Origin of the sequence: Paraburkholderia sp. SIMBA_027, from assembly GCF_046535315.1 — a bacterium.
Lineage (GTDB): Bacteria > Pseudomonadota > Gammaproteobacteria > Burkholderiales > Burkholderiaceae > Paraburkholderia > Paraburkholderia tropica.
In genome coordinates this window covers 230,687-346,029 of sequence record NZ_JAWRWY010000001.1, presented here as the reverse complement: position 1 = coordinate 346,029, position 115,343 = coordinate 230,687, and the positions used below count along the sequence as shown (strand labels likewise).

Genomic DNA, 115,343 nt, shown 5'->3' with positions numbered 1-115,343 from the left:
TTCCAGGACACGCTGGCGGGCATGCTGCCCGATCCGGCAAAGACGTTGCTCTCGCCACGCGCGCGCGAAGGCAGCGGAGGTGAAATTAACCTACTTGCCAAATTAACCGAGTAGGTTAAAATCCCGATGGAAAAGCGTACGCCGCATTGCAAACTCGCGCGGGTTCACGAACTGGTACGGGCCGGGCGCGTTCGCGCCACGCGCAGCGCTTACGAAGGCGCGCTCGAACTGGGCATCCGCGATCTCTCCGGCATGTGCTCGGTCGTGTTGTGCCTCGCACCCGGCGATTTCCACAAGAGCATGACGACCTATGCCGATCATCGCGTGTGGCAAGACGTCTATCGCGCGACCGTCGAGCACGGGCGCAGCGTCTATCTCAAGTTGACCGTCATCGACGACGTCCTGATCGTCTCGTTCAAGGAGTGGTGATCGTGAAATGTCCGGCCTGCGGCGGTGCGAATCTGGTCCACGAGAACCGCGATCTGACTTACGCGTACAAAGGCGAGTCGACCGTGATTCCGGCCGTGACGGGCGACTATTGCCCGGCGTGCGGCGAGGCGGTATTCGAGCGTGTGCACGGTGACCGCTACGCCGAGTGCGTCGCCGCGTTTCAACGCCAGGTCAACGCCGCTTACGTCGATCCGCTGTTCATCGCGTCCGTGCGCCGCAAGCTCAATCTCGATCAGCGCGAAGCCGCCGAAATTTTCGGCGGTGGCGTCAATGCGTTTTCCCGTTACGAGAACGGTAAGACGAAACCGTCGCTGGCGCTGGTGCAACTGCTCAGGCTGCTCGATCGTCATCCTGATCTGCTCGGCGAGATCCGCGCCGCCTGACGCGCACAGTTTTCCTAAACCACCCGCTCCGACACCACCCGAAACGCCGCTCTGGGCACGACAAAACAAAAAGGCTCGCCGGTCGCGCCGATGCGTTCGAGAAACGCGCCTTGCACGGCCCCGGCGGCTGTTTCCAGCGGTTGCGCGGTGGCGATATCGATCGGCAGATCGATCAATGCATGCGCAAGCCGCTCGCAGTCTTCCACCCGCGAAAGCGCGCCGTCCTGTAGACAAAGCCATTCCACCGCGCTCTCCCACGTTTCGAAGAACGGCGCGAGCGCGGGCGTCAGCGCGCGTGTTGGCGTGCGTTGTGCTTCGCAGCGGAATTCGGGCGCGCTGCCGCGTCCGCTTTCGATCGACGTCACGTAGCGCCCGTCGTCCGCGCGATGCGCGAAACGCCGTGCGAGATGCGACGGCAGCGCATCGCTGAACAGCCGGCTGCCGATCGCGTAGAGCGGATCGTCAAGAATATTCTTGACGAACAGCACCGTCGGCGCCGTCGTTTCGACCCCGCCAAACGCCTCCACATAAAAGCGCCAGTTGCTTTGCAGCAGTGACGGAAAAAGCCGCCGCAGCGGTCCGGCGAGCGCCGGGCCGAAGTGCCGGTGCGCGTAGGTGAGGATCGTGAACAGCGTCTTGCCGTCGCGTTGCACGAGTTCGACGTTAGGCGGGACGAGCGCCGCGATGCGCGCCGCATCGACGGCCCAGGTGCAATAGACGATGTCGCGCACATCGCTGGCCAGTTGCATGAACGGCAGGCGCGAGAACAGGGCGCGGCGCGCGCGCAGCAGCGTCGGGCAGCCGACGAGGCGCTCGCTGATCGCGCCCAGCGCGCCGGGCCAGGGGGACACGAATGCGTTGTCGAACAAACGGGGCTCCGCAGGTTTCAGAACGACCGGCAGTATGCCCTGGCGGCCTGCCAGGCCACGCCACGCCGCGAAATTCGCCCCGGCGTGCAATGTTTTGTGTCGCCCACAAACGCAGATACATTGCGATACAAACGCCGTCTCCCGCTGCGCTATAAAGCATCCATCGCCATTACACGCAACGAGGAGCCCGCATCATGGAAGCCAGCCGCCTGCACGGCTCGTGTCACTGCGGCGCCGTGCGCTTCGAGGTCCGCACCGCGCTCACGCCCGCCGCCCGCTGCAATTGCAGCCTGTGCCGCCGCAAGGGCGCGCTGATGTCGCCGCCGTTCGAGGCCGCCGATCTCACGGTCGTCGCGGGCGAGGACGCGCTCACGCTCTATCAGTTCAATACGCAGGTCGCGAAGCATTATTTCTGCAAGCACTGCGGCATTTATCCGTTTCATCAGACGCGCAAGGACCCGAAGCTGTGGCGCGTCAATCTCGGCTGTCTCGAAGGCGTCGATGTCTACGCGCTCGAGGCCGGTGTGAACGACGGCGCGAGCCTTTCCGTGGTGGAGGACGCATGAAACGCCTGCTTGCCCTGTTCGCCTTGCTCGCGGGCGGTCTCGCGACGGAAGTGGCGCATCCGCTGTCGTGCACGCTGATGTCGTCCACGCGGCGCGAAAAACGCGAAGGCAGCAATGCCGCCGCCATCCGGCGCAGCGTGCGTCGGCAAACGCAGCCCGGAGTATGATCGGCGCATGGAAAAAATCGACCACATTCTGATCGTCGACGACGATCGCGGCATCCGCGAACTGATCGCGGGCTACCTCGAAAAGAACGGCATGCGCGTGAGCGTCGCCGCCAACGGACGCGAGATGCGCGCCGCGCTCGACAACGGCGCGCCCGATCTGATCGTGCTCGATCTCATGATGCCGGGCGAGGACGGTCTCGTGCTCTGCCGCGATCTGCGCGCGAGCCGTTTTCGCACGGTGCCGGTTGTCATGCTCACGGCGCGCAGCGAGGAAACCGATCGCATCGTCGGCCTCGAAATGGGCGCCGACGACTATGTGCCGAAGCCCTTCGCCGTGCGCGAACTGCTCGCGCGCATCCGCTCGGTGCTGCGCCGCACGCGCATGCTGCCGCCAGGCATGCAGGTGACCGAAACCGCGCCGATGCTCGGCTTCGGCGAATGGCGGCTCGACACCACGGCGCGCCATCTGCTCGACGAGGAAGGCACGCTGGTCGCGCTGAGCGGCGCGGAATACCGGCTGCTGCGCGTGTTTCTCGATCATCCGCAGCGCGTGCTCACGCGCGATCAACTGCTCAATCTGACCCAGGGTCGTCAGGCCGATGCGTTCGATCGCTCGATCGACCTGCTCGTGAGCCGTCTGCGTCAGCGTCTGCGCGACGGCGCGCGCGAGCCGCGCTACATCAAGACGCTGCGCAACGAGGGCTATGTGTTCTCGTCGTCGGTCGACGTGATCGAAGGTTCGGCATGAGCACGGCCACCCACGATGCGGCAGGCGCGGCGCCGCCCGCTGCGCGCGGCGGCGGTCCGCTGCACTGGCCGCGCTCGCTGTTCGCGCGTCTCGCGCTGATTCTCTGCGTGGGCCTTGTGCTCGCGCAGACGCTCTCGGTCTGGCTCACGCTCACCGAACGCGACGAGACCACCGCGAACATGATGATGGATTACGTCGAGCGCGAAGTGGCCAGTTCGGTCGCGCTGCTCGACAATCTGCCGCCGTCCGAGCGTGCGGCCTGGCTGCCGCGTCTCGCGCGCCGCAGCTATACGTTCATGCTCGATCCGGGCGTGCCCGGCGTCGCGCCCGATGCGACGCTGTCGCGGCGCTACGAGTCGGCCATCGAGCGCGGTATCGGCAAGCATTACGCGCTCACGGTCAACGCGATTCCCGGCGACGACGAGCATCTGCAGGTGCATCTGCGTCTCTCGGACGGCTCGCCGCTGACGATCGACGTGCGGCCGCAGACCGCGCTGCCGCTGTCGCGCTGGCTGCCGCTCGTGCTGATCGTGCAGCTTGTGCTGCTGGCGTTCTGCTGCTGGCTGGCGGTGCGCGTAGCGACGCGTCCGCTCGCGGCGCTGGCGCGCGCCGCCGACGGCCTCGGGCCCGACCTCAAGGCCGAGCATCTCGACGAGAGCGGCCCGTCGGAAGTGGCGCGCGCGGCGCGGGCGTTCAATGCGATGCAGGCGCGCATCGCGGGCTATATGGCCGAACGCATGCAGATACTCGCGTCGATCTCGCACGACCTGCAAACGCCGATTACGCGCATGCGTCTGCGCGTCGACACGATGGACGACGACGAGCAGGGCACCAGGCTGCGCCAGGATCTGCAGGAGATGGAACAGCTCGTGAAGGAGGGCGTGGCGTATGCGCGGACCTTGCACGGTGCGTCGGAAGTGCCGGTGCGTCTCGATCTGGACGCGCTGCTCGACAGCCTCGTGTGCGATTACGTCGATGCGGGCAGCGACGTGGTCTACGACACGCGCACGGCCGTGGCGGTGGTGACGCGTGCGAAGGCGCTCAAGCGCATCGTCGGCAATTTCGTCGATAACGCGCTGAAGTTCGCGGGCGCGGCGGAGATCGCGCTGAGCGCCGGACCGGGCGGCGACGACGTGACCATCGCCGTGCTCGATCGCGGGCCGGGCATTCCGGAAGAGTCCCTGGAGAAGGTGTTCGAGCCGTTTTACCGGCTGGAAACGTCGCGCAATCGCGGCACGGGCGGCACCGGTCTCGGACTTGCGATCGCGCGTCAACTGGCCTCGGCGATGGGCGCGCAGCTCACGCTGCATAACCGCGCGGGCGGCGGCCTGGAGGCGCGGCTCGTGTTGAGAAAGAATGGGGTGGCGCAAGCGGGGCGATGAGCCGTCTGCGCATCGCGCGTTGCAGCCGCGAACAGCCAACGGCGCCGTGTCCCGGCGCCGTTGGCTTTTGAGGTCCACTCGCCGCATCGCCAGCCGTGAACGCGGGTGCGGGCGTTGTCGTAATCCACCTGAACTATGGCGGCTCGCGCGCGTGCGCGTGAGGTATTGATGTGAGCATTGCCCGCCTCGCATCGAACGCAACCGGCCACGACCTCATGCACACGACGACCCACGGCGGACCGCGCCACACGCTGCGCCGCGCGCTCAAGCAACCGTTGCTCAACGTCGTCGCGCGGCTGCCGGACGGCGTGCAGCGCGCCATGTTCGCGCCGCGCATGCGCCGCATCTGCATCCGCGTGCCGCTGCTGCGCGCGGTCTATTCGGGCTGCCTGCGCCGCCATCCGTTCGACCTGCAATACGGCATCGATACGAGCGGTCTCGTCGACGCGCAGGCGCTCCAGCGCGATCCCGGCCTCGTCGCCCAACTGAATCCGTACATGGGCTCGCAGCCCACCATCATCCGGCGCGCGCTCGACACGCTCGGCGACATCGCGGGCTACACCTTCATCGACATCGGCTGCGGCAAGGGGCGTCCGCTGGTGGTCGCGTCCGAGTATCCGTTCGCGCGCATTCTCGGTTGCGACATCAGTGCCGAACTCGTCAAGACCGCCAACGAGAACGCCATCGCGATCGCGGGGCGCTTCGCGCATCGTCCGCCGATTCGCGCGATTGCGGCCAACGTCGCCGATCTCGCGCTGCCGCCGGGCAACGCCGTCGTGTTCCTGTTCAATCCGTTCGGCCCCGAGTTGATGGCCGCGCTGCTCGCCAAGCTGGAGGCGGCGCTCGCGAGCGGCGCGAGCGGTCATTTGTTCGTGGTCTACGACAACCCCGTATGCGGCGATGTGTTCGATGCCTCGCCGCATCTGCAGCGCTGGTTCGCACGCATGTTCGCTTACGACAGCGGCGAACTCGGCTTCGGGCCGGAGGAACGCGAGGGCGTGGTGATCTGGCAAAGCGTGCGCGGCGCGCGGCCCGACGCGTTCGCCGACCGCCATCGCCGTATCACGACCCGCGACCGCATGAGCGCGTCGCTCGATTAGCACGCGGGGTCCTGTGCCCGCTACCGCTCAACGAGGAGTTCCGTGACGACCACCACGATCCCGCTGCCCGCCGCCTCATCCGCGGCGGCGCCATTTCGCTTCGAAGTACTGACCTGCGCGACGATCGAGGCGTTTCGCGCCTTGCAGCCGCAATGGCGTGCGTTGCTGGGGAAAAGCGAGGCGGCGTCGCCGTTCGTCGATTTCGCCTACGCGGAACTGGCCGCCGAGCGCGCGCTGGCGAGCGGCGCGATCGTCGAGGTCGCGGCCGTCTACGAGGAGCTCGACGTGTGCGTGCTGTGGCCGGTCGCGATCGAGCGCCGCGGCGTGCTGCGTTGCGCGCAGCCGCTCGGCAGCGGTTGCGGCGAGGAATACGGCGGCCCGCTGATTGCCGATACGCGGCGCGCCGAACTCTACGAAGCGGCCGTGCGCGCGGTGCGGCGTCTGCATGCCGATCTGCTGACCGTGCCGATGCTCGAGGAAGGCAGCGCGTTGCAGCGCGCGCTCGCCGCCGCGCCGCAATCGTGGGTGCGCCGCCGCTTGCCCGCGCGCTGGCGCGTGATGCCGGGTTATGCGATCGGTCTGCGCGCCTGTGCGAACTGGGACGACTATCTCGCGACGCGCCATGGCTCGTTGCGCACGGCGCTGCGCGCTAGCCTCAAGCGGCTGCGCAAGCTCGGTCACGTGAGTTTCGACTGGTGTGCGAACGCCGACGAAGCGCGCACCGTGCTCACGTGGCTGTTCGCGAACAAGCGCCGCTGGGCGCTCGCGCGCGGCATCGATTCGCCGTATCTGATGGATGACGGCGTGCGCGACTTCTTCATCGAGCTTGCGCAGCGCATGGATCTGTCGCGCACGCCGCTGGTCGCCTGCGTGAAGGTGGAAGGGCGGCCGGTGGCGGCGTCGGTGAATCTCGTCGGCGCGCAGTCGGTCGAGTATTTCATCACGACCTACGACGAGGCGTTCGGCACCTATTCGGTCGGCAATCTGCTGGTCGAATTCATCGCGCAATGGGCGCATGCGCACGAGCGCGATTTCGATTTTCGGCCGCTCTACGGCGACTACAAGGTGCGCTGGGCCGATCGGCACACGCTGCACGAATCGCGGCTCGTGGTGCTCGGCGCGCGCGGGCGGCTGATCGAATTGCCCTTGCTGGCGCGCTTCGCGAAGCGCGTGGGACGCAAGCTGCTGTCGATCGCACGCGCCCGCAGAAAGCGCGACTGAGTGCGAAGCGGCGCATGCGTTCCGATGCGTCTCAGCACGCCAGCGGAATGAACACGTTGAACTGGCCTTCGTCGGGATGACGCGAGCGATGGCCCTTGCCCGTCGTGTCCTCGCAGAGGACGACCGTGCCGGGGTCGCAGCGACGCGTGTCGCCGTCGCTGGTTTCGAATTCCACCCAGCCCGTCATCCAGATCACGAACTGGCGCACGGGCGTCGTGTGCCAGTCGGCTTCCTTGAGCCCGGCGGGCACCCAGCCGAAGCGCACGGCTTTCGCGGGCTCCCACGTCGAGAGAAAGATCGGCGGGATGCCGGGAAAGAGTTCGAGCGGCGTGAGCGCAATGTCGATGTCCTCGAAATGGGACTCGCCCTCAGCGTCGGCATAGATGCGTAGGCATTTCATGGGGCGCGTCCTCCGGGCGGCCCCGGCGGCCGCATCGAGAACGATCATGCGCCACGCGTTCCGTTCGCGCAATTTGGGCGCTTGCCGCGCTGCAGCGTGCTGGCGCGTTTGCGACGCGATTTTCGTGCGGGTGTGTATCGCTATGTGTCTACGCTGCGGGCGGACACACGGCCTTGCAAAAGTACCGCACTGCGCAAACACGCCAGATACGTGCGGGGATTCAAATACCTCCATGCCAGTCAGCAACGCCGCAAACGGCGCAACGAAGCGGACTGGACACCGCGCCCGACGCGCGGTTCACATCAACCGAACCCGGAGGTGCATACCATGAAGCTGATCCAATCCCTGCTCGTCGCCGCTGTTGTCGCTGTTCCCGTCGCCCTGCCGGCCGCTGCGTTCGCGCAGTCGAATGCGCCGCTCACGCGGGCGCAGGTGCGCGCGGAACTGGTGCAACTGGAAAAGTCGGGCTACAACCCGGCCGCCGATTACACGCAGTATCCGCAGAATATTCAGGCTGCGCTGGCGCGTGAGAGCGCAAAGAACGGGGCGGATGCGTCGGCTTATGGCGGTGCGGCGAATAGCTCGGCTGGCAGCGTGGACAAGGGCGCATCGGTGTCGCCGTCGGCCGGGCAGGACGTGGTCGGTCTCGGCCCGATCTACGCGCACTCGTGATGGCTGGCGGCGGACGCGCGGGCGTCTTTGACAACGGCCGCGCGGGCGAGCGGCACGCGCACCCAGACGTAGCCGTTGCGTTCGTGCGCGTCGTGCACGGTGGCGTGGATCTTTGCGTCGCAGCGCGCCGACTGCGTGCTGTTGATCAGCCGGATCTGCTGACCGTTCACGTCGAAGCGCCAGCCGTGCGAGGCGCAGGCGATCAGGCCGCCCGCCACCACGCCGTCCGACAAGGTCTCGCCGCGATGCGGGCAGCGGTCGTCCCAGACGTGGATGCCGCCTTCGCCGTCGCGCCAGACCACGAGTTGCTTGCCGTCGAGCGTGGCGGCGCGCGCGCGATTTTCCGCCACGTCGCTGCTGGCGCATAACGGCGTCCAGCGCGGCGCGTCCTCTTGCGAGGTCGGATTCGGCAGATCTGGCGGATTCAGCGGCTCATTCATCGGCGCAATTCGGAAAACACAAAGTCGGCACGCGGCCGGCAGGTAAGCAGAGGGTTCCTGCGATCTTAATGGATCGCGCGGCAGTGTGCCGGACACCATGCAAAAAGCCCCGGCGAGCCGGGGCTTTTCTTCATCGCGCGTGAATCGATGTGTCAATCAGCGCCACATCACGACGACAGCTTCACCGACACCCCCGTCGACGTATAAACCGGCGTGGCCTTGAAGCCGTCGACGGTCACGCTCGTGAAGGACTTCGTCGCGCCGGCGCCGTCGATCAGGTCGAGCGTGTCGCCGGCCTTCGGCGTGTAGCCGTTGACGAACTTCACGTGCAGCGCGCCGCCTGCGATCGTGAGCTGGCCGCCCACGCGCAGACGTCCGCCGCCGTTGCCGTCGATATCGAGTTCGAGCGTGGTGTTGGCGAGCTGCGTGTACTTGCCCGTCACCGCCACCGGCGCGCTGGCGCTCACGGCCACGCCGCCGGCGCCCACGTAGACGTCGCCGCTGCCGAACGCGTTCGCCGATCCGGCCGCGAGCACGCCGCCGCTGATCTGCGTGCCGCCGCTATAGCTGTTGTTGCCCGCGAGCGTGAGCGTGCCGCTGCCTTGCAACGTGAGCTTGCCCGTGCCGCCGATGTCGTTGCGCCACGTGTCGGCGGCATTGAAGCCGCCCTGGGTGGCGTCCATCGACACGATCACGTTGCCGTTGAACTGGCCGTAGCCGTCGCCGGCCGCGAACATGTTCAGGCGGCCCCAGCCTTCGGCGTCGTCCATCACCGGATAGCCCGAGGCGAGTTCCGTCGTCTTGAGCACGACGCGGCGCTGGTCGGCGCTCAGATACGGGAAGCGCGTTTCCAGCAGCACTTCGGCGCCCTTGGGCACGACGGGCGGCGCGTCGGTCGATTCGATCGGCGCAAAGCCGAAGGTCATGCGGCGCGCGAACTCCGTTTTGTTGGTCGCGTAGTCGGCGAAGCGGTCGGTCGTCGTGGTGCCCGAATGCGCGTAGGCGGCGAAGCTCGTCGCGTCGGTGCTCGTGGCCTGCATCAGCGCGCTGTGCGCCTGCGTCCAGGCCGCGCTCTTGAGCGTCGCGTTGGCCGGATCGTAGAGATTCGCGGCCGTGGCGGCGAGCGCGAACATGCGGCCGCCGATCACGTCGAGCGGCGAATGCATGCCCGCGAGAATGCGGTTTTCGCCGAGTTCGAGGCCGCGGCTCGCCATTTCCTGGAAGCGCTCGGGCACGACGTAGGCCATCGTCATCGCGTCGCGCATGGCTTCGGCTTCGTGACCGCTGATGAAGCCGCCGTCCGTCGAAGGCGTCGTGCTGATCGCGGGGACGAGCGTCGGATCGACCACCACGGCGGTGCTCCAGCGGAACGGCCGCGCGTACTTGTAGAAGCGCTTGGCCGGTTCCGTCGACGCGTTGTTGCCCATCGTGTTGAGCAGATCGACGACCTTGCCGAAAGTGGCGTTGGTCGTGCTGCCCACGCCGATGTTGTTGCCCGAGTCGGTGTAGAGGACCGTGGTGGCGTCGCCCGGAATCGACGTGATGCTCGTGGTCTGCTGCGCCGCCGTGCGCCACGCGCTCGTGAGCGGGCCCATGCCGTCGGTCACGCTGTAGCCCTTGCCGCGACGGTCGTCGTAGTAGGCCGCGTCGGCCTGCGCCTGGGTGCGCTGCGTGGTGGCGTTGACGACGTACTGCACGTTCGCCGTGTGCACGGTGTTGTTGAGCACCGCGCCGCCGGGCGTACCGTCGTTGGGCAGGCCGGTCCACGTCGATTGCACGACGGCCGGGAACGAGCCGGTCGCGGCGGCGCTCACGCCTGCGTCGACGAGCAGCGTGAGCGGTTGCCAGATGTCGAGAAAGCGCGCGCCCACGCGCACGCCCGCATTCGTCGCGAGCGTCGCGTAGCGCGCGTCGCCGCGCTGGTTGGTCGCGATGTTGTCGACAAAGGCGGGGACGTCGGGAATCGGCGCGTTATCGACGAAACCGGGATCGGCGGGCGCGGCGGGAATCGCGCTCGTGGTCGTGGCAGCGTCGTGGCTGCCGCCGCACGCGGCCAGCGCGGCGAAGCTCGACAGCACCGCGAGGCGCAGGGGAAGAAGGCGGCGCGAGGCGCGGCGGCATGAAGCGGACATCTGATAACTCCGTCGTCGTGGTTAACGGCGGCGGATTATGGTCATGCCCCATTACTATGGAATTACGGAAATATTTCGTAAGTGTTAATCCGTTCACTATTTGAAAGCCGCGGAAGGGTGCGTCGCGAAGGAAAGCCGCGCATGAAAGAGTTTTGCTCGGGTTTTGTCGTGCGCGAAATGGCAATCGAATCAGGGTTCTAATTAAGTGATTATTTTTGCGTGGCCGCGGTTTTGCGTGCGCGCGGCGCGGCGCCCGCGCTGGCGCTGCCCGCGGCGGCAAGACGCGGCGACACCATTTTCTTACCGCGATGGCGGATTTCCTTACTGAATTCGAGGCAGGTTTGTGTCATCAGATCGGTGGAGCGATAGACCATATAGACGTGGTAATCCGGTAATTCGTCGCGAATCGGCAAGGGCTTGAGCGCCTCGGGATTCAGGACGAGCGGACCATTGCGGCCGTAAAACACGAAATCGGACCAGACGCTGATGAGGTCGGTGCAGGTCGCGAGTTGCAATCCGAGCAGATTCGAACTGCTTTGCACGACGTTGCGCGGCATCTCCAGCCGGTGCAGCCGCATCAGGCTCGCGAGCGGGCTGCCGGGATCGTCGAGCGGATCGAGCGTGAGCCATTCGGCGTCCACCAGCGAGCGGATGCGCGTGCTGCGTCCGAGCGGATGGCCGGGCCGTGCGGCGACCAGCATGCCCACGGAAAAAAGCGGTTCCCACTGGAAGGCGCTCGTCCCCGCGCCGCTGTTGGTGGAGATCAGCGCGATGTCGAGATGGCCCTCGCGAAGGCCTTCGAGAATCTGCTGCGGGCGCATTTCATAGGCGTGAATCGCCACGCCCGGATAGCGCGCGCGAAACGCGGCGATGGCCTCGGGCAACGGGCCGCTCGACGCCACGGCGGAAAAGCCGATATTCAATTGCGCCTCGGCATGGCCGCGCATCGATTCGATGTCTTCGAGCGCGTGCCGCAATTCATGCTCGACCACGCTCGCGCGTTTGACGAGCGCGCGGCCGTATTGCGTGAGACTCACGCCGCGCACGGAGCGCGAGATCAGCGTCACGCCGAGTTCGCGTTCGAGTTCGGCCATGGCCTTCGAGAGCGCGGGCTGCGAGACGTGCAGGCTGCGCGAGGCCTCGTGCATGCTGCCGTGCTGCGCGAGCGCGAGCAGGACGCGCAACTGATGCAGTTTCATCGGATGGATTCCTTCGGCGCGCGGCGCGAAAGCGATGTCGCGACGCTCGGTAGTTATCCCGATGGCCCGTGCACATCGGTTATGAAAGCGATTCTATCTGGTTATCACGATGAAAATTTCTCACTTCTTTCAAAAAGGCGCTTGGCCTGAATATCGAATCGCCTGATGCGCGGACTGCGATGCGCACAGCGTGAACCGTCCCGAACGCGCCGTTCGACCCAGCCCGCGGAGATTCGCCATGAATGACGTAACGCTCAGCAGCGCCGACGACGCGCCCGTCCGCCAGTCGCACCCACAAACGCGCGCCAGCCAGGTCCGCCTGATCGCCGCATGCTCGATCGGCAACGCGCTCGAAATGTACGACTTCACGGTCTACAGCTTCTTCGCGCTGCTGATCGGCCACCTGTTTTTCCCCTCCGATAGCCCCTACGGTTCGCTGCTGCTGGCGGTCGCGACGTTCGGCATCGGCTTCGTGATGCGCCCGCTCGGCGGCCTCGTGATCGGCAGCTATGCCGACCGGCGCGGCCGCAAGGCGGCCATGACGCTCACCATCGCGCTGATGGTCGGCGGCACGCTCTGCATCGCGTTCGCGCCCACGTATGCGCAAGCGGGCGTCTGGGGTTCGCTGGTGCTGCTCGCGGGCCGCCTGTTGCAGGGCTTTTCGCTCGGCGGCGAGATCGGCGCGTCCACCTCGATGCTGATGGAAGCGGGCGCGGTCAACCGGCGCGGCTTTCGCGTGAGCTGGCAACTGGGCAGCCAGGGCATCTCGGCGCTGCTGGGCGCGCTCACGGGCGCCGCGCTGTACGCCACGCTCACGCCGACGTCGCTCGAAAGCTGGGGCTGGCGTCTGCCGTTTCTCGGCGGCCTCGCGATCGCGCCCGTGGGCCTCTATATCCGCTCGAAACTCGACGAAACGCACCACGCCGAACCCGATGCGGCCAGCCCGCTCGGCACGCTCATGCGCGAGCACGGCGCGAAGGTCGGGCTCGGCATTCTCGCCGTGACGGCGGGCACGGTGGGCATGTACCTCGTCGTGTTCTTCATGCCGACGTACATGATCCGCGTGCTCAAGATGCCGCCGTCGCTCTCGCTGCTTTCGGGCTGCGCGACCGGCGTCACGATGCTGATCGCCTCGCTCGTGTCGGGCCGTCTCGCCGACCGGCTCACGCGCCGCAAACCGCTCGTGATGGCCTCGGTTCTCTTCAACATCGTCACGGTGATACCCGCGTTCTGGCTGATGACGCGCTTTCCCAGCGTGCCGCTCGTGCTGCTGCTCTCGGTCGTCATGACGGCCTGCGCCAACCTCGGCTCGACGCCGATGCTGCTCGTGCTCATGGAGATGCTGCCCGCCTCGGTGCGCGCGAGCGGACTGTCGGTGATCTACAGCGTGGGCGTGACGGTGTTCGGCGGCAGCTCGCAGTTCATCGTCACCTGGCTGATCGCGAAGACCGGCAATCCGCTTTCGCCCGCGCTTTACATGGTGGTGTGCGGATGCGTGACGCTGTTTGCCGTGTGGCGGATCCGCGAGCGCCGCGTCGCTTGATGACGTCCCTAACACGCTGCATCGAATACGAATATCCACGCCGACAAGGCCCAGGAACCTGAGAGGAGTCCATCGACATGAAGCGCGAATCCACCCTCACGCCATTTCAGCTGTTGCCGACGCTGCTGCCCGAGATCGAGATCGACGCGGAGACCTTCATCGGGATTCGACGGCAGATTCATTCGCAGCCCGAACTGGGTTTCGAAGTCGGCGCGACCGCGAAACTCGTGGCGATGCTGCTGGAACACTGGGGCTACGACGTGCATACGGGCATTGGCCGCAGCGGCGTGGTCGGGCAACTGAAGCTCGGCGCGGGCACGAAGCGGCTCGGCATTCGCGCGGACATGGACGCGTTGCCGATCGTCGAAAACACGGGGCTGCCGTATGCGAGCCAGCACGCGGGCAAGATGCACGCGTGCGGTCACGACGGCCACACGGCGATTCTGCTCGCGGCGGCGAAAACGCTGGCGCAGCGGCGCGATTTCGACGGCACGCTGAACCTGATTTTCCAGCCCGACGAAGAAAACCTCTGCGGCGCGAAGGCGATGATCGATGACGGCCTGTTCGAGCGCTTTCCCTGCGATGCCGTCTACGCGCTGCACAACATGCCGGGCATCGCGGCGGGCACGTTTCGCGTGCTGGCGGGCCCGGCGAGCCTGTCTTCCGATGTCGCCGACGTCACGCTCAAGGGCGTGGGCGGACATGGCGCGATGCCGCATCGCGTGAAAGATCCGGTCGTGGCCGCCGCGGCGCTGATCACGGCCTTGCAGACGGTGGTCGCGCGCAACGTCGCGCCCGACGACACGGCCGTGGTCTCGGTCGGTTTCATTCGCGGCGGCGCGACGCATAACGTGATTCCCGAAACGGTCACGCTCGGCGTGAACATTCGCGCCGCGCGCCCGGACACGCGCGCGCTGGTGGAGCAGCGCGTGCGCGAGATCGTCGCGTTGACGGCGCAGGCGCATGGCGTGGAAGCGCAGATCGACTATCGCCAGCTCACGCCGCCGATGGTCAATGCGCCCGAGGAAACGTTGCTGGCGCAACAGGTTTGCACGGAACTCGTCGGCGCGGAGAACGTGGTGGTGCAGGCCCCGAAAGGCCTGAACGGCAGCGAGGATTTCGCGTGGATGCTCAACGCGGTGCCGGGCTGCTATCTGCTGCTCGGCAACGGCGAGGGCGAGTTCGGCGGCTGCATGGTGCACAACCCCGGCTACGATTTCAACGACCAGGTGCTGCCGCTCGGCGCGGCCGCGTGGGTGCGCCTCGTGCAGCGCTATCTCGTGGCTTGAGGCGTTGCTTGCGCGTTCAGGACGCGTCGATCATTTTGTCGACGAGTTTGTCGACGATGCCGCGGCCCACGCTGTAGCCGCCCATCAGCGCATCGGCTTCGGACTCGAAGGCGCGGCCCGTGGTGCGGTCGATGCGCAGGCGCGCGTACGGTTGTGTGTCGGGGTGCTCCGGCGAAGCGTCGGCGGAAATCAGCAGCACGGCGATATGGTCGAGCGCCGTGGCGCCGCCGTCCGGCGCGCGGCAGACGGTTTCGACGCTGACGTCGATCACGTGGCCGCGATGGTGATAAAGGCGTTTCATGCGTGAGGCTCGGGCGCGGCAAGGCGCGGTGGACGAGCGCCGATTATGCGGGCCGCGTGCTTAGCACACGCTTAAGACAATGAACGTTGCCGGCAAGCTCGCGTCCAACTTTGGTTAGACGAATGAGCAGACTGCCTATTGCCGATCGCGTTCGAGGCTGGCGTGGCGGGCATGCGCGTTGCTTGCGCGCAGGGTCCCTGGCCGACGCGGTGCGCTCGCGCGCTGCTCGACCTTCGCCACAGGAGAGCCCATGAAGAAACTGATGACGATATTGACCGCGCTGTTCCTGACCGCCGCGCTCGGCGGTTGCTGGTGGGGGCCGCCTCCTGGCGGCGGTCCCGGCGGACCGGGTGGCGGCTATGGTGGCGGCCCCGGTGGTCCCGGCGGCGGCCCTGGCGGTGGTGGCGGCCCTGGCGGCGGTGGTGGTCCCGGTGGCGGCCCGCGTTAAACCGATGGGTTCGTAGTGCCGCGAAAAGAAAGGGCTCGTTCGTATCTCACGAACGAGCCCTTTTTCATGATGCCGCGCTGAAGAAAGCGCTGGCGCTAAAGCCTCACGCCGTTGCGACCGCCTTCGCGGGCGCCTGACCCGTTTGCTGGCGCGAGCGGCCCGAACTCAGATATTCGGCGATCGAGTCCTGCGTGATCTCGCCGACGTAGCCGCCATCGGCGTCGAGCACCGGCATCCACGAAGCGCTGAACTGATACATCTTCGAGAGCACCACGCGCAGATTGTCTTCGGCCGACACCGATGCGGCGAACGGCGTCACGCGCTCGCCGCATACACCGTCTGCGCCACGGGCCGCGCGGCGCGTGACATAGCCGAGCGCATGACGCGCGTCGTCGAGCACGGTGAGGTAGCGCGTATCCGCTTCGTCCATCACCGAGAACGCGTGCGTGAGCGGCGTTTCCACGCGTGCCGTTTCGGGCTGCGTGGCGGCGTCGCCGGCCTTCACGAGCAAGAGGCGCTTGAGCGTGCTGTCCTGGCCGACGAACTGTGCGACGAATTCGTCGCGCGGGCGGGCGAGCAGCGTATCGGGATGATCGTATTGCACGAGCTGGCCGCGACGGAACACGGCAATGCGGTCGCCGAGCTTGATCGCTTCGTCGATGTCGTGGCTCACCATGATGACGGTCTTCTTCAGTTGCCGCTGCATCTGGAAGAACTCGTTCTGGATGGTCTCGCGATTGATCGGATCGACCGCACCGAACGGCTCGTCCATCAGCAGTACGGGCGGATCGGCGGCCAGCGCGCGAATCACGCCGATACGCTGTTGCTGCCCCCCCGACAATTCGCGCGGATAACGCTTCAAATACAGCTTCGGATCGAGCGCGACCATCGACATGAGTTCGGTCGCGCGTTCGGCGCAACGCTTCTTGTCCCAGCCGAGCAGACGCGGCACGACCGTGATGTTTTCCTCGATCGTCATGTTCGGGAACAGGCCGATCTGCTGGATCACATAGCCGATATGGCGGCGCAGATCGACTTCGTTGAGACCGGTCGTGTCCTCGCCGTTGATCAGCACGCGCCCGGAGGTCGGCTCGATCAGGCGGTTGATCATCTTGAGCGTGGTGGTCTTGCCGCAGCCCGACGGCCCCAGAAACACGCAGATTTCGCCTTCAGGCACCGAGAGGCTCACGGAGTCCACGGCCTTCACGGGCTGGCCGCTTTTCTGTGCAAAAGTCTTGGTCAGTTTGTCGAGTTCGATCATGTCTTCTGTACTCCTTTCGGTGTGAGCGCGCGTTGCAGGGCCTGCAACAGCAGGTCGGCGACGATCGCCACGATACTGACCAGCACGGCGCCGACCAGCAGCTTCATCATGCTGCTCTGGCCAATGGCGCGCAGAATCAGCGTGCCGAGTCCGCCCGCGCCGATCACGGCGGCGATCGTCATCACGCCAATGTTCATCACGACGGCGGTGCGCACGCCCGCGAGAATCACGGGCACCGCGAGCGGCAGGTCGACGAGGCGCAGACGTTGCCACGAGGTCATGCCGATGCCGGTGCCGGCTTCCTTGATGCCGGGATCCACGTTGCGCAGCGCGAGATAGGTGTTGCGCATGATCGGCAGCAGCGAATAGAGGAACACCGCCGTGATCGCGGGCACCGCGCCGATCCCCTGGCCGAAGCGCGAAAAGAACGGGATCATCAGGCCGAACAGCGCGATGGACGGCAGCGTGAGCACGATCGTGGCGATGCCGAGCAGCGGACCGGCGAGCCATTCGTGACGGCTCACGAGCACGCCGAGCGGCACGCCCGCGATGATCGCGCAGCCCACGGCAATGCCGACGAGCCAGATGTGCTGGAGCGTGAGCTGGAGCAGCTCGGGCCAGCTCGAGGCGAGATAGTCGAATACGTTCATGCGTGCTCCTTCAAGGCAACGTGTGGGCGCGCAGGAACGCATCGGCCACATCGCGCGGCGACTTGCCGTCGAGGTCCACGGCCTTGTTCATGTCCTGCATCACGTCGTTGTTGAGCGCCGCCGAGAGCGCGTTGAGCTGCGCCGCGAGCTTCGGATTGTGCTCGAGCGTCTCTTTGCGCACGACCGGCACGGCGTTGTACGGCGGGAAGAAATGCTTGTCGTCTTCGAGCGGCACGATGCCGAAGCCCTTCACGCGGCCATCGGTCGTGTAGACGAGGCCGATCTTCAACTGGTTGTTATGCAGCGCCGTGTAGACGAGGCCCGGGTCCATCTGCTTCATCTGCGAACGCTTGAAGTGCATGCCGTAGGTTTCGAGCAGCGGCTTCAGGCCGTCGGGACGATTCGCGAACTCGGCGTCCATGCCGAACACCATACGCTTCGCCTTGGGATTCGACTTCAGATAATCCGCGAGCTGCGAGACCGTCTTGATGCCGGTCTGCTGCGCGAATTCGCTGGGCAGGCCGATCGCGTAGGTGTCGTTGAGCGTGGAGGCATTGAGCCAGATGAGCCCGCGCGGTTCGTCGAGCGCCTTCACGCGCTGGTACATGGCTTCGGGGCCGAGCTTGTCGGTGAGCTTGTCGTAGACCAGCGCCGCCGTGCCCGTGTAATCCCACACCATGTCGAACTGGCCGTTCTCCAGCGCGCTGCGCATGAGCGTGCTGCCGAGGCCCGAGCGCACTTCGACGTCGTAGCCGCGCGAGCGCAGATATTGCGCCGTGACTTCGGCCAGCACGTATTGCTCGGTGAAGTTCTTCGCGCCGAGCACGATTTTGGCGGCGAACGCCGAGGTGCTGGCCGCGAAACACAGCGTACCGATCACGCAGGCGCTCGCGAGGCGTCGTATCGTACTGCGAAACATCATGCGAGACCTCCGTGACGGAGCATCCATTGACGACTGCCAGTCGCGACAATGCCGTCGAGCACGAGCGCCAGAATCGCCGTGATGGCGGCGCCCAGCAGCAGCAAGGGCTGATTGTCGAGATAGATGCCGGGGAAGATCAGCGAGCCGAGGCTGTCCGCGCCGATCAGATAGGCGAGCGGCGCCGTGCCCACGTTGATGGCGAGCGCCGTGCGCACGCCGCCCACCATGATGGGCACCGCGTTCGGCAGTTCGACGCGCACGAGCGATTGCCAGCCCGTCATGCCGATGCCTTTGGCGGCTTCGCGCAGCGAAGCGGGCACGTTCTTCACGCCTTCATAGGTGTTGCGCGTGATGGGCAGCAGCGAGGCCAGAAACAGCGCGACGATCGCGGGGATGTCGCCGATACCGAAGATGCCCAGCGCGATCGCCAGCACGGCGAGCGAGGGAATCGTGTTGCCGATGTTGAAGATCTGCATGAAGCGTTCGGCCTGGCGCTGAAAGCGCGGGCGGCTGAGCATCACGCCGGCAGGCACGCCCACGAGGATGGCAAGCGCCATCGAATAGCCCACGAGCAGCATGTGCTGGCCCGTGTAATACGCGAGATCGCCCGCATGGCTGCGGAACGTGTCGGCGCCGATACCGCGGGCTAGCGCCCACGCTATGACGGCTATCGCTATCAGGCTGCCCACGAGTTGGACAGTGCGTCGAGTCATGAAGATACGCCTCCTTGTAGACGAAACGGCGCGCGCAGGCACGCCGCGGGAGCGCCAGGCAATGGCGCCGCGAAGGAAGTTCGTGATCCCGGCATGGCCGCGATTGAACTGACGGAAACAGTCTGTACCGGCGCGCGATCAATGGGCGGCCGGCCGTCGAATGAACGCTATGGCGTTCGTCTGGTTGTCATGTTCAGTCCGGCTGCGCGTTGTGCGTGCCAGACATGGGCGCCGTTCGAACCTGCAACGGCAAGAGTGCGGTAGCAATTTGCGTGCCGCTGGAACCGGAGGTTCCCTTGATGATGCGAGCCGGCTGCGAGCGTGAAACTTGCACGACGTTGCAGCGAGAATCGCAAGAGATGTTGCGTTTTGTAATTAAGACGAATCGAGTATAGAGGAATAAATTAAATGCGTCCACCATAGTGGCCGCACATAACGTGAAAGGCTCGATTGCAAAACGGCTATGAAAGTGACACAACGTGTCACATCGGTAAATTAATAGGGATGCCGAAATAAAATGATCGGGATGATTTTCCGAATTACGTTTTGATCCTGTTTTCAGGCGTGTTTCGTTGAAATGCGCTTGCGTGCGCAAGGTGGCGCGAAGTGGCGCAATTTGTCGCATGCAAAAAAACGGCGCCGCATATCGCGACGCCGTCGATCGAACACCGTGAAGCGCGGGTAACTTCAGATCTCTCCGCCCGGCACGATCGGCATGCCCGGCGCGAAGCGATCGAGCGAGAACGGTGCGAGGTCGATGCCCGCATTGCGGCCTGTTGCGACGTCGGCGGCAGCGCGTCCCGCTGCGGGACCAATGCCGAATCCGTGACCCGAGAAGCCCGTCGCGACCGTGAGTCCCGGCACGCTCGCCGCGGGGCCGATATACGGAATGATGTCGGGCGTCACGTCCATATAACAGGCCCATTCCTGCACGATGCGTGTGTCGTTGAACGCGGGATAGAGGCGACGCATGCTGTCCATCGCGGCTTGCACGCCGCGTTGCGAGGGCTGCGGGTCCATCGTGCGCGTGCGTTCGAACGGGCTCGTCTGTTCGGCGTTCCAGCCCGGACGATCGCGAAACTCGCGCCATGCCGCCGAATCGAAACGCGGGCGGATCGTGCGCCAGTTCTGCTTGAGCAGCGGCGTGTATTCGCGCAGATATTTGAAGCCTTCGGGACTCACGGGCGTGTAGCGATGTCCGCTATAGCCGATGGTGTAGCCGCCGTCCGCGCGCTTGCGATAACCGATGTCGCCGAGCCAGCCGCACGTCGGCGGGCCGTTCTCGACGGGCGAGGTGCGCAGCACGGTGCCGAGCACTTTCAGTTGCGGCAGACGCACGCCTTCGTTCGCGCAGAACAGGCTCGACCACGCGCCGCCCGCGAGAATCACGGCGTCGCAGGCGATGCGGCCGCGGCTCGTGACCACGCCGGAGACGCGGCCCGCCGAGCGTTCGAGCGCCCGCACCGAGCAGTGCGCGATGAGCGTCGCGCCGCGCGCCTGCGCAGCGCGGGCCATTGCGGGCACGGCGCGCTGCGGTTCCGCGCGGCCGTCGGTCGGCACGAAAAGGCCGGCGCGACACGCGCGCGACGCACCGGGCATCAGCTTCGCGAGTTCCGCGCCGCGCACCATGCGTGCGCCCGTGTCGTAGCCCGATGCGTCGTCGAACCATTGCTGGAAGCCCGCTTCGTCTTCCTCGTTCGCGCCGATATAGAGCACGCCGCATTCGTGGTAGCCCACGTCGGCGCCGACGGCCTCGGCCATGCCGCGCCAGTGGCGCATGCTTTCGGTGATGAGCGGCATCTCGCGCATGTCGCGGCCCGCCTGGCGGCACCAGCCCCAGTTGCGGCTCGACTGTTCGCCGGCGATATGGCCTTTCTCGCAGAGCACCACGCTCAAGCCCTGCGAAACGAGGTGCCACGCCGCCGATACGCCGATCACGCCGCCGCCCACGATCACCACGTCGGCGCGTGCGGGCAGCACTTCCGCCGAGGGCACGGCGTCTACATACGGTCCCATCTGGTCTTCCTTGTCGACGATGGCGCGCGCGGCGCCGCCGTCCTTGTCTGTCGTTGTTTCCGGGGCCAGCAGTATAAAGGCAGACGGCGGATGCACGCGCCGGTGCCTGCGTGCGCATGCGCACGAGCGCAATCTGTGCATGCGCACAGATCACGGCTTGCCAAAGAGAAAGCGTTCGAACGCCGATAGCGCCGTTATCGCGGCGCGCGCATGCCCGCCACGGAGAGCGTGTGCTCGGCGAGCACGGCGTCGCGCTTGGCCAGCAGGTGCGAGCGCAGGATCGCGGAGAGCGCCGCGCCGTTGCGCGCTTCGAGCGCGGCGATCATCGCTTCGTGATCGCGAATCGCGCTGTCCCACTTCGCAGTCTGGAAATTCGAGCGGAAACGCAGCGCCTGCAAGCGGCGGTTGAGCGTCACATAGGTCTGGCGCAGCGCCACGTTGCGCGCCGCCGCGTTGATGAGATCGTGAATCGCGTGATTGCGCGCGTAATAGCCGGACAGGTCGTTCTGCGCGCGGCAGACGAGCATGGCCGCGTGCAGCGCCTTGATCTGTGCCAGCTCGCCTTCGCTGATGCGCGCACACGCGAGTTCGCCCGCGAACGATTCGAGCCCGCTCATCAGCTCGAACATGTCGCGGATCTCGGCTTCGCTCAGTTGCGCGACGGTCGCGCCGCGATTCGGCGAGATCTCGATCAGCCCTTCGGCGGCGAGCACCTTGAGCGCCTCGCGCAACGGCGTGCGCGAAATGCCGAGCACCTCGCAGAGCTTGCGTTCGTTGAGCTTCACGCCCGGCGCGAGCTGCCCCTCGACGATGAACTCGCGCAGATGATCGACCACCGTGTCGTGCAGGCGCTGGCGCGCGAGCTTGGGCAGCGCCAGTTCGTGCGCCTCAGGCTGCGCGGACGCGAGTTGCGCGTCCGGAATGTCTGCATTTTGCATACGAAACCCCGATCGTCCGACGTGCCCCCATTCTAGCGTGATCGCCCGAGAACCCACGCTGCACTGCATCGGCGGGTTTCCCCTGGGGCATTTCATGCCAATTGAGCCTTGCATCTGCGGCTGGGTGGACTAGAGTATTTTGCATGCAAAATGCCATTTCGGCGTAAGAGCAGCTGCCGGGTGGCTTCGAACGCAGTGCGTGTGACTTCCGACCTTTCCTGACGTGGGACGCCTTCATGCTGAAACTCGACTTCCATCCCGCCGGCCGCCATTTCCTGCAGATTCCCGGTCCGAGCCCCGTGCCGGACCGCATCCTGCGGGCCATGAGCTACCCGACCATCGACCATCGCGGGCCTGAATTCGGCGCGCTCGGGCTCTCCGTGCTCGACGGCATCAAGAAGATCTTCAAGACCGCGCAGCCCGTGGTGATCTATCCGGCCTCGGGCACGGGCGCGTGGGAAGCGGCGCTCACCAATACGCTCTCGCCGGGCGACACGGTGCTCATGTACGAGACCGGCCACTTCGCGACCCTGTGGAAGAAGATGGCCGAAAGTCTCGGCCTCAAGCCTGAATTTCTCGGCTTGCCAGGCATCGAAGGGTGGCGGCGCGGCGTGCAGGCCGACCAGATCGAGGCGCGCCTTCGCGCGGACACGGGCCACACGATCAAGGCCGTCTGTGTGGTGCACAACGAGACTTCGACGGGCGTGACGTCCGATATCGCCGCCGTGCGCCGCGCGATCGATGCGGCAGCGCATCCGGCACTCTTGATGGTCGATACGATCTCGGGCCTCGCGTCCGCCGATTACCGGCACGACGAATGGGGCGTGGACGTGACCGTCTCCGGCTCGCAGAAAGGCTTGATGCTGCCGCCCGGCATCAGCTTCAACGCGGTCTCGCCGAAGGCCATCGCGGCGAGCCGCGAGGCGAAGCTGCCGCGCGCGTTCTGGGCCTGGACCGAAATCATCGACATGAACCAGCAGGGCTACTGGCCCTACACGCCGAACACGAATCTGCTGTATGGCCTCGCCGAAGCGCTCGACATGATTCTCGGCGAAGGGCTCGATAACGTGTTCGCACGCCATCAGCGGCTCGCCGCCGCGTGCCGCGCCGCCGTGCAGGCGTGGGGCCTGGAGATCCAGTGCGCCGATCCCGCCGTCTATTCGCCGGTGCTCACGGGCGTGATGATGCCCGACGGCGTGGACGCCGACGCGGTGCGCAAGCTCATCTACGAACGCTTCGATCTGTCGCTGGGCACCGGGCTCGGCAAGGTCAAGGGACGCATGTTCCGCATCGGTCATCTGGGTGACTGCAACGACCTCACGCTGATGGCCGCGCTGACCGGCTGCGAAATGGGCCTGCGGCTCGCGGGCGTGCCGCTCGCAGGCACGGGCGTGGGCGCGGCGATGGAGTATCTGACCGAGCACGTTGCGCGGCCGGCGTTGAAAGCGGCCGCTTGACGCAGCCTGATGCACCCAGAAGCACCCAGAAGCACCCAGACGCCGCCTGATGTCGTAATCAGCGCGGCGCGTGCGTTGACGCGCTACGTCACGCACGCGCGCCTGATTTCTCTCGTCCATAACGTTCGGATTCCTGACGTATCGATACGCGATGCTCACGTCCACGCCCAAACCGCTCGTTCAGCCGATTCGCCTGATGCCCGCTTCCGCGCGCGCCGCGCTCACGCCGCTGGCCGCGCGCCTCGCGCAGGAGCTGCGCGGCGACGTGCTGTTCGACCGCGCCTCGCGCGGGCGCTACGCCACCGACGCGTCGATCTACCAGATCATGCCGATCGGCGTCGCGGTGCCGCGCGATCAGGACGATCTGCGTCTCGTGCTCGATATCGCGCGCGAAACGGGCACGGCGCTGCTGGCGCGCGGCGCCGGCACAAGCCAGTGCGGGCAGACGGTGGGCGAAGCGCTCGTGATCGACACGAGCAAATGGCTGAACCGCATCGTCGATTTCGACAAGGACGCGCGCACGGTGACGGTCGAGCCGGGCATCGTGCTCGATCATCTGAATGCGTGGCTCAAGCCGCATGGCCTGTGGTTTCCGGTCGATGTGTCGACGGGCGCGCAATGCACGCTCGGCGGCATGGCGGGCAACAATTCGTGCGGCTCGCGCTCGATCGAATACGGCATCATGGTGCACAACGTGGCCGCCATCGACGCCGTGCTCGCCGACGGTCACGAAACCCGCTTCGGCAAGCTCTCGACGATGGCGCGCGATCCGCGCACGCAGGCGCTTGTCGACGGCGTGCGCCGCATCGCCGAACGCGAGCGCGACGCCTTGCGCGAGCGCGTGCCGAAAGTGCTGCGTCGCGTGGCGGGCTACAACCTCGATCTGTTCGATTGCCAGAATCCGCTCGCCTTCGAAGCGGACGGCGAACCCAATCTCGCGAATCTGCTCGTCGGTTCCGAAGGCACGCTCGCGTTCAGCCGCCAGTTGACGCTCAGGCTGTCGCCGCTGCCGCGTCACAAGATGCTGGGCGTGGTGAACTTTCCGACCTTCTACGGCGCGATGGATTTCACGCAGCACATCGTCAAGCTCGGGCCGGCGGCGGTCGAACTGGTCGATCGCACGATGATCGATCTCGCGTTGAGCAATCCCGCGTTCAAGCCCGTGATCGAGCGTGCGCTGGTCGGCTCGCCGCAAGCGGTGCTGCTCGTGGAGTTCGCGGGCGACAACCGCGAGGCGCAGATCGCGCGGCTCGCGCAGCTGGTCGAATTGATGGGCGATCTCGGCCTACCCGGCAGCGTGGTCGAAATGGCCGACGCCGCCGCGCAAAAAGCGCTCTGGGACGTGCGCAAGGCGGGCCTGAACATCATGATGAGCATGAAGGGCGACGGCAAGCCGGTCTCCTTCATCGAAGATTGCGCGGTGCCGCTCGAGCATCTCGCCGACTACACGAGCCGCCTGACCGAGGTCTTTCATCGACACGGCACGGAAGGCACGTGGTATGCCCATGCGAGCGTGGGCACGCTGCATGTGCGGCCGATTCTCGATATGCGCCGCGACGGCGCGCAGAAAATGCGCGCGATTGCCGAAGAGGCCGCCGCGATGGTGCGCGAGTACAAAGGCGCGTTTTCGGGCGAACATGGCGACGGTTTGTGTCGCGGCGAATGGGTCGCGTGGCAATACGGCCCGCGCATCAACGAGGCATTCGCGCAGATCAAGGCGCTGTTCGATCCGGCCAATCGCCTGAGTCCGGACCGCATCGTCAATCCGCCGAAGATGGATGCCGCCGAACATTTCCGTTTCGCGCCGGGTTATCGCGAGCGCGCGCTCGAACCGGCGCTCGACTGGTCGGCCTGGAATGTCACGCGCGATCCGCTCACGGGCGAGGAGGGCGCGCCGGGCTCGGGCCACGACGCGAGCGCGGGCCTCGCGAAAGCCGTGGAGATGTGCAACAACAACGGCCATTGCCGCAAGTTCGACGCGGGCACGATGTGTCCGAGCTATCGTGTCACGCGCGACGAGCAGCACGTCACGCGCGGCCGCGCCAATACGCTGCGGCTCGCGCTCTCGGGGCAACTCGACGGCGCGGAGGGCGGCGCGGGTGTCGGCGCGGGTGTCGGCGGTCTAGCGAGCCAGGCGGTGAAGGACGTGCTCGATCTGTGCGTGTCGTGCAAGGGCTGCAAGCGCGATTGCCCGACCGGCGTGGACATGGCGCGCCTGAAAATCGAGGCGCGCGCGGCGTGGCAGCGCGAGCACGGCTTGCGCTGGCGCGACCGGCTCGTGGCCTATCTGCCGCGCTATGCGCCGTTCGCGAGCCGCGTGCCGGGCGGCCCGGCCGCGCTCGAACGCCTGCCGCGCGTGGCGGCGTGGCTCAAGCGGCGCATCGGTCTGGCCGAGGCGCGCGCGCTGCCCGAAATCGGGCGTCCGTATCTTGCACAGCAGCGCGACCGAAGCGGTCAACGCGATCAAAGCAAGTCTGACTCGACAACGTCGACGCGCGAAGTCCTGCTCTTCGTCGATACCTTCAACAACTATCTCGAGCCCGCTGTTGCGCGCGCCGCGCAGCGCGTGCTCGAAGCGGCGGGCTATACGGTGCATCTGAATCAGCCCGCGGGCGAGCGTCCGCTGTGCTGCGGACGCACGATGCTCTCCGCCGGTCTCGTCGATGCAGCCAAAGCCGAAGCGCGCCGCTCGCTCGATGCCTTGCTGCCGTTCGTCGAACGCGGCGTGGCAGTGGTCGGCCTCGAACCGTCGTGCCTGCTGACCTTGCGCGACGAGTGGACCGCTTATGGTTTCGGCGAGGCCGCCGCGAAGCTTGCGCGCCACGCGTTCCTGTTCGAAGAATTTCTCGTGCGCGAGCACGCGGCGCAGCGGCTCGATCTCACGCTGCACGCGCTGCCGAAAGCGCGCGCGCTCGTGCATGGTCATTGTCATCAGAAAGCGTTTGGCGCGTTCACGCCCGTGCAAACCGTGCTCGGCTGGATTCCGCAACTGAAGGTGGAAGCGGTCGAGTCGTCGTGCTGCGGCATGGCGGGCAGCTTCGGCTACGAACGCGAGCATTACGCGACGTCGATGGCGATGGCCGAACTCTCGCTGTTGCCCGCCGTGCGCGCGGCCCAGCAGGCCGGCGACGCGCTCGTGGTCGCCGATGGCACGAGTTGCCGTCATCAGATCGCCGATGGCGCGGCGGCGCGCGCGCTGCACGTTGCGCAGGTGCTGGAGCGTGCGCTGCATCCGCACGCCGCGCAAACGTAGTCGATACACGCAATTGCCACACTCAGTGACCACACGTAGTCGAACAAGCAGTCGCATCACGCTACAGCAGTGAGCCCGCGCGCCGCATCCCCGCGGACGCGCCATGACTAAACAGGAGACGACGATGTTCCGCCGAGCCACCACACGCGTGCTGCTCTTGCTGTGCGCGATGTACCTCATCACCTACGTCGACCGCGTCAACGTGAGCACGGCAGCGAGCCAGTTCGCGGCCGAACTGCATCTCTCGCATACCGAAGTCGGCATCGTATTCTCCGCGTTCGCGTATCCGTACCTGCTGTTCCAGATCACCGGCGGCTGGGTGGGCGACCGTTTCGGCCCGCGCCGCACGCTCGCGGTATGCGCCTTGATCTGGGCGGGCGCGACCGTGCTCACGGGTCTCGCGGGCGGCTTCGCGTCGATGATCGTCGCGCGTCTTCTGCTCGGTCTCGGCGAAGGCGCAACCTTTCCGACCGCCACGCGCGCGATGTCGAACTGGATGCCCGCCGACCGGCGCGGCTTCGCGCAGGGCACGACGCACGCCGCCTCGCGCATCGGCAACGCCGTCGCGCCGCCGCTGATCGTCTGGCTCATGCTGATGTCGGGCTGGCGCGGCGCGTTCATCGTCACGGGCGTGGTGAGTTTCCTGTGGGCGCTGCTGTGGATCTGGTATTTCCGCGACGATCCGCGCGCGCATCCGCGTATCACCGAAGCCGAATGCGCCGGGCTCGAACGCTACACGGGCGCGAAGGAACGCGAACCGGTGCCGTGGCGTCGCCTGGCCGCGCGCATGTCGCCGGTCACTGCCGTGTACTTCTGCTATGGCTGGGTGCTGTGGCTGTTTCTCGGCTGGATTCCGCAGTACTTCCTGCACAACTATCACATGCAGCTCGGCAAGTCGGCGCTGTTCGCCTCGGGCGTGTTCTTCGCGGGCGTGCTGGGCGACTGGATCGGCGGGTCGGTGACCGATCGCATCCTCAAGAAAAGCCAGAATCTGCGTCTCGCGCGCAACGTGATGGTGGGCGTATGCATGTTCCTCACGCTGCTGTCGCTCGCGCCGATCCTGTTCGTGCAGAACGTGACGGTCACGCTCGCCGCGCTGTGCCTGAGCGGCGGCTTCTTCTTCAACGAAATGACGATCGGGCCGATGTGGGCCGTGCCGATGGACATCGCGCCGAAGCATGCGGGCACCGCGAGCGGCATCATGAACACGGGCTCGGCGGCGGCGGCCATCGTGAGCCCGGTGGTGGGCGGCTGGCTGATCGACCGCACGGGTAACTGGAATCTGCCGTTCACGGTGTCGATGGCGATCATGGCGGCGGGTATCGTGCTGTCGTTCACGATGCGTCCGGATCGCGCGCTCGACAGCGCCTCGCGTTCCGCCGACGGCGCGCATGCGCATACCGCGGCGTAAGGTGCGATGCCTGCGCAATCAGGAGGAGTCTTGATGAATGATGAAGCCACTCATGAAGCCGCGAACGGCCGCATCCGCGTCGATCGGGACGAGCGCGACGACGCCATCGCCATCGTCACGATCGACCGGCCCGCGAAGCTCAACGCACTGACGCGCACGCTCTGGCGCACGCTGGGCGGTACCTTCGAGACGCTGTCCGCCGATGCGTCGCTGCGCTGCATCGTGCTGCGCGGCGCGGGCGAAAAAGCGTTTTCGCCGGGCAACGATATCGGCGAATTCGCGACCGACCGCTCGAACGTCGAACAGGCGCGCGAATACGGCGCGCTCATGCATCGCACGCTGAATCTGATCGATGCGTGTCCCGTGCCCGTGGTCGCGATGATTCACGGCATCTGCGTGGGCGGCGGGCTGGAACTGGCCGCGCTCTGCGATCTGCGGATCTGCGGAGAATCGAGCCGTTTCGGCGCGCCGATCAAGAACCTCGGTCTCGTGATGGCGCATGCGGAACTTAACGCGCTGCTGCGTCTCGCGGGCGAGGCCGTCGCGCTGGAGATCCTGCTCGAAGGCCGCATTCTCGACGCGCGCGAAGCGCTCGCCAAAGGCCTCGTCACGCGCGTCGTGCCCGACGCCGAGGTGAGCGCGCACGCGCTCGACACCGCGCGGCGCATCGCGGGCGGCGCGCCATTGGTCGCGCGCTGGCACAAGCAGTTCGTGCGCCGCGCGCGCAACCCGGCGCCGCTCAGCGAAGCGGAACGCGACGAAGGCTTTGCGTGCTTCGGCACCGAGGACTTTCGCATCGGCTACCAGGCGTTTCTCGCAAAGTCGACGCCGCAATTCAAGGGACGCTGAGATGAACGTAGAGGAGCACGCAGCGCCGATGAAGCAGGGCGCAGGACCGCTCGCGGGCATGAAGGTGATCGAACTCGCGCACATCATGTCGGGGCCGGTGTGCGGCATGATGCTCGCCGACATGGGTGCGGAAGTCATCAAGGTCGAGAAGATGCCGGGCGGCGACGATTGCCGCCGTTTCGCGCCGATCCTCGCGAGCGGCGAATCGGCGTCGTTCATGATGGTCAATCGCGGCAAGCGGGGTATCGCGCTCAACCTCAAGACCGAGGGCGGGCGCGCGGTGCTGCGCCGTCTGCTCGCGGACGCCGACGTGGTCACCGAAAACTATCGTCGCGGCACGATGGAGAAACTCGGCATGGGCTACGACACGCTCAAGGCCGACAATCCTGGCCTGATTTACTGCGCGATTTCGGGTTATGGCCGCAGCGGCCCGTATGCGGACAAGGGCGGCTTCGACCTCATCGCACAGGGCATGAGCGGGCTCATGAGCATGACCGGCGAGCCGGGGCAGGCGCCGATCAAGGCGGGCTCGCCCGTCACCGATATCAACGCGGGCATACTCGCGGCGCTGGGCATTTGCGCGGCCTATGCGGGGCGGCAGGTGACCGGCCTCGGGCAGATGGTGGACACGTCGCTGTTCGAAGCGGGCTTGCAGCAGATGTACTGGGCGTTCGCGAATTATTTCGCCGACGGCACGGTGCTGCAGAAAGCGGGCTCGGCCAATCCGACCAGCGCGCCGTATCAGGCGTTCGAAACGCGCGACGGCTGGATCAACATCGGCGCGGCGAATCAGAGCAATTACGAGCGCCTGGTATCCGTGCTGGCGATTCCCGGTCTCGCCGACGACGCGCGCTTCGCCACCAACGCGGGCCGTCTCGCTCATCGGGCCGATCTGGTGGCGATCTTGAGCGCGCGCCTGCGCGAACGCAGCACCGCGCAATGGCTCGCGACCTTCGACGAAATCGGCTTGCCGTGCGGGCCGGTGCTCAGCGTGCCGGAAGCCGCCGCACACGAGCAGGCGGTGGCGCGCGGCATGATCGTCGAGACCGAGCATGCGCTGGCCGGGAAAATGTCGGGCATCGGCTTGCCGATCCATTTTTCGCAGTCGCCGACCACGCACGCGCGGCCAGCGCCGCTCTATGGCGAACACACGCGCGACGTGCTCGGCGAGCTGGGTTACGACGCGGCGCAGATTGCCGCGCTGGAGCAGGAAGGCGCGGTGACGGCCGCGCCTTGAATGCTGTTTTGTGCCTTGTTTCCGGGCCTCAAACGGCGCGCGTCTCCACGATCGCGCGTCGCGCCATGAACCAGTAGAACAGCGCGGCGCAGCCCGCGATCGCGCCGCCGATCACGAAGGCCAGCAGATACGAACCCGTGCGATCGACGATGAAACCCGCCACGACCGGCGAGAACGCGCCGCCGAAATAGCCGCCGAAATTCTGGATCGCGCTGACCGAGGCGATCATCGAATTCGGCGCGATGTCGCCCGCGAGCGCCCACGCGTTGCCGATGGTCGCCGCAATGCAGGCGAGGCCGAGCGTCATCAGCGTGACGGTGGCGCCGATGCTGTCCACGAACGGCAACGCTACCGCGCAAACGGCCGCGCCGAGCGAGGTCACGACGATCATCAGACGCTTGGCGACGATCGGCGTGGCGAGGCCGCCATCGACGAGCCTGGTGGCGACGAAGCCCGCCACGATCTCGCCCACCGCGCCGCCGAACCAAGGAATGCTCGCGTAAAGACCGAGTTGCACCAGCGTGATATGAAAGCGGTCGAGCAGATAAAGCGGCAGGAACACGAGGAAGAGATTCCACAGCCAGATCGCGCAGAAGTAGCCGAGTATCATGCCCCAAACGCTTTGCGATGCGAACAGCGAGCGCCATTTGATGGGCGCGTTCGCGAGCGATTGCTCGTGGCCGCCGCCGCCCGCTTCGATATAGGCGAACTCTTCGCGCGAGAGCCGCTTGCTCTGCATCGGATTGCGATAGAGCAGCAGGAACAGCCCGGCGAACACGATGCCGATCGCGCCGGTCACGTGAAAGAGCGAGCGCCAGCCGAACGCGATCATCAGTGCGACGAGCACGGCGGGCGCGAGCGCCGGGCCCCATTTCGACGACGAGTCCCAGATGCCGGTCGCGAAGCCGCGTTCCTTGGCGGGAAACCAGGCGGCGGTGATTTTCGCGGACGTGGGCCAGCACGGCGCTTCGCCCACGGCGAGCAGCACGCGCATCACCACGAGCCCCGCGATGGAGCCGACCACGCCCGTGAGCCACGTCGCCACGCTCCACCAGATCATGCCGACCGCGTAGGCGCGCTTCGCGCCGAAGCGGTCGATGATCCAGCCCGCGGGCAATTGCATGACCGCGTAAGTCCACGCGAACACCGTGCCGAGCAGACCGATCTGCGTGCGCGTGAGGCCCAGATCGTGAATCATGCCGGGCGCGGCGATGGCCAGATTGGCGCGGTCGAGATAATTGATGATGCCGCCGATCAGCAGCCAGATGAGCACGCGCCAGCGGAAATTCGCGCGCGTGGTGGCCGCGGCTGCGCTCGCGGGCGTCAGCACCTTGTTGTCCATCGTGTCTCCTCCTGTGTGGTCTGCGTGAGCCCTGGGCGGTTCGGCGCGGGCCGAGGGAGGCGATTCGCCCAGAATGTGGGACGCGCCGCGATTTCATGCCTTGTTTTCAGGCATGAAATCGCCGTGACGCGTTTGCAGACCATTCTGCGCTATTGGACGGGCAGCGGGAAGAGGGAATGAGAATTCGTTGTGAGGGAAGCGAAAGAGAGCATCGACGGCGAGCCGCGCATGACGTAATCAGAACGCATGACTCGCTGCGTCAAATTAATCAGGATGCCGGAATAAATTACAAGCTGCGTCGTTCGAACACTTCCTTGAATACAGGCATCGCCGAGAACACGTTCGGCCAGCCCGAATAGAACGCGAGTTGCGTCAGCGTTTCCGAGGCTTGCGCTTTCGTGAGACCGTTGTCCATCGCGCGATTCAGATGGTAGGTGATCTGCGCGGCCTGACCGTTGGCCACCAGCGCCGTCACGGTGACGAGGCTGCGCTCGCGCGGCACGAGGCCGGGGCGCAGCCAGAGGTCGCGAAAAAGCGCGTCAGTGGTGTATTGCACGACGCCGGGTGCGACGTCGTCGAACAGTTGCGAGACGAGCGTGGCGCGTTGCGCTTCGGCGGCTTCGTCGAGCGGCAACGGTTCGCGCGCGGCGTCGGCGAGTTGGCTGGCGCCGATCCCGCGCTCCTCGAATACGGGCAGCGCCGCGGCCACGGCCGCGCTCGCGTTCGCCCAGCCCGCATAGAACGCGAGATGGGTGACGATCTCCGCGATTTCGGCGGGCGTCACGCCGTTATCGAGCGCGAGCCGCAAATGGCGCGGCTGCTCGACGACCTGATTGCGCGCGACGAGCGCCGCGTAGGTGACGATGCTGCGTTCGCGCGGCGTGAGTTGCGGGCGCTTCCACAAGCCGTTGAGCACGGTCTCCGACGTGTAGCGCGCGAAAGCGGGCGCGACGGCTTGCATGTCGGCGAGAGAGGGCGTTTTCTGCATGATCGATATCCTGGGCTGGGGAGGGCGCAAACGCGATATTTCTATCAGATCCGATCGTTTTTATTGAGCCCGTCCGGGCGCATGCCGTTATGAACGCTATTCATGAATCGCGGGCGGATTGGTTTCGCGGCGCGCGAAGTCCGCGTCAGTCTATTGATGAATCGCATTCATAAAGCCATGCCGTGAGTCGGTATTTATTTCATCGCCGCCACGCTTTCTAATAGGCGATTACGCCGTCGACGGGACGCGCAGCAACCTTGGAGCAAAAGCGAATGGATTATCGAAATCTGGGCCGCAGTGGATTGAAGGTGTCGCCGTTGTGTCTGGGCGCCATGATGTTCGGTGGCGAAACCGACGAGGCGACGTCGGTGCGCATCATCGACAAAGCCTTCGATCAGGGCATCAATTTCATCGATACGGCGGACGTGTATCACGCGGGCCGTTCGGAAGAGATCGTTGGTCGCGCCATTGCCGCGCGCCGCGACGACTGGGTCGTCGCCACCAAGTTCGGTTTTCCGGCGGGTCCGGCACAGGGACCGAATCAGCAGGGACAATCGCGCAAGTGGATCTTTCAAACGGTCGAGGCGAGCCTCAAGCGCCTCGGCACCGACTATATCGACGTGCTGTATTTCCATCGCGCGCTGCCGGATCTGCCGCTCGAAGAAGGCGTGCGCGCCGTGGCCGATCTGATCCGCCAGGGCAAGGTGCGCTATTTCGGGCTGTCGAATTTCCGCGGCTGGCGCATTGCCGAAGTCGTGCGTCTCGCCGATCAACTCGGTATCGATCGTCCGGTGGCGAGCGAGCCGCTTTACAACATCGTCGATCGCACGGCCGAGGTCGAGCAGTTGCCCGCCGCCGCGCATTACGGCCTGGGCGTGGTGCCGTACAGCCCGCTCGCGCGCGGCGTGCTGACGGCCAAATATGGCGTCGATACGCCGCCGCCCGCCGACAGCCGCGTGGGCCGGGGCGATCGCCGTATCCAGCAGACCGAGTGGCGGCCGGAGTCGCTGCATATCGCGCAGCAGATCGCGAAGCATGCGGCCGAGCGCGGCACGAACAGCATCGCGTTCGCGCTCGCGTGGGTGCTCAACAACCGCTGCGTGAGTTCGGCGATTGCGGGGCCGCGCACGGAGGCGCACTGGGACAGCTATCGGGCGGCGCTCGATTTCAAACTGGACGCCGACGACGAACGCTTCATCGACAGCCTGGTGCCGCCGGGTCACGCCTCGACGCCGGGTTATACCGATCCGGGTTATCCAGTCGAAGGCCGCAAGCTCGTCTGAATACGTTGCGGAATGCGCGTCTGAATGCGCATCCGTGCCCGCCGCTTAGCAGCGATAACGCAGCGCATCGATCACGAGACCGAGCGCGCGCGACGACTGGCGGCGGCTCGGATAGAACGCGTGGTAGCCCGGAAATTCCGGGCACCAGTCTTTGAGCACGCTTTTGAGCGCGCCCGCGCGCACGTACGGCAGCGTCACGTCTTGCGGAATGAACGCGAGGCCGAGGCCCGCGAGCGCCGCGTTGAGCATCTGCGGCACGGTGTTGAAGGTGAGCTGGCCGTCCACACGCACGGAAAGCGCCTCGCCGTCACGGCCCAGTTCCCACGCATAGAGACCGCCCGCGCTCGTGAGGCGCAGCGTGATGCAGTCGTGTTTGAGCAGATCCTGCGGCGACTTCGGCGCCTTGCGTTTCGCGAGGTAGTCGGGCGAGCCGACGATCGCCATCTTCAGATCGGGCGCGATACGCACGGCGATCATGTCCTTCGCGACCTGGTCGCCGCCGCGCACGCCGATGTCGTAGCGTTCGGCCACGATATCGCGCAGACCGTAATCCACGTTGATTTCGAGTTTGATGTCGGGATACTGCGGCAGGAAGTGCTTGAGCTTCGGCCAGATCACCGTATCGACGCAATGATCGGTCGCGGTAAGGCGGATCGTGCCGGCCGGTTTGTCGCGCAGGTCGGCGAGCGCGGCGAGTTCGGCGTCGATCTGTTCGAAGCGCGGCGAGAGCGATTGAAACAGGCGTTCGCCCGCTTCGGTGGTGGAGACGCTGCGCGTCGTGCGCGTGAGCAGGCGCAGGCCGAGCCGCGTTTCGAGCGCGCGGATCGTGTGGCTCAGCGCCGATTGCGACACACCCAGTTGCGCGGCCGCACGCGTGAAACTGCGTTCGCGCGCAACGGCGAGAAAGGCCAGGAGATCGCTGAAATTTTCGCGCGCCATGTGAGTTCCGGATTCGCAGACAGTGCTGCGCATCGTACCACCGGCGATCGCGCGAGGCGGGGCGCCGCGCGTTGCACGCGGGCCGTCGCCAGGGCTGTTACGTCACTCGTCCATCAGACGCGCGCGGACCTTCTTGCCCTTCACCTTGCCGGCGTTGAGCTTGCGCACGGCGTCGCGCGCGACGCTGCGCTCCACGGCTACATAGGTCGAAAAATCGGTCACGTTGATCTTGCCGATCTGCGCGCCCGTGAAGCCCGCTTCGCCGGTGAGCGCGCCCAGCACGTCGCCGGGGCGGATCTTTTCCTTGCGGCCGCCCAGAATCTGCACGGTTTCCATCGGCGGCAGCAGCGGCGCGTCGCTGGCGGGCTTGAGTTCGGCGAGCGGATGCCATTCGACTTCGCGCTTGAGCGCCTGCTCGATGCCGCCCACGCGACCCATTTCGTTCATGCTCGACAGGCTCAGCGCCCAGCCGTCCTGATCGGCGCGGCCCGTGCGGCCGATACGGTGCACGTAGACCTCGGGATCGGGCGTCACGTCGACGTTGATGACCGCTTCGAGCTGGGCAATGTCGAGACCGCGCGCGGCCACGTCGGTCGCCACGAGCACGGAGCAGCTACGGTTCGCGAACTGGATCAGCACCTGATCGCGATCGCGCTGGTCGAGTTCGCCATGCAGCGCGAGCGCGTGAAAGCCCTGCGCGCGCAGCACGTCGAGCAGGTCGCGGCATTGCTGTTTGGTGTTGCAGAACGCGATGGTGCTGACCGGGCGGAAGTGGTTGAGCAGCATCCCGACGGCATGCAGACGCTCGTCTTCGGTCACTTCGTAGAAGCGCTGGCGGATCTTGCTGTCGTCGTGATGTTCTTCGAGCTTGACTTCCTTCGGATTACGAAGGAACTGCTGGCTCAGCTTCGCGATGCCTTCCGGATAGGTGGCCGAAAACAGCAGCGTCTGGCGCTCCTTCGGGCACTGGCGCGCGACCTTGGCGATGTCGTCGAAGAAACCCATGTCGAGCATGCGGTCCGCTTCGTCGAGCACGAGCGTGTTGAGCGCGCTCAGGTCGAGGCTGCCGCGTTCGAGGTGATCCATGATGCGGCCCGGCGTGCCGACCACGATGTGCGCGCCGTGTTCGAGGCTCGCGGTTTGCGGACGCATGGGCGTGCCGCCGCACAGCGTGAGCACCTTGACGTTTTCTTCCGCGCTCGCGAGGCGGCGGATTTCCTGCGTCACCTGGTCGGCGAGTTCGCGCGTCGGGCAGAGCACGGCGGTTTGCACGTCGAGGCGGCGCACGTCGAGACGGGCGAGCAGCGCGAGCGCGAACGCGGCGGTCTTGCCGCTGCCCGTTTTCGCCTGGGCGATCAGGTCGTGGCCGGCGAGCGCGAGCGGCAGGCTGGCGGCCTGGATCGGCGTCATCTCGACGTAGCCGAGGCGCGCGAGGTTCTCGAGCGTGGCGGGCGCGAGCGCAAGCTCGCTGAAGGGCGTGGCGGTGGGTGATTTCGTCATACGGGGTCTCGCGCCCTAAGGCGTGGGCAGCGCGCGGCGCGGGCGGGCGCGCTGCAGGATGGATCAGGCGGCGACGAAAAGTCGCGCGTCGCGCAATTTTACCGGATGCGCGCGGGTGGGCGGTTCCGGCGTGTTGAAACGGGCGGAATCGGCTGGCATTGGCTGGAATGGTCCGCGATCGCGCCGGACCGGGCGGGGACGGGAAAAGACGCAGGCCCGGCGCGCGGATCTCGCGGCGCCGGGCCTGGAGCGGGTTCAGGCGCCCATCAGACGGGCATCAGACGGGCATCGACAGATGGCTCAAGCCTCTTTCGCCGCTTCGGCGAGGATCTGCCGGATCGCGTTTTCGAAGGTTTCCACCGGCTGACCGCCGCTGATCAGATACTGCTCGTTGAACACGATGGCCGGCACCGACTGGATGCCCATCGCCTGCGCCTGCTGTTCCTCGCCGCGCACTTCGTCGGCATACGCGCCGGTCTCGAGCACCTCGCGCGCCTTTCCGGCGTCGAGCCCGACCGATTGCGCGACGGCCACCAGCACCGCGTGATCGCTCATGTCCTGGCCTTCGCCGTGATAGGCGCGCAGCAGCGCCATCTTGAGCGACACCTGCCGGCCTTCCAGACGCGCCCAGTAGAGCAGGCGATGCGCGTCGAAGGTGTTGTAGATGCGCGTGCGCGGACCGAACGTGAAACCGACGCTCTCGCCCCGCTCGCGGATCGCTTCCTGAGTCTCGGCGATCTGCTCGGGCGTGCGGCCGTACTTCTTGCCGAGATACTCGACGATGGATTCGCCGTCCGGCCCCATGTCGGGGTTCAGTTCGAACGGATGGACGGTCATGCGGGCCTCGACGGAATCGCCGAGATTGGCGAGCGCGCGTTGCAGCGAGCTGAGGCCGATCGCGCACCACGGGCAGGCGATGTCGGAAATGAAGTCGATTTGAAGCGCTTGTGTCATGGCGATTCCGGGAAGTGGACGAGATGAACGAGGGGCAGCCTGCGGCGTGCGCATGAGACGGTGGCTCGACGCCGCGGCAATGGCGCAAGGTTAGCCCGAAACGTCGATCTCTGCTGGGCGCGGCCGATTCGCGTTTGCGCCGGATCGGCCTCGCTGCCCGCGTTATTGCTGGCGGCGGCGGAACGCGGCAACCTTCGCGCGGTTGCCGCACATCGCCATGCTGCACCAGCGCCGCCGGTGCGATTTCGTGCGATCGAGAAAGTGCAGCACGCATTCGGGGTTCTCGCACTGCTTCACGAGCGCGAAATCGGCCTCGCAGACGAGTTGCGCCACCGCCGCGCTCAGAGGCGCGAGCACCTGCTCGGGCGTGCCGTGCGCATGGCGCTCGACAAGGCGCGGTTCGCCGCTTTCGTCGACGACCAGCTCCAGCGTGCGCGGCGCGTGCGCCAGGAAACGGTTGAGCGCGCGCGGATCGAGCGGCTCGCCCGCGCGCCGCGCGTCGATCAGCGCGCGCGCCGTTTCGCGCAGATCGCGCGCCGCTTCGAGCAGCGCATGCGCCTTGAGACGCGGTTTTTTCGCGGCGGCGGCGAGATCGTGGCGCGCGAGCCAGGCGGCCACGTCGGCGTCGCTTTGCCAGTTGTCGATCAACTCGCCGTCGACGAGCTGCACCGTATTGAGCGCGTCGAGCGCCGGATGGCCGCCGAGAAAATCGACTTCGCCGTGATCGTGTGCGTCGCTGCCGTGCGCTGATGCTGCGTCCATATCCGCTTCCTCCTTCGTGCGCTTCGTGTGGATTGTAACCGTTTTTAGTGAAATTATCGGGTTACGCCCGCGCCCGCTCCCGCTCCATCAACTCGCCGATGCCCGCCGCGATTTCGTCCACATGGGTTTCGAGCGCGAAGTGGCCGGTGTCGAGCATCGTCACGACCGCGTTCGGATTATCGCGGCGATACGCCTGCGCGCCCGGCGGAATGAAGAACGGATCGTGCTTGCCCCAGATCGCGAGCGTGGGCGGCGTGTATTCGCGGAAGAACGCCTGAAAACGCGGATAAAGCTTCAGGTTCGACGCGTAATCGAGGAGCAGATCGAGCTGGATGACCTTGTTGCCCGGACGCTCCAGCAGCAGGGCGTCGAGGTAATACGCCTCCGGCTCGACGGTCGACGGATCGGCCACGCCGTGCACGTATTGCCAGCGCGTGCCTTCGAGATTCAGCACGGCGTCGGCGACGACCTGGCGGTTCGCGGCGCTCGGATCGGCCCAGTAGCGGCGGATCGGATCCCAGGCGTCCCCGAGACCTTCCTCGTAGGCGTTGCCGTTTTGCGAAACCAGCGCACTCACGCGCTCCGGATATTTCAGCGCAAGGCGCAGGCCGACCGGCGCGCCGTAATCGAACACGTAGAGCGCGTAGCGTTCGAGGCCGAGCGTATCGACGAAAGCCGCCGTGGTGGCCGCGAGCGCGTCGAACGAATCGCGATAGTCGCGGGCCTCTGGCACCTGCGTGAAGCCGAAACCCGGCAGGTCGGGCGCGATCACGCGATAGCGCGCGGCGAGGCGCGGAATCAGGTGCCGGAACATATGCGACGACGACGGGTAGCCGTGCAGCAGCAGGATCACGGGCGCGTCGGCAGGACCGGCTTCGCGATAGAAAACCTGTACGCCGTCGGCTTCGACGGTTTTCAGTGCGACGGCGGGATATGTGGGCAATGCGGCGGTCGATGCAGTGGCGGACATGTCGGGGCTCCGGTGGGTGTCAGGTTTTGAAACCGGTAAAACGTCGAATTGGTGGTTTCATTGTGGGCGAGGACGTGTAACCTGTCAAATTATTTTTTAAGGGTTACTGGTGGAATGGCTTGAAACGGGGTTGAATCAGATGGGAGGCATCGGCGCGACGGCGCTCAACTCGAGCTAAGCCGATCTCAAAACGGTGGGCAATCAGAAAAGTTCGATTTGCCGAAAACCGTTGTTTCTCGCGCGATGCGACATCGACCGGCGCGAGTGCGCAGCTAATTTACGGATCGCACAAATTAGCTGGGCGAATAACTAAAAGTGAACAAGACACGCTATCGACTCGTATTCAACCGGACGCGGGGGATGCTCGTTGCCGTCGAGGAAACTGCCACGGGGGCGGGCAAGAAAAGTGGACAGACACGCGCGCATAGCGCTTCGTCTCGCGTGCTTTTCACGCTAAGGCAGCTTGCGTTCGCGGCGCTCGCGCTGGCCATGCCGGCACTGTCCAGCGCACAGATTGCGGGCGGCGGCGCACACGCACCCAACGTCATCCAGACGCCGAACGGTATTGAACAGGTGAACATCAACCGTCCGTCCGGCGCTGGCGTCTCGGTCAACACGTATAACCGGTTCGACGTGCAGCAGCGCGGCGCGATCCTGAACAACTCGCCGACGATGGTGCAGTCGCAACTCGGCGGCATGATTAACGGCAACCCGAACTTCGCGCCGGGACAGGCCGCGAAGGTCATCGTCAATCAGGTCAACAGCGCGAGCGCGTCGCAGTTCAATGGCGCGCTTGAAGTCGCGGGCCAGCGCGCGAATGTGATTCTGGCGAATCCTTCGGGGATATCCGTCAACGGCGGCACATTCATTAACACGAGTCGCGCGACGCTCACGACCGGTACGCCGAACTATGCGGCGGATGGTTCCGTGTCGGGCTTCAACGTCACGGGCGGCAACATTGCGATCAGCGGCGCGGGCCTGAATGCGTCGGACGTGGATCAGGTCGATCTGCTGTCGCGCGCCGTGCAGGCGAATGCGGCGGTCTACGCGAAGACGAACCTGAACGTCGTGACCGGCGCGAACAGTGTCGACTACAACACGCTCAATGCCACGCCGATTGCGGGCGACGGCCCCGCGCCGGGTGTGTCGATTGACGTAAGCAATCTCGGCGGCATGTACGCAAACCGCATTGTGCTCGTTGGCACGGAAGCCGGCGTCGGCATTTCGCTCAAGGGCATCACGGCTGCACAATCCGGCGACCTCGTGCTGACTTCGGCGGGCAAGCTCGTGCTCGCTGGACAAACGAATGCTAGCGGCAACATCGTCGCGAGCGCGCAGGACATCGACAACAGCGGCACGACCTACGCGCAGCAGAACGCCATCGAAAACCGCGACGACACCACTGCGACCGACACGCAGGCAACGACGGCGATTTACGGTCTCGGCAAGGTGATACTCGCGGGCGGCAAGGACGCCAACGGCAACTACACGAACGCGGCCCTGATCCGCAACCAGTCAGCGCTGATCGAATCGGCCGGCGACATGGAACTGCACGCGGGTCAGGTGACGAACACGCGCACGACGATGACGACCACCGGCCTGAACCAGCCGGTCGACCCGGCGCTGCTCGACAGCCTCGGCATCAGCCTGTCGGGTTGCACGTCTAGCGTTGCCAATGGCGGTAAGCCCGATATCGGCATCAAGGTTAGCATCGGGTCGAGCAAGAGCGAAAGCCAGTCTAAGGAAGACCAGACGACACAGCGGGGTTCGAATGCGCAAGCAGGCGGCACAGCGGCATTCGTTGCTACGAATGGCGACCTGACTATCGCCGGCTCGAACGTGAACGCCAATGACGTTGTTCTTGGGGCAAAAAATCAGGTGAACGTAACCAGTTGAGCAATTCGATTGCTGGTTCTAACCCAACAGGCGATGCGAACTTGAACCAGGCGCTCGGGAACATCGTCGCGAACGTCATTGCGACTGGCGCGGGCGCAGTTGCCGGCGGTGCTGGCTCTTTCTCCAGTTCTGACGTCGACCGCTACAACCGCCAACTTCACCCTGACGAGCGGCAATGGGCAAAGGACAGCGCGAGCAAGTTCGCGCAGTTTTACAAAGATCAGACCGGACAGACGATCAGTGCCGATCAGGCACAACAGATGGCCGATCCTTCGATGTGGGGGACGTGGAAGAACGCGTTTCCGGTCAGCGGCGGCGACCTGCTGAACATGCGCGATCTGGAGCAAGGTCTGGAGCAGATGAAACGCGTCGCGAGTCAGGACGTGGACATGAAGATCGAGCCGACCGACATCCCAGGCGAAAGCGATGTCGTTGTGTCAGTTCGACGTGCGAAGCCCTGGACGTTCGTCGCATCGGTCGATAACTCGGGAACCGAGTCGACGGGCAAATGGCAAGGCAACGTCAGCCTTGGCATCGACAATCCGCTCGGGCTGAACGACATATTCACAGTCGGCGCGAATCAGGACTTATCGTTCGGCAACAAGGCGCTCGGTTCGCACGGGTTCAATGGTTCGTACTCCATTCCGTTCGGCTACTGGACGGCGACCCTGTCGGGCAACACGAGCACGTACTACCAGAACATCGCGGGCGTGAACGAGACATTCGTATCGAGCGGCAACTCACAGACGGCCGCGCTGCGCATTGCGCGCGTGCTCTCGCGCGGCCAGAACGACGTGCTCGGCGGCTACGTGCAGCTATCGAAGCGTTTCGGCGACAGCTTCATCGACGACACGACGATACCGACACAGGCGCGCAACAACACGTTCCTCGAACTCGGCGCGACCGACCGGCATTACTTCGGCGCGGCGCAATTCGACGGCACGCTCGCCTACCGTCAGGGCATCGGCGGACTCGGCGCGACGCCGGACCCGTATATCGACGGCCCGACGTACCGCTTCCACATGGCCGTGCTCGATGCGAACCTGTCGGTGCCGTTCGCGATTGCAAACCAGCCATTCCGGTACGTCACGACCTTCCACGGCCAGTTCACCAACGACACGCTTTTCTATATCGACGACCTGACCATCGGCAGCCGTTACACCGTGCGCGGCTTCGACGGCGAAACGATGCTCGCGGCCGAACGCGGCTTCTACTGGCGCAACGAGCTGCAATGGCCGATGTTCCAAACGGGACAGACGTTGTACGCGGGCATCGACTACGGGCACGTGTTCGGGCCGAACACGGCAGCACTGGCTGGAACACAACTGGCGGGCGCGGTGATTGGCATTCGCGGCGGCGTGCCGACGAAATATGTTGGCGTCACGTACGACCTGTTTGCAGGGACGCCGATCTACAAGCCCAAAAACTTCCCGACCGCGCGCTGGACGGTCGGCTTCCAGCTAACAGCAGCGTTCTAACCGCCCGCACGCGCCAACAGCACAACCACTACACCCAAAACACTCACCGATTCACATCAACCACAATCCGCCCACGCACGCGTCCCTCGAGCAAATCCGCCGCAGCAGGAATCGCCTCCGCCAGCGCGATCTCGCGCGTGATCGTGTCGAGCGTCGTCAAATCCAGCGTATGTGCGAGTGCCTGCCACGCCTCCTGACGTTCCTCGAACGGCCGCGTCACGCTGTTGATCCCGAGCAGACTCACGCCGCGCAAGATGAACGGCGCGACCGTTGCAGGCAATTCCATGCCTTGCGCGAGGCCGCAGGCGGCCACCGCGCCGTTCGCGCGCAGGCTCGCGCAGACGTTCGCGAGCGTGTGGCCACCCACGGAATCGATGGCCGCGGCCCAACGTTCCTTTTGCAGCGGCTTGCCGGGTTCGGTGAACGCGGCGCGATCAATCACATCGGCGGCGCCCAGTTGCCGCAGATAATCGGCCTCCTGCACCTTGCCGGTCGAGGCGACCACGCGATAGCCGCGCTGCGCGAGCAGGGCGATGGCGAAGCTGCCCACGCCGCCGCTCGCGCCCGTCACCAGCACGTCGCCGTGGCTCGGGCCGATGCCGTGACGTTCCAGCGCGAGAATGCAGAGCATCGCCGTATAACCGGCCGTGCCGACGGCCATCGTCTGGCGCGGCGTGAGTCCGGCGGGCAGCGGAATCAGCCAGTCGGCTTTGACGCGTGCGCGCTGCGCGAGGCCGCCCCAATGCTGTTCGCCCACGCCCCAGCCATTGAGCACGACCGCATCGCCGACCGCGTAACGCGGGTCGGCGCTCTGGGCGACCGTGCCGGCGAAGTCGATGCCGGGCACCATCGGAAAGCTGCGCACGACCGGACCTTTGCCGGTGATCGCCAGGCCATCCTTGTAGTTCAGCGTGCTGTACTTGACGTCGACGAGCACATTGCCCGGCGGCAATTGCGCGTCGTCGAGTTCGGCAATACGCGCCGAGTATGTTTCGGATTCCTTTTCAATCAGGATGGCTTTGAACATGGTTCGTTTCCCGTGTGACGTGAGCGGTGCGATCGAATGAATGGATCGCCGCGGCGCTACTGCGCGCGCGGCAGCCCGGCGATAAATCCCTTGAAAAACGTATCGAGCGGCGCGTCGCTGCGCACCAGCCGCGCACGCATCACCGCGCCTTCCCAGCCGATCCAGAAGCAGGCCGCCAGCGCGTCGAGGTCGGCGTGCGGCGCGAGTTCGCCCGCTTGCTGCGCATCGTGCAAACACGCGGCGACACGCGCCTGCCAGCCCTGGAACACGCGTTCGAGCGTGCCGCGAAAATCGTCGGGCAGGATATCGACTTCGATGCCGAGATTGCCCGCGAGGCAGCCGCGCGTGTAGTCGTGACGCGCCATGCCCGCCTTGGCGTCGTCGACGAAGGCGGCGAGGCGATCGAGCGCGGGCCGCGATGTGTCGAGCAGCCAGCGGTCGAGCTTGGCGAGAAAGTAGGCGTCGTAGGCGTCGAGCAGGACGCGGCCGAACGCCTCCTTGCTCTCGAAGTAGTGATAGAACGAGCCCTTCGGAATGCCGACGCGCTTGAGCACGGCGTCGAGCCCGGTGGCGGCGAAGCTTTGCCCGGTCAGCAATTCCATGCCCGCGCGGATCAGCGCGGCGCGCGTGTCGGCGTGCGCGAGCGGGTCTTTGCGGGGGCGGCCGCGACGCGGCCGGTCAATCGTGGCGTCCATGCGGGGGATATTAGACCGATCGTCTCAAAAATTCAATCCCCGGCTTGAACACGCTTGAACACGCGCGATCTCAAGGCGTCCAGCGATGCACGATCACGCTCGTGCCGTTGTAATTGTCCTTGGTGATCACGTATTGCCCCGCCGAATTCAGATACACGCGCAGGCCGTACATCGAATCGACGTCGTTGCCCACATCCACGTTGGTCGGGTTCGCATTCGTCAGCGTGGTGACGAGCTTGCCGGTGGTGAGATCGTAAATGTCGATGTTCGGCACCGTATGCACGTAGCCGACGAACAGATAATTGCCCGCGGCGGCAATCGATTTCGGATTCGCGCTGGTGAGCGTGATAACGGGGCTCGGCCGGTTGATATTGCCCGACGTCCAGCCGTGATAGACCTCGATATAACCGTTCATCGCGGTCCAGTCCCAGTTGCCCGCGAGGCCCTGGGCGAGAATCATCGTGTCGCTTTCGGGCAGATAGAGAATGCGCGCCGTGGGCCGCACGCTTTCCGGCGTCGAGATCGTCGTGGCCGCGCCCCATTGCGGTTTGCCGGTGCTGTCGAAACCGGTCAGCGGATAGTGGTAGATGTGATTCGTGCGGTTGAGTCCGGCCCAGACGTCGCCGCGGCTGTCGAGGCAGAAGCCGCCCGTCACTTCGAGCGAGGTGTTGAACGGCGTGCCCGGAATCGAGCCGTCCGGAATCGCGATATAGCCGCTGCCCACGTTGAAGTGATAGAAGTAGAAGATGCCCGGATTTTGCCCCGACGCCACCAGAATGCGGTTGCCGTTGACCGTCACGAGCTGGCCGAAGTGTTCGTCGCGCTGCGTGTCGTTCATGTTCAGGCGCGGGTCGTTCGGGTAGGTGAACGGATCGACCGTATTGGCCACGAAGGTGCCGCCCGCGGTCCCCGTATAGATCGCGGTGCCGCTGTAGAACAGCGCGCCGTCGGTGACCGGATCGGGCGCGGCGACGCCTTCGAAATTCAGGCCCTGAAGCTTCCAGAGCAGCGTGCCCGCCGCGTTGTACGCGTGGATATCGGTGCCGCCGTTGCGGCCGAGATCCCAGCCGCCGCCCCACGGATTGTTGAGCACGTAGAGATTGCCGCTGCTGTCCTTGCCGATGCCGGTCACGCGCGTGAAGCGCTTGTCGCCCACCTGGCCCTTGATGCCGGTCGTGGTGTCGAGGTAGCCGCCTTTTACGCCGAAGGTGCCGGTTTGCGTGGGCGTGCCCGCGAGGCTGTAGAGCTTGATGTTCTGGTCGGGGCCGCTGTCGCCGATCATCAACTGGGCGGTCGTCGCATCGAAATAGAGCGCGGAGGGTTGCGAGCCCGCGGCCATCTGGATCTGCTGGAGCTGTGCGCCCGCCGGACTGAATGCGGTGACGGTGCCCGCGCTCTTTTGCGCGATCCACACGTTGCCCGCGTTGTCGAGCGCGAGCGCGCCCGGATTGGCGATCGAAATATCGCGCTGCCACGCGCCGTCGGTGGTGTAGACGCGCACGCGGTTGCCGTAAAAGTCGCTCACGTAGAGCAGCGTGCCGGCGGTGGCGAGTCCGGTGATGGCGTCGACGCGGCTCAGGGCGTTCCACACGCTCACGTTGAAAGTGAGGTCGCGCTGGCCGCTCGCGCGGTTGTAGCGGCCCACGGTGCCGCTGCCGTTCGAGGTGTTCACCGAGAGCGCGACGAAGATATCGGTGGCGTTGCCGGTGATCGCGCCGCCCTGGAATTCGTCGTGGATGCCGATCGAGCCGAGACTCTTGTCGTTCTGGTAAATGGCGACGCCGCCTTCGTTTTCGTCCCAGAACGATGACGTATAGATGACACCTTCGGGCGCGACCCACATCGAGCGCGCGCCGTTGCCCACGTGCGCCGCGAGCGTACCGTAAGTGTTGGCGAGCCAGTCGGTGGTGTACTGCTGCGCATGGGACGCAGGCGAGATCGCGGCCGTCGCGGCGCAGACGAGAGTGGCGCACATGCGCTTCGTGAACATGGATGAGGCTCCTGGTGCGGATAAACCGGTGACGCGATGACGATGAGCGCATCCGGCGGCGCTCGATGACATGGCGGAATTGGACGAAACGACGTGCGTGATCCGCGTGTCGCAACGGGCGTTTTTGCGAGCGCCTGTGCGGGTACGGTTGCGGGTTTACGCGCGCGCATCGGAGCAAGCGGCATGCCGCGCGGCGCACTTTTTTGTAGGCTATGCGCGAGGGATTGAAACGTCGTTATGCGCCAGTGGGTTGGGAGTCGTCGAAGGCGCTATGCGGATTGCAAGACATGGGTGAACGGTGTTTTGCGCTGCAAATTCGGTGGCTGACGCAGGAAGAATGTGCATACAACGTTTCTTTTTAGCGCACGTTTTGCGGGGGCGATTGCAATGAACATGACGAAGGCGGAGCGAGCCAAAGCGGTGCACGCTCGCGTGAATGAATGTCGAACTCTTTACGCGCGCGGCGATCTCATGCGGAACGCGTCGCCGTTTATGCTGGATGTCACCGGGAGCGCGTATAGTCTTTAAACCCGGACTTTAGACCCGGTCGACAAAAGCAGTCAGCGAATTCCATCGCCGAAATTTTATGCGGGCGAAATGAAAACGCGGACACATTCGGGCGCACAATGCTTGCTTTTGCTGCGCCCGCCCTTAGGTAGAGGACTTCGTTTCAGTAGCGGCGTGGCGCCTTCCACGCCGGGAAATCAGGGACAGCAAGCCGTGAAAGTCGAATTTGTCGAAGCGAGCAGTGCACGCCCCGACTTGCTCTGCTATCTGGTCGCGATTGCCGCGTCGTCGTATGCGCTCACGCAGGAGTGGCGCGTCGATCACGTCGTGCAGTGCTGCCGCGAATGGCTGGACAAGAGCGCGCTGACGATGCACTGGCTCGACCGCGTGCGCCTCGGCCAGCTCGCGCTGAAAATCGCGAGCCGCGACCTGCTGGGCGCGGGCATCGCCGTGCGTCTGTCGAGCGTCTCGGTGCTCTTTACCGCCGAGATGGAACTCAACGAAGCCTCCACGATGGTGCAGCGGATGATGTCGCTGTGCCACGAAGCGCTCTGACGCGTCACGTCGCGTTGCTCGCCGCGCGGCGCTGAAATCACGCGCCGAATCTACGCACCGAACCTACGCGCCGAAAGCCGCCACCACTTCCTCCACGAAATACCGCAGCTTGAGCGTCGTCGGGCTGCTCGCCATCACGATGTGCATGGGCCGCGCCACCGGTTCGTACTGCGTGAGCAGTGGCACCAGCGAGCCGTCGCGCAACGCGTCGCGCACGGCGGTCTCGGGCGCGAGCGCAATGCCGAGCCCGTTGACGGCCGCCGTGATCAGCGCCTTCATGTCGTTGGCGCGCAGGCGCGGCGCGATCGGCGCGGTCCACGCCTGGCCGTTCTCGATGAACCCCCAGCCGCTCGCCGGCGGCGCCGACGTATAGGCAAAGCCGAGGCACTCGTGCTCGATCAGTGCGTGGGGCGTCTCGGGCGCGCCCGCCGCCGCGAGGTAGGCGGGCGAGGCGCACACCACGAAGCGATACGGCCTGAGCGCACGCGCGACGAGCGTCGAGTCGTTGAGCGCGCCGAGCCGGATGGCGGCGTCGTAGCCTTCGTCGACGATATCGACGAAACGGTCGGTCAACGTGAGATCGATCTGCACGTCGGGATAGCGGTTTAAAAAGCGCGCGATCGCCTCGGGCAGCGCAAAGGCGCCGAAGGTCACCGGCGCGGTGATGCGCAGGCGTCCGCGCGGCGTGTCGGCCAGCGAGCGCGCCTGGGCCTCGGCGGCTTCGGCGTCGGCAAGCAGCGCGCGGCAGCGCTCGTAGAACGCCTGTCCCGCCTCCGTGAGGCTTTGCCGCCGCGTCGTGCGGTTCAAGAGGCGTGTGCCGATGCGCGTCTCCAGTTCCGCCACGTGACGCCCGGTCATCTGCGGCGTCATGCCGAGCGCCTTGCCCGCGGCGGCGAACGAACCGCATTCGACCGTCTTCACGAAGGCCGCCATGCCGGTCAATCGATCCATCTTTGCTCCTGCATTCGAAACTGTCCTTTTCGACAGCCAACCATTTTCGCCGCTTTATCGCGTCCAGTGTTCGAATCATAGTGGTATCCGGGGCGTGCGCGAAAGCGCCGCAACCAGTCAACGACCACGCATCTGGCGACGGCGCGAAGCCGTCAGGAGGACATCGGCATGAAAATCGGCATTATTGGCGCGGGCTTTATCGGACGGGCGATGGCGGAACTCGCCATGCGCCACGGCGACTCCGCGATGCTCAGCAACTCGCGCGGCCCGCAGACCTTGACGAGCACGCGCGCCGCCATCGGCTGCGAACTCGGCACGACCGGCGAGGCGGCCGCGTTCGGCGACGTCATCGTGCTCGCCGTGCCGTTCGGCAATCTCGCGCAACTGCCGCCGGGCCTGCTCGACGGGCGCATCGTCATCGACACCTGCAATTACTATCCGGACCGCGACGGCCACGTTGCCGCGCTCGACGCGCACGAGACCACCACGAGCCAGCTCGTGGCCGCCGGCTTCCCGGGCGCGCGCGTCGTGAAGGCGTTCAACGCGATCCTGGCCGCCGATATCGGCACCACGGGCGCGCCCGGCGGGCAGCCGGGGCGGCGCGCTCTGCCGCTCGCGAGCGACGACGCGGCCGCGAAGGACGTCGTGAGCACCTTGCAGGACCGCTATGGTTTCGATGTCGTCGATACGGGTGGCCTCGCGCAAAGCTGGCGCTTCGAGCGCGCGAAGCCCGCGTACTGCATCCCGCTCGATCGCGCGGGCATGGAGCGCGCCATCGCGCAGGCGCAGCGCGACGTGGAACTGCCGCACGGTTCGTGGCGTAAATAGCGCTCGGGGCGGCCGGGCAGGGAAGTTGGCACCGATGCGCGCACCGAAGCGGACACGGGCGGCGGCCCGTGTCATGCGCCGTTACAGAAAGGCGGACGCGCGGCTGTCCCTTTTCGGGTCGCTCGCGTGTCATGAAAGATGAGCGCGCACGTTCGCCGGGCTGACGGATGGAACCGTCGGCACCGGCCGAACGCGGCGAAATCCGCAGCAATGCGCATTTGCTGGCGAACGCGCGCAACTTACGAGATCATTGCGGCGCTCGCCGCTCGCCGCTCGCCGCTCGCCGCTTTCCGTTTTTCCGCTTTCACGATCACCGCCATGCCTGTGTTGTTTCACCTGCCGTTGTTCGAGTCGTTCGCCGATTTGCTGACTTTTGTGCCCGCCGCCGCGGCCCGTCGCCCATGAGCGCGGCGTTGGCCCAGGTGCGCCGGGTGGCGCCGCTCGTCTCGCGTATCCTCGCGGCGATTGTCGGCGGCTACGCACTGGCCGCGCTCACGAGCGTCGCGGCGCTCGCGTTGCCGATTGCCGCGCCGCAAGGCGTCATCACAGGCATGCTGGCGAGCTTCGTCGTCTACACCTGCGTTGTGATCGGCGTGTTTCTCGCGCGTAGCGCGCGGCGCGCCTGGGGCGGGCTGCTGATCGCGGCGGTGCCGCTGTTGCTGGCGTCGTGGTCCGTCTGGACGTCGGCCGGAGGCGCAAAGTGATGGCGAATCCCAACGACGCAACGCCGCAAGTGCGCGATAACGGTCGCGCCCCAAAATCGGCGAAATCGACGAAATCGACCGGAACACAGAGCAAGGGCGTGCGCCAGAGCATGTCCGATCTGCACACGTGGGCGGGGCTGCTGGTCGGCTGGCTGCTGTACGCGATGTTCCTGACCGGCACGGTCAGCTACTTCAAGGAAGAGATTTCGCAATGGATGCGCCCCGAGCTGGCGCATCAGCAACAGGTGCCCGATCCGGCCGCAGTCGCGCAGCGCGTGGCCACGACGCTCGCCACGCTCGCCGACGGCACCACGCAATGGAGCGTGCAACTGCCGACCGCGCGCAGCAATCTCGCCAGCGCGTTCTGGCGCACGCCGCCCGGCTCGGAGCAAAAAGGCATGTTCCAGGAAGGCGTGTTCGATCCGGCGACGGGCCACGCGGTCACGGCGCGCGACACGCTCGGCGGCGAGTTTTTCTACCGCTTCCACTTCCAGTTCTATTACATGCCGGTGATGTGGGGCCGCTGGCTCGCGGGCCTTTGCGCGATGTTCATGCTGGTGGCCATCGTGAGCGGCGTGATCACGCACAAGAAAATCTTCGTCGACTTCTTCACGTTCCGCTGGGGCAAGGGCCAGCGCTCGTGGCTCGACGCGCATAACGCGCTGTCGGTCTTCGGCCTGCCGTTCCATCTGATGATCACCTACACGGGCCTCGTCACGCTGATGACGATGTACATGCCGTGGGCGGGCGAGGTCGCGCTCAAGTCGGCGGCGCAGCGTCAGGAAGTCGCCGCGCAACTGAATGCGTTCATCCGCCCCGGCAAGCGGCAAGGCGTGGCCGCGCCGCTCGCGAACGTCGACCGGAAGGTTCGCGAGGCGCAGGCGCGCTGGGGCGAAAACAACGTGCTGCGCGTGACGGTGACGAATCCCGGCGATGCGAGCGCACGCGTGGCGGTTTCGCGCGGCGAGGCGCTGCGCGTGTCGGTGAGTCCGCAATATCTGCTGTTCGACGGCGTGAGCGGCAAGCTGCTCGAAACGCACGACCACGTCGGCGGCGCGGCCGAAACGCGCGGCGTGCTTTACGCGCTGCACATGGGCCGCTTCGGCGATCTGCCGGCGCGCTGGCTGTATTTCATCGTCAGTCTGGCGGGCACGGCGATGGTCGGCACGGGCCTCGTCATGTGGACCGTCAAGCGCCGCCAGAAGCTGCCCGATCCGATGCGTCCGTACTTCGGTTTTCGCCTCGTCGAGCGGCTCAATATCGCCAGCATCGCGGGTCTGTCGATCGCCATGACGGGGTATCTGTGGAGCAACCGGCTGCTGCCGGTGGCGCTGCCGCATCGCGCCGATACCGAAATCAACGCCTTCTTCGCGATCTGGGCCGCGACGCTGCTCTACGCGCTCGTGCGCCCCGCGAAGCGTGCGTGGATCGAATTGCTCTGGCTGGCAGCCGCGCTGCTCGCGCTCCTGCCGGTGCTCAACGCGCTCACGACGCAGCGTCCGTTCTGGCGCAGCGTCGCGCAAGGCGACTTCGTGTTCGCCGGTTTCGATCTGATGATGTGGGCGCTGGCGGCGCTGCATGCCGCGCTCGCGTGGCGCACGGCGACGCATCGTCCGCGTGAGAAAGCGGCGGGCAAGCGCGCGACGGCGACGCTGCCGCAAGAGGAGGAAGCGTGATGGTCGGGCTGACGTTGGGGCTGTGCGTGATGGCGTTCGCGTTTCTCGCGCTGGGCATGGAGCGGCATCAGCAAGCCGTGCTCGGACGCACGCTCGACGCCGGGCGCACGCGCGGCTTCAGGATCGCGGGATGGTGCGCGCTCGTCATCACGCTGCGCATGATCGTGGGCGAGGCGGGCTGGGCGATGGGGCTCGTCTATTACGCGGGCTGCACGAGTCTCGCGGCGGGCATCGTGTATGGCGCGATCCTGTGGCGTCAGCGCGCGCGGGCTTGAACCGGAGATTCTGGGCGAGGAAGAACGCAAGAAGCGGAGTTCGATCCGCGAGCATTGCGCGTAGACTTTCGCTGAAACGGCTTGGGGCTTTTTCAGGGACGCGCCATGAATTATGCAGTGCAGGATGGCTTCGATTTCACGCCGCACGAATCGGATGAAGCGGACGAAGCGGATGAATCAGGCGAGGCGGACGAGCGCGCCATCGCCTGGCAAGCGGCCGCCACATCGCTCGACCGATACGGCAACGCGATCCTGCCTGCGTTGCTCACGCCCGCGCAGTGCGAAGCGCTGATCGCGCTCTACGCGGACGAACAGCGTTTTCGCTCGACCATCGTGATGGCGCGCCACAATTTCGGGCGCGGCGAGTATCGCTATTTCGCGTATCCGTTGCCGCCTTTGCTCGACGAGTTGCGTCACGCGCTCTATGCGCGGCTCGCGCCCATCGCGAATCGATGGAACGCGCAACCTGGTATCGACCCAAATACCAATGCAGCGTATCCCCGCGATCTCGACACCTTTCTCGCGCGCTGCCATCGCGCCGGACAAACGCGTCCGACGCCGCTGATCCTGCGTTACGGCAGCGGCGATTACAACTGTCTGCATCAGGACCTGTACGGCGATCAGGTGTTCCCGTTGCAGGTCGCCATTTTGCTTTCCGAGCCGGGCCGCGATTTCACGGGCGGCGAGTTCGTGATGACGGAATCCGCGTCGAACGGACAGCGCGCCGAAGTCGTGCCGCTCAGGCAAGGCGACGCCGTGGTGTTCGCCGTGCATCATCGCGCGGCGGCGGGAAAGCGAGGTGGCATTCGCAAGGTGGCGATGCGGCATGGCGTGAGCGTCGTGCGTAGCGGACATCGCTACACGGTCGGTTTGATCTTTCACGACGCGCGCTGAATCGAACGGATGCCGGATCAACATGAATATCGATAATCGGAATTGGCACGCCGTCGAAGCGCAATTGAACGACGAAGGCTATGCCGTGCTGGCGGACGGGTTCGACGCGACGCAAGCGCTCGCGCTCGGGCGCGAACTCATGCAGGCCGATGCGCGGTGCTATCGCAGCCGCGTCGCGCTCGACACACTGGATCTCGGGCGCGGCGAACTCCGCTATTTCGCCGACGATTTACCCGCGCCGCTCGACGCCTGGCGCGACGCGCTGTACCGGCATCTCGCGCCCATCGCGAATCGCTGGAGCGCGAAGCTCGGCGCGCCGCATGCGTTCGCGCCTGACTTTCACGGCTTTCTCGACGCCAATCTCGCGGCGGGGCAAACGCAGCCGCAATCGAGCGTCTCGCGTTTGCGCAGCGAGGACTGGCAGGCGCTGCATCAGCGCGACGCGGGCCGCGAGGTGTTTCCGTTTCAGGTCGTTGCCGTGCTCTCGGAACCGCAACGCGACTTCACAGGCGGCGAATTCGTGATGACGGAGCGACGCCCGCGCATGCAGTCGCGTCCGATCGTGGTGCCGCTGCGGCCCGGCGATCTCGCGGTGGTGGCGACCTCGCTGCGTCCGTGCGAAGGCGCGCAGGGCGTGTATCGCGTGTCGCTCAAGCACGCCATCAGCCGCGTGCGTGGCGGCGAGCGCATCGGTCTCGAACTGGCGTTTCATCACGAGGCGGGCGAAGGCGCGCGCTAAAGCGCCGACACGACACCTCGCTGTGCCTCACTGTCCTGCGATCGACTTGCGTGCGCTGTTGTCGTCGGCGTTGCGGGTCTCGCCGTCGTGCCATTGCGCACGGATCTTCGCCACGACCGCGCCCGGCAAGGGCACGTAATCGAGCGCCTGAATCGTGGTCTCGCCATGCGTGAGCGCCCAGTCGAAGAACTTGAGCGTTTCCTTGTCGCGGCCAGGTTTCGCGGGCGTCGTGCCCAGCAGCACGTAAGTCGCGCCCATCACCGGCCACGCCTCCTTGCCGGGCTGATTCGTGAGCAGCCGATCGAGCGAGCCCGACCAGTCGGCGTTGGCCGCCGCCGCATTGAACGACGCCGCGCCCGGTTCGACGACCGCGCCTGCCGCATTGGTCATCGCCGTATAGGTGAGGCGATTGTGCTTCGTGAAGTCCCAGGCGATATAGCCGATCGCGCCGGGCAGATATCCGACGAACGTCGCCACGCCCTCGTTGCCCTTGCCGCCGATGCCGAGCGGCCAGTGCACGCTCGTGCCTTCGCCCACGCGCCGCTTCCATTCGGGGTTGACCTGCGCCAGGTAGTGCGTCCAGATCAGCGTCGTGCCCGAGCCGTCCAGGCGCCGCACCACGGCAATCGGCGTGTCGGGCATCTTGAGCTTCGGGTTCAGGCGCGCGATGGCGGGATCGTCCCAATACTGGATCTTGCCGAGGAAGATGTCGGCGAGCACGTCGCCCGTCAGCATCAACTCGCCCGCCTTGAGGCCCGGCAGATTCACGACCGGCACCACGCCGCCGATGGCGGTCGGGAATTGCCGCAAGCCCGCCTTGCGTAGCTGATCGTCGGTGAGCGGGGCGTCGGAGCCCGCGAAATCGACAGCGCGCGCGAGCACCTGCTTGATGCCGTCGGTCGAGCCGGTCGGCAGATAGCTGACCTTGCCGCCGCCCGACTTCAGATAATCGGCGGCCCAGCGCGCGTAGAGCGGCGCGGCGAAGGTGCTGCCGGCGCCGGTCACGCCGTCGGCATGCGCGACGCTAAAAGGCAGGCCGCTCATCGACGCGCCCAGCAGCGCGGCGATCAGGATTCGCGTTGTTTTCACGAGCGTCTCCATGCGAATGGCGCTGCGCGGCGCGCCTCGATGTGCTTCGCCAAAACGCGCAATACAGCCTGCATTAGAAGCCCGTGACCGGCGGGATTCAAATTGAATCGCGCTATCGTGCGAACGCTGGGTGCGCTGGCGCACAGAGCGGCGGCGAGGATAGCTAACGAACTCGCGGCAATGCGGCAATACGGCGCGCGCCGCGATCGAAGCTCGCTGTGAAAGGCGCTGTGAAAGCCGCTTTGTAAATGCGCTTGAAAAGCCGTTTGAATAAACCGGTTAATTCCCGCGCCGGTTGATTCGGGTTTATTCGTATCGCGGCGAAAGCGCGCATTAAGGTTCCCCTAAGCCACGAGCGGAGAAAATCGCACTCGATGATGGGAGGCGCTTGTGCGATTGCTTTTACTTGAAGATGACGAAACGGTCGCTGGCCCGATTTATGAATTGATGTGCAGTGCAGGTCATGAAACGGACTGGGCGAGCAACGACTACGAAGCCGAATTGTCGCTGCAAAATGGCAGCTACGATCTGGTGCTGATCGCGCTCGGCTTCGCGCGTCTCGACGCGCTCGACATGCTGCGGCGTTACCGGCATCGCGGCGGCAGCGCGCCGGTCATCGCCATGATCGGCCGCAATACGCAAGAAAGCCCGATGGCCGCGCTCGACGCGGGCGCCGACGACTACCTGATCAAGCCGTTCGATCCCGCCGATTTCAGCGCGCGTATCCGCGTGCTGCTGCGGCGGCCGCAGCAAAACGCCGATCCCCGCCCGGACGGCGACCTGAAACTCGATCACACCCGTTGTTCGGTGCAGGTCAAGACCGAATCTGTCGCGCTCAAGCCCAGCGAATTCCGTCTGCTGTTTGCGCTCGTCAACGAGCCGCTGCGAATCTTCACGCGCGCCGAACTGGCCATGCGCATCTATGGACGCCGCAAGAGTGTCGTCAATAATGCGGTCGACGTCCACGTGCATGCGCTGCGGCGCAAGCTCGGCGCGGAGCAGATCGTGACGGTGCGCGGCGTGGGGTATCGGCTGCGCTAGGCCGGGCGGCGAAAGCGGGGGGGGGGGATCAGGCGCAAGTCGAGTAGCAGTCGGGCGCAAACTCCGCTGCTGGTTTACCATGCCAGCACGACGCCGCCGCACCAGGGGCGCGCCTCTAAATTCGAGGCGGACGTCTAAAGTTCGTGGGCCGGATGCCGAAAATCCGGGCATGACGCACGAACCTTCCCAACTTCCCGAGGACGATCCTATCTGGGCCGAAGCACGGGCACTCGAGGCCAGCATCCGCGCGATCCGGCGGGCTCAGGGCAAGAAGAATCCTGAGGATTTCCCGGCGGGCAGCGAGGAATGTCTCAACGCGATGGAAGCGTTCGTCCGCGACGTCCAGCGCGTTCTGGTTCTCTACGCCGAAGACCCCGATCAGGACGACGACGATCTGTTCGGCGCGGGCGCGTCCGGCTGATCGCGGCGTACGCCGCTCAGTCGCGGAGCGGCGTGGCTGCGGCCGTGCCTGCGCTCGTGGCCGCGATCAGCCGGCGCCAGTGCTCGTATGGGCCAGCACGAACGCGAAAACGTTTTCGAGCTCGCCGACGATCCGCGTGCCGGGCGGCACGCCCTCGAAAGCCGGTTCGGGGCCGACGCAGATCAGCGGCTTGCCAAAACGCGTCGCGAGGCGGATTTCGTCGAGCGTGCCCGGACCGCCCGGCAGCGCCACCACGACGTCGCTTGTCAGCACGTTCACGTAATTGCGGTTCAGCGCGTCGGCGGGCGCGTCGGGCTGCTTGCGCGGCAGCGGCGTGAGCACCGGCAGGTCGATATACGGATTCGGATAGCCCGCGAGCGGCACGAAACCGTGCTCCGGATGCGCTTCGCTCGGCATGATGCCGATCGAGCGTCCCTTGCGTCCGGGCGTGGTCGCGAACGCGCGCGCCGTCGACAGCATCACGCCCAGCCCCGCGCCGGTCAGCAGATCGAATCCCTGCCCGGCGATCCAGTGTCCCAGCGGGACCGACAGTTCCGGCCATTCGGTCTTGCCGGATCCCATGACGCCAACGATTGCCACCGCGCGCTCCTTGTATCCATGACGGTTTGGTGGACGGGATTTTACGTCGGCGCGCCGCTTATCGACCACCAGGCAGCGTTCAATCGACCACGAAAAGCGTCGCGCCCTTCGGCGACGACGAGCGGTGCGGCTCGGCGTGATCGGCGACCTGATAGCTCATGCCCGGCGTCAGCACGAAGCGGCGTCCGTCCGCGAGTTCCGTCTCCAGTTCCCCTGAAACGCACAGCAGCACGTGGCCCTTGGTGCACCAGTGATCGGCGACATAGCCGGGGCTGTATTCGACGAAACGCACGCGGATCGTGTCGAAATGGCGCGTGCGCCACGACGCGCTGCCGCGCTCGCCCGCGTGGATCGTGGGCGCCACGGTATCCCAGTTCGTGATGCCAAAAGGTACGGCGTCGATGCGCATGCGGGCTCCGCTGAGGTCGGTAGGGGTCGATTGAGTCGACGGGACGAATCGAACCTTACCGAAGCACCGCCACGAGCGTCAGAGGCAGACTAAGCCGATTTGAACCGATACAGGCGCATCGACGCCCGCGCAAACCTCACATCAATCATCAAGCGCCGATCGCCACCGCGCGCTTGCCGCTGAAATCCCAGCGTTGCGCGTGCGCCGTGTCCACGGCGGCGGGCAGCAGACGGGCGGCGCGGAAGGTATCGGCGATCTTCTGCTGCTCGCCGAAATGGGCGGCTTCGACCGGGCGCACGAGATAGCTGCGGCGCGCGTTGGCGCGCTCGATGGTGGCGGCGTCGAGTCCCCAGACCGGCGCGAGCAGACGCGCCGCGTCCTGCGGCGACTTGCGCACCCAGTCGCCCGCCTGGCGTAACTGCGCGAACACGGCGGCGAGCACGTCGGGGCGCGCTTCGGCGTAGCGCGTCGAGGCGAGATAGTAGCGCTGGTACGAGGCGAGTCCGTTGCCGTCAGCGAGAATCCGCACGTCGGCGTCCTGATCGACGGACGCCACATACGGGTCCCACGTCACCCACGCATCGACGCTGCCGCGCTCGAAGGCGGCGCGCCCGTCGGCGGGCGTCAGGTAGTGGATGCGCGCGGCGTCGGGCGGCACGCCCGCTTTCGCGAGCGCCGCGAGCAGCAGGTAATGGCTGCCCGCCGCCTTCGTCACGGCGATGTCCTTGCCGCGCAGATCGGCGGCCGTGTGCAGCGCGCCCGCGCGTTTGACGATGATCGCCTGCGCGCCCGGCGAAGGCGCTTCCTGGGCGAGATAGACGAAACGCGCGTGCGCGGCCTGGGCGAAGATCGGCACGGTGTCGGCGACGTCGGCGCTGAGGTCGATCGCTTCGGCGTTGAGCGCTTCGGTCAGCGGCAGGCCGCTCGCGAACTCGCTCCAGCTCACGGTCACGCCGAGCGGCGCGAGCGCCGCGTCGAGCGTGCCTTGCGTCTTGAGCACCGTAATCAGCGTCGACGACTTCTGATAGCCGATGCGCACGGTCGACGCCGACGTCGTTGCTGTCGCTGCGAAACCGGACCGCGCGAGCAGCGCGCCTGCGCCGAGCAACGAAGTCTGGGAGAGAAAACGACGGCGGGTACGCGAGAACATGGCAGGTCCGTGGCAGTGAGCGGCGTTGAGCAAAACGAGCACTCTAAAACCGGCACCGCCGCGCACCAACCAAGCAATGCTGATAAGCATCGAAGCGCGTACACGGCGCGCTCAAATGCAAAAGTTCAAACGCGCTCGCGTACCGCGCCGAAGCGTTGATACACCGCACGCGCCGCCGTATCGAGCGCAAAGCCCAGCGCGCCGATCACGAGCACGACCGCCATCAGTTCCGAATACGCGAGCCGGTCGCGGCAATCGAGAATCAGAAACCCGAGCCCGGAATTCACGCCGAGCATTTCCGCGGGCACCAGCACGATCCACAGAATGCCGATGGCGAGCCGCACGCCGGTCAGCACGTGCGCCGCGATGCCGGGCACGTAGATGTGCCAGAGCATTTCGGCGCGCGTCGCGGCAAGGCTTTCGCCGAGCTGGACCCAGCGCGCGTCGATCTGCTGCACGCCCGCCGCCGTGCTGATGACGATGGGCCAGACGGCCGCGAACGTCAGCAGGAAATAGACCGGCGGATCGCCGACGCCGAGCGACATCACCGCAATCGGCATCCACGCGAGCGGCGAGATCATGCGCAGAAATTGCAGCGCCGGCGACAGCGCGGTTTCGAGCGCCTTGAAGCGGCCGATCAGAAAGCCGAGCGGCACGCCGAACAGCATCGCCCACGCGAGCCCCACGCCGATCCGCCGCAGACTCGCGACGATATGCGTGAGCAACTGGTCCTCGCCGATCAGCGCGGGAAACGTGCGCCATGCCGCGAGCGGCCCGAACTGCGCGGCCAGCGCGCTGTGACGCGACACCAGCGCCACGCCGATCCACCAGGCGAGCACGATCGCCGCGAGCCCGGTCACGCCGAGCAGCACGCGCGCGGCGCGACGGTGCAGATTGCCGGCGTTCGCGCGAGGCGCGACGTCGCGCGCGCCCGGTGTGCCCGTCGCGCCGGATTCTTCGCTGAGGCTAGACAACGATGGTCTCCGTGCGCGCGTAAGTGTCTGGCAGACCGAAGGTTTTCATGCCGCCGACCGCCTCGATGCTCTTCTTCACGAAGCGGTCGTCCACGAGATCGCGTGCGACGAAAGCCGGATCGAGCGCGGCGAGGAATTGCCCGTTGCCTTGCAGTTGCGTCGTCTTGAGCCGCCGCACGAGTTCCTCGGTATAGGCCGGATACGGATAGGGCTGAAAGTCGATGCGCTTCTCGTGCCAGTCGGCGTGCACGATGGCGCGGTCGGCGAGATAGCGGCCTTCGTCGGCGGCCGTGGGCGCGAGCACGGTCTGCAGAATGCCCGCCGCGTGCGGCGTGTAGCGGTTCGGCCCGGTTTTCGACAACAGCTGCGCCGCTTCCTGCGGATGCGCGCGCGTCCAGGCCTGCGCCTTGACGATGCCGTCGACCACTTTCTGCGACCACGCGGGCCGTCCGCTCAGATCGCGCTCGTGCATGAACACGACGCAGCAGGCGTGATCGCGCCAGACGTCGCCGGTAAAACGCAGCACCTTGCCGACCTTGAGCGCTTCGGCGGCCGCATTGAACGGCTCCGCGACGATGAAGCCCGCGATCTGCTTCGCGGCGAGCGCGGGCGGCATGTCCGACGGCGCCATCACGACGAGGCGCACCTCGTTCGGCTTGAGCGCGCCGTCCTGCGTCAGCACCGGCGTGAGGCCCTGCGCGCGCAGCATGTCCTGCACCACGACGTTGTGAATCGAATACCAGAACGGCACGGCCACGGTCTTGCCGCCGAGATCCTTGAGCTGTCCGATCTCGGGCGCGACCGTGAGCGCCGAACCGTTGACGTGATTCCACGCGACCACTTTCGCGCTCGCCTGGCTGCCGTAGCGCGCCCAGATCGTCATCGGCGCGAGCAGGTGGACGACGTTGACCTGGCCGGACAGGAACGCCTCGACGAGTTGCGCCCAGCTACGCAGCAGCGTCGGTTTTTCGACTTTCAGGCCCGCCTGCTCGAAGTAGCCGTTGTTGTGCGCGACGAGCAGCGGCGCGGCATCGGTGATCGGCAGATAGCCGATGCGCAGCGGCGCGTCGGCGTCGGCGGCCGCGCGCGCGTTGGCGGCGCCCAAAAGCGGCGCCGCGCCCGCGACGGTGAACATCGAGGCGAGCTTGAGCCACTCGCGGCGGGTCATGGGGAGCTGGCACATGCGGTGGTCTTCCTCTTTGGGTGTATCGGAGCGGTGAGGTGTGGCGGCGGTTCAGGCAGGCAGCGGCGCGTGCATGGAGGCGGGCATCGAGGCATGCATGCTCGCGTGCAAAGCGCCGACGAGCCGCACGCGCAACGCGCCGAGCGCTTCGACCTGATCCGCGCGCGGCTCGGGCAAGGCGATGGCGAGATCGAGCGCGATGCCGTCCGGGCCGAGCACGGCGACGCGGTCGGAAACCAGCAGCGCTTCGTCGATGTCGTGCGTGACGAGCAGCGTCGCCGCGCCGCTTTCGCGCACCACGCGCACGAGCAGGCGCTGCATGTCGGCGCGCGTGACTTCGTCGAGCGCGCCGAACGGCTCGTCGAGTAGCAGCGTGCGCGGCGCACGCGCGAGCGATCGCGCCAGCGCGACGCGTTGCGCCATGCCGCCCGACAACTGGCGCGGCGAGAAATGCGCGGCGTGCGCGAGCCCGACTGCCTGGAGCGCGGCGCGCACACGCGCATCGCGTTCGCGGCGCGCGAGCTTCGGCTGCTTGCGAAAGCCGAGGCCGAACGCGACGTTGCGCTCGACCGACAGCCACGGCAGCAGACACGCGTCCTGAAACGCGAGCGCCACGTCGGGGCGCGGACCGTCGAGCGGCGCGCCATCGACCTGAACGCTGCCCGCGTGCGGCGCGATCAAGCCCGCCACGACGCGCAGCAGCGTGGATTTGCCCGCGCCGCTCGCGCCGATGATCGAGACCAGTTCGCCGGGCGCGACATCGAGATCGACATTCGCGAGCACGCTGCGTTGCTGGCGGCGCAGGCCGACGCCGCGCAGCCGCAGACGCGGCGTCTCAGGCGACGAACCGGCGATGTCGATCAAGCCGTTCAGGCCGCTCGTGCCGTTCATGCGGCCTCGCTGCGCCGCTGCTGCGCGAGTTGCGATTTCAGTTGCACGAGGCTCGGCGTGACGATCGGCACGAAGGCGGCTTCGCGGCTGCGGCGCGCGGTGTCGTTGGGCGTGGCGCGCGACGCGTGCGAGCGCAGATAGCCGCGTCCGCCCGCCGCCTGTACGTCGAGATGCGCGGCGGCGTCCACCACGGCGGCCAGGCCGATGCGCAATTCGAATTGCGCGGCGGGCGCGGCGACGAACGCGCCGCTCGTCACCCCGGCGTAGAGGCGCGCGGTGAGGGCGTCGAGTTCGTGGCGCAGCGCTGCTGCATCGTCGGCGAGTGCGGCGCGCACGGCGGGGCTGCTCTCCTCGACGGCTTCGAGCGCGCGGCGCGCGAGGCCGATCGACATGCCGCATTGCAGGCCGAGGAAAGCCGGGCGCGCGCGGACGAGAAAGGCGCGCGCATCGGCGTCAATCAGCCAGCCTGCGTCGAGTTCGGCGCCGTCGAGCGTGAGCGCCGCCGTGTTGCTGCCGCGCAGCGCGATCAGGTCGAGGTCGTCGCTGCGCGCGACGCCGGGCGCATCGTGCGGCAGCGCGAAGATCGCGGGCGGTGCGCCGTCGTGACGATCGAACGCCGCCGCGACCACGAAGCCCTCGCGACGCAGATTGGTGATCCACGGCAGCGCGCCGTCGAGCGCGAAGCGCGTCTGCGCGGCGTCGAGCGGCGCGGCGCGCATCTGCAACGGCTCGATCGCGCTCAGAAACTTCATCGCGTTCGAGAGGCCGGTCGCGCCCGCGTGCTCGCCTGCCAGCAGCGCGGGCAGCCAGCGCGCGCGCAAGCCGGCGTTCGTGCTTTGCAGCAGATATTCGATGAACGTGCGCTGCCCCCAGAACACGAAGGCGCTCGCGAGCGAGTGGCGCGCGACGGCGGCGATCGCTTCGATGGCGTCGACGGTCGTGCCGCCCGCGCCGCCCAGTTCCGGCGCGACGCCCACGCGAAACAGCCCGGCGCGGCCCAGACGCGGCACGACGTCGGCGGCGTGCGCGGCGTCCGTATCGAGTGATTCGGCGTGCGCGTCGAGCCAGGCGGCGAGATCGGCGGGCAGCGTGGGCGCGGCGGGGCGTGTCATGCGGAGTGCTCCGTGGCGGGCTGTGTCGCGTGATGCAGATAATCGTCCGCGTTCCAGCGATAGCCCGCAAGTTGGGGGTTCAGTTCGTTCTGCGCGAAGTTGTTGGCGAAGTTGCACAGCGTGGCGAGACTCACGCCGAGGATCACTTCGAGCGCGTTCGCGTCGCTGAAGCCGGCGGCGGCGAAGGCCGCGCGCGCGGCGTCCGGCACCGCGCCGCGTGTGGCGATCACGTCGCGCGTGAAGACGGCCACGGCATCGAGGCGGGCGTCGCCGCTCGGGCTACCGCTGCGCAGCGCGTCGACCACGGGCGTGGCCAGTTGCGCCTTTTTCAGCGCGACGGCCGTGTGGCCCGCGACGCAGAAGCCGCAGCCGTGGATCGCCGCGGCGGTGATCTGCACGGCTTCGCGTTCGGCGAGCGTCAGGCCGCTGCGGCCATTGATTTCGCCGACGGTCAGATACGTTTCGAGCGCGACGGGCGCGTTCGCGAGCGAGGCGACGAGGTTCGGCAGGAAGCCGTTCGCGGCGAGCGAGCGCTCCAGGAAAGGACGGCTCGCCTCGGGGGCGCTTTCGACGGTGTGCAGCGGCAGACGGCTCATGGGATTCCTTACGGATAGAAGCGGATCGATGTGCCGATTCTGGGCGCGGCGCGAAGCGCGGGCAATGCGCCGCTGTCCGCGATTCATGCGGGATTGTCTTGCGCGGTGCGGACGGGTTCGCGATCGGGCCGCGTTGAAGCGGCGCGCGGCTCGGATCAGCGCAACTTAGTGCAGCGCGGCGAGCGCCGCGTCGCCCGATGCCGCGCGCCGCCACGCGCCGGGCTGGACGCCGGTCACGCGCTTGAACGCCTGGGCAAACGCCGATTCGGACTGATAGCCCACTTGCTCGGCGGCGTCCGGCATGCTCGTGCCGGTGCTCAGCATCGACGCCGCGAGCTTCATGCGCACGAGCGTCAGGAACTGCGCGGGCGGCTGGCCGCAGAGTTCGGCGAACAACTTGCAGAAACGCGCGCGCGACATGTGCGCGAAATCGGCCATGCTCGCCGTGGTCCAGCGCCGCCCCGGCTCGGCGACGATGGCCGCGACCAGCGGCGCGAACGCCGGACGGCGCAGCAGCGCCCAGAAGCAGGGCGTCAGTTCGTCGTTCGAATCGAGCGCGCGCAGCGTGTAGAGAAACAGCAGGCTCGTGAGCCGCGCGATCAGGGGCGAGGGCGTGTGCGGATCGAGGTGCGCCTCGGCGCGGATCAGCTCGAAGATCTGGCGCGCGCCGTGCAGCGCGGGCTGATCGTGCCGCGCGATCACGTGATCGGGCAGCAGGTCGAGCATCAGGCCGTCGAGGCCGGACTTGAACTCGAAGAAGCCGCACGCGAGACCGAGACTGTCGCGCGCGGGCAGGCTGGCCGCGTCGAGCGGCGTCATCGCGCCGTGACGGGCGTGTTCCGCGCCCGCTGCGGGCGGCAGCGCGTGCGGTGACAGGCAGTGCGCGACGTCGTCGAGCAGGAACACGGCGTCGCCGGCGGCGAGCGCCACGCTGCGCGCCGGACGGCCGGCCCGCTCAGGAAGATGCAGCCAGCAGCGGCCATGCAGGACGAGGTGGAAACTGGCGCGGCGATGACCGCTCGTCGAGGCCTGCCAGGCGCCGCAATACTGGCCGACGTGAAACAGCGTGCTGGTGACTTCGAGCCCTTCGATCAGCCAGGCGGAAAACGCATCGACTTGGGACGGCATGGAATCGGAACGGAGAAAACGCGCGCGGACGTCGCGCACGGTCTCTCACCATAATGCGTTTTGCCGCCGCGCTTACGAAGTTATTGTTCGATGCTTATGGGGGATGGCGGATTGGTGCGGTGCCTGGCAGCGCGATGCGGATAGCGATGCCTCGTTGATGCGTCCCGCCATGTCGGCGACGATCCGGCAAAACTCATCAGGGTCTTCGAGCATCATGCTCGCCCACAGATCGCGCAGCATTGGCTTTCACACCTCCGCGTCACATCCCGTTCTGGGACTCCATCGCACTCTCCTCACACAGCAGTTCGAGAAAAGTCTGCTGGAACGCGGTGCCGAGCCAGTCGGTCCGCACCGTGTATCCAACCGCGCGGCTCGCACCGGGCAATTCCAGATTCAGGGCGACGAGTTCGCGCCCCGGATACGCATCGCGAATCTGCGCGCGCGACAGCAGGGTCAGGCAATCGCTTTCCATGAGCATCGCCAGCATCATCGCGAGCGAACTGGTTTCCACGACCAACGGCGGCTTGACCGGCAAGCGCGCGAATATCGAATCGATCACCGCGCGGCGCGGCACGTTGTGTTGCGGCATGACCCAGTCATGGTCCGCCAGATCCGCGAGGACCACGGATTTACGCTTTGCCAGCGCGTGCCCTTTGCGCACGGCCACGACGTAAGGATCGGCAAACAATTCCGTTTCGTGGACCAGGCCGGTGAGACGCGGCTCGCGCAGTCCGCCAACGAGGAAATCGATCCCGCCGCTGCGCAACTCGCGGAGCAGATGCGCATGGGACCCTTCCTCGACGGTGACGCGCGACGCGGGATAGCGTTGGCGCAGCCGTTGAATGGCGCGCGCGACGAGGCGCGGCGGCAGCAAGGGCAGCACGCCGATCGACACCTTGCCGGTGAGTTGCCCGCGCGCGTAGGCGAGTTCATCGACCGCCTGGGTGATTTCATAGAGCGCGAGGCTCAAACAGCGCGCGAACTCGGTGCCGGCGGGGTTCGCCGACACGTTATGAACGCGGCGGCGATAAAGCGACACTCCGACGTTCTGCTCAAGCTGCCGCGCCGCCCGATGCACCGCGGGCTGGGAGATGCCCAGCGACAACGCGGCCTCGGCGGCGGACCCGCCCTCGGCAATCGCCATGTGGCAGCGCACCTGCGCATCGGTCAGGCGCCGGCAAATCTTGGCCGCATTCGCCGCCGACTGACCGGTGAGCACGACCACCGCGCGCTCCATCTGATCGAGCATGCGCCGCACGCGCCGCTGCACGATGATCCCGTCGCCCGTCAATTCACTGCCGCCGAATCCCCGCTCGAACAACTGGCAATCAAAACTCGCTTCGAGTTTGTTGATCGCCATGCTCACGGCCGGCTGCGTGCGGCCGGCGTGAATGGCGGCCTGCCCGATTCCGCCCGCTTCGCACACCGCGTCGAAGAGAAAGAGACGCCTTAATCGCGCCAGATCATCGTCTGGCGATGTGTGTCCATCGACCTGCATCGAGCCTCCAGCATGACCAGGAGAAAACCCTGAGCTTAACGTAAATTGATGGCCTGCGGCTCACTTCGTATTGAGTCCTGGCGCGGCATCTCACTTACAGTAACGTTCAATTCAGCAGGACATTTTCAGCCAGGAGCACCTTCATGTCCGTCGTGATCGACACGCATACACACGCAATTTCGCCTGATACGCAACGTTATCCGCTCGCGCCGGTGGGTGGCCATCAATCGGAGTGGTCCGCCAAACGACCGGTCGATTACGAAGGTCTGCTCGCATCGATGGATGAGGCGGGGATCGACCGCGCCGTGGTCGTGCAGGCGTCGACCGTCTACGGAAACGACAATAGTTATGTCGTGGATGCGGTGCGCGCGCACCCGGATCGTTTTGCCGGCGTGTTCTCGATCGATGTGCTGGCAAGCGATGCCGTCACGCAAATGCAGCGCTGGCTCGACGCCGGTCTCTCGGGTCTGCGCCTGTTCACGACCGGCAGCACGATGCCGGGGCAAGCGGGCTGGCTCGATGACGAACGTTCGTATCCGGTGTGGGACTATGCGCAGCGCCATGGCGTGTCGATCTGCCTGCAGATGACGGCGCAGGGTATTCCCGCGCTGCTGAACATGCTCGCGCGCTTTCCGGATGTCCGCGTGCTGCTCGACCATCTGGCGCGTCCGGAACTCGCCGGCGGCCCGCCTTATGAAGCGGCGGCGCCGCTGTTCAGCCTCGCGTCGCATCAGGGCGTCTATCTGAAGCTGACCAATCGCACGATCGCCGCCGCCGCGCAAGGCGCCTCGACGCCGGCGCAGTTTTTCCCGCGCGTGCTCGATGCGTTCGGCGCAAAGCGTATTTCATGGGGATCGAATTTCCCCGCGGCCGAAGGCGCACTGTCGCAATTGCTGACGGAAGCGCGCGAGAGCCTGTCGATGTTGCCGACCGAAGCGCAACAGGCGATTTTCAGCGGAACGGCGCGTGCGGTGTATCCGTCGCTCGCCGCGTGAACCTGCACCCTGCAAAGTGAAATCCTGAACGTGAACCGCCCAACCCAACCTTTGCGATTGAAGGTCGCGCTGAAGTCCTATGCGCACACGCGCGCGCTCAAAGCCGGCGATCTGACTGACCCGTCTGTCGAACTCGTATTCGACGAAATCGAGCCCATTCACAACGCGTTCGCGCCGATGGCGCGTCGTCAGGCATTCGACGTCAGCGAACTGGCCATCGTCACATATCTGCAGGCGAAGGCCTATGGCAAGCCGCTGATCCTGTTGCCTGCCGTGGTGGCTGCGCGTTTCCAGCAAGGCTGCATCATCTGCAGCACCGCGCGTCCCAAGCCCACGCTCGACGCATTGGCGGGCAAGCGCATTGGCGTGCGTGCGTACTCGCAAACCACCGGCATGTGGGTGCGGGCGATCCTCGGCGAAACCTATGGCGTGCCGCTCGAACAGATCGATTGGGTGACGCTCGATCGGGGCCATCTGGAGGAATACGCCGAGCCGCCTTTCGTCAGCCATGCCGAGCCGGGCAAACAGCTTTTATCGATGTTGCGTTCGGGAGAAATCGACGCCGCCATTCTCGGTAACGATCTGCCCGACGATCCGGACTTTACGCCGCTGATCGACAACGCCGCCGCCGCCGACCGCGAATGGTATGCACGGCACGGCTATGTGCCGATCAATCACGTGGTCGTCGTGACGGAAGATCTCGCCAGGACGCATCCGCTGGCGGTGCGTGCCGTGTACGATTTGCTCAAACGCGGCAAGGACTCGGTCGCCGCGCAGAACGCCGGCGCGCCCGACAAACTGCTGTTCGGTTATGACGCGCTGCGCGGGCCGCTCGAAGAGACGATCAAGTATTGCGAGCAGCAGAAGTTATTACCGCGCAAGCTGAGCGTCGATGAAATCTTCGCGGATAGTTTGCGCATCCTGGGCGAATCCGGAAGCTGAAGGATTGGCTTTCGCGTGACCCGCGTTCGAGCGAATCTGAATTCGCCGCTGTTTTTCAAGGAGATATCATGGCTCTGCCAGGCAAAGGCACCGCTTCGCCACCGAGAGGTCGCCGTCCGTTCTATCGCGACTTGTCGCTCCAGGTGCTGGCCGGCATGGCGTTGGGTACCGCCACGGGCTATTTCTTCCCGAAGTTCGGCATCAATCTGCAACCGCTCGGCGATGCGTTCATTCGCATTATCCAGATGCTGATCGGTCCCATCATCTTTTGCACTGTCTGCAGCGGAATTGCGGGCGTCAACGACTTCAAGAAAGTGGGGCGGGTCGCCATCAAGGCGCTCGTTTATTTTGAAGTCGTGACGTCGCTCGCGCTCGTGCTGGGGCTTGTCGTCGTCAACGTGCTCAAACCGGGTGTCGGCATGAATGTCGATCTTCATGGCATGCATTCGGCTGCGGTCGATAGCTATGTCGCGAAGGCGCATCATGTCGTGACGACGAGCGAGTTCCTGCTCAACGTGATTCCGCACACGGCGATTAGCGCCTTCGCGGGCGGCGATGTGTTGCAGGTGCTGTTCTTTTCGGTACTGTTCGCGTTCGGTCTTGCAGCAATCGGCGAGCGTGCGCAACCGGCGTTGAATCTGATCGAGTCCGTGTCCGGCGCGCTGTTCTGGATCATCGGCCTGACGATGAAGATCGCGCCGCTTGCCGCGTTCGGCGCGATTGCCTTTACGGTCAGCAAATTCGGCTTCGGTACGCTCATGTCGCTCGGCAAACTGCTGCTGGAGTTTTATCTGACCTGTGCGCTGTTCATTCTGCTGATTCTCTGGCCGATCGCGAAGGTCAATGGTTTCAGTCTGCTGCGTCTGATGCGCTACATCGGCGCGGAGTTGTTGCTCGTGATCGGCACCAGTTCGTCGGAGACGGTGTTTCCGCAATTGATCGACAAACTCGAACGACTGGGTTGCGAGAAGTCGGTGGTCGGTCTCGTGTTGCCGACGGCCTATACATTCAATCACGACGGCACCTGCCTTTATTTCGCCGCAGCGGCGGTATTTCTCGCGCAGGCTACCAACACGCCGATGAGCTGGCACGATCAACTGGTGCTGCTTGCCGTTCTGCTGCTGACGTCGAAGGGCGCGGCGGGCGTTTCCGGCGCGGCGATCGCCGTGCTGGCCGCCACGCTGGCCGCATCGAACACCATTCCGGTCGAATCGATCGCGTTGATACTCGGCATTCACAAGGCGTTGTCGAGCGGCTTCGTGTTCACCAACATCGTCGGCAATACCGTGGCAACCATCGTGGTGGCGAACTGGGAAAAGGCGCTGGACCGCGTGGCGCTGCGCCGCGAGTTGAAGTCGGGATTCAAACCCGCGCCGGTTGCGTCGGCGCGTCTCAATCAGACTCATAGCGGCCACGCCGGCAACTAGCCGCACGGCGTCGCGGCACTGGCGGAACCGATGGAGCGGTTCCGCCAGTGCAAGGAAGCAAGCGCATATCAAGGAGTTTCATTAAACTAGTTAGGCATGCATATCGTATGGAGGTTGTCGTTTCCTCCGCACGATAAAAATAAAATACATAGACGGAGACATGGCATGAAAGCACTCGCGTGGAGAAGCATTGGCGTTGGACTGTCACTCGCAGCCGGCGCGTCGCCGGCCTGGTCGCAAAGCAGCGTTCAGATCTACGGCACGGCAGACGGCGGCGTTCGTTACCAGACCAACGCGGTCAAAGGAGGAGGCACTGTGGTGACCATGAATTCGAATGGTTACTACAGTTCCAACAAACTGGGCTTTCTTGGAAAGGAAGACCTGGGCGACGGATGGAATGCGCACTTCCGTCTGGAAAGCGGCTTCAATCTCGGCAACGGGCAACTGGACAACACCACCAATACCTTGTTCAACCGCCAGTCGTTTGTCGGCATCGGCAATCGCAAATACGGCTCGCTCGATTTCGGGCGGCAATACACGATCGCGCACGACATCATCAGCATTTACGATCCATTTGGTTTTCACTACACGCCGATTCTGCCGCTCACCCAGGCATCGGACGGCACGCGCAACAACAACTCCGTCAAGTACAAGAACGACTTCGGGCCTTTGTTGTTCGAGGTGGACAATTCGTTTGGCGGCGTGGCGGGCAATTTCAGCAGCGGCGCGACGCGCTCGGTCGGCGTGAGCTACAGCATGGGACCGGCGAGTGTTGGCGGCGTGTACGGACATCGCAACATTCTCACCGGCACGGCCTATATCGGTGACAGCTATTACATGGCGGGTGCCGCTTATAGCATCGGTCCGGTCAGGCTCTCGGGCGGCTTCATGTCGGAGGATCTCCAGAATCCGGCCGCGCCGCACCAGGTCACGAATAACGCGTTCGGCGGGTTTTCGTGGAATATCCAACCCTATCTGATTCTCGGCGGCGGCTATTACCAGACCACCGTATCGACCGACAAGGCCGGCCGCCGGGGGCTCGCGATCATGTCGCTCGCGTATCTGCTTTCCAAGCGCACGACGCTCTATACCGAAGTCGATTACACGTCTTACCGGCACGCGGTTGTCAGCACGCTCAACCCCGCCGGTGCGTCGAGCCAGACGGCCGTGACCGTGGGTCTCGACGTGCTGTTCTAGCCGCACCGATTGCGCGGATACGCGCGCTCAAAAGCTCCGGCTCAACCAGCCAAACGCATGTAGCGTCGAGGTCGAAATCGGCGTGGCGATGGCGGCGCTGATATTGCCGGGCATCGGCAGATCGATCACGCGGATGGCGTTCGCGTCGTCGCGCATCAGCGACATCGCGCCGACGCGATGCGCGCACAACGCTTCGACATAATCGACAGGCTGTGCCAGCAATTGCGATGCACAGGCGGCGCGCGCGCTCGCGAGGCTCATATCGGTGTCCGGGCGCGCGGTATCCGGCAGCAGGGTTTCCAGGCCGAATGCGTCGGCGCTCATCGCGAGCGTGATCCAGATGCCCGCGAAGGCGATGCGCAGCGAAAGCGGCGAGGGGCAGCCCGATTCGTCGAGGACCGGCTGGCCGTGCGCATCGTCGGAAAGGGCGACGGTTTCGGGCGACTTGTCGAGCGCATCGCCGAGAATGCGGCGCAACGAGACGCGCGCGATGGCGTAGCGCCGCGCAAAGGCGGGATTGCGATGATGGCGCATCCGTGCCGTTTCCTCGCGCGACAACCACAGCGCCGCTTCTTCGCGATTCAGATAATCCCAGCTTGCAGCGAGTCGCCAGATCATCAGTTCGCCGCTACGCGGCAGTGCGTGTTCCTTGCGTGTGTGCAGGCCCGAACGGTGCGGAATGAACTCGATGCCGGGTGTTGCATAGATAGGGTGTGACGAGTGGAAACCGCGCGCGGCTCCCGCATGCGTCGTGTCTTGCACGCTGCCTCCTTGTCGTTGAAATCGCGGCGCTTGCTGGCGCGCCGGCTTGGGTGACTGGCGCGGCGCAACGCCTATTGCGAGGTGCCGAACCACTCGCGCACATAGTCGGCGCCTGGCGGGCGCGGTTTGTCGGCGGATGAGGCGGGCGGCGTGCCGACGAACAGGAATCCGAGCACCTGCTCGTTTTCCGCGAAGCCGAGCGCGTCGTGCATGCGTGTGTCGTAGCTGTCCGCGCCGGTCGCCCAGAATCCGCCGTAACCCAATGCGTGAATCGCGTTGAGCATGTTCATTGTCGCGGCGCCGAGCGCGAGCACCTGTTCCACTTCGGGAATGCCGGTGTCGTGCGAGATCGCGGCCGCGAGCGCAATCACGAGCGGCGCGGCAAATGCCCTTTGCCGACGATGCGCGTGCGCTTCGCGCGGCGACTCAGGCGTGCGCGAGGCCGCGATATCGACAAGCAAGTCGCCCAGTGCGCCACGGGCTTCGCCGCGCACGACGACGAAGCGCCACGGGCGCAACTTGCCGTGATCGGGCGCGCGCATGGCGGCCTCGAAGATCAGATCCAGCTCGGCGTCGCGCGGAGCGGGTTCGGCGAGCGGCCAATGCGAGCGGCGCGAGAGCAGCACGTCGAGTGCAGCATTGGCGCGGACGTCGTGCGACGCGTCGTGCGCCGGTTCGTGTGCAGCGTCGGCAGCGGGGCGCGAAGGCGCGAGCGTGGAGGTTGTCATGAATATGAAAGGTTGACTGGAGAATCAGGACGCCGTCTATGATGCGTAATTTTCGGCGCAATTACAAATGATTCGCATTCAGATTTTTAAAGAAAGGCCCGAAGCGGACATGCGAGCGCGGCGTGAAACCGCGTATCGGCGGGCTTTTCAGCGAATTGGGAAAGGAGGGCGCGCGCATTCGAGAGCGCGCTTGCAGACGACGGAGAGTCGACGCATCTTATGCGCAACGAATCTCGCACACGACAATCCGGCAATTAATTCGGATTGCAAAGTGAAGTGGCGGTAAGTCTTGCCCGGGATCGGCTCGCCACGGGTTTGAAGCGTTCTGCACATTGCCGCCGCGGTTTGGGCGTCGTGCGCGCGAAGGGTAGCGCCAGAGCATGACACTTTCCATAAAGCCCCTTCAGCCATCAGTTTTAAATTGGCTTTCATACATTCAATTACAAATTCGCTTGCGCACCTTAAGGCCTTTGACGGAAAGGAAAAATGCGCGCGCGCCTCCGCCGCCGAGCGGATACCTCCCTCCCAGTCAGGTTGACACACCGAACCTCGGGATCTACTGTTTGCGGTATGAATAGGAATGATTAGCGTTTACGTTTGCATTTGTTAATGAATGCGAGCGCAACGATGCGTCTTGCATCGACTTCAAGAACGACATCGATAAGCGCTTCGACATTCACACCGAGATCTATCCGAACCATCGCTTCGAACCAAGGAGGGCTGCAATGAGCTGGGGCGACGAGAACACCGTTTTCCATGTCGTGCTGAATCACGAAGAGCAATATTCGATCTGGCCGGCATACAAGCCCGTGCCCGAGGGCTGGCGCGCGGAGGGCAAGACCGGTACGCGCGACGAGTGCCTCGCGCACATCGAGACCGTGTGGACCGACATGCGTCCGCTGAGCTTGCGCGAGGCGATGGCCGCGCAAGGCGCGCAAGCCTGATATGCCGGCGCGGCACGCCGACGTGGCGCTCACGCTGTACTGCCTGCCCTATGCGGGCGGCAATGCCGCGACGTATCGCGGCTGGGGCGCGTTGCTCGGGCCGCGCATCGAGTGCGTGGCGCTCGATCTGCCGGGCCACGGCCGCCTGCGCGCGACACCGGCGCTCGCCGACTGGCCCGCGCTCATCGACGCGCTGCTCGCGAACCTCGATCCCTTGCCGACACGTCCGTTCGCATTCTTCGGTCACAGCATGGGCGCGCTGGTCGCGCTGGAACTGGCCCATGCGATCCGCGAACGTCACGGGCGCGAGCCGCTGTGGCTCGGCGCATCCGCCTGCGTGGCGCCGCGCGAGCGCGAACTCGACGACGAACACCCGTCGCACTGGCTCGCCTGCAGCACGGCGGAGATGGTGGCGGAGTTGCGGCGTCTGGGCGGTACGCCCGACGAACTGCTCGCCGACGCGGAGTTTCTCGATCTCGCCTTGCCCGCCTTGCGCGCCGATTTCCATCTGTGCGCGAACCAGACGCGGCGCGCGCGCGAGCGTTCGATACGACTGGGCTGCCCGATCTGGAGTTTTGGCGGAACCGATGATTCGGTATCCGAACGAAATGAAAACCTGTCAGCGTGGCGTCACGAAACCACGGGAGGATTTCATCAGCGCATGTTGGAGGGCGGGCACTTTTTTGTCGAGACGGCGCGCGAGCAGGTGATCCGCGACATTGCGGCGGCGCTGCACGCGCTGGCGTTCGCTACGGCCACGCACGCGGACGAGCCGGCTTATCCCTATTGATTTGATTCGATCCGATTTCGCCGCCATGCCGGCACAAGGAGCTTTCTTCATGACGCAGCGTTATCCCGCTCTATTCGATTTCGGCGACTTCGCCGGGCAAAGCGAAGCCTATGTCGCGCTGATCAAGCAATTCGCGGCCGCGCAGGCATTTCGCAGCGCCACCGTCGATGAACTCGTGCTCGACGACGATTTCCATCGCCGCCCGTTGCGCCCCGAGGATTTCGAATTCCTCAAGTTCATGAAGCCCGTGCGCAGCGACAACGTGAGCCGCCTGCCGTCGCTGGCCTCGAATCGCACGCTGCTGTCGATCTACGAGCTCGACGTCACGCGCGCGCCGCGCAGCGCGGACGCCGCCGACTGGGCGCGTTTCACCGACTTCTATCGCGACGACGTGCGCACGCTCGGCGCGCAACTCACGCCGTTTCTCGAAGCCTATGCGTTCTCGTATCTCGGCGATCAGGCGGCAGGCGACGAGCGCGACGACTTCGTGACGCAACGCCTCGCACAACTCTTCGACAGCGAAACGCGCTTCTGGAGTGAAACGTTTGCGCGCCTGATGCGCAACGATTATCTGGAAGAAGGGCTACGTTTCATCGCGATCCAGCGCTGGGCGCTCGCGCCGTCGCGCGGCCATGCGCTCGGACGCGCGGCGGCAGGCGGACGTTTCGACGGTCTGCCCGACGACGCGCGTCCGGCCGTGGACGTGATCGATCAGGATCGCGAACTGATCGAAAAAGTCGCGCAGCATGTGGGCGTGACGCGTCAGCAGCATGCGTACTGGCAGTTCTATCTGCCGACCAGCATGGCCAAAACCAATCTGCTGCTTGCGCTGGCGCGCCGTCCGGACCGCGCCTTCGCGCTCGCGGGCGCGGCCTTCGCCGCCGAAGCCGAATGGCTCGCGTTCATGGGCGCGCTCGAACGCGCGTGTGCGCATCTGCGCGGACCGCAGCGCGCGGGCAGCGAGATCGCGGCGCGCAGCGCGGAACTCGAAGCACGCGCGAGCCGCGCCGTGCGGGCGATCGGCGAGCGCTTCGGCGCGGCGGCGCGTGCGCAGTTCATCAAGGGTTTCGCGGCCGGCGATCATCTCGCGGAACGCGCGCGGTGGGATCTGGGCGAGCAGCTCAAATGGCTGTCGGCGATTCCGCGCTTCTGCGATTTCGCGCGCCGCATCAGCGCGCGTATCGACGTGGAATGCCCGGACATCGACCGCGAAACGTTTATCGAGCCGCATGAAATGTGCTCGACCACGCACGTGCACAACGACCATCGGCTCGTGACGATCCAGGAAGGCGAGATGCTGTTCTGGGGCAATCTCGGCATGCAGTTGCAGATGTTCGAAGGCGACATGGTGCTGATTCCCGATGGCCGTCTGCATGGTTCGACGGTCACGTCGAGCGAATGCACGTATCACCAGCCGATCATTCCCGACGACTGGGTCCAGGCGCTCATGCTCGAACTTGAAGCGCCCGACGCCGCGCGCGCCGCGGCCTGACGCACGGGCCACGCGCCTGATCGTCAGCGCGGCTTCAAGCGTAGATCCAGACGCGGATCCAGACGCGGATCCAGACGCACCAGCAAGCACAGCTTGACAGCAGCACGACGCGCCGCCGCCCGGCGCGCGTCATCCGTTCTCCAGCCACCTCGCCAGAAGGTGCGGACGCTCCCCACATAAAAATCATGACCCGATTGTCGCGGGGCCACGCGGCGCGCCGCCGCTGCCGCCGTGCGCGGCCCGAGCCTCGCGACAGACCCGTGCGGAACCCAAGGAACGAGACGATGCAACCCAACGACGAACTGATGCAGCAAGAGACGCCGAACGCAGCGCTGAACGAAGCGCCGGTCTTCACGGCGCAGGACTGGAAAAGCCGCATTATCAAGGGCCGCGCGTGCGGCGCCGACGTGCAGCCGCCCGCCTGGCTCGACGCCTCGTACGCGACGCTGCGCGAGCAGGTGATGCATCCGGCGTATCCGTGCTTCTTCGGCACGCAGGCCGAGCGGCGCGGCGAAATGTTCTATTCGTTCGTGCACGGCAAGGACATCGCCGATCTGCCGGCCACGATGCAAACCTTCGCGGAACTGGCTTCGCTGCCGCAATACCGCAAGAACAACATCGCCGTGTTTTTCGAGCCCGATGCCGAGCCGCTCTCGCACGACGCGTATCACGAACTCTTCTGGCACGCGCTGCAGCAACTGCACAACGTCGATCCCGATCCGCAGGCCGATCAGCAGCCCGAGCCGTCCGACGAATCGTGGGAGTTCTCGTTCGCGGGCGTGCAGATGTTCGTGGTGTGCGCGTGCCCGTCGTTTTCGCTGCGTCACAGCCGCAATCTCGGGCCGGGCATGGTGCTGCTGTTCCAGCCGCGCAGCGTGTTCGTGGACACCATCACCAACAAGGTGATCGGCCGCGAGGCGCGCAACCAGGTGCGCAAGCGCCTCGAAACGTGGGACGACACGCCCGCGCATCCGGACCTTGGTTTTTACGGCGATCCAGGCAATCTCGAATGGAAGCAGTATTTCCTCGACGACCACAACGTGCGCGCCGCCGATGTCTGCCCGTTCCTCAAGCGCAAGGCGCGCGAGGCGGGCGTGCAGCCGCTCGCGGCGCGGCGCGAGCGCGAGCTTGAATCCGCCACCGAACCTGGGCCCGCCGCCATGACGCCTTCATCGCCTGCATCGCCCGCGCCCGCATCGACGGCGGATTTCGCGGCCATCGCGCGCAACTACGCGAGCCTGCCCGCCGACCGGCGCGCGACGTTCCGCGCGCGTCTGCGCGAGCGCGGGCTGAGCGGCAAGGCGCTGCCGATCGTGCCGCTCGCGGACCGCACGCAGCGCTTCGCGCTGTCGCCCGCGCAGGCGCGCCTCTGGTTCCTCTGGCAACTGAATCCCGACGACGCGGGCTACAACATCGCGGGCGCGCTGCGTCTCGAAGGCGCGCTCGACGTCGACCGATTGCGCGCGGCGCTCGATCATGTGGTCGCGCGGCACGAGGCGCTGCGCACGCATTTCGAGGAACGCGACGGGCAGGTCGAGCAGATTGTCGGCGGCGTGAATTACGCGTGGTCCGAAGTCGATCTGCGCGACGCGTCGACTTCCGATGCGCTCGACCAGCGGCTTCAGTCGCTCTCGCTCGCGCCGTTCGATCTCACGCGCGGCCCGCTGCTGCGCATCGCCTTGCTGCGCGAAGCGGCAACGATCGACGATAGCAACGAAAGCGCGCAGCGCCACGTGCTGCACGTCGCGCTGCATCACATCGTGGCCGATCACGCGTCGGTCAAACTGCTGCTCGACGAATTCGTCGCGGCCTATGGCGAACTGATGGCGGGGCGCACGCCCGCCGCCTCGCCGCTGGCCGTGCAGTACGGCGACTTCGCGGCGTGGCAGCAGGAATGGGCCGACGACGGCGAGCGCGACGCCGCCTTGCACTACTGGACCACGCAACTCGGCGACACGCCTGCCGCGCTCGATCTGCCGGTGACGAAGCCGCGCGGCGGCATTCGCAACGTGCCGGGCGCGCGCGCGAGCGTCGATCTCGACGCGGCCACCGCGCGCGCGCTCAAGTCGCTCGCCGCCGCGCGCCGCACGACCTTGCCGACGCTGCTGCTCGCCGCGTACGCGGTGCTGCTCGCACGCTACACGGGCCAGCAGGATCTGCGCATCGGCATGCCGGTGTCGGGCCGCAATCGCCTGGAAACCGAGCCGCTGATCGGCTTCTTCGTCAACACGCTGGTGATTCGCGCCGATCTGCGCGGCGCGGCGAGCTTCGGCGCGCTGCTCGATCGTCTGCATCAGACCGTGCTCGATGCGCATCGTCACGACAGCCTGCCGTTCGCGCAACTGGTCGAAGTGCTGCAACCCGAGCGCAACGCGGGCCAGACGCCGCTGTTCCAGGTGATGTTCAACCACACGCGCGCGCAGCGCGTGGCATTCGAGGTCGCGGGCCTGCAGGTGAGCGAATTGAGCGCCGATCTGCCGACCGCGCGCTTCGACCTCGTGCTCAACGCAATCGAGCGCGACGACGGCGTGCGCCTCGCGTTCAACTACGCCGCCGATCTGTTCGAGCCGGCCATCGTCGAGCAGATGCTGAATCATCTTGCGCGTCTGCTCGCGCAGGTTGCCAGCGTGATCGAGCAGCCGCTCGCAAGTTTCGCGCTCATGGACGAACGCGTGCGCGAACGCACGCAACCGGACGCCGCCGCGAACGCCGCCGCATTCGAAGCCGTCGGCGCGCGTTTCAGCCGCCGCGCCGCCGCGCAACCGCACGCGCAGGCCGTGCATTGCGAAGGCGAGACGCAGCGTTACGGCGAACTGGAACGCTGGAGCACGCGGATCGCGACGCGTCTGCGCACGCTCGGCGCGCGGGCCGATCAGCGCATCGGCCTGTGCGTGGAGCGCTCGGCCGCGCTGGTCGCGGGCGTGCTCGGCGTGCTGAAGTCGGGCGCGGCCTTCGTGCCGCTCGACCCCGCGTATCCGCTCGAACGCCTCGCCGCGATGCTCGACGACGCCGGAATCGACTGCGTGCTGGCCGATGCGGCGGGCGCGGCGCGTCTGGGCGCGCTGCTGAACGGGCGCGAAACCGTCGACATCGCCTCGCTCGCGAGCGATGCAGACGATGCAAATGATGCAGACGAAAGCGCCCGCGCCACGTCCGCCGCGCCGATCCACCCCGACCAGCTCGCCTACGTGATCTACACCTCGGGCTCGACCGGACGCCCGAAAGGCGTGGCGATCACGCACGGCACGCTCGCGCGTCACCTCGACGATTTCATCGGCACCTACGCGATCGGCGCGCACGACAAGCAACTGCAATCGTCGACGATCAACTTCGACGTCGCGCTGCACGAAATGCTGCCCGCGCTGCTGATGGGCGGCCAGATCGAAATGCGCGGCCCGCAGCTCTGGGACCCCGAAACCACGAGCCATCATCTGATCGAGCAGAAGGTCACGTTCGCGCGCATTCCCACCGCTTACTGGCAGCAATGGCTGCGCGAGCCGCCGCCCGCCGACGCGCTCGCGGCGCTGCGCCAGATCACCGTGGGCGGCGAGGGCCTGCCCGGCGACGCGCTGCGTCAGTGGCGCAGCGGCCCGCTCGGCCATATCCGCCTCGACAACCTTTACGGGCCGACCGAAACCACCATCGCCTGCCTGTATCGCGAGACGCGCGCGCAGGACGAGGCGCAGGCGATCGTGTCGATCGGCGGCCCGTATCCGTCGCGCACCGCGCGCGTGTGCGACGCCGACGGCAACGAAGCGCCGGCCGGCGCGCTCGGCGAACTGTGCGTCGGCGGCGACACGCTCGCGCGTGGCTATCTGGGCCGCGCCGCGCTCACGGCCGAACGCTTCGTGCCCGATCCGCAGGGCGCGCCCGGCAGCCGTCTCTATCGCACCGGCGATCTGTGCCGCCGGCGCCAGGACGGCAGCATCGACTTTCTCGGCCGCCTCGATCAGCAGGTCAAGCTGCGCGGCCATCGCATCGAACTCGGCGAAATCGAAGCCGTGCTGCGCGAAGCGCCGGGCGTCGAAGCGGCCGCCGCCGCATTGCGCGGCGAGGGCGACGCGAAGCGCCTCGTCGGCTACGTGGTGGGCGAGGCCGACGACACGGCCGTGCGCCGTCTGCTGCAAAGCCGTTTGCCGGGCTACATGGTGCCGTCCGCGCTGGTCTGGCTCGACCGCCTGCCGACGATGCAAAACGGCAAGCTCGACCGCGCCGCGCTGCCCGAGCCGGGGCAGGACGCTGCGCGCCGCCGCACCGCGCCGCGCAGCGAGACCGAACGCACGCTGCTGGCGATCTGGCAGACCGTGCTCGGCCGCGACGATCTGGGCGTGACCGACAACTTTTTCGAAATCGGCGGCCATTCGCTGCTGATGATGCAGGTCGCCGCGCGCGTTCGCGAGGCGCTCGCTCGCGCGGTCTCGCTGCGCACGCTGTTTCTGAACCCCGTGCTTGCCGATCTCGCCGCGGAACTCGACGCGGAAAGCGACACGCCGGCGAACGTCGACACGATCGTGCCGCGCGCGCCCGGCACGCCGATCCCGCTGACCGACGGCCAGCAGCGTCTCTGGTTCCTCTGGAAGCTCGATCCGGCGAGCGCCGCCTACACGATCTCGGGCGCGGTGGCGCTGACGGGCGCGCTCGACCGCGCGGCCGTGCGCCGCTCGCTCGATGCGCTGGTCGCGCGTCACGAGACGCTGCGCACGCGCTTCGTGGAGCACGCGGGCGAGGCTTGGCAACACGTCGATGCGGCGGGCAGTTACGACTGGCGCGAAGAGCAGCTTGCTCGCGCCGACGAACTCGACGCGCGTCTGAAGGCGCTCACGCGGCTGCCGTTCGATCTCGAACGCGGCCCGATGCTGCGCGTGACGCTGCTGACGTATCCGCACGCAGAGACGCAACTCGCCGACGAAACCGTGTTGCATTTCGCGATGCCGCACATCGTCTCCGATGCGTGGTCGCAAGGCACGTTGCTGCGCGAATTCGCGCAAGGCTATGCGGCGGCGTTGCGCGGCGCGTCGCCCGCGTTCGCGCCGCTGCCGGTGCAATTCGGCGACTACGCGATCTGGCAGCGCGCGCGTCTCGCCGCACAGGACACGGCGCAGATCGACTACTGGATGCGCGAACTGGGCGGTGAAAGTGGCACGAATGACGCGATCGACACGCAGCCGCTGCTCGCGCTGCCCGTCGATCGCGTGCGCACCGGCCCGCGCGGCACGGCGGGCGCCACGCTGCGCCGCACGCTCGATCCCGCGCTGGCGCAGGCGCTCGACGCCGGCGCGCGCGAGCAGGGCGCGACGCGCTTCATGATGTTGCTGGCCGCGTTCGGCTCGCTGCTGCAAGGCTATGGCGGTCAGCAGGACGTGCGCGTCGGCGTGCCGGTCGCCGGCCGCGATCGGCTGGAAACCGAGCCGCTGATTGGCTTCTTCGTCAACACGCTCGTGATCCGCATGAACACGCCGCGCCACGCTCCGTTCAGCGCGCTGCTCGACGAAGTGCGCACGCGCATGGCGGGCGCGCACGCTCACGCCGGCGTGCCGTTCGCGACGCTCGTCGAGCGTCTGCAACCGCAGCGCAGCGTCGCGCATACGCCGCTGTTCCAGGCGATGTTCAACTACGTCGAGGAAAACGACGCCGCGCACGGCGCGCCGTTCGCGCTGCCGGGCCTCACGGTGCGCACGCTCGCGGGCACGGCGGGGTCGGCGCAGGTCGATCTTGCGCTCGATGTCGCGGCGCAGGGCGGCCACATCCAGCTCGCGCTCACCTATGCGAGCGACGTGTTCGATGCGGCCACCGTCGAGCGCCTGTTCGACAGTTATCTCGGCGTGCTGCAACAGATCGCGAGCGAACGCGAGACGCGTCATCCGGCGCTGCTCGACGCCGCCGAACGCGCGCGTCTGCTCGCGCTCGGACGCAACGCGCGGCGCTTCGCGCAGGCCGCGTGCGCGCATCGGCTGATCGAGCGCCAGGCGGCCACGACGCCGCACGCCGTCGCGCTCCAGTGCGGCGGCGTCACGCTCAGCTACGCCGAACTCGACGCGCGCGCCAACCGGCTCGCGCATCGGCTGCTGACGCTCGGCGTCGCGCCGGAAACGCGCGTCGGCGTGTGCGTCGAGCGCTCGGCCGACATGGTCGCGGCGCTGCTCGCGGTCCACAAGGCGGGCGGCGCGTATGTGCCGCTCGATCCGGCGCTGCCGGCGGCGCGGCGCGCGTTCATGCTCGCCGATAGCGGCGCGCGCGTGCTGATCGCCGATAGCGCACACGCCGACGACTGCGATCCGCAAACGCGTCTTGCGCGCCTCGAACTCGACCGCGCCGATCTCGGCGACGAACCCGCGCATCGTCCGAATGTGGAGATGACGGGCGCGCAACTCGCGTATGTGATCTACACCTCGGGCTCGACGGGCACGCCCAAGGGCGTGATGGTCACGCATGGCGCGCTGGGGCACTTCCTGCTCTCGATGCGCGAGGCGCCGGGCCTCGCCGCCGACGACGTGCTCGTGGCCGTCACGTCGCTCTCATTCGACATCGCCGCGCTCGAACTCTTCCTGCCGCTCACGGTGGGCGCGCGCGTGGTGATCGCGCCGCGCGAGACGGTGCGCGACGGTGCGGCGCTCGCGCGTCTGATCGACACGTCGGGCGCGACGGCGCTGCAATCGACGCCCGCGGGTTGGCGGCTGTTGCGCGCGGGCGGCTGGCCTTCGGCCGCGTGGCGGCAAACATCGACGCAAGCGCAAAACACAGCACCGCGCCGTTTCAAGGCGCTGTGCGGCGGCGAAGCCTTGCAGGCCGATCTCGCGCGCGATCTGCTCGCGCTCGGCGAAGGCATCGAGCTATGGAATCTCTACGGTCCGACCGAAACGACCATCTGGTCGGCGGCGGGCCGCGTGACGGACGCGGCGCCCGTGATCGGCGCGCCCATCGCCGCGACGCAGCTTTACGTGCTCGACGCGAATCTCGATCTCGCGCCTGCGAACGTGGCGGGCGAACTCTATATCGGTGGCGTGGGGCTCGCGCGCGGCTATCAGGGCCGCGCGGGCTTGAGCGCGGCGAGCTTCGTGCCGAATCCGTTCGACACGCCGGGCGCGCGTCTTTATCGCACCGGCGATCTGGCGAAATGGCGCGGCGACGGCAGGCTCGACTATCTGGGCCGCGCCGATCATCAGATGAAGATTCGCGGCTTTCGCATCGAACCCGGCGAGATCGAGGCGCAATTGCTCGCGCAGGAGGCGGTGCGCGAAGCGATCGTCGTGGCGCAGCAGGCGTCGGCGACTGACGAGCGCGATGTGCGTGATGTCCGCCTCGTTGCTTATGTCGCGCCGCACGCACCTGGTGCCGCAGCCGACGATGCCGCCTTCGGCGCTGCACTGCGCGAACGGCTCTCTCGTGCGCTGCCCGATTACATGGTGCCGGCCGCCGTCGTCGTGCTCGAACGGCTGCCGCTGAACAGCAACGGCAAGATCGACCGTCACGCGCTGCCCGCGCCCACGCTCGAAGCGGACGCCGACACCTTCGAGCCGCCGCAAGGCGACATCGAAACGCAACTCGCCGACGTGTGGCAATCGCTGCTCGGCGTCGCGCGTGTGGGCCGCCGCGATCACTTCTTCGCGCTCGGCGGCCAGTCGCTGCTCGCGCTGCGGATGACGGCGGCGCTGCGCGAGGCGTGGCGTATCGACGTGCCCGTGCGCCTGGTGTTCGCCGCGCCCGTGCTCGCCGATCTCGCGCGCGAACTGAGCGCGTTGCGTGGCGACACAAGCGCCAATCGCACGAGCGCGAGCACGAACACGGATACGCACACGCTGCCCGCACGTCCGGCCGACATGGACGCCGCGCCGCTTTCGCCCGCGCAGGCGCGTCTGTGGTTCTTCGCGCGTCTCGATCCGCGCAGCGCGGCCTACAACCTGCCGGGCGCGGTGCGTCTCGAAGGCACGCTCGACCGCGCGGCGGTGCAGGGCGCGCTCGCGGCGCTGGTCGCGCGTCACGAAAGCCTGCGCACGCGTTTCGTGGAAACCGACGGCGAGGCGCTGCAACGCTTCGACGCGCCCGCGCCCGTGCTGTCGGTGCTCGATCTCGCGGATGTGCCGTGCGCGCAGCAGGCCCAGCGTCTCGCCGACACGCTCCAGTCGATCTCGCGCACGCCGTTCGATCTGGGCGCGGGGCCGCTGCTGCGCGTGACCTTGATCCGCCTCGGCGAGCGCGATCACGTGTTGCACGTCCTCACGCATCATCTGATCTCCGACGCCTGGTCGAATCAGCTCCTGCTCGACGAGTTCTCACGCGCCTACGCGGCGCACATTCGCGGCTTGTTGCGCGAATACGAGCCGCTGCCGCGCCAGTACGCCGATTACGCGCTGTGGCAGCGCGACGCGGCGCAAAGCGCGCGCGCCGAAGCCGATCTCGACTTCTGGCGCGTGCGGCTCGCGGGCGAGCACGCCGCGCTCGAACTGCCGTTCGACCGGCGGCCGGGCGCGCGGCGCAGCCAGGCGGGCGGACGCGTCGGCGTCGCGCTTCCGGAGGCGACCGCCGCGGCGGTGCGCACGCTCGCGCGCCGTCACGACACGACCAGCGCGGCCGTGCTGCTGGCGGCGTTCGACCTGCTGCTCGCGCGCTACAGCGGCCAGTACGACATCCGCGTGGGCGTGCCCGTGACGGGACGCGACCGGCTCGACACGCAGCGCATGGTCGGCTTCTTCGTCAACACGCTGGTGGTGCGCAGCGAACTCGACGGCCTCGGCGACGTGAGCGCGCTGGTGCGCCACGTGAGCGAGCGGCTCGTCGAGGCGCAGGCGCATCAGCAGGTGCCGTTCGCGCGCGTGGTCGAGGCGCTGAGCCCCGAGCGCAGCCTTTCGCACACGCCGCTTTTCAGCGTGATGTTCAACTACGACGGCGGCGCGCCGGGCGACGGTTTGCATCTGCCCGGACTGCGCGCGTCGCCGATTGAAACGTCCACGGGCACGGCGCGCTTCGACCTCGTGCTGACCGCGCGCGAAGTGAAGCACACGGCGACGAACACGACGAACGCGACGCCGAACGCATCGAAGAACGCATCGAAGAACAGCACGCTGCTGTCCTTCACCTACGCGCGCGACGTGTTCGACGCGGCGACCGTCGATCGTCTGCTCGCCGATTACGTGACGATGCTCGGCCAGATCGTCGCCGATGCGAACACGCCGCTGGCCGCGTTGCAACTTGCGCCTGTCCGGCCGCAACGCGCAGAACCGTTGCACGCACATCCTTTTTCTCCCGTTGGCGCGCGCATCGCCGAACGGGCGCGCATGCAGCCGCACGCACACGCGCTGCACTGCGAGGGTGAGCACCTGAATTACGGCGAACTCGACGCCTGGTCGGCCCGCATCGCGCGCACCTTGCAGACGCGCGGCGCGGTCGCGGAGCAGCGCGTCGGTCTGTGCCTCACGCGCTCGGTCGGGCTGGTGGCGGCGCTCGTCGGCGTGCTGCGTTCGGGCGCGGCCTTCGTGCCGCTCGATCCGGCCTATCCGCCCGAGCGTCTGCGCACGATGATCGACGAAGCGCAGCTTGCCTGCGTGCTCGCCGACGCCGCGACGCTCGACGCCTGCGGCGCGCTGTTCGCGGGCCGCGACGCGCTCGACATCGCCGCGCTGCGTGACGGCGCGCGCGACGTCATCGCGCCCGAGGCGCACGCGGCGATCCACCCGGATCAGCTTGCCTACGTGATCTACACCTCGGGATCGGCGGGGCGGCCCAAGGGCGTGGCGGTGAGCCACGACGCGCTGAGCCGCCATCTCGACGACTTCATCGCCACGTATGGCATCGACGCGCGCGACACGCAGTTGCAATCGTCGACGATCAATTTCGACGTCGCGCTGCACGAGATGCTGCCCGCGCTGATGCAAGGCGGCCAGGTCGAAATGCGCGGCCCGCAGTTGTGGGACGCGCCCGCGACGAGCCGCCATCTGAAAGAGGGCCGCGTGAGCTTCGCGCGCATTCCGACGGCCTACTGGCAGCAATGGCTGCGCACGCCGCCGCCGCGCGAGGATCTGGCCGCGCTGCGCCAGATCACCGTGGGCGGCGAGGGCTTGCCCGGCGACGCGCTCGCGCAATGGCAGGCGGGTCCGCTCGCGCACATCCGTCTCGACAACCTCTACGGTCCGACCGAAACCACGGTCGCGTGCATGTATCGCGAAACGCGCGCGGAGGACAGCGCGCAGACCATCGTGTCGATCGGCGAGCCGTATGCGTCGCGCTGCGTCTACGTGATGGACCGCGACGGCAACGAGCTGCCGCCGGGCGCGCTGGGCGAGCTGTGTATCGGCGGGCTCACGCTCGCGCGCGGCTATCTCGGGCGGCCCGGTCTCACGGCGGCGAGCTTCGTGCCCGATCCGCAGCGGCCCGGCGCGCGTCTGTATCGCAGCGGCGATCTGTGCCGACGCCGCGCGGACGGCAGCATCGACTTCCTCGGCCGTCTCGATCAGCAGGTGAAGCTGCGCGGTTTCCGCATCGAGCCGGGCGAGATCGAGGCGGTGCTGCGCGAGGCGCCGGGCGTCACGGCGAGCGCCGTGGCGCTGCACGGCGAGGGCGACGCGAAGCGGCTGGTCGGTTATGTCGTCGGCGATGCTGACGAAGCCGACGACGGCGCGCTGCGCCGCGTGCTCGAAAGCCGGCTGCCCGCGTACATGGTGCCGTCGGCGCTGGTGCGGCTCGAACGCCTGCCGCTGATGCAGAACGGCAAGCTCGACCGTGCGGCGCTGCCCGCGCCGCAGGCGGGCGCATCGGCGGCGCGCGTGGCGCCGCGCACGTCGCTCGAAGCGCGTCTGCTCGCGCTGTGGCAGGAGGTGCTGCCGCAAGGCGAATTCGGCGTCACCGACGACTTCTTCGCGGCGGGCGGTCATTCGCTGCTCGCGCTCAAACTGCTGGCGCGCGCACGCGATCTGGATTTGCCGGGCCTCACGCTCGAAGCGCTGTTCCAGCACGCGACGGTGCGCGCGCTGGCCGCGCATATCGAATCGGCGACGACCGACGCGCACGGTGCGCCGCGTGCGTCGAATATCGTCGCGCTGTCGCCGTGCAGCGACCTGCCGCGCGTGTTCGCGCTGCATGCCGCGTCGGGTCTCGTCGCCGACTACCGGCCGCTCGCCGAAGCGCTCGACGGCGTGGCCAGCGTGCATGGCGTGCAGGCGCCGTTCCACACCGAAAGCTGGTGGCCCGGCGATCTCGCGCAACTGGCCGCCGATTACGCGGCGCGCATCCGCAGCGTGCAGCCGCACGGGCCGTATCGGCTGATCGGCTGGTCGGTCGGCGGGCTGCTCGCCGCCGAGGTGGCGCGCGCGCTCGTCGCGGACGGCGCGCAGGTGGCCTTCGTCGGCCTGATCGACGCCTACGTGCCGCACGCCGACGACGCCGCGCCCGACGACGCCTTTATCAGCGCCGACACCGCGCAGAACTGGCACGCGAGCGACGCCGAACTGCGCACGCTGCTCGACGGCGCACGCCGCCGCTGGCCGCTGCCGGACACACTCGACGACGATCCGCAGACGCGCGCGCTGCTCGGCAAGGTGCTGCTGTTCCAGCGCCATCTGGGCCATATCGCGCGCGTGCAGCCCGCGTCCCGCGCGCCGGTCGATCTGACGCTCTGGTGGTCCGGGCGCGCGCCGCATCGTCCGGCGGCCGAGTCCGCCGCGATGTGGCAGGCGCGCGTGGCGGGCCGCGTCACGCAGGCCGGTTCGATCGACGCGGATCACCAGGGCATCGTGCGGCACCGCGACCTGTTCGAGGCGCTCGCGCGCGAACTGCGCGCGAGCCTCGCGCAAGCCGCCTGGCTGGAGGCAACGCGATGAACGCCGCGCAACACATTGTGTTTCCCCACGGCATCGACACCGACGCCGTGCCCGCGCACGGACTCGCGGCGCGCCTGCGCGCGCTCGCGCAACAGCGGCCCGAGGCCACGGCGCTGATCGTCGTCGACGCCGACGGCGACACGCGCTACGACTACGCGCAACTCGACCGCCGCGCGCGGGCGCTGGCGGCGCGTTTCGCGCGCGACGGCGCGGCGGCCGAGCGCGCGCTGATCCTGATGGAAAGCGGCGTCGATTACGTGAGCGCGTTCTTCGGTTGTCTGTACGCGGGCGTCGTGGCCGTACCGGTCTATCCGCCGGAGTCGAAGCGCGAACAGCATCTCGCGCGTCTGCGCGGCATCGCGCGCGATGCGGGCGTGCGCTACGTGCTGACGACCGCCGCGCTGCACGAGCGCCACGCCGACGCCTGGTCGATGCTCGCGCCGGGCGCGGACGTGGTGGCTGTCGATACGTTAGACGCGCGCGATACGCCGTCCGATGCGCCGCTGCATCCCGTGCGCGCGGACGATCTCGCGTTTCTCCAGTACACCTCGGGATCGACGGGATCGCCGAAGGGCGTGATGGTGAGCCACGGCAATCTGCTCGCCAACGAGATCGCGATCCAGGCGGGACTCGGCGTGCGCCCCGACGACGTGTTCGTCAGCTGGCTGCCGCTGTATCACGACATGGGGCTGATCGGCAGCCTGTTGCAGCCGGTGTTCAGCGGCATTCCGCTCGTGCTGATGTCGCCGCAATACTTTCTGGAGCGGCCGTTGCGCTGGCTCGACGCCATCGCGCGCCATCGCGGCACGATCTCGGGCGCGCCGGATTTCGCCTATCGGCTGTGCGCGGAACGCATCAACGACGAGACGCGCGCGAAGCTCGATCTGTCGAGCTGGCGGCTCGCGTTTTCGGGCTCGGAACCGGTGCGGCGCGACACGCTCGACGACTTCGTCGCGCGCTTCGCGCCGGCGGGTTTCGCCGCCGCCGCGCTCTATCCGTGCTATGGGCTTGCCGAGGCGACGCTGTTCGTCACCGGTGGCGTGCGCGGCGCGGGACTCGTCTCGCACGCGTTCAGCAGCGCGGCGCTTTCGGCGGGACGCGCCGAGGCGGCGCGCGCGGACGAAGCGGCCACCGTGCTGGTCGGCTGCGGCGCGGTGCAGGCCGGACATCGCGTGGCGATCGTGGCGCGCGCGGCGGCTGAATCGCATGAAGCGGATGTCGAGACAGAAACGTCGCGCGCGGGCGAACGGCTCGCGGATGGCCGCATCGGCGAAATTCACGTGAGCGGCCCGAGCGTTGCGCACGGCTACTGGCAGCGCGCCGACGCGAGCGCGCAGGCGTTCGTCGACGCCCCGCGCCACCCCGACGGCAGCGGCCCGGCGCGCTGGCTGCGCACGGGCGATCTGGGTTTCGTGCACGACGGACAGCTGTATATCGCCGGACGCGTGAAGGATCTCGTGATCGTGCGCGGACGCAATCTCTATCCGCAGGACATCGAGCAGGCCGTGGAGGCGCATGCCGAGTTCGCGCGCAAGGGCCGCGTGATCGCGTTCGGCGCGACGCTCGGCGGCGGCGAGACGCTGGGTCTCGCGCTCGAAATCGCGCCGCGCATGAAAAAGCGCTTCGCGGCCGCGCAGATCGTCGAAACCTTGCGCCGCATCGCGTTCGATGCGTGCGGCGAGACGCCCGCCGCGATCGCGCTGCTCAATCCGGGCGCGTTGCCGAAAACGTCGAGCGGCAAGCTCCAGCGCGCCGCGACGCGCGAAGGCTGGCGCGCACGCACGCTCGACCTCTACGCGCTCTGGGAGCAGGGCGCGTTCGTGATCGGCGGCGACGACGATGCGGCGCGCGCGCCCGACACACCGGCCGCGCTCGATGCACGCGAAAGCGCGCTGGCCGCGCTCTGGTGCGAGGCGCTCGACGCGCGTCTCGCGCTCGCGCCCGATGCGCATTTCTTCGCGAGCGGCGGCAGTTCGCTGAGCGCGGCACGGCTCGTTGCGCTGATCGGCGCGCGGCTGGGCCGCCGCGTCGCGCTCGCGCAGATCTTCGAAACGCCGACGCTCGCGGCGATGGCCGCGGCGCTTGCGGAACCTGAATCGGTTGAAGAGGCGCAGGACGACGCGCAAGACGAGGCGCAGGACAACGCGCCGATCGAACCCGCCGAAGAGGCCGTGATTTCGCATGCGCAGCAGCGTCAGTTGTTCGCGTGGCGGCTCGATCCCGCGAGCCGCGCGTATCACGTCGCGGCGGGCATCCGGCTCGACGGCGCGCTCGATCGCGATGCCTTGCGCCAGAGCCTCGATCGCCTGTGCGAGCGTCACGCGGCGCTGCGCACGCATTTCGTCGAAACCGGCGACGCCGCGCACCTTTACGCGCCGCGCACCGAAGCCGCCGCGCCGCTTGCGTGGGCGCATGTCGATTTGAGCGATCTCGGCGATATCGGCGAATACGACCTTGAGCGCGCGCTCCGCGAATGCGCGCAACGTTTCGCCGACGCGCCGTTCGACCTGCTGCGCGGGCCGCTGCTGCGCGCGGGACTCGTGCGCATGAGCGACGAACGTCACGTGCTGATGCTCGCGCTGCATCACATCGCCACGGATGGCTGGTCGATGCAGTTGCTGGTCGAGGAACTCGTCGACGGTTATCGTGCCGCGCTTGATGGCGCAACGACGCATGGGGAAGCGCAAGCAAAAGCAAAAACACGCATCACCTACGCCGATTACGCCGCGTGGCAACGCCGCTGGCTCGCGAGCGACGCGGCGGCGCGGCAACTCGCGTACTGGCGCGCGGCGCTGGCCGACGACGCACCGCCGCTCGCGCTGCCCTACGACCACACCGCCACCGATACCGCAAGCGAAAACGCCGATCCGCGCGCCGCCGCGCGCGTCGCGTTCGCGCTGCCTGCGCCGCTCGCGCAGGCGGTGCGCGCGGCGGCGGCCCGGCATCGCGCGACGCCGTTCGTCGTGCTGCTCGCCGCGTATCACGCGTGGCTTTATCGCGTGACCGGGCAGCGCGCAATCCGCACCGGCGTGCCGGTCGCGAACCGCACGCGGCCCGAGACGCACGACGTGATCGGCTTCTTCGTCAACACGCTCGTGCTGCACAGCGACTGCGAGGCCGTGACGCCGCTCGCGAGTCTGTTCTCGCAGCTGCGCCAGCGCACGCTCGACGCGCAGGCGAACCAGGCGCTGCCGTTCGACGTGCTGGTCGAGCATCTGCGGCCCGCGCGCGACGCGCAGCACGGTCCGCTGTTCGAGACCAGTTTCAATTACCTGAGCGACGATTACCCGGCGCTCGCGCGTTGGCCGGGGGCGCGCGCCGAGCGCGTCGAGATCGCGGAGACGCACGTGAAGGTGCCGCTCGCGCTCGACCTGCGCGAAAGCCGCGACGGCTCGATGCGCGCTTACTTCACCTACGCGAGCGCGCGCTTCGACGCGGCCAGCGTCGAGCGCATGGCCGCGCAGTATCTGCGCGCGGTGGAAGCGTTCGCGCACGCACTCGGCGATCGAAGCGCCGACATGACGGATGCCGCCGCGCCGACGCTGGCCACGCTCGATCTGCTCGATGCCGACGAACGCGCGCGCGTGAGCGCCGCAAGCGTCGCGCGGCGCACGCCGCCGGGCGAGCCGATTCATCTGCGCGTCGCGCGGCATGCGGACACGCAACCGGATGCGCCGGCCGTCATCGATGGCGCGCTGCGCATGAGCTACGCGGAACTCGACGCGCGCGCGGCGCACGTCGCGCAATGGCTGCTCGCGCGCGATCTTCAGGGCGGCGAGCCGGTCGCGATCGTCGCGCATCGCTCGGCGCGCTTTGTCGTGGCGATGCTCGGCGTGCTCAAGGCGGGCGGCGCGTATGTGGCGCTCGACGCGGGCAATCCGCCGCAACGCCTCGCGCAGACGCTGCGCGATTGCGGCGCGCGTTTCGTGCTGTGCGAGGACGATTGCTCCGCGCTCGACCTCATGGGCGTGCAGCACGCGCGCATCGACGCGGCGCAAGAAGAAGCACAGCGAGAGCAACACCTTCGCGCGCCCCATGCATTGCCCGCCGTCGATCCGCGCAGCGCCGCCTACGTGATCTACACGTCGGGATCGAGCGGCGCGCCCAAGGGCGTGGTGATCGCGCACGGCGCACTGACGAACTATGTCGATGCCGTGCTCGCGCGGCTCGATCCGCCGCCGCGCGCGCGCTTCGCGATGGTCTCGACCATCGGCGCCGATCTCGGCCATACGGTGCTGTTCGGCGCGCTCGCCTCGGGCGGCGCGCTGCATCTGATCGATCGCGACACCACGCTCGACGCCGACCGTTTCGCGCAGACGCTGGCGGCCGCGCGCATCGACGTGCTCAAGATCGTGCCGGGCCATCTGCACGCGCTGCTGCAAGCCGAACGCGCCGCCGACGCGCTGCCCGCGCATACGCTTGTGCTCGGCGGCGAGGCGACCTCGTGGGAACTGCTCGACACGATCGCGGCGCTGCGGCCCGGCTGCCGCGTCCACAATCACTATGGCCCGACCGAGACGACGGTCGGCATTCTCACGCAGCCTGCCGCTCAGGCGTGCCGCGCGGCGGCGACCTTGCCGCTGGGCCGTCCGCTCGACAACAACGAAACCTGGCTGCTCGACGAGCATCTGAATCCGGTCGGCACGGGCGAGACCGGCGAGCTGTATCTGGGCGGCGCGGGCGTGGCGCTCGGCTATCTGCACCAGCCCGCGCTGACGGCCGCGCGCTTCGTGCCGCATCCGTTCGCGGCGGGCGCGCGGCTGTATCGCAGCGGCGATCGCGCGCGGCGTCTCGCCGACGGCAGCCTCGAATATCTCGGCCGTATCGACGATCAGGTGAAGATTCGCGGCTATCGCGTGGAGCCCGGCGAGATCGCGGCGCGCCTGAAGGCGCTCGACGGCGTGCGCGATGCGGCGGTGATCGTGGTGGCGGGCGCGCGTCTGGCCGCGTTCGCGACGCCGCAGCCCGGCGCGTCGCTCGACGCGGCGGCGCTCAAGCGCGCGCTGGCCGCGCTGTTGCCCGACTACATGGTGCCGTCGGTGTTGCGGGTGATCGACGCGCTGCCGCTGAATCGCAACGGCAAGCTCGATCGTCAGGCGCTGAGCGCGCTCGCGCGTCCGGCCGCGCCGCATCGCGAGGCCGCGCGTGCGGCGCCGCAGGGCGAGACCGAAACGGCGCTCGCGCAATGCTGGGCCGCGCTGCTGGAGCCGTCGAATGGGACGGATAGCGCTGCGGATAACGCAGCGGACAACGCAACGGACAACGCAACGGACAACGCAACGGACAACGCAACGGACAACGCAACGGACAACGCAACGGACAACGCAGCCGCCGCGTCATCGCTGTCGATCGCGCGCGACGACAGCTTCTTCGCGCTCGGCGGCCATTCGCTGGCGGCGATGCGGCTCGCGTCGCGCGTGCGTTCGCGCTGGGCGGTCGAATTGCCGTTGCGCGAGATCTTCGCGTCGCCGACGCTGGCCGCGCTCGCCGCGCGCATCGATGCATTGCGAGTGGAATCGGATCGTGCTTCGAATCAGGCGTCGAACAAGGCCGAATCCGCCACGCCGCTTCACGCGCTTGCGGACCGCAGCGCCTTGCCGCTTTCGCTGATGCAGCAGCGCATCTGGGTCGTCGATCAACTCGCGGACCGCGCGCTCGCGTCGTACAACATGACGGCGGGGCTCGATCTGCGCGGCCCGCTCGACGCGGCGCGGCTGCAACGCAGCCTGGCCGCCTTGATCGCGCGTCACGAGGTGCTGCGCTCGGCCTTCGACGCCGACGACGAGGGCGATCCGGTGCTCAAGATCGCGCCGCGCATGGAGGTGTTGATGCCGGTGATCGAGCCGCTCGCGCATCCGGACAACGACGCGAACAGCCACACAAACAGCCACACAAACAGCGACGAGAACGCGCGGACCCAAGCCATCGCCCAGGCGCTCGACGACGCCGCGCGCACGCCGTTCGATCTGTCTCGCGCGCCGCTCGTGCGCGCGACGCTGCTGCGTTTCGATGCCGCGCATCACGTGCTGATCGTGTCGCTGCATCACATCGTCGCCGATGGAGCGTCGGTGCATATCCTGCTCGACGAACTGTGCGAGCTCTACCGCGCGCAACGCGACGGCGCGCCGCCCGCGCTCGCGCCGCTGGCCGTGCAGTACGCCGATTACGCACACTGGCAGCGCGCGCGTTTCACGCCCGACGCGGTGCGCGAGGCGCAGCAGTTCTGGCGCGGCTATCTCGCCGATGCGCCGGCGCTGCTGCCGCTGCCGACCGATCGCGCGCGGCCCGCGCGGGTGTCGCACGCGGGCGCGGCGCGCCATTTCCGGCTCGACGCGACGCTCGGCGCACGCGTGCGCACGCTCGCGCAGGCGCACGGCATGACGCCGTTCGCCGTGCTGCTCGCGAGCTTCCAGTGGTTCCTGCATCGCCACACGGGCGCGGACGATCTGGTGATCGGCACCGATGTCGACGGACGCGAGCGCGCCGAGCTGGAAGCGCTGATCGGCTTCTTCGTCAACGTCGTGCCGCTGCGCTCGCGCATCGCCGCCGACGGCGCGAATCTCGCGAGCTTCGACGCGTGGCTCGACGCCGCCAGACAGTCGACGTGGGACGCGCTCGATCATCGCGCGCTGCCGTTCGACCGCATCGTCGACGCGCTCGCGCTCAAGCGTCGCCGCGACGCCAATCCGCTCGTGCAGGTGCTGTTCGTGCTGCGCGACCTGCCGCGCGGCAACACGCGCGTGCCGGGACTCGCGGTCGAGTTGCTGCGCCCGCCGACGACGCAGTCGAAATTCGACATGGCGCTGTTCGTCGAAGCCGTGGACGGCGGCTACGACATCGAATGGGTCTACGCGAGCGCGCTGTTCGACGCCGCGACCATCGAGCGCGCGTTCGACGCGTGGCGCGCGACGCTCGACGCGGTGAGCGCCGATCCGCGCGCGCCGCTTGCATCGTCCTTGTCTACCTCGCCGTTATCCGCGGACGTCGCGCACGACGCCCGCAGCCCAGAACGAGAGTGCTGAAATCATGAACGCATCGCTATTTCCCGACGCCGCCATCGAGGCTTCCCTGCTCGACGCCACCCACGCCACCCACGCCATGCCGCTGGTGCTGACGCCGCGCGCGCCGCTCGATCCCACGCACGACGCGCGCGCGTGGGTCCGCACGCATCGCGAGGCGCTCGAAGCCGCGCTGCTGCGCCACGGCGCGGTGCTGTTCCGCGACTTCGGCCTCGCCGATCCCGCCGCCTTCGAGGCGTTCGCGGAAACCATCTCGCCGGGACTGTACGGCGAATACGGCGACCTGCCGAAGAAGGAGGGCGGGCGCAACACCTACCGCTCCACGCCGTATCCCGAGAAGCAGATGATCCTGTTTCACAACGAAAGCGCGCATCAGCCGCACTGGCCGCGCCGCCAGTTCTTCTTCTGCGAACAGCCGTCGCCGGTCGGCGGCGCGACGCCCATCGTCGATTGCCGCGCGATGCTGCGGGTGCTGCCCGAGGCTCTCGTCGAGGCGTTCGAACGCCGGCAGATCATGTACGTGCGCACCTTCACGCGCGGACTCGACGTGCCGTGGCGCGAGTTTTTCCACACCGACGATCGCCGCGAAGTGGAGACGCGCTGCGAGGCCGCGGGGGTGCAATACGAATGGCTCGCCAACGACGAATTGCAGACGCGCACCGTTTGCCCGGCCGTGATCGCGCATCCGCGCACGGGCGAGCGTGCGTTCTTCAACCAGGTGCAACTGCATCACGTGAGTTGTCTCGACGAGGACGTGCGGCTCGATCTGCTCGAATTCGCGGGCGCGAAACGCATGCCGCGCCAGGCGTATTTCGGCGACGGCGGCGAGATCGGCGACGAGGCGATGGCCGCCATCGGCGCGGCCTACGAGCGCTGCGCGGTGCGCTTCGCGTGGCGCAAGGGCGACGCGATCATGCTCGACAACATGCTGGTCGCGCACGCACGCGATCCGTTCAGCGGGCCGCGCAAGATCGTCGTGGCGATGAGCGAACTCGTCGCGCGCGCGGACGTGCTGGCGGCGACGGTCTGACATGCGGGCGCGCCGCGCGCGCCTTTTTTCATCACTCAGGATTCACCGCTATGCAAACCCAGGCAACTTCACTGGCTCAGCCGCTCGACGCCGACGTGCGCGAGCTGTTCGCGACGCTGCTCGACCTCGCGCCGCACGAGATCGGCGACGATCAGGACTTCTTCGAACTGGGCGGCGATTCGCTGCTCGTCATCAAGCTGGTGGCGCGCATCCGCCGCAAGCTCGGCGTGGAGCTGGCGCCGGGCGACGTGTTCGATCACCCGAGCGTGGCGTCGCTGAGCGCGTTGCTGGCGGCGCGGCAGGGCGCGTGAGCTTGCGTCGCTTGTCGTGTCGCGTTTCGTGCCGCTCATTGCGCCGCTTACTGCGCCGCTTGCGGGGGTTGCGCCGCGCCCGCTTCCAGCCCGCCGCGATTGCGCAGGAAGCGCTGCGGCGTCTCGCCCATCGCGCGCCGGAACATGGTGATGAACGCGCTGGAATTGCTGTAACCCAGCTCGGTCGCGATGGTCGACACCGCCATGCCCTTGGCGAGCCGCGAGATCGACTCGACGAGACGCAGCCGCTGACGCCACTGGCCGAAGGTCAGGCCGGTTTCGTCCTTGAAGGCGCGTTCGAGCGTGCTTTCGCTCGCGCCCACGCGCATGCCCCAGTCGTTGAGCGGCGTGTTGTCGGCGGGCGCGTCCATCAACTGGCCGCAGATCTGTTGCAGTCGGCGATCCTTCGGCAGCGGCAGCAGGCCTTCGGTGGCGAGTTGCGCCTCGCGCATTTCCTGGAGCAGCAGCGGGTCGATCAGCGCGGAGCGGCGCTCGGCCTGGCCGTTCTGCTGATCGAGCACGAGCGCCGCCACCAGTTCGTGCAGCAGCGACGAAATCATCAGCACGTGGCAGCGCGGTTCGTCGCGCGGCGCGACATCGACTTCGAAATAGACCGTGTACATCACCGTCGGGCTGACCGCCTGCAACTCGTGCGCGACGAGCGGCGCGATCCACAGCCCGCGGTACGGGCCGAGCGTCCACGCGCCGTCGGGCGTGATGACGCGCAGCACGCCGCGCGTCGTGTAGACGAATTGCGGCTGCGTATGCGAGTGCCAGCTCTCGCTATCGCCGGTTTCGAAGTCATAGCGTTTGGCAATGACTGGACGCTTGAGGTATCGCCGCTGCATACCGTTAAAACGTTGCCAGATCTCGGTCATTTTGTGAGTCAACGAAAAAAGTATGGCAAAACCGTCAAATATCGACGGCTTCGCGCAGCTATTTGACAGGACGACGGCGAAGCACAGCCCGTATTCTATCCTCCGCGTGCCGCATACGAATGACAATAGTAATGAGTCGCATTTGTATTGAGGCTAATCTTAAATTTTTGAACAGGGCGCAAGGGCATGAATCGGGGATGGGGCGGGGAGTCATTGAACCACATGGATAACGGCGTGGGCGACGCGGGAACGGGCAAGGCGAAGCGCATCAGGCTGCGCACCATGACGGCGGTCGTGGCGCTGGCGATCGCGAAAATCGCCAGTGCGCAGACGGCCGCGCCGGTGGCGGCATCGGATGCCGCGGCCGCGCAGCCGGTCCAGGGCGGCCAGCAGCTGCCGGCCGTGGTCGTGAAGGGCACGGCCAGCACGGAAACGGCCACCGGTCCGGTGGTCGGCTATGTGGCCAAGCGCAGCGAGGCGGGCACCAAGACCGACACGCCGATCATCAAGGTGCCGCAGGCGATCTCGGTCGTCACGCGCGACCAGATGGACGTGCAGGGCGCGCAGAGCGTGGCGCAGGCGCTGCGCTACACCTCGGGCATCAACCCCGAACAGCGCGGCACCAACACCGACTCGCTCGAATATCTCTATGCGCGCGGCTTTCTCGTCGACGAGTTCTGGAACGGGCTGCGCACGCCCGGCCCGAGCGGCGGCTTCGGCTACAACGTGACGAGTTTCGATCCGTACATGTTCGAGCGCATCGAACTGCTGCACGGTCCGGCGTCGGTGCTGTACGGCCAGGGCTCGCCGGGCGGCACGGTCAATCTCGTCAGCAAGATGCCGACCGACACGCCGTACCACGAAGTCGGCATGCAGACCGGCAGCTATGGCCGCGTGCAGGGCTTCTTCGATTTCAGCGGTCCCGTGGACAAGGCCGGCAGCGTGCTCTACCGCGTCACGGCCGACGGCTACAACACCGGCACGCAGACCGACTACGTGAACCAGCAGCGCTTCTCGATTGCGCCGACCATCGAGTTCCGCCCGAGCCGCGACACCACGTTCACGGTCTTCGCGAACTACCAGTCGGATCCGGAAGCGGGCATCTACAACTCGGTGCCGCGCACGTGGACGAGCCGCAGCGAATACCCGGGCGAGCCGACGTGGGACAGCTTCCGCAAGACCCAGGAGTCGATCGGCTATCAGCTGGAGCACCGTTTCAACGACACGTGGTCGTTCAAGCAGAGCTATCGCTTCCTGCACAACAGCGAGACGATCCAGTACGTCGCCAACGACGGCTTCAAGAGCGGCACCGACACGCTGTCGCGCGACGCCTACCTGAACCGCGGCATGGTGAATTCGCATACCGTGGATAACCAGTTGAACGCGAAGTTCAACACGGGCGCGCTCAAGCACAACGTCACGTTCGGCCTCGACTACCAGAACATCCAGTTCAACCACTATTTCTTCGGTGGCGCGGCGCCGGGTCTGGAAGCGAGCAACCCGCTTTACGGTCAGACGATCCCGTATCCGACCACGATGTTCGCGACCTCGACCGCCACCTCGATCAAGCAGCTCGGCGTGTACGCGCAGGATCAGATCGACATCGGCAAGTGGTCGTTCCTGTTCGGCGTGCGCGAGGACTGGGCCAACGAGGATCAGACCTCGTACAAGACCGGCGCGACGACCGAGCAGTTCAACCGCGCCTTCACGTGGCGCGCGGGCGGCGTGTACCAGTTCGACAACGGCGTGGCGCCGTACTTCAGCTACTCCCGCTCGTTCCAGCCGCAGGTCGGCACCTCGTATAGCGGCGAGGCGTTCGCGCCGCTCACGGCCGAGCAGTACGAAGTGGGCGTGAAGCTCCAGCCGAAGGGCTATAACAGCTTCGTCACGGTGTCGGCGTTCCATATCACGCAGAACAACGTCGCGACCACCGATCCGTTGCACACGAGCTTCAGCGTGCTGACGGGCCAGGTGCGCTCGCAGGGCTTCGAGGTGGAAGGCCACGCGAGCCTGACCAACAACCTGCAGCTGATCGCGAGCTACACCTACACGAACCTGCTCAATACCAAGAGCAATACGTCGAATCTCGACAAGGTGCCGGTCGGCATTCCGCGCAACACCGCTTCGCTGTGGGCCGATTACACGGTCTCGGCGGGACCGCTCGCGGGCCTGCTGTTCGGCGGCGGCGTGCGCTACATCGGCGGCTCGTATGGCGATACGGCGAACAGTTTCATGACGTCGTCGGCGACGCTGGTCGATCTCTCGCTGCGCTACGACCTCGGCCGCCGCTTCTCCAGCCTGCAAGGCTGGACGACGTGGATCAACGTGTCGAACCTGCTCGATCGCAAGTACTTCGCCTCGTGCACGAGCGCGAACTACTGCTACTGGGGCCAGGGCCGGCTGTTGCTGGCAGGAGCGAAATATCAGTGGTAATTCAACAGGAGGCAGTGCTGCCATGCAGGTTCCCGCAGAACGAACAATGAGTGTCGCCGGCGTGTCGTCCGCGTGGCAGCGGCTGTCTCCCGTGCAGGAAAGCATGTGGTTCATGCAGCGCCTCGCGCCCGATTCGGGCGCGTGGCATCTGGCCCGCGCGTTTCATCTGCGCGGGCCGCTCGACGGCGCGGCGCTGCATCGCGCGCTGTCGCGCGTGCGTGCGCGCCAGGCGGTGCTGCGCACGCGCTTCGAGGAACGCGACGGCACGCCGTATCAGATCGCCGATCTGCGTGCCGACGCGCCGCGCGATCCGCTTCTTCTCGACGATCGTGACGATCTCGACGACGCATCGCGTAACGCCATGCTCTCGCGCGTGCTGGAAGACGAAGCGCAACGTCCGTTCGACCTCGCGCGCGACGGCGCCGCGCGGTTTCGCCTCGTGCGTCTCGCGCCGCACTGGCACGTGCTGTCCGTGGTCGTGCATCACCTGATTTCCGACGGCGGCTCGAACGCCGTTTTCGCGCGCGAACTCGCCCAGGCGTATGGCGATGCGCTGCGCGATCCGGCATCCGCGCATCATTCGGATGCCGAATCACTCGAATGGCAATACACCGATTTCGCCGCGTGGCAGCGCGCGCAGCTCGCGGGCGAAAAGGCCCAGGCGGATCTCGCGTGGTGGCGCGCCTACATCGGCACGCCCGACGACAGCTTCGAACTTCCCGGCGATTTTCCGCGCGCGCCGCAAGCCGAACGCCGCGCGCTCGCGCATACGTTTGCGCTGCAAGACACGACGCTCGCGGCGTTGCGCGAGCGTTGCAGGGCGGCGCGCTGCACGCCGTTCGTCGCGCTGATGGCCGCGTATCAACTGCTGTTGTGGCGTCACGCGGGCAGCCGCGATTTTTGCATCGGCGTGCCGACGAGCGGGCGCACGCTCGCCGAATGCGACGACCTGATCGGTCTGTTTGTCGATACGCGCGTGCATCGCGCGCGCCTCGATCCGTCGATGACGGGCCGCGCGCTGCTGGAGAACGTGCGCGCCGACGCGCGCGCCGCGCTCGATCACGCCGACGTGACCTTGCCGCTGCTCGTCGACGCGCTCGGTGTGCGGCGCGAGGCCGATCGTCATCCGCTGTTTCAGACGCTGTTCAACGTGCAGGGCGAGGCGGCGTCGGGGCGGCTCGCGCTCGACGGTCTGGACGTGGAAATCGTCGACGCCGAAAATCCGCTCGCGCGCTTCGATCTGAGTTTCGATGTGCGCGTGGGCGCGCAGGCGGTGAGCGTGACGGCGCGTTACGACGCGACGCGTTATCGGCCTGACACCGTCGCGCGTTTCTGCCGGCATTACGAGGCGCTGCTCGCGGCGCTCTGCGCGCAGCCCGATCGCGCGATCGTCGAACTGCCGTATCTGGGCGACGACGAGCGCGCGCGGCTGGCCGCGTGGAGCCGCGCGCACGCCGACTACGGTCCGGCCGTGCCGGTGCATCGGCTGTTCGAGCGCGAAGCGGCCGCGCATCCGGACGCCGACGCCTTGCTGTTCGGCGATGCCGTGCTCAGCTACGCCGAACTCGACGCGCGCGCCAACCGGCTCGCGCAACGCCTGCGGCGGCTGGGCGTGGGGCCGGACGTGAAGGTGGGCATCGGCGCGGAGCGCTCGGTGGAGATGGTGGTCGGCCTGTTCGCGATTCTCAAGGCGGGCGGCGCTTACGTGCCGCTCGATCCCGACTATCCCGCCGAGCGCCTCGCTTACATGATCGAGGACAGCGGCATCGGTCTGCTGCTCACGCAGCACGCGTTGCGCGAGCGCTTCGAAGCGCTGATTCCTCATGAGCAACACGCCGATAACACCGATAACGCCCACGCGCGCTGCACCGTCCTCGCGCTCGACACGCTCGATCTCGCGCAGGAATCCGCCGCGTGCCCCGAGGTCGCGCTCGATGCGGAAAACCTCGCCTACGTGATCTACACCTCGGGCTCGACCGGGCGGCCGAAGGGCGCGGCGAACCGGCACGGCGCGCTCTTCAACCGGCTCGCGTGGATGCAGGCCGCGTACCGGCTCGACGCGCGCGACACCGTGTTGCAAAAGACGCCGTTCAGCTTCGACGTCTCGGTGTGGGAATTCTTCTGGCCGCTGATGACCGGCGCGCGCCTCGCGCTCGCGCAGCCCGGCGACCATCGCGATCCGGCGCGGCTTGTCGGGCTGATCGACGCGCATCGCGTCACCACGCTGCATTTCGTGCCGCCGATGTTGCAGGCCTTCGTCGCCGCGCTCGACCGCCGCGCCGCCGGTGTCGATCATGCTAGCGCGCCGCGCGTCTGCGCGAGCCTGCGCCAGATCGTCTGTAGCGGCGAGGCGCTGCCCGCGCCGTTGCAGGACCAGACGCTCGCGCGTCTGCCGCACGTACAGGTGCACAACCTCTACGGTCCGACCGAAGCGGCCATCGACGTCACGCACTGGACCTGCCGCGCGGGCGACGCCGTGGTGCCGATCGGCCGGCCGATCGCCAATGTGTCGACGCATGTGCTCGACGCGGCGCTCAATCCGCTGCCCGAGGGCGTGGCGGGCGAACTGTATCTGGGCGGCGCGGGGCTCGCGCGCGGCTATCTGAACCGGCCCGCGCTGACGGCCGAGCGCTTCGTGCCCGATCCGTTCGAGCCGGGCGCGCGTCTCTACCGCACGGGCGACCTCGCGCGCTGGCGGCCGGACGGCGCGCTCGACTATCTGGGCCGCCTCGATCATCAGGTGAAGATTCGCGGCTTCCGGATCGAACTCGGCGAAATCGAGGCCGTGTTGCAGCGGCAGCCGGGCGTCGAAACCGCCGTCGTCGCCGCGCTCGATGGTCCTAACGGCAAGCGGCTGGTCGCCTATGTGAGCGCGCGCGCGGGTTGCCGCATCGAGCGCGCCACGCTTGCGGCGGCGCTCGGCGCCGAACTGCCCGAGTACATGGTGCCCGCCGCGTGGGTCGAGCTGGCGAGTTTTCCGCTTTCGCCGAACGGCAAGATCGACCGGCGCGCGCTGCCGCAGCCGGGCCACGACGCGCGCGGCTGGGAAGCGCCGCAAGGCGCGGCCGAGACGGCGCTCGCGGCGATCTGGCAACAGGTGCTGGGTGTGGCGCGCGTCGGGCGTCACGACAATTTCTTCGAACTCGGCGGCGACTCGATCCTGAGCCTGCAGATCGTCGAACGCGCGCGCCGCGCAGGCTGGAAGCTCACGCCGCGTCAGGTGTTCGAGCGTCAGTCGGTCGAGCAACTGGCGAGCGTCGCGCAGGCGATTGAGCATGGACACAGCGCGGAGCGCGGCACCGAAGCCGCGCAGATCGCACCCGTGGGCGCCGAAGCCGCGCTGCTGCCGATGCAGGCGTGGTTTTTCGCGCAGCCGTTCGCGCAGCGCCATCACTGGAATCAGGCAGTGTTGCTGACGAGCCGCGCGCCGCTCGACACGGCGTTGCTGGCGCGCTCGCTCGATGCGCTCGTCGCGCATCACGCGGCGCTGCGACTGCATTACAGGCAGGATGAGCGGGATGATGGGGGCCGCTGGCGCGCGACGCACGGCGCGCCGCCCGCGCCCGGCACGCTGCTGTGGGTGCGCCAGGCCGCGACGCAGGACGAACTCGCCGCGCACTGCAACGCGGCGCAGCGCAGCCTCGATCTCGCCAACGGACCGCTGCTGCGCGCGCTCGCCGTCGAGATGGCGGACGGCAGCTGGCGGCTGATGCTGGCGATCCATCACCTGGCCGTCGACGGCGTGTCGTGGCGTCTGCTGATCGCGCAATGGCGCGAGGCCTACGCCGCGCTGCAAACCGGCGCATCGCTTCAATTGCCCCCGGCGACGGTGACGGCCGACGGCTGGGCCGCGCGCCTCGCCGCGCACGCCCGCACGCCCGCGATGCGCGACGAAATCGGCTACTGGCAGGACGTCGCGCGCGTGAACGCCGCGCTGCCCTGCGATACGCCCGACGGCGAGAACACGGTCGCGCAGCAGCGTCACGTGACGTTCTCGCTCGATCGCGACGAGACGCGCGCGCTGCTGCACGAAGCGGGCGCAGCCTGGCGCACCCAGGTCAACGACCTGCTGCTGACCGCGCTCGGCCGCGCGCTGTGTGGCTGGACCGGCACGGAGTCGATTCGTATCGACCTCGAAGGCCACGGGCGTGAAGAACTGTTCGACGACGTCGATCCGAGCGGCACCGTCGGCTGGTTCACGAGCCTGTATCCGGTCGTGCTCGACGTGCGCGGCGACGCCGGTGCAGCGCTGCGGCGCGTGAAGGACACGCTGCGCGCCGTGCCCGCGCGCGGCATCGGTTACGGCGTGCTGCGCCATCTCGGCGACGATGCGACGCGTGCGGCGCTCGCGCAGTTCGCGCCCTCGCAGGTGGTGTTCAACTATCTCGGCCAGTTCGACCAGCAGTTCGACGCGGCGCAGGCCTGGCAGCCCGCGCGCGAAATGAACATTGCGCAGGCGGGTTCGCAGGCCGCCGATGCGCCGCTTGCCTGGTCGCTCGCGGTCGGCGGCAAGGTGCTCGACGGCGCGCTCACGCTGACGATCGGTTACAGCGGCGCGCGTTATCGCGATGCCACCATCGAGCATCTCGCTGCCGCGTTCGGTGCGGCGCTGCGCGAGTTGATCGCGACGTGCGCGCAGGCGCAGGCCGCGCGCGGCGCGGGCGCGACGCCCGCCGATTTCCCGCTCGCGGCGCTCGCTCAGCCCGAACTCGATGCGCTGCCGCTCGCGCTCGCGGACGTCGCCGATCTGTATCCGCTTTCGCCGATGCAGGCGGGCATGCTGTTCCACGCGCTCTATGCGCGCGGCGGCAGCGTGTATCTGAACCAGTTGCGCGTCGATCTCGACGGGCTCGACGCCGCGCGTTTTCGCGCCGCCTGGCAGGCGCTCACGCAGCGTCACGACATCTTGCGCACGGGTTTCGTCGCGCAAGGCGAGGGCTGGCTGCAATGGGTCGCGCGCGCGGTGGAACTGCCGCTCGAAGAGCACGACTGGCGCGTGCGCGACGGCGAAGCGAAGACAGATATCAGCGACGATTCGAATGCCGAACTCCGCGCCGAACTCGACGCCTTCGCCGCGCAGCAACTCGAACGCGGCTTCGACCTCGCGCGCGCGCCGCTGCATCGGCTGGCGCTGATCCGCACCGGCGCGCGGCGCTATCACTTCGTCTGGACGCACCATCATCTGCTGATGGACGGCTGGAGCGTGTCGCAACTGCTCGGCGAAGTGCTGCGCCATTACAGCGGCGAGGCGCTGCCCGCGCAGGGCGGCCGTTATCGCGATTACATCGGCTGGCTGCGCGGCCACGATGCGCACGCGAGCGCCGCGCACTGGCAGGCGCAGCTCGCGCGTCTCGACGGCCCGACGCGGCTCGCCGAAGCGTTCCCGAAACGCGCCGGCGATGCATCGAGCCAGGCATCGGGCCAGGCGCTCTACACGGTCGAGCTGGACGACGCCGACACGGCGCGCCTCGTCGCGTTCGCACGCGAGGAACGCGTGACCGTCAACACGCTGTTGCAGGCCGCCTGGGCGCTACTGTTGCAGCGCTACACGAATCAGGACGCGGTGGTGTTCGGCGCGACGCTCGCGGGCCGTCCCGCCGATCTGCCCGGCGCGGCGCATCTGCTCGGCCTCTTCATCAACACGCTGCCGGTGGTGGCGCAGCCGCGCGCGGCGCGCCAACTCGGCGACTGGCTGCGCGCGTTGCAGGCGCAGGGCATGGCCGCGCAGGAGCACGCGCACACGCCGCTGCACGAGATCCAGCGCTGGGCGGGCGCGAGCGGGCAGGGCCTGTTCGACAGTCTCGTCGTGTTCGAAAACTATCCCGTCGATGCGGTGCTCAAGGAAGCTTCGCCGGGCGGTCTTGAGATCGGCGAGGTGAGCGCGCGCGACGAAACGAGCTACGCGCTCACGCTCGGCGTCACCCAGGGCGAGACGCTGCGGCTCGGTCTGCGTCATGCGCGCGCCGCCTTCGACGACGCGGACGCCGCGCGGCTCGCGCAGCAGATGGCGCGTCTGCTGCGCGCGTTCGCCAGCACGCCGGGCGCGGCGCGGCTCGCGCCCGCCGCATTCGAATTGCTCGACGACGGCGAACGCGCCGATCTGCTCGCGCTTGGCCGCGCCGATAGTGCCGATACCGTTGATGTCGCGCCGTCCCGCACGCACGCGCCTGTGCATCTGCGGATCGCCGCGCGCGCCGCGCTCACGCCGGATGCGCCCGCCATCGTCGCGGACGACGCGCGGCTCTCGTTCGGCGAACTGAACCGGCGCGCCAATCAGCTCGCGCACCGGCTTGTGCGCGCGGGCGTCGGGCCCGAGGTGCGGGTCGGGCTGGCGGTGAATCGCTCGGCGCAGATGGTCGTCGCGATGCTCGCGGTGATGAAGGCGGGCGGCGCTTACGTGCCGCTCGATCCCGCCTATCCGGCCGCGCGCCTCGCGCACATGATCGAGGACAGCGGCATCAGCCTCGTGCTGCTGCAAGGCGCGGACCCGCACGCCGCCGCGATGCTCGCCGCCGCGCCGCTGAGCGTGCTCGATCTCGACGCGCCCGATCTCGCCGATGAACCGGCGCATGATCTTGCGTCCGATGTCACCCCCGCGCCGTACGCCGGCCATCTCGCCTACGTGATCTACACCTCGGGCTCGACGGGGCGTCCCAAGGGCGTGGCCGTCGCGCACGACGCGCTGTCGATGCACTGCGCGGCGATCGCCGAACGCGACGGCATGCACGCCGCCGAGCGCGAATTGCACTTCGCGTCGATCAATTTCGACATCGCGCACGAACGCTGGATCGTGCCGCTGTGCGCGGGCGCGGCGCTCGTGATCGCGGAGCCGTCGCGCTGGTCGACCGCGCGCCTCGTCGACACGCTGCGCCGCGAGCGCGTGTCGGTGGTGTTTCTCACGCCGTCGTATCTGGCCAATCTGGTGGCCGAATGCGCGCTCGATGACGCAGGGGATCTGCCCGCGCTCGCGCTGCGGCTGTGCATCGTCGGCGGCGAGGCGTGGAGCGCGCAGGCGATGCAGGCCGCAGCGCGCGCGCTGCCGGGCTGCCGCCTCATCAACGCCTACGGGCCGACCGAAACGGTGATCGCGCCAACGGCCTGGGACGTCGATGCGAGTTTCGACGGCGCGTATGCGCCGATCGGGCGGCAGATCGGCGAACGCGTCGCCTACGTGCTCGACGCGGCCATGAATCTCGTGCCGCGCGGCGCGCCGGGCGAGCTGTATCTGGGCGGCACGGGGCTCGCGCGCGGCTATCTGCAACGGCCCGCGCTGAGCGCCGAACGCTTCGTGCCCGATCCGTTCGACGCGGCGGGCGGGCGTCTCTATCGCACCGGCGACCTCGTGCGCTGGCGCGACGACGGCGCGCTCGACTACCTCGGCCGTCTCGATCAGCAGGTGAAGCTGCGCGGCCTGCGCGTGGAGCTGGGCGAAGTCGAGGCGGCGCTGCTCGCGCAGCCGGGCGTGCGCGAAGCCGTCGCGCTGGTGGACGGCAACGGCGGCGGCGCGCGTCTGCTCGCGTGGGTGACAACGCAAACCGGCGTACTTGATCCGCAAGCACTCAAGCACGCGCTCGCACTCACGCTGCCCGACTACATGGTGCCCGCCGCGATCACGGTGCTCGACGTCCTGCCGCTCACGCCGAACGGCAAGATCGACCGCCGCGCGCTGCCGGTGCCGGCGCTCCAGGCCGCGCACGATTACGCCGCGCCGCAAGGCGACACCGAAACGGTGCTCGCGCGTCTGTGGAGCGAAGTGCTGGGCGTCGAGCGCGTGGGCCGTTTCGATCACTTCTTCGAACTCGGCGGCGATTCGATCCTGAGCCTTAAACTTCAGCGTCGCGTCGCGCGCGAATGCCAGGCGGACGTGGAGCTGGCCGCGCTGTTCGCCGCGCCCACGCTCGACGCCTACGCGCGCGCCGTGGACGCCGCGCGCGCTCAGAACAGCGCCGCGCCGGACGCCGATACCCTGCAATCCCTACTTTCCGATCTGATGCAATGAATCGCAGGACTTTGCTCGCCGCGCTGCTGGGCGGCGTCTGTCTCAATCTCGCCAGCACGGGCGCGCGCGCCGGGACGCCGCCGGCCGCCGTGCCGCGCCGCGTGATCGTGCTCGACTGGGGGCTCGCGGAGCTGACGCTGGCGCTCGGCGTGGTGCCGGTCGGCATGGCGAACACGCCGGGTTTCCGGCGCAACTTCGCGGCCTGCCCGGTGCCCGATTCCGTGGTCGATCTGGGGCTGATGTTCCAGCCGAACATGGAGCTGATGCTCGCGCTCAAGCCGGACCTCATCGTCATCACGCCCGCGCATGCGTCGATGCGCGGCTCGCTCGAACGCCTCGCGCCGACCGTCACGCTCGGCCAGTTCCACGCGAGCCCGACGCCGTACACGGACGCCTGTGCGGAGACGCTGCGGCTCGGGCGCATGCTGGGCCACGAGGCGCAGGCCGAGGCCGCCGTGGCGCAGTCACGGGGCGCGGTCGCGGCGGCGCGCGCACGGCTCGATGCGCTGCCGGCGTATGCGAACGGCGGCGCGCCCGTCTACCTGACGCGTTTTGTCGACGAATCGCGTCTGCGCGTGTTCGGCACGCACAGCCTGTTCGGCGAACTGGTCGCGCAACTCGGGCTGCGCAATGCGTGGAGCCGGGCGGACCGTGTGTCGGCGGCGATGATCGGCTTCGATGCGCTCGACGCCGATCCGCGCGCCACGCTCGTCTACGTCAAACCGCTGCCCGCCATGACCGCGTCGATGATGCAGACGAGCCGCGTCTGGCAGGCGATGCCGTTCGCGCGCGCGGGACGCATGACCGGCATGGCCGAGGTGTCGCCCGAAGGCGGCATCCTGAGTGCGGCGTATTTCGCGCGGTCGCTGGTGGAGGCGCTGGCGGCGCTGCCTGCGGGTTCGTCCGCAGTGACGTCCGCAGTTTCGTCCGTGGCTTCGTCCGCACGGCTGCGGGAGGCCGCATGAAACAGGCCCTCACCACGCCGTTCGCGCCGTCGCGCCGCACGCCGCTCTGGCCCGTCTGCGCGCTGTTCGCGCTGGCGGCGCTGCTGTTCGCGCTGCGTCTGGACGCGCGGCTCGCGCCCGCGCTCTGGTGGCAGGCGCTCGTCGCGCCGTCCGCGACCGACGTGGCGCAACTGCTGGTGCACTACGGCGATTACCCGCGCGTGGCCGTCACGCTGCTGTGCGGCGCGGCGCTCGGGCTCGCGGGTGTCGCGACCCAGCAGGTGCTGCGCAATCCGCTCGCGGAACCGATGACGCTCGGCGTGTTTTCGGGCGCGTGGCTGGCGCTCGCGCTCGCCACCGTCTACGCGCCGTTCCTGCTGACGGGCGGCCGCGACGCCGTCGCGCTCGCGGGCGGCGCGGTGGCGCTGGCCGCCGTGTTCGCGCTGGCGGCGCGGCGCGGGATGTCGCCGCTCGCGCTGATTCTCGCGGGCATGATCGTCAACCTGTGCGGCGGCGCGTTCTGTCTCGCGCTGGCGATCTCGCACTACGACCTGCTGAGCGGCCTGCTGGTCTGGGGCGGCGGCTCGTTCGCGCAGCACGACTGGCGCGTGGCGCTCGCGCTCGCCGTGCGCTTCGCGGCGTGCGCGGTGCCGTTGCTGCTGTTGCTGCGGCCGATGGCGGTGTTCGATCTCGGCGAAACGGTGGCGTCGAGCCTTGGCGTCTCGCTGCGCGCCACACGCGGCCTCACGCTCGCGCTGACGCTGCTGATCGCCGCCTTCGTGGTGAGCGCGGTGGGCGTGATCGGCTTCGTCGGGCTGTCCGCGCCGGCGGTCGCGCGGCTCGCGGGCGCGCGCCGTCTGCGCGAGCGCGTGATCTGGTCGCCGCTGATCGGCGCGGTGCTGCTGTGGCTCGCCGATCAACTCGCGCAACTGTGCACGGCGCGCTTCGGCATGGCGATTCCGACCGGCGCGATCACCACGCTGATCGGCGCGCCGCTGCTGCTGGCGATGCTGCGCCGTCTGCGCGGCCGTCCCGATCTCACGCAGACGCCCGTGCAGCACAGCGCGCCGCTGTCGCCGCGCGGCCTGCGCCTCGTCGCGGGCGCGAGCGTGCTGGCGCTGGCGGCGGTGGTGGTCGTTTCGCTGATGCTCGGGCGCGGGCTCGCGGGCTGGCATCTGAGCAACGCGCACGAAGCGGGCGCGCTGCTGTTCCTGCGCCTGCCGCATGTGGTGGCGGCGGCGGGCGTGGGCGTGCTGCTCGCGCTCTCGGGCGGCGTCGTGCAGCGCATGACCGGCAATCCGATGGCGAGCCCGGACCTGCTCGGCATGTCGGCGGGCGGTGCGCTCGGCCTGACCGGCGCGCTGTTTCTCACGACGCATCCGGACCTGCCGACGTTTCTCGTCTGGTGCGCGGCCGGGTCGATGCTCACGCTGGGCGCGCTCGTGCTGATCGCGCGCGCCTCGTCGTTCGCGCCCGACACGCTGATCCTCGCGGGCATGACGCTGAGCGCGGCGTTTCAGGCCGTGTCGGTGATCGCCGTATCGAGCGGCGACCCGCGCGTCATCGTCCTGTACAACCTGCTGGCGGGCTCGACCTACAACGTCGGGCCGACGATGGCGGCGCTCGTCGCGGTCTGCGCGCTGCTCGCGCTGGCGGCCGTGCCGCTGTGCCGGCGCTGGCTGGAAATCCTGCCGCTCGGCGACGCGGTCTCGGTGGGGCTCGGCGTGCGCATCGCCGGGGCGCGCCTCGGCCTGTTGATGCTGAGCGCGCTGCTGAGCGCCGTGGCGACGCTCGTGATCGGGCCGCTGTCGTTCATCGGCCTGATGGCGCCGCATATGGCGCGCATGCTCGGCATTCGCCGCGCCATGCCCTTGCTGTTCGTGGCGGCCGCGTTCGGCGCGACGCTGATGATCGGCTCGGACTGGCTCGGCCGCTGGGTGCTGTTCCCGCAGGAAATGCCGGCCGGCGTGATGGCGACGCTGCTCGGCGGACTTTATCTGATCCTCACAATGTTCCGGCGGCCGGCGCAAGATCGGCCCGGTTCATGACGCACTCTCTCAAGGAGTCCCATGTCTTTGCTCTTGAAGCTCGCCCGCAACGCCCGATGGACCTTGTTCGTTGCGCTCGCAACCAGTCTCGTCAGCGGTTTCGGTAACGCGGGCCTGGTCGCGCTCATCAATCAGGCGCTGTCGGCCTCGACTTCGCAGCTCGCGCGTCTGGGCTGGCAGTTCGTCGTGCTCGGCGTGATCGTGCTCGCCACGCGCACGCTCTCGCAAACGCTGTTCATGGACCTCGGCCAGCGCGCCAAGGCGGATCTGCGCATGCAGACCATCCGGCGTCTGGGCGGCGCCTCGTTCCGCCATCTGGAGCAGCAGGGCGCGGCGCGCTCGCTCGCCGTGCTCACGCAGGATCTCGACGCCATCGTGATGCTGTTCGTGCGCATGCCCGCGCTGGCGATGCAAAGCGCGGTCATCATCGGCTGTCTTGCGTATCTGAGCGTGCTGTCGTGGCAGATTCTGCTGGTGGCGATCGTGACGATCGGCATCGGCGCGGCCGGTTTTCGCGCCGCCAACGGACGCGCGCTGTTTCACCTGCGCGCGTCGCGCAAGCGCGAGGACGATCTGGTGCGCCACTTCCGCGCGCTGTTCGACGGCGCCAAGGAACTGAAGCTGCATCGCCTGCGCCGCGCCGCCTTCATCGACGACACGCTCTCCACCAACGTCGAAGCCGTGCGCGTGCAGCGCACGCGCGGCTACGTGCTCTACGCGGCGGCGGCGAGCTGGGGCAGCTTCATCCTGTTCGCCTTCATCGGCATCACGCTGTTCGTGGTCGCGCGCCTGTATCCCGTGAATACGCATGTGATGTCGGGTTACGCGATGGTATTTCTCTACATGATCATGCCGATCGAGTCGCTGCTTTCGGCGATTCCGAACATCAGCACGGCGCGCGTGGCGCTCGAACGCATCGAGGAAGTGAACGCCGAACTGCCGCTCGAAAACGGGCTCGATGCGCCGGTCAAACGCGGCTTCCAGAGTCTCGTGCTCGACGGCGTCACGCACCGCTATTTCCGCGAGAAGGAGAATGATGTCTTCACGCTCGGGCCGATCAATCTGAGCTTCAAGCCCGGCGAACTGGTCTATCTGATCGGCGGCAACGGCAGCGGCAAGACCACGCTCGCGAAGATGATCGTGGGGCTGTACGCGCCCGAGAGCGGGCGTATCCTGGTGGACGGCGCGCCCGTGAGCGAAGCGGATCGCGACAGCTACCGGCAGTTGTTTTCGGTGGTGTTCAGCGACTTCTTCCTGTTCGACAGTCTGCTCGGCATGCGCTTCGACGGCCTCGACCAGACCGCGCAGGATCTGCTCGTGCATCTGCAGCTCGATCACAAGGTCAGCATCAAGGACGGCGCGTTTTCCACGCTCGAACTCTCGCAGGGACAGCGCAAGCGCCTCGCGCTGCTGGTCGCGTATCTGGAGGATCGCCCGTTCTATCTGTTCGACGAATGGGCCGCCGATCAGGACCCGCTGTTCAAGGACGTGTTCTATCGCAAGCTGTTGCCCGAGCTGAAGGCGAAGGGCAAGACCGTGGTGGTCATCACGCACGATGATCGCTATTTCCATCTCGCCGACCGCTATATCAAGCTCGAATACGGTCAGCTCGTGGAAACCGGCCTGGGCGCCGATCTGGGCGCGCGCGCGGCGGGCAACGGCGAGCATGGAACGGATCTCGCGACGCTCGCGCGGGTCGCCGCGCGCTGAAGCCGATGCATGCGCGGCATCGATGATGTCGATGTCAATTACACTTGAAGATGCCAATGAGCTTGACCATGAATCTTTCGCAAGGCGAGACGTTGCCCGAAGCGCCCGCCAATGCCGATGCAAGCAACGATGCAAGCGCGGACGCCATTCATCCGGCGACACGTCCGCAGGACGCTCACGCGCCGGCGATGTTCACGCTCGACGGCGTGTCGTTTGCGGCGGACGGCCGCACGCTGCTCAAGCCGCTCTCGCTCACGCTGGCGAAGCACCGCATGTATGGCCTGATCGGCCATAACGGCTCGGGCAAGTCGACGCTCGTGAAGCTGCTCGCGCGTCAGCAGCAGCCCGCCGCGGGCACGCTCACGTTCGCGGGGCAGCCGCTCGCGCAGTGGGACAACCGCGCGTTTGCGCGCAAGGTCGCGTATTTGCCGCAGCAACTGCCCGCCGCCGACGGCATGACGGTGCGCGAGCTGGTCGCGCTCGGCCGCTATCCGTGGCACGGCGCGCTCGGGCGTTTCTCGCGCACCGACACGCAAAAAGTGCTGGAGGCGATGGAGCAAACCGACGTGGTGCGCTTCGCCGATCGCGCCGTGGACAGCCTCTCGGGCGGCGAGCGTCAGCGCGTGTGGCTGGCGATGCTGGTCGCGCAGGACAGCGACTGTCTGCTGCTCGACGAGCCGATTTCTGCGCTCGACATCGCGCATCAGATCGAAGTGCTCGCGCTGGTGCGCCGCCTGAGCGAGGAGCGCGGCATCGGCGTGGTGGTGGTGCTGCACGACATCAACATGGCGGGCCGCTTCTGCGACGAGCTGATCGCGCTCAAGGGCGGCAGTCTGCTTGCGCATGGGCCGTCCGCCGAGCTGATGCGCGCCGAGACGCTCAGTGCGATCTACGGCATTCCGATGGGTACGGTCGCGCATCCGGACGGCGGCATGCCGATCAGTTTCGCGCATTGAGCGCGCGATTCGCGCCCGCCGAACGCCATTGAAACGCCGCCCAAACTTCGTTTTCCGACACCGCACCCGACGCCACCTTCGATGAAACGATTTTCCGCAGCAGGCAATCTCCTCGCCGGCGCGCTGTGCGCCGTTCTGGCCGGCGCGTGCACGACGTCCACGCAACAGCAGACGCAACAAGCGCAGCAGTCTCATCCGGCCTATCGCGCGGACATCCGCCGCACCGCCGACGGCATACCGCATATCCGCGCGAACGACTGGGGCAGCCTCGGTTATGGCACCGGCTACGCGCAGGCGCAGGACAATCTCTGCACGCTCGGCGACGCCTTCGTGACCTATCGCGGCGAGCGCTCAGAGCAGTTCGGCGCCGAAGCGCGTCCGCCGGCGGCCGCGTCGTTCGGCCAGCCGCACAATCTCGACGCCGACTTCTTCTTCCGCTTCGTCGCGGGCAACGACGCCGTGGCGCGCTTTCGCGACGCGCAGACGCCGCGCACGCGCGCGCTCGTCGAAGGCTATGCGGCGGGCTATGACCGCTATCTCGACGATCTGCGCGCGGGGCGCTTCGCCGACGCGCATGCCGCGTGCGCGAACGCCGCCTGGCTGCGCCCGATCGACGCCGACGATGTCTATCGCCGCCTGATCGCGGCCGCGCTCGCGGGCGGCGAGGCGCATTTCGTCGAGGCCATCGTGCACGCGAAGCCGCCATCGGCCGAAGCCGCGCCTGCCGCGAGCGCGCCGCAAGCCGCGCGGGCCAGCGCCACGACGGCGTCGATCGAGATCGCGCCGACACGCTTCGACATCGACCAGCGTGCGGGCATCGGCAGCAATGCGCTGGCGTTCGGCGCGGCGAAAACGCGCGAGGGCGCGAGCCTGCTGTTCGGCAATCCGCACTGGTTCTGGGAAGGCCCCGACCGCTTCTACGAGGCGCAGCTGACGATTCCGGGCCAGCTCGACGTGGCGGGCGCGTCGTTTCTCGGCGTGCCCGTGGTGATGATCGGTTTCAACGACAACATCGCGTGGACGCACACCGTTTCGCAGGCACGCCGCTTCGGCATCTTCCAGCTTGCGCTGGTGCCGGGCGCGCCGACGCACTATCTCTACGACGGCCGCGACGAAGCCATGCAGGCGGTGCCCGTCACGGTGCCGGTGCGCGGCAGCGACGGCTCGATCACGCACGTCACGCGCACGCTCTATCGCTCGCGATTCGGCCCGCTGATCAATCTGTCGACGATGTCGCCCGCGCTCGCGTGGAATGCGCAGCACGCGTTCGCGTTGCGCGACGTGAACGCCGACAACACGCGCGTGTTCGAGAACTTCCTCGCGTGGGGCAGCGCGTCGTCGCTCGACGACTTCATCGCGATCCAGAAGCGCTACGCGGCCATGCCGTGGGTCAACACGTTTGCGATCGGCCGCAACGACCCGCGCGTGTGGTTCGCCGACATCGGCGCGATGCCGGGCGTGAGCGACGCGCTCGCGCAGGCCTGCACGCCGCCGCTCGGCCGCGCGTTCGACGCCAAAGCGCCGGGCGTGCCGTTCCTCGACGGCTCGAAAAGCGCCTGCGCCTGGCAGAGCGCGCCCCACGCGCCGCAGGCGCAGACGCTGGGCGTGGCGCAGATGCCGTCGCTCACGCGCGACGACTACGTGGGCAATTTCAACGGCAGTTACTGGCTCACGAATCCGGCCGCGCCGCTCATGGGTTTTGCGCGCGTGACGGGGCTCACGGGCACGCCGCAGACGCTGCGCACGCGTCTGGGCCACGCGCTCGCCGCGCAGTTGCAGGCCGCGCCGGGTGGCGTCACGCGTGCGGCGCTGGAGCAGGGCGTGCTGGCGAGCCGGTCGATGTCGGAGGAACTGTTGCGGCGGCCCGTGCTCGACGCGCTGTGCAAGCGCGATCGAGCTACCCAGGCGAGCGCCGTGAATCCCGCGGACGATGCCGACGTCGCGCAAGCCTGCAACGTGCTCGCGAAATGGGACGGCACGGCGCGCAGCGACGCGCGCGGCGCGAATCTCTGGGACGAGTTCTGGGCCCGCGCGAGCAAGGTGCCCGCCGACAAGCTTTATCGCGTGCCGTTCGATCCGGCCGCGCCGCTCACCACGCCGAACGGCCTGAATACCGCCGATGCCGACACCGTCGCCGCGCTGCGCCACGCGCTCGCCGAGTCCGTGCGCGCGCTGCGCGGTTTCGGCTTCGCGGCCGACTCGCCGCGCGGTCAGTTGCTCTACACGCAGCGCGGCGCGGCCCGCGTGCCGCTCTACGGCGGTTGCAACGACGCGGGCTATTTCACGGTGGTGTGCGCGCAGCATCCGCTGAATGCGGGCGGTTATGCGATTGACGGCAGCGGCCACGGCGACAGCTATGTGCAGGTCGTGAGCTTCGGCCCGCAAGGCGTGCATGCCGACACGATGCTCGCCCACTCGCTCTCCGACGATCCCGCTTCGCCGCATTTCAGCGACGCGACGCGCGAGTTCGCGCGCGGCGCGTGGCAGCGTTTCCGTTTCACCGAAAGCGAGATCGAGGCCGATCCGGCCTTGTCGTCCACGCTGCTGGAGGCGGCGCCGTCACGTTGACGGCTGCGTGGTCGGGCTCGCGCCCGGCATGACTGCGCCAGCGTTGCCACGTCGTGCCGATGTCGCGACGGCGTCCCTTGTCGCGAGACGGGCACGCGGTGAAGCGCGTACGTATGTGCTTCGTTCGGGAATGAACGGCGCGGCCGTCATGGCGGCCGCGCCGTGTTGCCGGCGTCAGTCGGGGCGGCTAGGTGCCGATCACCACTCGACCACGACCTTGCCGAAGTGGCCGCCGCTTTCCTGAAAACGGAATGCATCGGCGAGTTGTTCGAGACCGAAACTGCGATCGAGCACCGGACGAATGCGCGTCTGCTCCAGTGCGGCGACGAAGTCCCGCTGCTGCTGGCGGCTCCCGACAATCAGCCCTTGCAGACGAGCCTGTTTCGCCATGAGCACCGAAGTCGGCACATCGCCTTGACGGCCCGTGAGCACGCCGATTAGCGAAATATGGCCGCCCACGCGCACCGCGTCGATCGACTGGGCGAGGGTGCCCGGGCCGCCGAGTTCGACGACGTGATCCACGCCACGGTCGCCCGTCGATTCGCGCACGGCGCGGCCCCAATCGGGCGTGGTGCGGTAATTGACGCCGTCGTCCGCGCCCAGTCCACGCGCACGCGCGAGCTTCTCGTCCGAGGAGGACGTCACGATCACGCGCGCGCCCATCGCCTTGGCGATCTGCAAGGCGATGATCGACACGCCGCCGGTGCCGAGCGTGAGCACGGTGTCGCCCGCTTTCAACTGGCCGTCGCCGACCAGCGCGCGCCATGCGGTCAGTCCCGCGGTCGTGATCGTCGCCGATTCGGCGTGCGTCCAGCCGCGCGGCGCGTGCGTGAACGCATTGGCGGGACGGACCGCATACTCCGCCGCGAAGCCGTCGATGCCATCGCCCGGCGTGCCCTGGAAATTGCCGACCTCGGCGAACGCAGGACCGGCGGGCCAGTGCGGAAAGAAGCACGACACGACGTGATCGCCGGGCTTGAATTCGCTCACGCCCGCGCCGACGGCCTCCACCACGCCCGCGCCGTCGGCCATCGGCACGCGGCCGTCGGCCGTGGGAATGCCGCCGTTGGCGACCAGCAGATCGTGAAAGTTCAGCGAAGTCGCGTGCAGCTTCACGCGGATTTCGCCCGCAGCGGGCTGCCCCGGATCGGGCAGATCGGTCAGTTGCAGGTGATCGAGGCCACCTGGCGTACGCACCACAATTGCTTTCATGCTTGTTTCACCTTGCGTGAGGCGGCGACGAGGCCGTCGAGCCAATCCTGATGACCGTTGATCATCGGATTCGGCTTTGTGTTATG

The 115,343-nt window shown here is 67.2% G+C and carries 86 protein-coding genes and 2 pseudogenes (1 of these 88 cut by a window edge); 48 read left to right on the top strand and 40 right to left on the bottom strand.

Features of this window, described 5'->3' with window-relative positions:
• Positions 1–126 precede the first annotated feature (126 nt).
• Positions 127–429: a type II toxin-antitoxin system MqsR family toxin gene (locus SB764_RS01470; RefSeq protein WP_074983063.1), complete on the top strand. Its 303-nt coding sequence runs from the start codon at positions 127–129 to the stop codon at positions 427–429.
• Between the two features lie 2 nt (positions 430–431).
• Entirely contained in the window at positions 432–833 is a 402-nt protein-coding gene (locus SB764_RS01465) for a type II toxin-antitoxin system MqsA family antitoxin (protein ID WP_065064248.1), read from the top strand.
• 14 nt (positions 834–847) lie between these two features.
• Here SB764_RS01465 and SB764_RS01460 read toward each other — a convergent pair whose 3' ends face one another.
• On the bottom strand, positions 848–1,702 hold the full coding sequence (locus tag SB764_RS01460) for a DUF2071 domain-containing protein (RefSeq protein ID WP_156773874.1): 855 nt from the start codon (positions 1,700–1,702) through the stop codon (positions 848–850).
• Between the two features lie 194 nt (positions 1,703–1,896).
• Between SB764_RS01460 and SB764_RS01455 the strand changes: the two genes are divergently transcribed.
• From SB764_RS01455 to SB764_RS01430, 6 genes are all read left to right on the top strand, one after another.
• Positions 1,897–2,268 (top strand): GFA family protein, encoded by a 372-nt coding sequence (locus tag SB764_RS01455; protein WP_110327024.1) that lies wholly within the window; start codon positions 1,897–1,899, stop codon positions 2,266–2,268.
• A complete protein-coding gene (locus SB764_RS01450) occupies positions 2,265–2,435 on the top strand; it encodes a hypothetical protein (RefSeq protein WP_167371406.1) in 171 nt (56 codons plus the stop codon). Before SB764_RS01455 ends, SB764_RS01450 begins: the two co-directional genes overlap by 4 nt.
• Before the next feature lie 7 nt (positions 2,436–2,442).
• Positions 2,443–3,183: a response regulator gene (locus SB764_RS01445; RefSeq protein WP_065064135.1), complete on the top strand. Its 741-nt coding sequence runs from the start codon at positions 2,443–2,445 to the stop codon at positions 3,181–3,183.
• Positions 3,180–4,565 (top strand): sensor histidine kinase, encoded by a 1,386-nt coding sequence (locus SB764_RS01440; RefSeq protein ID WP_080180269.1) that lies wholly within the window; start codon positions 3,180–3,182, stop codon positions 4,563–4,565. Before SB764_RS01445 ends, SB764_RS01440 begins: the two co-directional genes overlap by 4 nt.
• Positions 4,566–4,735: 170 nt before the next feature.
• Complete coding sequence (locus SB764_RS01435) at positions 4,736–5,665, top strand: class I SAM-dependent methyltransferase (protein WP_110327023.1); 930 nt, start codon at positions 4,736–4,738, stop codon at positions 5,663–5,665.
• Positions 5,666–5,707: 42 nt separating this feature from the next.
• Positions 5,708–6,886 (top strand): GNAT family N-acetyltransferase, encoded by a 1,179-nt coding sequence (locus tag SB764_RS01430; protein ID WP_183040155.1) that lies wholly within the window; start codon positions 5,708–5,710, stop codon positions 6,884–6,886.
• A gap of 31 nt (positions 6,887–6,917) precedes the next feature.
• On the opposite strand, the gene SB764_RS01425 is transcribed toward SB764_RS01430, so the two are convergent.
• A complete protein-coding gene (locus SB764_RS01425; RefSeq protein ID WP_065064139.1) occupies positions 6,918–7,286 on the bottom strand; it encodes a hypothetical protein in 369 nt (122 codons plus the stop codon).
• Between the two features lie 327 nt (positions 7,287–7,613).
• On the opposite strand from SB764_RS01425, the gene SB764_RS01420 reads away from it, so the two are divergent.
• On the top strand, positions 7,614–7,958 hold the full coding sequence (locus SB764_RS01420; RefSeq protein WP_065064141.1) for a DUF4148 domain-containing protein: 345 nt from the start codon (positions 7,614–7,616) through the stop codon (positions 7,956–7,958).
• On the opposite strand, the gene SB764_RS01415 is transcribed toward SB764_RS01420, so the two are convergent.
• The 3 genes from SB764_RS01415 to SB764_RS01405 form a co-directional block, all read right to left on the bottom strand.
• Positions 7,943–8,398, bottom strand: a complete 456-nt coding sequence (locus tag SB764_RS01415) for a Rieske 2Fe-2S domain-containing protein (protein ID WP_065064143.1) — start codon at positions 8,396–8,398, stop codon at positions 7,943–7,945. The genes SB764_RS01420 and SB764_RS01415 overlap by 16 nt on opposite strands.
• Positions 8,399–8,565: 167 nt before the next feature.
• Positions 8,566–10,530, bottom strand: a complete 1,965-nt coding sequence (locus SB764_RS01410; RefSeq protein WP_410862421.1) for a phosphatase PAP2 family protein — start codon at positions 10,528–10,530, stop codon at positions 8,566–8,568.
• Positions 10,531–10,739: 209 nt separating this feature from the next.
• Complete coding sequence (locus SB764_RS01405) at positions 10,740–11,729, bottom strand: LysR family transcriptional regulator (RefSeq protein WP_080180271.1); 990 nt, start codon at positions 11,727–11,729, stop codon at positions 10,740–10,742.
• Between the two features lie 238 nt (positions 11,730–11,967).
• Here SB764_RS01405 and SB764_RS01400 point away from each other — a divergent pair, with 238 nt between their 5' ends.
• Together SB764_RS01400 and SB764_RS01395 are read left to right on the top strand one after the other, a co-directional pair.
• Positions 11,968–13,272, top strand: a complete 1,305-nt coding sequence (locus tag SB764_RS01400) for an MFS transporter (protein ID WP_336754204.1) — start codon at positions 11,968–11,970, stop codon at positions 13,270–13,272.
• A gap of 77 nt (positions 13,273–13,349) precedes the next feature.
• On the top strand, positions 13,350–14,561 hold the full coding sequence (locus SB764_RS01395) for a M20 aminoacylase family protein (protein WP_410862419.1): 1,212 nt from the start codon (positions 13,350–13,352) through the stop codon (positions 14,559–14,561).
• A gap of 16 nt (positions 14,562–14,577) precedes the next feature.
• On the opposite strand, the gene SB764_RS01390 is transcribed toward SB764_RS01395, so the two are convergent.
• From SB764_RS01390 to SB764_RS01355, 8 genes are all read right to left on the bottom strand, one after another.
• Positions 14,578–14,862 (bottom strand): hypothetical protein, encoded by a 285-nt coding sequence (locus SB764_RS01390; protein WP_183716701.1) that lies wholly within the window; start codon positions 14,860–14,862, stop codon positions 14,578–14,580.
• Positions 14,863–15,413: 551 nt separating this feature from the next.
• A complete protein-coding gene (locus tag SB764_RS01385) occupies positions 15,414–16,571 on the bottom strand; it encodes a betaine/proline/choline family ABC transporter ATP-binding protein (protein WP_065064153.1) in 1,158 nt (385 codons plus the stop codon).
• The gene (locus tag SB764_RS01380; RefSeq protein ID WP_065064155.1) at positions 16,568–17,221 is read right to left on the bottom strand and encodes an ABC transporter permease; all 654 of its coding nucleotides are present in this window, start codon (positions 17,219–17,221) and stop codon (positions 16,568–16,570) included. Before SB764_RS01380 ends, SB764_RS01385 begins: the two co-directional genes overlap by 4 nt.
• A gap of 10 nt (positions 17,222–17,231) precedes the next feature.
• Positions 17,232–18,143 carry a glycine betaine ABC transporter substrate-binding protein gene (locus SB764_RS01375; RefSeq protein WP_065064157.1) on the bottom strand — a complete coding sequence of 304 codons (912 nt, stop codon included), beginning with the start codon at positions 18,141–18,143 and terminating at the stop codon, positions 17,232–17,234.
• Positions 18,140–18,856, bottom strand: coding sequence for an ABC transporter permease (locus SB764_RS01370; protein WP_065064159.1), 717 nt, complete (start codon positions 18,854–18,856; stop codon positions 18,140–18,142). The genes SB764_RS01375 and SB764_RS01370 overlap by 4 nt, the downstream gene beginning before the upstream one ends.
• Positions 18,857–19,049: 193 nt before the next feature.
• Entirely contained in the window at positions 19,050–19,481 is a 432-nt protein-coding gene (locus SB764_RS01365) for a hypothetical protein (RefSeq protein ID WP_410862416.1), read from the bottom strand.
• A 62-nt stretch (positions 19,482–19,543) separates the two neighbouring features.
• Positions 19,544–20,872, bottom strand: coding sequence for an NAD(P)/FAD-dependent oxidoreductase (locus tag SB764_RS01360; RefSeq protein WP_410862414.1), 1,329 nt, complete (start codon positions 20,870–20,872; stop codon positions 19,544–19,546).
• A 194-nt stretch (positions 20,873–21,066) separates the two neighbouring features.
• Complete coding sequence (locus SB764_RS01355) at positions 21,067–21,810, bottom strand: GntR family transcriptional regulator (RefSeq protein ID WP_065064161.1); 744 nt, start codon at positions 21,808–21,810, stop codon at positions 21,067–21,069.
• A gap of 236 nt (positions 21,811–22,046) precedes the next feature.
• On the opposite strand from SB764_RS01355, the gene SB764_RS01350 reads away from it, so the two are divergent.
• The 5 genes from SB764_RS01350 (at position 22,047) to SB764_RS01330 (ending at position 30,017) form a co-directional block, all read left to right on the top strand.
• Positions 22,047–23,267, top strand: coding sequence for a pyridoxal-phosphate-dependent aminotransferase family protein (locus SB764_RS01350; RefSeq protein WP_410862412.1), 1,221 nt, complete (start codon positions 22,047–22,049; stop codon positions 23,265–23,267).
• 151 nt (positions 23,268–23,418) lie between these two features.
• Complete coding sequence (locus tag SB764_RS01345) at positions 23,419–26,520, top strand: FAD-binding and (Fe-S)-binding domain-containing protein (protein WP_410862410.1); 3,102 nt, start codon at positions 23,419–23,421, stop codon at positions 26,518–26,520.
• 124 nt (positions 26,521–26,644) lie between these two features.
• Positions 26,645–27,931, top strand: a complete 1,287-nt coding sequence (locus SB764_RS01340; protein WP_410862408.1) for an MFS transporter — start codon at positions 26,645–26,647, stop codon at positions 27,929–27,931.
• A 33-nt stretch (positions 27,932–27,964) separates the two neighbouring features.
• Positions 27,965–28,780: an enoyl-CoA hydratase/isomerase family protein gene (locus SB764_RS01335; RefSeq protein WP_410862406.1), complete on the top strand. Its 816-nt coding sequence runs from the start codon at positions 27,965–27,967 to the stop codon at positions 28,778–28,780.
• Positions 28,781–28,808: 28 nt separating this feature from the next.
• The gene (locus SB764_RS01330) at positions 28,809–30,017 is read left to right on the top strand and encodes a CaiB/BaiF CoA transferase family protein (protein WP_410862599.1); all 1,209 of its coding nucleotides are present in this window, start codon (positions 28,809–28,811) and stop codon (positions 30,015–30,017) included.
• A 28-nt stretch (positions 30,018–30,045) separates the two neighbouring features.
• On the opposite strand, the gene SB764_RS01325 is transcribed toward SB764_RS01330, so the two are convergent.
• On the bottom strand, positions 30,046–31,359 hold the full coding sequence (locus SB764_RS01325; protein ID WP_410862404.1) for an MFS transporter: 1,314 nt from the start codon (positions 31,357–31,359) through the stop codon (positions 30,046–30,048).
• Between the two features lie 286 nt (positions 31,360–31,645).
• Entirely contained in the window at positions 31,646–32,347 is a 702-nt protein-coding gene (locus tag SB764_RS01320) for a carboxymuconolactone decarboxylase family protein (protein WP_110327010.1), read from the bottom strand.
• Between the two features lie 272 nt (positions 32,348–32,619).
• Between SB764_RS01320 and SB764_RS01315 the strand changes: the two genes are divergently transcribed.
• Positions 32,620–33,630 carry an aldo/keto reductase gene (locus SB764_RS01315; protein ID WP_183040163.1) on the top strand — a complete coding sequence of 337 codons (1,011 nt, stop codon included), beginning with the start codon at positions 32,620–32,622 and terminating at the stop codon, positions 33,628–33,630.
• Between the two features lie 45 nt (positions 33,631–33,675).
• Here SB764_RS01315 and SB764_RS01310 read toward each other — a convergent pair whose 3' ends face one another.
• From SB764_RS01310 to SB764_RS01290, 5 genes are all read right to left on the bottom strand, one after another.
• Positions 33,676–34,569 carry a LysR family transcriptional regulator gene (locus tag SB764_RS01310; RefSeq protein WP_183716695.1) on the bottom strand — a complete coding sequence of 298 codons (894 nt, stop codon included), beginning with the start codon at positions 34,567–34,569 and terminating at the stop codon, positions 33,676–33,678.
• Positions 34,570–34,671: 102 nt separating this feature from the next.
• Positions 34,672–36,069: an ATP-dependent RNA helicase DbpA gene (gene dbpA / locus SB764_RS01305; protein WP_410862402.1), complete on the bottom strand. Its 1,398-nt coding sequence runs from the start codon at positions 36,067–36,069 to the stop codon at positions 34,672–34,674.
• 300 nt (positions 36,070–36,369) lie between these two features.
• Positions 36,370–37,023, bottom strand: a complete 654-nt coding sequence (locus tag SB764_RS01300; protein WP_065064179.1) for a DsbA family oxidoreductase — start codon at positions 37,021–37,023, stop codon at positions 36,370–36,372.
• Between the two features lie 162 nt (positions 37,024–37,185).
• Positions 37,186–37,785, bottom strand: a complete 600-nt coding sequence (locus SB764_RS01295; RefSeq protein WP_074983039.1) for a CGNR zinc finger domain-containing protein — start codon at positions 37,783–37,785, stop codon at positions 37,186–37,188.
• Positions 37,786–37,846: 61 nt separating this feature from the next.
• Positions 37,847–38,755: an alpha/beta fold hydrolase gene (locus SB764_RS01290; protein ID WP_410862400.1), complete on the bottom strand. Its 909-nt coding sequence runs from the start codon at positions 38,753–38,755 to the stop codon at positions 37,847–37,849.
• A gap of 315 nt (positions 38,756–39,070) precedes the next feature.
• Here SB764_RS01290 and SB764_RS01285 point away from each other — a divergent pair, with 315 nt between their 5' ends.
• Both SB764_RS01285 and SB764_RS01280 read left to right on the top strand, forming a co-directional pair.
• Positions 39,071–40,651 carry a filamentous hemagglutinin N-terminal domain-containing protein gene (locus SB764_RS01285; RefSeq protein ID WP_410862398.1) on the top strand — a complete coding sequence of 527 codons (1,581 nt, stop codon included), beginning with the start codon at positions 39,071–39,073 and terminating at the stop codon, positions 40,649–40,651.
• A gap of 257 nt (positions 40,652–40,908) precedes the next feature.
• Positions 40,909–42,129: pseudogene (locus tag SB764_RS01280) on the top strand (ShlB/FhaC/HecB family hemolysin secretion/activation protein); the annotation flags it as partial.
• A 43-nt stretch (positions 42,130–42,172) separates the two neighbouring features.
• Here SB764_RS01280 and SB764_RS01275 read toward each other — a convergent pair.
• From SB764_RS01275 to SB764_RS01265, 3 genes are all read right to left on the bottom strand, one after another.
• Entirely contained in the window at positions 42,173–43,156 is a 984-nt protein-coding gene (locus tag SB764_RS01275) for an MDR family oxidoreductase (protein ID WP_322004744.1), read from the bottom strand.
• A 56-nt stretch (positions 43,157–43,212) separates the two neighbouring features.
• Positions 43,213–43,851 (bottom strand): TetR/AcrR family transcriptional regulator, encoded by a 639-nt coding sequence (locus SB764_RS01270; RefSeq protein ID WP_410862396.1) that lies wholly within the window; start codon positions 43,849–43,851, stop codon positions 43,213–43,215.
• Between the two features lie 70 nt (positions 43,852–43,921).
• A complete protein-coding gene (locus SB764_RS01265; RefSeq protein ID WP_065062832.1) occupies positions 43,922–45,841 on the bottom strand; it encodes an SMP-30/gluconolactonase/LRE family protein in 1,920 nt (639 codons plus the stop codon).
• A 720-nt stretch (positions 45,842–46,561) separates the two neighbouring features.
• Here SB764_RS01265 and SB764_RS01260 point away from each other — a divergent pair.
• Positions 46,562–46,903, top strand: coding sequence for a hypothetical protein (locus SB764_RS01260; protein WP_065063018.1), 342 nt, complete (start codon positions 46,562–46,564; stop codon positions 46,901–46,903).
• Between the two features lie 63 nt (positions 46,904–46,966).
• Here SB764_RS01260 and SB764_RS01255 read toward each other — a convergent pair whose 3' ends face one another.
• Positions 46,967–47,854 (bottom strand): LysR family transcriptional regulator, encoded by an 888-nt coding sequence (locus tag SB764_RS01255; protein ID WP_074987217.1) that lies wholly within the window; start codon positions 47,852–47,854, stop codon positions 46,967–46,969.
• A gap of 168 nt (positions 47,855–48,022) precedes the next feature.
• Between SB764_RS01255 and SB764_RS01250 the strand changes: the two genes are divergently transcribed.
• The 7 genes from SB764_RS01250 (at position 48,023) to SB764_RS01220 (ending at position 52,970) form a co-directional block, all read left to right on the top strand.
• Positions 48,023–48,682: an NADPH-dependent F420 reductase gene (locus tag SB764_RS01250; RefSeq protein WP_110329094.1), complete on the top strand. Its 660-nt coding sequence runs from the start codon at positions 48,023–48,025 to the stop codon at positions 48,680–48,682.
• A gap of 138 nt (positions 48,683–48,820) precedes the next feature.
• Positions 48,821–49,087, top strand: a complete 267-nt coding sequence (locus SB764_RS01245; RefSeq protein ID WP_410862393.1) for a hypothetical protein — start codon at positions 48,821–48,823, stop codon at positions 49,085–49,087.
• Positions 49,084–49,386: a DUF3649 domain-containing protein gene (locus tag SB764_RS01240; RefSeq protein ID WP_074987215.1), complete on the top strand. Its 303-nt coding sequence runs from the start codon at positions 49,084–49,086 to the stop codon at positions 49,384–49,386. The genes SB764_RS01245 and SB764_RS01240 overlap by 4 nt, the downstream gene beginning before the upstream one ends.
• The gene (locus tag SB764_RS01235) at positions 49,386–51,062 is read left to right on the top strand and encodes a PepSY-associated TM helix domain-containing protein (RefSeq protein ID WP_410862391.1); all 1,677 of its coding nucleotides are present in this window, start codon (positions 49,386–49,388) and stop codon (positions 51,060–51,062) included. Before SB764_RS01240 ends, SB764_RS01235 begins: the two co-directional genes overlap by 1 nt.
• Positions 51,062–51,337 carry a DUF3325 domain-containing protein gene (locus SB764_RS01230; protein ID WP_183040684.1) on the top strand — a complete coding sequence of 92 codons (276 nt, stop codon included), beginning with the start codon at positions 51,062–51,064 and terminating at the stop codon, positions 51,335–51,337. The genes SB764_RS01235 and SB764_RS01230 overlap by 1 nt, the downstream gene beginning before the upstream one ends.
• Positions 51,338–51,442: 105 nt before the next feature.
• On the top strand, positions 51,443–52,231 hold the full coding sequence (locus SB764_RS01225) for a 2OG-Fe(II) oxygenase (RefSeq protein ID WP_321855772.1): 789 nt from the start codon (positions 51,443–51,445) through the stop codon (positions 52,229–52,231).
• 22 nt (positions 52,232–52,253) lie between these two features.
• Entirely contained in the window at positions 52,254–52,970 is a 717-nt protein-coding gene (locus SB764_RS01220; protein ID WP_410862389.1) for a 2OG-Fe(II) oxygenase, read from the top strand.
• Between the two features lie 27 nt (positions 52,971–52,997).
• Here the strand turns inward: SB764_RS01220 and pstS are convergent, their stop codons facing one another.
• Positions 52,998–54,059, bottom strand: a complete 1,062-nt coding sequence (gene pstS / locus SB764_RS01215; RefSeq protein ID WP_408583681.1) for a phosphate ABC transporter substrate-binding protein PstS — start codon at positions 54,057–54,059, stop codon at positions 52,998–53,000.
• A gap of 390 nt (positions 54,060–54,449) precedes the next feature.
• Here pstS and SB764_RS01210 point away from each other — a divergent pair, with 390 nt between their 5' ends.
• Together SB764_RS01210 and SB764_RS01205 are read left to right on the top strand one after the other, a co-directional pair.
• Positions 54,450–55,100, top strand: a complete 651-nt coding sequence (locus SB764_RS01210) for a response regulator transcription factor (RefSeq protein WP_065062843.1) — start codon at positions 54,450–54,452, stop codon at positions 55,098–55,100.
• Positions 55,101–55,269: 169 nt separating this feature from the next.
• Entirely contained in the window at positions 55,270–55,521 is a 252-nt protein-coding gene (locus tag SB764_RS01205; protein WP_065062845.1) for a hypothetical protein, read from the top strand.
• A gap of 66 nt (positions 55,522–55,587) precedes the next feature.
• On the opposite strand, the gene SB764_RS01200 is transcribed toward SB764_RS01205, so the two are convergent.
• From SB764_RS01200 to SB764_RS01155, 10 genes are all read right to left on the bottom strand, one after another.
• Complete coding sequence (locus tag SB764_RS01200) at positions 55,588–56,121, bottom strand: DNA-binding protein (RefSeq protein ID WP_410862386.1); 534 nt, start codon at positions 56,119–56,121, stop codon at positions 55,588–55,590.
• Positions 56,122–56,200: 79 nt separating this feature from the next.
• Positions 56,201–56,530 carry a DHCW motif cupin fold protein gene (locus SB764_RS01195; protein WP_065062849.1) on the bottom strand — a complete coding sequence of 110 codons (330 nt, stop codon included), beginning with the start codon at positions 56,528–56,530 and terminating at the stop codon, positions 56,201–56,203.
• A gap of 148 nt (positions 56,531–56,678) precedes the next feature.
• A complete protein-coding gene (locus SB764_RS01190) occupies positions 56,679–57,680 on the bottom strand; it encodes an aliphatic sulfonate ABC transporter substrate-binding protein (protein WP_410862384.1) in 1,002 nt (333 codons plus the stop codon).
• A 125-nt stretch (positions 57,681–57,805) separates the two neighbouring features.
• Entirely contained in the window at positions 57,806–58,654 is an 849-nt protein-coding gene (locus SB764_RS01185; RefSeq protein ID WP_080180088.1) for an ABC transporter permease, read from the bottom strand.
• Positions 58,647–59,837: an ABC transporter substrate-binding protein gene (locus tag SB764_RS01180; RefSeq protein ID WP_065062853.1), complete on the bottom strand. Its 1,191-nt coding sequence runs from the start codon at positions 59,835–59,837 to the stop codon at positions 58,647–58,649. Before SB764_RS01180 ends, SB764_RS01185 begins: the two co-directional genes overlap by 8 nt.
• 51 nt (positions 59,838–59,888) lie before the next feature.
• Positions 59,889–60,728 carry an ABC transporter ATP-binding protein gene (locus SB764_RS01175; protein WP_410862382.1) on the bottom strand — a complete coding sequence of 280 codons (840 nt, stop codon included), beginning with the start codon at positions 60,726–60,728 and terminating at the stop codon, positions 59,889–59,891.
• A complete protein-coding gene (locus SB764_RS01170; RefSeq protein WP_065062856.1) occupies positions 60,725–61,840 on the bottom strand; it encodes an acyl-CoA dehydrogenase family protein in 1,116 nt (371 codons plus the stop codon). Before SB764_RS01170 ends, SB764_RS01175 begins: the two co-directional genes overlap by 4 nt.
• Positions 61,837–62,436 (bottom strand): carboxymuconolactone decarboxylase family protein, encoded by a 600-nt coding sequence (locus SB764_RS01165; RefSeq protein WP_410862380.1) that lies wholly within the window; start codon positions 62,434–62,436, stop codon positions 61,837–61,839. Before SB764_RS01165 ends, SB764_RS01170 begins: the two co-directional genes overlap by 4 nt.
• Positions 62,437–62,601: 165 nt before the next feature.
• A complete protein-coding gene (locus SB764_RS01160; protein WP_321892313.1) occupies positions 62,602–63,564 on the bottom strand; it encodes an AraC family transcriptional regulator in 963 nt (320 codons plus the stop codon).
• A 259-nt stretch (positions 63,565–63,823) separates the two neighbouring features.
• Positions 63,824–65,062, bottom strand: a complete 1,239-nt coding sequence (locus tag SB764_RS01155) for a LysR family transcriptional regulator (protein WP_124261908.1) — start codon at positions 65,060–65,062, stop codon at positions 63,824–63,826.
• A 143-nt stretch (positions 65,063–65,205) separates the two neighbouring features.
• On the opposite strand from SB764_RS01155, the gene SB764_RS01150 reads away from it, so the two are divergent.
• The 4 genes from SB764_RS01150 (at position 65,206) to SB764_RS01135 (ending at position 69,623) form a co-directional block, all read left to right on the top strand.
• Positions 65,206–66,057, top strand: coding sequence for an amidohydrolase family protein (locus SB764_RS01150; protein ID WP_410862378.1), 852 nt, complete (start codon positions 65,206–65,208; stop codon positions 66,055–66,057).
• Between the two features lie 30 nt (positions 66,058–66,087).
• A complete protein-coding gene (locus tag SB764_RS01145) occupies positions 66,088–66,999 on the top strand; it encodes a hypothetical protein (protein ID WP_410862376.1) in 912 nt (303 codons plus the stop codon).
• 68 nt (positions 67,000–67,067) lie between these two features.
• Positions 67,068–68,426 carry a C4-dicarboxylate transporter DctA gene (gene dctA / locus SB764_RS01140; protein ID WP_065062866.1) on the top strand — a complete coding sequence of 453 codons (1,359 nt, stop codon included), beginning with the start codon at positions 67,068–67,070 and terminating at the stop codon, positions 68,424–68,426.
• A gap of 165 nt (positions 68,427–68,591) precedes the next feature.
• The gene (locus tag SB764_RS01135; RefSeq protein ID WP_183715772.1) at positions 68,592–69,623 is read left to right on the top strand and encodes a porin; all 1,032 of its coding nucleotides are present in this window, start codon (positions 68,592–68,594) and stop codon (positions 69,621–69,623) included.
• Positions 69,624–69,650: 27 nt separating this feature from the next.
• On the opposite strand, the gene SB764_RS01130 is transcribed toward SB764_RS01135, so the two are convergent.
• Together SB764_RS01130 and SB764_RS01125 are read right to left on the bottom strand one after the other, a co-directional pair.
• A complete protein-coding gene (locus SB764_RS01130; RefSeq protein ID WP_065062870.1) occupies positions 69,651–70,385 on the bottom strand; it encodes a 4'-phosphopantetheinyl transferase family protein in 735 nt (244 codons plus the stop codon).
• Positions 70,386–70,456: 71 nt separating this feature from the next.
• A complete protein-coding gene (locus SB764_RS01125) occupies positions 70,457–71,113 on the bottom strand; it encodes a nitroreductase (RefSeq protein WP_080180087.1) in 657 nt (218 codons plus the stop codon).
• Positions 71,114–71,838: 725 nt separating this feature from the next.
• Between SB764_RS01125 and SB764_RS01120 the strand changes: the two genes are divergently transcribed.
• From SB764_RS01120 to SB764_RS01090, 7 genes are all read left to right on the top strand, one after another.
• Positions 71,839–72,057 carry an MbtH family protein gene (locus SB764_RS01120; protein WP_065062873.1) on the top strand — a complete coding sequence of 73 codons (219 nt, stop codon included), beginning with the start codon at positions 71,839–71,841 and terminating at the stop codon, positions 72,055–72,057.
• Position 72,058: 1 nt separating this feature from the next.
• Positions 72,059–72,847: a thioesterase II family protein gene (locus SB764_RS01115; protein ID WP_410862373.1), complete on the top strand. Its 789-nt coding sequence runs from the start codon at positions 72,059–72,061 to the stop codon at positions 72,845–72,847.
• Between the two features lie 49 nt (positions 72,848–72,896).
• Positions 72,897–74,339: a peptide synthetase gene (locus SB764_RS01110; protein WP_410862371.1), complete on the top strand. Its 1,443-nt coding sequence runs from the start codon at positions 72,897–72,899 to the stop codon at positions 74,337–74,339.
• A 284-nt stretch (positions 74,340–74,623) separates the two neighbouring features.
• Positions 74,624–86,149 (top strand): amino acid adenylation domain-containing protein, encoded by an 11,526-nt coding sequence (locus SB764_RS01105; RefSeq protein WP_410862369.1) that lies wholly within the window; start codon positions 74,624–74,626, stop codon positions 86,147–86,149.
• Positions 86,146–93,171, top strand: a complete 7,026-nt coding sequence (locus SB764_RS01100) for an amino acid adenylation domain-containing protein (protein WP_410862367.1) — start codon at positions 86,146–86,148, stop codon at positions 93,169–93,171. The genes SB764_RS01105 and SB764_RS01100 overlap by 4 nt, the downstream gene beginning before the upstream one ends.
• A 4-nt stretch (positions 93,172–93,175) precedes the next feature.
• Positions 93,176–94,198: a TauD/TfdA family dioxygenase gene (locus tag SB764_RS01095; RefSeq protein ID WP_410862365.1), complete on the top strand. Its 1,023-nt coding sequence runs from the start codon at positions 93,176–93,178 to the stop codon at positions 94,196–94,198.
• 50 nt (positions 94,199–94,248) lie between these two features.
• A complete protein-coding gene (locus SB764_RS01090) occupies positions 94,249–94,509 on the top strand; it encodes an acyl carrier protein (RefSeq protein WP_110329062.1) in 261 nt (86 codons plus the stop codon).
• 47 nt (positions 94,510–94,556) lie between these two features.
• Here SB764_RS01090 and SB764_RS01085 read toward each other — a convergent pair whose 3' ends face one another.
• Positions 94,557–95,357 (bottom strand): AraC family transcriptional regulator, encoded by an 801-nt coding sequence (locus tag SB764_RS01085; RefSeq protein ID WP_161495519.1) that lies wholly within the window; start codon positions 95,355–95,357, stop codon positions 94,557–94,559.
• A gap of 252 nt (positions 95,358–95,609) precedes the next feature.
• Between SB764_RS01085 and SB764_RS01080 the strand changes: the two genes are divergently transcribed.
• From SB764_RS01080 to SB764_RS01045, 8 genes and pseudogenes are all read left to right on the top strand, one after another.
• Positions 95,610–97,820 carry a TonB-dependent siderophore receptor gene (locus SB764_RS01080; RefSeq protein ID WP_410862597.1) on the top strand — a complete coding sequence of 737 codons (2,211 nt, stop codon included), beginning with the start codon at positions 95,610–95,612 and terminating at the stop codon, positions 97,818–97,820.
• Positions 97,821–97,842: 22 nt separating this feature from the next.
• Positions 97,843–101,076 (top strand): annotated as a pseudogene (locus tag SB764_RS01075) (amino acid adenylation domain-containing protein); the annotation flags it as partial.
• Positions 101,077–101,142: 66 nt separating this feature from the next.
• Positions 101,143–105,819, top strand: a complete 4,677-nt coding sequence (locus SB764_RS01070; protein WP_410862595.1) for an amino acid adenylation domain-containing protein — start codon at positions 101,143–101,145, stop codon at positions 105,817–105,819.
• Positions 105,816–106,784, top strand: a complete 969-nt coding sequence (locus SB764_RS01065; protein ID WP_410862363.1) for an ABC transporter substrate-binding protein — start codon at positions 105,816–105,818, stop codon at positions 106,782–106,784. The genes SB764_RS01070 and SB764_RS01065 overlap by 4 nt, the downstream gene beginning before the upstream one ends.
• Positions 106,781–108,811: a Fe(3+)-hydroxamate ABC transporter permease FhuB gene (gene fhuB / locus SB764_RS01060; protein ID WP_110329057.1), complete on the top strand. Its 2,031-nt coding sequence runs from the start codon at positions 106,781–106,783 to the stop codon at positions 108,809–108,811. Before SB764_RS01065 ends, fhuB begins: the two co-directional genes overlap by 4 nt.
• A 21-nt stretch (positions 108,812–108,832) precedes the next feature.
• Entirely contained in the window at positions 108,833–110,521 is a 1,689-nt protein-coding gene (locus tag SB764_RS01055) for a cyclic peptide export ABC transporter (protein WP_321869240.1), read from the top strand.
• Between the two features lie 188 nt (positions 110,522–110,709).
• Positions 110,710–111,477: an ATP-binding cassette domain-containing protein gene (locus tag SB764_RS01050; protein WP_065063033.1), complete on the top strand. Its 768-nt coding sequence runs from the start codon at positions 110,710–110,712 to the stop codon at positions 111,475–111,477.
• Between the two features lie 81 nt (positions 111,478–111,558).
• Complete coding sequence (locus SB764_RS01045; protein ID WP_410862361.1) at positions 111,559–114,045, top strand: penicillin acylase family protein; 2,487 nt, start codon at positions 111,559–111,561, stop codon at positions 114,043–114,045.
• Positions 114,046–114,243: 198 nt separating this feature from the next.
• Here SB764_RS01045 and SB764_RS01040 read toward each other — a convergent pair whose 3' ends face one another.
• The gene (locus tag SB764_RS01040; RefSeq protein WP_176080655.1) at positions 114,244–115,257 is read right to left on the bottom strand and encodes a zinc-dependent alcohol dehydrogenase family protein; all 1,014 of its coding nucleotides are present in this window, start codon (positions 115,255–115,257) and stop codon (positions 114,244–114,246) included.
• Positions 115,254–115,343 carry the end of an SRPBCC domain-containing protein gene (locus tag SB764_RS01035; protein WP_410862359.1) on the bottom strand. The gene runs 429 nt beyond the window's last position, so the window shows 90 of its 519 coding nt (coding positions 430–519); the start codon falls outside the window, past its right edge — the gene reads right to left on this strand; the stop codon is at positions 115,254–115,256. The genes SB764_RS01040 and SB764_RS01035 overlap by 4 nt, the downstream gene beginning before the upstream one ends.

Coding starts and splice junctions, on each gene's coding strand:
- SB764_RS01470 (WP_074983063.1), top strand. CDS start 127: ATGGAAAAGCGTACGCCGCATTGCAAACTCGCGCGGGTTCACGAACTG.
- SB764_RS01455 (WP_110327024.1), top strand. CDS start 1,897: ATGGAAGCCAGCCGCCTGCACGGCTCGTGTCACTGCGGCGCCGTGCGC.
- SB764_RS01450 (WP_167371406.1), top strand. CDS start 2,265: ATGAAACGCCTGCTTGCCCTGTTCGCCTTGCTCGCGGGCGGTCTCGCG.
- SB764_RS01445 (WP_065064135.1), top strand. CDS start 2,443: ATGGAAAAAATCGACCACATTCTGATCGTCGACGACGATCGCGGCATC.
- SB764_RS01440 (WP_080180269.1), top strand. CDS start 3,180: ATGAGCACGGCCACCCACGATGCGGCAGGCGCGGCGCCGCCCGCTGCG.
- SB764_RS01425 (WP_065064139.1), bottom strand. CDS start 7,286: ATGAAATGCCTACGCATCTATGCCGACGCTGAGGGCGAGTCCCATTTC.
- SB764_RS01420 (WP_065064141.1), top strand. CDS start 7,614: ATGAAGCTGATCCAATCCCTGCTCGTCGCCGCTGTTGTCGCTGTTCCC.
- SB764_RS01415 (WP_065064143.1), bottom strand. CDS start 8,398: ATGAATGAGCCGCTGAATCCGCCAGATCTGCCGAATCCGACCTCGCAA.
- SB764_RS01410 (WP_410862421.1), bottom strand. CDS start 10,530: ATGTCCGCTTCATGCCGCCGCGCCTCGCGCCGCCTTCTTCCCCTGCGC.
- SB764_RS01405 (WP_080180271.1), bottom strand. CDS start 11,729: ATGAAACTGCATCAGTTGCGCGTCCTGCTCGCGCTCGCGCAGCACGGC.
- SB764_RS01400 (WP_336754204.1), top strand. CDS start 11,968: ATGAATGACGTAACGCTCAGCAGCGCCGACGACGCGCCCGTCCGCCAG.
- SB764_RS01395 (WP_410862419.1), top strand. CDS start 13,350: ATGAAGCGCGAATCCACCCTCACGCCATTTCAGCTGTTGCCGACGCTG.
- SB764_RS01390 (WP_183716701.1), bottom strand. CDS start 14,862: ATGAAACGCCTTTATCACCATCGCGGCCACGTGATCGACGTCAGCGTC.
- SB764_RS01385 (WP_065064153.1), bottom strand. CDS start 16,571: ATGATCGAACTCGACAAACTGACCAAGACTTTTGCACAGAAAAGCGGC.
- SB764_RS01380 (WP_065064155.1), bottom strand. CDS start 17,221: ATGAACGTATTCGACTATCTCGCCTCGAGCTGGCCCGAGCTGCTCCAG.
- SB764_RS01375 (WP_065064157.1), bottom strand. CDS start 18,143: ATGATGTTTCGCAGTACGATACGACGCCTCGCGAGCGCCTGCGTGATC.
- SB764_RS01370 (WP_065064159.1), bottom strand. CDS start 18,856: ATGACTCGACGCACTGTCCAACTCGTGGGCAGCCTGATAGCGATAGCC.
- SB764_RS01365 (WP_410862416.1), bottom strand. CDS start 19,481: ATGCGACAAATTGCGCCACTTCGCGCCACCTTGCGCACGCAAGCGCAT.
- SB764_RS01360 (WP_410862414.1), bottom strand. CDS start 20,872: ATGGGACCGTATGTAGACGCCGTGCCCTCGGCGGAAGTGCTGCCCGCA.
- SB764_RS01355 (WP_065064161.1), bottom strand. CDS start 21,810: ATGCAAAATGCAGACATTCCGGACGCGCAACTCGCGTCCGCGCAGCCT.
- SB764_RS01350 (WP_410862412.1), top strand. CDS start 22,047: ATGCTGAAACTCGACTTCCATCCCGCCGGCCGCCATTTCCTGCAGATT.
- SB764_RS01345 (WP_410862410.1), top strand. CDS start 23,419: ATGCTCACGTCCACGCCCAAACCGCTCGTTCAGCCGATTCGCCTGATG.
- SB764_RS01340 (WP_410862408.1), top strand. CDS start 26,645: ATGTTCCGCCGAGCCACCACACGCGTGCTGCTCTTGCTGTGCGCGATG.
- SB764_RS01335 (WP_410862406.1), top strand. CDS start 27,965: ATGAATGATGAAGCCACTCATGAAGCCGCGAACGGCCGCATCCGCGTC.
- SB764_RS01330 (WP_410862599.1), top strand. CDS start 28,809: ATGAAGCAGGGCGCAGGACCGCTCGCGGGCATGAAGGTGATCGAACTC.
- SB764_RS01325 (WP_410862404.1), bottom strand. CDS start 31,359: ATGGACAACAAGGTGCTGACGCCCGCGAGCGCAGCCGCGGCCACCACG.
- SB764_RS01320 (WP_110327010.1), bottom strand. CDS start 32,347: ATGCAGAAAACGCCCTCTCTCGCCGACATGCAAGCCGTCGCGCCCGCT.
- SB764_RS01315 (WP_183040163.1), top strand. CDS start 32,620: ATGGATTATCGAAATCTGGGCCGCAGTGGATTGAAGGTGTCGCCGTTG.
- SB764_RS01310 (WP_183716695.1), bottom strand. CDS start 34,569: ATGGCGCGCGAAAATTTCAGCGATCTCCTGGCCTTTCTCGCCGTTGCG.
- dbpA (WP_410862402.1), bottom strand. CDS start 36,069: ATGACGAAATCACCCACCGCCACGCCCTTCAGCGAGCTTGCGCTCGCG.
- SB764_RS01300 (WP_065064179.1), bottom strand. CDS start 37,023: ATGACACAAGCGCTTCAAATCGACTTCATTTCCGACATCGCCTGCCCG.
- SB764_RS01295 (WP_074983039.1), bottom strand. CDS start 37,785: ATGGACGCAGCATCAGCGCACGGCAGCGACGCACACGATCACGGCGAA.
- SB764_RS01290 (WP_410862400.1), bottom strand. CDS start 38,755: ATGTCCGCCACTGCATCGACCGCCGCATTGCCCACATATCCCGCCGTC.
- SB764_RS01275 (WP_322004744.1), bottom strand. CDS start 43,156: ATGTTCAAAGCCATCCTGATTGAAAAGGAATCCGAAACATACTCGGCG.
- SB764_RS01270 (WP_410862396.1), bottom strand. CDS start 43,851: ATGGACGCCACGATTGACCGGCCGCGTCGCGGCCGCCCCCGCAAAGAC.
- SB764_RS01265 (WP_065062832.1), bottom strand. CDS start 45,841: ATGTTCACGAAGCGCATGTGCGCCACTCTCGTCTGCGCCGCGACGGCC.
- SB764_RS01255 (WP_074987217.1), bottom strand. CDS start 47,854: ATGGATCGATTGACCGGCATGGCGGCCTTCGTGAAGACGGTCGAATGC.
- SB764_RS01250 (WP_110329094.1), top strand. CDS start 48,023: ATGAAAATCGGCATTATTGGCGCGGGCTTTATCGGACGGGCGATGGCG.
- SB764_RS01245 (WP_410862393.1), top strand. CDS start 48,821: ATGAGCGCGCACGTTCGCCGGGCTGACGGATGGAACCGTCGGCACCGG.
- SB764_RS01240 (WP_074987215.1), top strand. CDS start 49,084: ATGAGCGCGGCGTTGGCCCAGGTGCGCCGGGTGGCGCCGCTCGTCTCG.
- SB764_RS01235 (WP_410862391.1), top strand. CDS start 49,386: ATGGCGAATCCCAACGACGCAACGCCGCAAGTGCGCGATAACGGTCGC.
- SB764_RS01230 (WP_183040684.1), top strand. CDS start 51,062: ATGGTCGGGCTGACGTTGGGGCTGTGCGTGATGGCGTTCGCGTTTCTC.
- SB764_RS01225 (WP_321855772.1), top strand. CDS start 51,443: ATGAATTATGCAGTGCAGGATGGCTTCGATTTCACGCCGCACGAATCG.
- SB764_RS01220 (WP_410862389.1), top strand. CDS start 52,254: ATGAATATCGATAATCGGAATTGGCACGCCGTCGAAGCGCAATTGAAC.
- SB764_RS01205 (WP_065062845.1), top strand. CDS start 55,270: ATGACGCACGAACCTTCCCAACTTCCCGAGGACGATCCTATCTGGGCC.
- SB764_RS01195 (WP_065062849.1), bottom strand. CDS start 56,530: ATGCGCATCGACGCCGTACCTTTTGGCATCACGAACTGGGATACCGTG.
- SB764_RS01190 (WP_410862384.1), bottom strand. CDS start 57,680: ATGTTCTCGCGTACCCGCCGTCGTTTTCTCTCCCAGACTTCGTTGCTC.
- SB764_RS01180 (WP_065062853.1), bottom strand. CDS start 59,837: ATGTGCCAGCTCCCCATGACCCGCCGCGAGTGGCTCAAGCTCGCCTCG.
- SB764_RS01175 (WP_410862382.1), bottom strand. CDS start 60,728: ATGAACGGCACGAGCGGCCTGAACGGCTTGATCGACATCGCCGGTTCG.
- SB764_RS01170 (WP_065062856.1), bottom strand. CDS start 61,840: ATGACACGCCCCGCCGCGCCCACGCTGCCCGCCGATCTCGCCGCCTGG.
- SB764_RS01165 (WP_410862380.1), bottom strand. CDS start 62,436: ATGAGCCGTCTGCCGCTGCACACCGTCGAAAGCGCCCCCGAGGCGAGC.
- SB764_RS01160 (WP_321892313.1), bottom strand. CDS start 63,564: ATGCCGTCCCAAGTCGATGCGTTTTCCGCCTGGCTGATCGAAGGGCTC.
- SB764_RS01155 (WP_124261908.1), bottom strand. CDS start 65,062: ATGCAGGTCGATGGACACACATCGCCAGACGATGATCTGGCGCGATTA.
- SB764_RS01150 (WP_410862378.1), top strand. CDS start 65,206: ATGTCCGTCGTGATCGACACGCATACACACGCAATTTCGCCTGATACG.
- dctA (WP_065062866.1), top strand. CDS start 67,068: ATGGCTCTGCCAGGCAAAGGCACCGCTTCGCCACCGAGAGGTCGCCGT.
- SB764_RS01135 (WP_183715772.1), top strand. CDS start 68,592: ATGAAAGCACTCGCGTGGAGAAGCATTGGCGTTGGACTGTCACTCGCA.
- SB764_RS01125 (WP_080180087.1), bottom strand. CDS start 71,113: ATGACAACCTCCACGCTCGCGCCTTCGCGCCCCGCTGCCGACGCTGCA.
- SB764_RS01120 (WP_065062873.1), top strand. CDS start 71,839: ATGAGCTGGGGCGACGAGAACACCGTTTTCCATGTCGTGCTGAATCAC.
- SB764_RS01115 (WP_410862373.1), top strand. CDS start 72,059: ATGCCGGCGCGGCACGCCGACGTGGCGCTCACGCTGTACTGCCTGCCC.
- SB764_RS01110 (WP_410862371.1), top strand. CDS start 72,897: ATGACGCAGCGTTATCCCGCTCTATTCGATTTCGGCGACTTCGCCGGG.
- SB764_RS01105 (WP_410862369.1), top strand. CDS start 74,624: ATGCAACCCAACGACGAACTGATGCAGCAAGAGACGCCGAACGCAGCG.
- SB764_RS01100 (WP_410862367.1), top strand. CDS start 86,146: ATGAACGCCGCGCAACACATTGTGTTTCCCCACGGCATCGACACCGAC.
- SB764_RS01095 (WP_410862365.1), top strand. CDS start 93,176: ATGAACGCATCGCTATTTCCCGACGCCGCCATCGAGGCTTCCCTGCTC.
- SB764_RS01090 (WP_110329062.1), top strand. CDS start 94,249: ATGCAAACCCAGGCAACTTCACTGGCTCAGCCGCTCGACGCCGACGTG.
- SB764_RS01085 (WP_161495519.1), bottom strand. CDS start 95,357: ATGCAGCGGCGATACCTCAAGCGTCCAGTCATTGCCAAACGCTATGAC.
- SB764_RS01080 (WP_410862597.1), top strand. CDS start 95,610: ATGGATAACGGCGTGGGCGACGCGGGAACGGGCAAGGCGAAGCGCATC.
- SB764_RS01065 (WP_410862363.1), top strand. CDS start 105,816: ATGAATCGCAGGACTTTGCTCGCCGCGCTGCTGGGCGGCGTCTGTCTC.
- fhuB (WP_110329057.1), top strand. CDS start 106,781: ATGAAACAGGCCCTCACCACGCCGTTCGCGCCGTCGCGCCGCACGCCG.
- SB764_RS01055 (WP_321869240.1), top strand. CDS start 108,833: ATGTCTTTGCTCTTGAAGCTCGCCCGCAACGCCCGATGGACCTTGTTC.
- SB764_RS01050 (WP_065063033.1), top strand. CDS start 110,710: ATGTTCACGCTCGACGGCGTGTCGTTTGCGGCGGACGGCCGCACGCTG.
- SB764_RS01045 (WP_410862361.1), top strand. CDS start 111,559: ATGAAACGATTTTCCGCAGCAGGCAATCTCCTCGCCGGCGCGCTGTGC.
- SB764_RS01040 (WP_176080655.1), bottom strand. CDS start 115,257: ATGAAAGCAATTGTGGTGCGTACGCCAGGTGGCCTCGATCACCTGCAA.